85 protein-coding genes and 1 tRNA gene are annotated in these 88,020 nt (G+C 61.3%); 35 read left to right on the forward strand and 51 right to left on the reverse strand.

Annotated features, from left to right (window positions below):
* Positions 1-288 precede the first annotated feature (288 nt).
* The gene (locus tag VJX68_RS11705) at positions 289-1,470 is read right to left on the reverse strand and encodes an acyl-CoA dehydrogenase family protein (RefSeq protein WP_324095875.1); all 1,182 of its coding nucleotides are present in this window, start codon (positions 1,468-1,470) and stop codon (positions 289-291) included.
* A gap of 41 nt (positions 1,471-1,511) precedes the next feature.
* Positions 1,512-2,702 (reverse strand): acyl-CoA dehydrogenase family protein, encoded by a 1,191-nt coding sequence (locus VJX68_RS11710; RefSeq protein ID WP_324095876.1) that lies wholly within the window; start codon positions 2,700-2,702, stop codon positions 1,512-1,514.
* Positions 2,703-2,817: 115 nt separating this feature from the next.
* On the opposite strand from VJX68_RS11710, the gene VJX68_RS11715 reads away from it, so the two are divergent.
* The 4 genes from VJX68_RS11715 (at position 2,818) to VJX68_RS11730 (ending at position 5,440) form a co-directional block, all read left to right on the forward strand.
* A complete protein-coding gene (locus tag VJX68_RS11715) occupies positions 2,818-3,561 on the forward strand; it encodes a DUF4336 domain-containing protein (protein ID WP_324095877.1) in 744 nt (247 codons plus the stop codon).
* Positions 3,562-3,696: 135 nt separating this feature from the next.
* On the forward strand, positions 3,697-3,993 hold the full coding sequence (locus tag VJX68_RS11720; protein WP_324095878.1) for a hypothetical protein: 297 nt from the start codon (positions 3,697-3,699) through the stop codon (positions 3,991-3,993).
* 4 nt (positions 3,994-3,997) lie between these two features.
* A complete protein-coding gene (gene gloA / locus VJX68_RS11725) occupies positions 3,998-4,381 on the forward strand; it encodes a lactoylglutathione lyase (RefSeq protein WP_324095879.1) in 384 nt (127 codons plus the stop codon).
* Between the two features lie 39 nt (positions 4,382-4,420).
* Positions 4,421-5,440: a zinc-dependent alcohol dehydrogenase gene (locus VJX68_RS11730; protein WP_324095880.1), complete on the forward strand. Its 1,020-nt coding sequence runs from the start codon at positions 4,421-4,423 to the stop codon at positions 5,438-5,440.
* 94 nt (positions 5,441-5,534) lie between these two features.
* Here VJX68_RS11730 and VJX68_RS11735 read toward each other — a convergent pair whose 3' ends face one another.
* Positions 5,535-6,368 (reverse strand): alpha/beta fold hydrolase, encoded by an 834-nt coding sequence (locus VJX68_RS11735; RefSeq protein ID WP_324095881.1) that lies wholly within the window; start codon positions 6,366-6,368, stop codon positions 5,535-5,537.
* A 22-nt stretch (positions 6,369-6,390) separates the two neighbouring features.
* Positions 6,391-7,098: a Crp/Fnr family transcriptional regulator gene (locus VJX68_RS11740; RefSeq protein ID WP_324095882.1), complete on the reverse strand. Its 708-nt coding sequence runs from the start codon at positions 7,096-7,098 to the stop codon at positions 6,391-6,393.
* Positions 7,099-7,289: 191 nt separating this feature from the next.
* On the opposite strand from VJX68_RS11740, the gene VJX68_RS11745 reads away from it, so the two are divergent.
* From VJX68_RS11745 to VJX68_RS11765, 5 genes are all read left to right on the forward strand, one after another.
* Positions 7,290-7,952 carry a hypothetical protein gene (locus tag VJX68_RS11745; protein ID WP_324095883.1) on the forward strand — a complete coding sequence of 221 codons (663 nt, stop codon included), beginning with the start codon at positions 7,290-7,292 and terminating at the stop codon, positions 7,950-7,952.
* Positions 7,939-9,003: an alpha/beta fold hydrolase gene (locus VJX68_RS11750; protein WP_324095884.1), complete on the forward strand. Its 1,065-nt coding sequence runs from the start codon at positions 7,939-7,941 to the stop codon at positions 9,001-9,003. Before VJX68_RS11745 ends, VJX68_RS11750 begins: the two co-directional genes overlap by 14 nt.
* 124 nt (positions 9,004-9,127) lie before the next feature.
* The gene (locus VJX68_RS11755) at positions 9,128-9,376 is read left to right on the forward strand and encodes a hypothetical protein (protein WP_324095885.1); all 249 of its coding nucleotides are present in this window, start codon (positions 9,128-9,130) and stop codon (positions 9,374-9,376) included.
* 162 nt (positions 9,377-9,538) lie between these two features.
* A complete protein-coding gene (locus tag VJX68_RS11760) occupies positions 9,539-9,784 on the forward strand; it encodes a rhodanese-like domain-containing protein (protein WP_324095886.1) in 246 nt (81 codons plus the stop codon).
* A gap of 24 nt (positions 9,785-9,808) precedes the next feature.
* A complete protein-coding gene (locus tag VJX68_RS11765; RefSeq protein ID WP_324095887.1) occupies positions 9,809-10,807 on the forward strand; it encodes an ion channel in 999 nt (332 codons plus the stop codon).
* Between the two features lie 56 nt (positions 10,808-10,863).
* Here VJX68_RS11765 and VJX68_RS11770 read toward each other — a convergent pair whose 3' ends face one another.
* Positions 10,864-12,390 (reverse strand): hypothetical protein, encoded by a 1,527-nt coding sequence (locus VJX68_RS11770; RefSeq protein ID WP_324095888.1) that lies wholly within the window; start codon positions 12,388-12,390, stop codon positions 10,864-10,866.
* A gap of 256 nt (positions 12,391-12,646) precedes the next feature.
* Positions 12,647-13,225 (reverse strand): dihydrofolate reductase family protein, encoded by a 579-nt coding sequence (locus tag VJX68_RS11775; protein WP_324095889.1) that lies wholly within the window; start codon positions 13,223-13,225, stop codon positions 12,647-12,649.
* Positions 13,226-13,407: 182 nt separating this feature from the next.
* On the opposite strand from VJX68_RS11775, the gene VJX68_RS11780 reads away from it, so the two are divergent.
* Entirely contained in the window at positions 13,408-14,706 is a 1,299-nt protein-coding gene (locus VJX68_RS11780; RefSeq protein WP_324095890.1) for a carbohydrate porin, read from the forward strand.
* A gap of 47 nt (positions 14,707-14,753) precedes the next feature.
* On the opposite strand, the gene VJX68_RS11785 is transcribed toward VJX68_RS11780, so the two are convergent.
* Complete coding sequence (locus tag VJX68_RS11785) at positions 14,754-15,104, reverse strand: DUF2141 domain-containing protein (protein WP_324095891.1); 351 nt, start codon at positions 15,102-15,104, stop codon at positions 14,754-14,756.
* A 599-nt stretch (positions 15,105-15,703) separates the two neighbouring features.
* On the opposite strand from VJX68_RS11785, the gene VJX68_RS11790 reads away from it, so the two are divergent.
* Positions 15,704-16,201 (forward strand): hypothetical protein, encoded by a 498-nt coding sequence (locus tag VJX68_RS11790; RefSeq protein ID WP_324095892.1) that lies wholly within the window; start codon positions 15,704-15,706, stop codon positions 16,199-16,201.
* A 405-nt stretch (positions 16,202-16,606) separates the two neighbouring features.
* Here the strand turns inward: VJX68_RS11790 and VJX68_RS11795 are convergent, their stop codons facing one another.
* The gene (locus VJX68_RS11795; RefSeq protein ID WP_324095893.1) at positions 16,607-17,935 is read right to left on the reverse strand and encodes an aminotransferase class I/II-fold pyridoxal phosphate-dependent enzyme; all 1,329 of its coding nucleotides are present in this window, start codon (positions 17,933-17,935) and stop codon (positions 16,607-16,609) included.
* Between the two features lie 31 nt (positions 17,936-17,966).
* On the opposite strand from VJX68_RS11795, the gene VJX68_RS11800 reads away from it, so the two are divergent.
* The 4 genes from VJX68_RS11800 (at position 17,967) to VJX68_RS11815 (ending at position 21,067) form a co-directional block, all read left to right on the forward strand.
* Positions 17,967-18,689 carry a pyridoxamine 5'-phosphate oxidase family protein gene (locus VJX68_RS11800; RefSeq protein ID WP_324095894.1) on the forward strand — a complete coding sequence of 241 codons (723 nt, stop codon included), beginning with the start codon at positions 17,967-17,969 and terminating at the stop codon, positions 18,687-18,689.
* Complete coding sequence (locus VJX68_RS11805; RefSeq protein ID WP_324095895.1) at positions 18,686-19,138, forward strand: GNAT family N-acetyltransferase; 453 nt, start codon at positions 18,686-18,688, stop codon at positions 19,136-19,138. Before VJX68_RS11800 ends, VJX68_RS11805 begins: the two co-directional genes overlap by 4 nt.
* Before the next feature lie 114 nt (positions 19,139-19,252).
* Positions 19,253-20,446, forward strand: coding sequence for an acyl-CoA dehydrogenase family protein (locus VJX68_RS11810; protein WP_324095896.1), 1,194 nt, complete (start codon positions 19,253-19,255; stop codon positions 20,444-20,446).
* A gap of 81 nt (positions 20,447-20,527) precedes the next feature.
* On the forward strand, positions 20,528-21,067 hold the full coding sequence (locus VJX68_RS11815) for a GNAT family N-acetyltransferase (protein ID WP_324095897.1): 540 nt from the start codon (positions 20,528-20,530) through the stop codon (positions 21,065-21,067).
* Between the two features lie 765 nt (positions 21,068-21,832).
* Here the strand turns inward: VJX68_RS11815 and VJX68_RS11820 are convergent.
* A complete protein-coding gene (locus VJX68_RS11820; RefSeq protein ID WP_324095898.1) occupies positions 21,833-24,514 on the reverse strand; it encodes a WD40/YVTN/BNR-like repeat-containing protein in 2,682 nt (893 codons plus the stop codon).
* Positions 24,515-24,769: 255 nt separating this feature from the next.
* Positions 24,770-25,675 (reverse strand): glutathione S-transferase family protein, encoded by a 906-nt coding sequence (locus tag VJX68_RS11825; RefSeq protein ID WP_324095899.1) that lies wholly within the window; start codon positions 25,673-25,675, stop codon positions 24,770-24,772.
* Positions 25,676-25,839: 164 nt separating this feature from the next.
* On the opposite strand from VJX68_RS11825, the gene VJX68_RS11830 reads away from it, so the two are divergent.
* Positions 25,840-26,493, forward strand: a complete 654-nt coding sequence (locus VJX68_RS11830) for a nitroreductase family protein (protein WP_324095900.1) — start codon at positions 25,840-25,842, stop codon at positions 26,491-26,493.
* Between the two features lies 1 nt (position 26,494).
* Here the strand turns inward: VJX68_RS11830 and VJX68_RS11835 are convergent, their stop codons facing one another.
* Complete coding sequence (locus VJX68_RS11835; RefSeq protein WP_324095901.1) at positions 26,495-26,707, reverse strand: acyl-CoA carboxylase biotin carboxyl carrier protein subunit; 213 nt, start codon at positions 26,705-26,707, stop codon at positions 26,495-26,497.
* A 150-nt stretch (positions 26,708-26,857) separates the two neighbouring features.
* Here VJX68_RS11835 and VJX68_RS11840 point away from each other — a divergent pair, with 150 nt between their 5' ends.
* Positions 26,858-28,201, forward strand: coding sequence for an MFS transporter (locus tag VJX68_RS11840; RefSeq protein ID WP_324095902.1), 1,344 nt, complete (start codon positions 26,858-26,860; stop codon positions 28,199-28,201).
* A 9-nt stretch (positions 28,202-28,210) separates the two neighbouring features.
* Here VJX68_RS11840 and VJX68_RS11845 read toward each other — a convergent pair whose 3' ends face one another.
* Positions 28,211-29,767: an acyl-CoA carboxylase subunit beta gene (locus VJX68_RS11845; protein WP_324095903.1), complete on the reverse strand. Its 1,557-nt coding sequence runs from the start codon at positions 29,765-29,767 to the stop codon at positions 28,211-28,213.
* A gap of 329 nt (positions 29,768-30,096) precedes the next feature.
* Here VJX68_RS11845 and VJX68_RS11850 point away from each other — a divergent pair, with 329 nt between their 5' ends.
* The 6 genes from VJX68_RS11850 to VJX68_RS11875 all read left to right on the forward strand — a co-directional run bounded on the left by VJX68_RS11850 (position 30,097) and on the right by VJX68_RS11875 (position 36,137).
* Positions 30,097-30,348, forward strand: a complete 252-nt coding sequence (locus VJX68_RS11850; RefSeq protein WP_324095904.1) for a hypothetical protein — start codon at positions 30,097-30,099, stop codon at positions 30,346-30,348.
* A 9-nt stretch (positions 30,349-30,357) separates the two neighbouring features.
* Positions 30,358-31,836, forward strand: a complete 1,479-nt coding sequence (locus tag VJX68_RS11855) for an FAD-binding oxidoreductase (protein ID WP_324095905.1) — start codon at positions 30,358-30,360, stop codon at positions 31,834-31,836.
* Positions 31,837-32,067: 231 nt separating this feature from the next.
* Complete coding sequence (locus VJX68_RS11860; RefSeq protein WP_324095906.1) at positions 32,068-32,805, forward strand: SDR family oxidoreductase; 738 nt, start codon at positions 32,068-32,070, stop codon at positions 32,803-32,805.
* Positions 32,806-32,920: 115 nt separating this feature from the next.
* Positions 32,921-34,243: a DUF1329 domain-containing protein gene (locus VJX68_RS11865; RefSeq protein WP_324095907.1), complete on the forward strand. Its 1,323-nt coding sequence runs from the start codon at positions 32,921-32,923 to the stop codon at positions 34,241-34,243.
* Positions 34,244-34,466: 223 nt separating this feature from the next.
* The gene (locus VJX68_RS11870) at positions 34,467-35,639 is read left to right on the forward strand and encodes an amidohydrolase family protein (RefSeq protein ID WP_324095908.1); all 1,173 of its coding nucleotides are present in this window, start codon (positions 34,467-34,469) and stop codon (positions 35,637-35,639) included.
* 45 nt (positions 35,640-35,684) lie between these two features.
* Positions 35,685-36,137: a hypothetical protein gene (locus VJX68_RS11875; protein WP_324095909.1), complete on the forward strand. Its 453-nt coding sequence runs from the start codon at positions 35,685-35,687 to the stop codon at positions 36,135-36,137.
* A gap of 280 nt (positions 36,138-36,417) precedes the next feature.
* On the opposite strand, the gene VJX68_RS11880 is transcribed toward VJX68_RS11875, so the two are convergent.
* The 9 genes from VJX68_RS11880 to VJX68_RS11920 form a co-directional block, all read right to left on the reverse strand.
* Positions 36,418-37,416, reverse strand: a complete 999-nt coding sequence (locus VJX68_RS11880) for a 2-oxoacid:ferredoxin oxidoreductase subunit beta (RefSeq protein ID WP_324095910.1) — start codon at positions 37,414-37,416, stop codon at positions 36,418-36,420.
* Between the two features lie 6 nt (positions 37,417-37,422).
* A complete protein-coding gene (locus VJX68_RS11885) occupies positions 37,423-39,318 on the reverse strand; it encodes a 2-oxoacid:acceptor oxidoreductase subunit alpha (protein ID WP_324095911.1) in 1,896 nt (631 codons plus the stop codon).
* A gap of 140 nt (positions 39,319-39,458) precedes the next feature.
* A complete protein-coding gene (locus tag VJX68_RS11890; protein WP_324095912.1) occupies positions 39,459-39,752 on the reverse strand; it encodes an acylphosphatase in 294 nt (97 codons plus the stop codon).
* Positions 39,749-41,770, reverse strand: a complete 2,022-nt coding sequence (gene ligA / locus VJX68_RS11895) for an NAD-dependent DNA ligase LigA (RefSeq protein WP_324095913.1) — start codon at positions 41,768-41,770, stop codon at positions 39,749-39,751. Before ligA ends, VJX68_RS11890 begins: the two co-directional genes overlap by 4 nt.
* Before the next feature lie 5 nt (positions 41,771-41,775).
* Positions 41,776-42,813, reverse strand: coding sequence for an alpha/beta hydrolase (locus tag VJX68_RS11900; protein WP_324095914.1), 1,038 nt, complete (start codon positions 42,811-42,813; stop codon positions 41,776-41,778).
* 20 nt (positions 42,814-42,833) lie between these two features.
* Complete coding sequence (locus VJX68_RS11905; protein WP_324095915.1) at positions 42,834-43,529, reverse strand: MBL fold metallo-hydrolase; 696 nt, start codon at positions 43,527-43,529, stop codon at positions 42,834-42,836.
* Between the two features lie 18 nt (positions 43,530-43,547).
* Positions 43,548-44,204 carry a cob(I)yrinic acid a,c-diamide adenosyltransferase gene (locus tag VJX68_RS11910; RefSeq protein ID WP_324095916.1) on the reverse strand — a complete coding sequence of 219 codons (657 nt, stop codon included), beginning with the start codon at positions 44,202-44,204 and terminating at the stop codon, positions 43,548-43,550.
* Positions 44,204-44,644, reverse strand: coding sequence for a rhodanese-like domain-containing protein (locus tag VJX68_RS11915; protein WP_324095917.1), 441 nt, complete (start codon positions 44,642-44,644; stop codon positions 44,204-44,206). The genes VJX68_RS11910 and VJX68_RS11915 overlap by 1 nt, the downstream gene beginning before the upstream one ends.
* 43 nt (positions 44,645-44,687) lie before the next feature.
* Complete coding sequence (locus tag VJX68_RS11920) at positions 44,688-45,200, reverse strand: nitroreductase family protein (RefSeq protein WP_324095918.1); 513 nt, start codon at positions 45,198-45,200, stop codon at positions 44,688-44,690.
* Between the two features lie 108 nt (positions 45,201-45,308).
* Between VJX68_RS11920 and VJX68_RS11925 the strand changes: the two genes are divergently transcribed.
* Entirely contained in the window at positions 45,309-48,068 is a 2,760-nt protein-coding gene (locus VJX68_RS11925; RefSeq protein ID WP_324095919.1) for a lipopolysaccharide biosynthesis protein, read from the forward strand.
* Here VJX68_RS11925 and VJX68_RS11930 read toward each other — a convergent pair whose 3' ends face one another.
* From VJX68_RS11930 to rsmI, 8 genes are all read right to left on the reverse strand, one after another.
* A complete protein-coding gene (locus tag VJX68_RS11930; protein ID WP_324095920.1) occupies positions 48,069-49,892 on the reverse strand; it encodes a S53 family peptidase in 1,824 nt (607 codons plus the stop codon).
* Between the two features lie 152 nt (positions 49,893-50,044).
* Complete coding sequence (locus tag VJX68_RS11935; RefSeq protein ID WP_324095921.1) at positions 50,045-50,332, reverse strand: hypothetical protein; 288 nt, start codon at positions 50,330-50,332, stop codon at positions 50,045-50,047.
* A gap of 31 nt (positions 50,333-50,363) precedes the next feature.
* Positions 50,364-51,215, reverse strand: coding sequence for a YiiX/YebB-like N1pC/P60 family cysteine hydrolase (locus VJX68_RS11940; protein ID WP_324095922.1), 852 nt, complete (start codon positions 51,213-51,215; stop codon positions 50,364-50,366).
* A gap of 63 nt (positions 51,216-51,278) precedes the next feature.
* Entirely contained in the window at positions 51,279-52,337 is a 1,059-nt protein-coding gene (locus VJX68_RS11945) for a DUF1573 domain-containing protein (protein WP_324095923.1), read from the reverse strand.
* A 68-nt stretch (positions 52,338-52,405) separates the two neighbouring features.
* A complete protein-coding gene (gene accC / locus VJX68_RS11950) occupies positions 52,406-53,791 on the reverse strand; it encodes an acetyl-CoA carboxylase biotin carboxylase subunit (protein ID WP_324095924.1) in 1,386 nt (461 codons plus the stop codon).
* A gap of 19 nt (positions 53,792-53,810) precedes the next feature.
* Positions 53,811-54,368, reverse strand: coding sequence for an acetyl-CoA carboxylase biotin carboxyl carrier protein (gene accB, locus VJX68_RS11955; RefSeq protein ID WP_324095925.1), 558 nt, complete (start codon positions 54,366-54,368; stop codon positions 53,811-53,813).
* Positions 54,369-54,372: 4 nt separating this feature from the next.
* Complete coding sequence (gene aroQ, locus VJX68_RS11960) at positions 54,373-54,825, reverse strand: type II 3-dehydroquinate dehydratase (protein WP_349255913.1); 453 nt, start codon at positions 54,823-54,825, stop codon at positions 54,373-54,375.
* A gap of 135 nt (positions 54,826-54,960) precedes the next feature.
* Positions 54,961-55,845 carry a 16S rRNA (cytidine(1402)-2'-O)-methyltransferase gene (rsmI, locus tag VJX68_RS11965; RefSeq protein WP_324095927.1) on the reverse strand — a complete coding sequence of 295 codons (885 nt, stop codon included), beginning with the start codon at positions 55,843-55,845 and terminating at the stop codon, positions 54,961-54,963.
* Positions 55,846-55,885: 40 nt separating this feature from the next.
* Here rsmI and purU point away from each other — a divergent pair, with 40 nt between their 5' ends.
* Positions 55,886-56,749 carry a formyltetrahydrofolate deformylase gene (gene purU, locus VJX68_RS11970; RefSeq protein WP_324095928.1) on the forward strand — a complete coding sequence of 288 codons (864 nt, stop codon included), beginning with the start codon at positions 55,886-55,888 and terminating at the stop codon, positions 56,747-56,749.
* A 208-nt stretch (positions 56,750-56,957) separates the two neighbouring features.
* Here the strand turns inward: purU and VJX68_RS11975 are convergent, their stop codons facing one another.
* From VJX68_RS11975 to VJX68_RS12055, 17 genes are all read right to left on the reverse strand, one after another.
* Entirely contained in the window at positions 56,958-58,445 is a 1,488-nt protein-coding gene (locus tag VJX68_RS11975; RefSeq protein ID WP_324095929.1) for an NADH-quinone oxidoreductase subunit N, read from the reverse strand.
* Between the two features lie 17 nt (positions 58,446-58,462).
* Positions 58,463-59,962: a complex I subunit 4 family protein gene (locus VJX68_RS11980; RefSeq protein WP_324095930.1), complete on the reverse strand. Its 1,500-nt coding sequence runs from the start codon at positions 59,960-59,962 to the stop codon at positions 58,463-58,465.
* A gap of 36 nt (positions 59,963-59,998) precedes the next feature.
* On the reverse strand, positions 59,999-62,074 hold the full coding sequence (gene nuoL, locus VJX68_RS11985) for an NADH-quinone oxidoreductase subunit L (protein WP_324095931.1): 2,076 nt from the start codon (positions 62,072-62,074) through the stop codon (positions 59,999-60,001).
* Between the two features lie 7 nt (positions 62,075-62,081).
* Entirely contained in the window at positions 62,082-62,396 is a 315-nt protein-coding gene (gene nuoK, locus VJX68_RS11990) for an NADH-quinone oxidoreductase subunit NuoK (RefSeq protein WP_324095932.1), read from the reverse strand.
* Between the two features lie 18 nt (positions 62,397-62,414).
* On the reverse strand, positions 62,415-62,912 hold the full coding sequence (locus VJX68_RS11995; protein WP_324095933.1) for an NADH-quinone oxidoreductase subunit J family protein: 498 nt from the start codon (positions 62,910-62,912) through the stop codon (positions 62,415-62,417).
* Positions 62,913-62,949: 37 nt separating this feature from the next.
* A complete protein-coding gene (locus VJX68_RS12000) occupies positions 62,950-63,516 on the reverse strand; it encodes a 4Fe-4S binding protein (RefSeq protein ID WP_324095934.1) in 567 nt (188 codons plus the stop codon).
* Positions 63,517-63,525: 9 nt separating this feature from the next.
* A complete protein-coding gene (gene nuoH, locus VJX68_RS12005) occupies positions 63,526-64,716 on the reverse strand; it encodes an NADH-quinone oxidoreductase subunit NuoH (protein ID WP_324095935.1) in 1,191 nt (396 codons plus the stop codon).
* Between the two features lie 6 nt (positions 64,717-64,722).
* The gene (locus VJX68_RS12010) at positions 64,723-65,841 is read right to left on the reverse strand and encodes an NADH-quinone oxidoreductase subunit D (protein ID WP_324095936.1); all 1,119 of its coding nucleotides are present in this window, start codon (positions 65,839-65,841) and stop codon (positions 64,723-64,725) included.
* The gene (locus VJX68_RS12015) at positions 65,838-66,347 is read right to left on the reverse strand and encodes an NADH-quinone oxidoreductase subunit C (protein ID WP_324095937.1); all 510 of its coding nucleotides are present in this window, start codon (positions 66,345-66,347) and stop codon (positions 65,838-65,840) included. The genes VJX68_RS12010 and VJX68_RS12015 overlap by 4 nt, the downstream gene beginning before the upstream one ends.
* 4 nt (positions 66,348-66,351) lie before the next feature.
* On the reverse strand, positions 66,352-66,864 hold the full coding sequence (locus VJX68_RS12020; RefSeq protein ID WP_324095938.1) for an NADH-quinone oxidoreductase subunit B: 513 nt from the start codon (positions 66,862-66,864) through the stop codon (positions 66,352-66,354).
* A 10-nt stretch (positions 66,865-66,874) separates the two neighbouring features.
* Positions 66,875-67,267 (reverse strand): NADH-quinone oxidoreductase subunit A, encoded by a 393-nt coding sequence (locus tag VJX68_RS12025; RefSeq protein ID WP_324095939.1) that lies wholly within the window; start codon positions 67,265-67,267, stop codon positions 66,875-66,877.
* A 114-nt stretch (positions 67,268-67,381) separates the two neighbouring features.
* On the reverse strand, positions 67,382-67,639 hold the full coding sequence (locus VJX68_RS12030; RefSeq protein WP_324095940.1) for a zf-TFIIB domain-containing protein: 258 nt from the start codon (positions 67,637-67,639) through the stop codon (positions 67,382-67,384).
* Positions 67,640-67,648: 9 nt separating this feature from the next.
* Positions 67,649-67,987, reverse strand: coding sequence for an FmdB family zinc ribbon protein (locus VJX68_RS12035; RefSeq protein WP_324095941.1), 339 nt, complete (start codon positions 67,985-67,987; stop codon positions 67,649-67,651).
* A 44-nt stretch (positions 67,988-68,031) separates the two neighbouring features.
* Complete coding sequence (locus VJX68_RS12040; protein ID WP_324095942.1) at positions 68,032-68,316, reverse strand: hypothetical protein; 285 nt, start codon at positions 68,314-68,316, stop codon at positions 68,032-68,034.
* Positions 68,317-68,322: 6 nt separating this feature from the next.
* Complete coding sequence (locus VJX68_RS12045; RefSeq protein WP_324095943.1) at positions 68,323-70,059, reverse strand: ArnT family glycosyltransferase; 1,737 nt, start codon at positions 70,057-70,059, stop codon at positions 68,323-68,325.
* On the reverse strand, positions 70,023-71,030 hold the full coding sequence (locus VJX68_RS12050) for an isoaspartyl peptidase/L-asparaginase family protein (RefSeq protein WP_324095944.1): 1,008 nt from the start codon (positions 71,028-71,030) through the stop codon (positions 70,023-70,025). Before VJX68_RS12050 ends, VJX68_RS12045 begins: the two co-directional genes overlap by 37 nt.
* A gap of 1 nt (position 71,031) precedes the next feature.
* The gene (locus VJX68_RS12055; RefSeq protein ID WP_324095945.1) at positions 71,032-71,829 is read right to left on the reverse strand and encodes a methyltransferase domain-containing protein; all 798 of its coding nucleotides are present in this window, start codon (positions 71,827-71,829) and stop codon (positions 71,032-71,034) included.
* 94 nt (positions 71,830-71,923) lie between these two features.
* Here VJX68_RS12055 and VJX68_RS12060 point away from each other — a divergent pair, with 94 nt between their 5' ends.
* The gene (locus VJX68_RS12060) at positions 71,924-72,934 is read left to right on the forward strand and encodes an alpha/beta hydrolase (RefSeq protein WP_324095946.1); all 1,011 of its coding nucleotides are present in this window, start codon (positions 71,924-71,926) and stop codon (positions 72,932-72,934) included.
* Between the two features lie 21 nt (positions 72,935-72,955).
* Here VJX68_RS12060 and VJX68_RS12065 read toward each other — a convergent pair whose 3' ends face one another.
* The 3 genes from VJX68_RS12065 to VJX68_RS12075 all read right to left on the reverse strand — a co-directional run bounded on the left by VJX68_RS12065 (position 72,956) and on the right by VJX68_RS12075 (position 76,206).
* A complete protein-coding gene (locus VJX68_RS12065; RefSeq protein WP_324095947.1) occupies positions 72,956-73,849 on the reverse strand; it encodes an SDR family NAD(P)-dependent oxidoreductase in 894 nt (297 codons plus the stop codon).
* Positions 73,850-73,990: 141 nt separating this feature from the next.
* Positions 73,991-75,052, reverse strand: coding sequence for a Vgb family protein (locus tag VJX68_RS12070; protein WP_324095948.1), 1,062 nt, complete (start codon positions 75,050-75,052; stop codon positions 73,991-73,993).
* Positions 75,049-76,206 carry a CaiB/BaiF CoA transferase family protein gene (locus tag VJX68_RS12075; RefSeq protein ID WP_324095949.1) on the reverse strand — a complete coding sequence of 386 codons (1,158 nt, stop codon included), beginning with the start codon at positions 76,204-76,206 and terminating at the stop codon, positions 75,049-75,051. Before VJX68_RS12075 ends, VJX68_RS12070 begins: the two co-directional genes overlap by 4 nt.
* Before the next feature lie 473 nt (positions 76,207-76,679).
* Here VJX68_RS12075 and VJX68_RS12080 point away from each other — a divergent pair, with 473 nt between their 5' ends.
* On the forward strand, positions 76,680-76,805 hold the full coding sequence (locus VJX68_RS12080; protein WP_324095950.1) for a hypothetical protein: 126 nt from the start codon (positions 76,680-76,682) through the stop codon (positions 76,803-76,805).
* Here VJX68_RS12080 and VJX68_RS12085 read toward each other — a convergent pair.
* Complete coding sequence (locus VJX68_RS12085) at positions 76,802-77,728, reverse strand: aldo/keto reductase (RefSeq protein ID WP_414643482.1); 927 nt, start codon at positions 77,726-77,728, stop codon at positions 76,802-76,804. The genes VJX68_RS12080 and VJX68_RS12085 overlap by 4 nt on opposite strands.
* Before the next feature lie 244 nt (positions 77,729-77,972).
* Here VJX68_RS12085 and VJX68_RS12090 point away from each other — a divergent pair, with 244 nt between their 5' ends.
* Together VJX68_RS12090 and VJX68_RS12095 are read left to right on the forward strand one after the other, a co-directional pair.
* Entirely contained in the window at positions 77,973-78,473 is a 501-nt protein-coding gene (locus VJX68_RS12090) for an SRPBCC family protein (RefSeq protein WP_324095952.1), read from the forward strand.
* A gap of 10 nt (positions 78,474-78,483) precedes the next feature.
* Complete coding sequence (locus VJX68_RS12095; RefSeq protein ID WP_324095953.1) at positions 78,484-78,831, forward strand: ArsR/SmtB family transcription factor; 348 nt, start codon at positions 78,484-78,486, stop codon at positions 78,829-78,831.
* A 67-nt stretch (positions 78,832-78,898) separates the two neighbouring features.
* On the opposite strand, the gene VJX68_RS12100 is transcribed toward VJX68_RS12095, so the two are convergent.
* Positions 78,899-81,172: a sodium-translocating pyrophosphatase gene (locus tag VJX68_RS12100; protein ID WP_324095954.1), complete on the reverse strand. Its 2,274-nt coding sequence runs from the start codon at positions 81,170-81,172 to the stop codon at positions 78,899-78,901.
* 347 nt (positions 81,173-81,519) lie between these two features.
* Here VJX68_RS12100 and tig point away from each other — a divergent pair, with 347 nt between their 5' ends.
* The 6 genes from tig (at position 81,520) to VJX68_RS12130 (ending at position 87,924) form a co-directional block, all read left to right on the forward strand.
* Positions 81,520-82,845: a trigger factor gene (tig, locus tag VJX68_RS12105; protein ID WP_324095955.1), complete on the forward strand. Its 1,326-nt coding sequence runs from the start codon at positions 81,520-81,522 to the stop codon at positions 82,843-82,845.
* 126 nt (positions 82,846-82,971) lie between these two features.
* The gene (gene clpP, locus VJX68_RS12110; RefSeq protein ID WP_324095956.1) at positions 82,972-83,568 is read left to right on the forward strand and encodes an ATP-dependent Clp endopeptidase proteolytic subunit ClpP; all 597 of its coding nucleotides are present in this window, start codon (positions 82,972-82,974) and stop codon (positions 83,566-83,568) included.
* A 15-nt stretch (positions 83,569-83,583) separates the two neighbouring features.
* The gene (gene clpX / locus VJX68_RS12115; protein WP_324095957.1) at positions 83,584-84,834 is read left to right on the forward strand and encodes an ATP-dependent Clp protease ATP-binding subunit ClpX; all 1,251 of its coding nucleotides are present in this window, start codon (positions 83,584-83,586) and stop codon (positions 84,832-84,834) included.
* A gap of 22 nt (positions 84,835-84,856) precedes the next feature.
* Positions 84,857-87,331, forward strand: coding sequence for an endopeptidase La (gene lon, locus VJX68_RS12120; protein ID WP_324095958.1), 2,475 nt, complete (start codon positions 84,857-84,859; stop codon positions 87,329-87,331).
* Positions 87,332-87,427: 96 nt separating this feature from the next.
* Entirely contained in the window at positions 87,428-87,748 is a 321-nt protein-coding gene (locus tag VJX68_RS12125; protein ID WP_324095959.1) for an HU family DNA-binding protein, read from the forward strand.
* A 101-nt stretch (positions 87,749-87,849) separates the two neighbouring features.
* A tRNA-Val gene (locus tag VJX68_RS12130) sits at positions 87,850-87,924 on the forward strand.
* Positions 87,925-88,020 lie beyond the last annotated feature (96 nt).

Consider the following 88,020-nt stretch of genomic DNA (forward strand, 5'->3'; position numbering starts at 1 on the left):
TGGAGTCCTCCATGTCACACCTGAAACCTACAGCGCTATCCAACCTACCCTCTCAACCCCTTGATGAGGGTGGGTTGGATAGCGCGCCTATCTTGACTCCAACCACAGTCGCTCTCCCGTGAAAATAACGGGCGAGGTAAGAATCGGACGCCCTCGATCCGTTACCCAGTTCTAACAGGGACGAAGTCCCGCATCTTTTCTTTTAACTGGGTGCAGGGGTCACCCCTGCCCAAGGAGGTGCGGAACCCAAGGTGGGTTCCGCATTCAATCAAGTTATTTCCCCTTCCCCTATCCTTTGGGCAGGCCGAGCACGCGCTCGCCGATGATGTTGTGCTGGATCTGATTCGTGCCGGCGTAGATCGTCGGCCCGCGCGCCGCCAGCATTCTGAACGACCACTTGCCCTTGTCAACTGCGAACGGTGCGTTGAATTCGAGTTGGCTGTACGGCCCCAGTAGTTCCATCGCGTACAGCGCAATCTTGAGCGCGAGCTCGGTGCCGCACAGTTTCATCATCGAGCCTTCCGGCCCGGGCGGCAGTCCCTTCAACTGACGCGTCAACTGCCGATAGCCGGTGTATCGGAGCGCCAATGCCTCGGCCGCGAACTCCGCAACCCGTTGGCGCACGCTCGAATCGTCCCACGCGTTGCTACCGTTTCGCGGGATTCGCTTGGCGAGTCGCGCCAGTTCGTGGACCTCGCCCAAATATCCTTCGCCGCCGCCGCCACCGCGCTCGAACATCAGCGTGGTGATCGCGACCTGCCAGCCGTTATTGCGCTCGCCGACGATATTTTTTTTCGGCACGCGCACGTCCTCGAAGAAAACTTCGTTGAAGCCTTTGCCGCCAGTCATTTGCACCAGCGGACGCACGGTGATTCCCGGACTGTGCATGTCGACCAGCAGGTAGCTGATTCCCTTGTGCTTGGGCGCGTCGGGATCGGTGCGCACCAGCGCGAAGATCATGTCCGCATGCTGCGCCATCGAGGTCCACACTTTCTGCCCGTTGACGACGAAGTCGTCGCCGTCGTCAACTGCGCGCGTCTGCACCGACGCGAGGTCGGAACCCGACCCCGGCTCCGAGTATCCCTGGCACCAGATTTCCTCGCCTTTGAGAATTTTCGGAATGTGATTTCGCTTCTGCTCTTCTGTCCCCCAATGCATCAGCGTCGGACCGAGCAGACTAATTCCCATCCCGATAAACGGCTCGCTCAATCCGAGCCGGTTCAGTTCTTCCCGATAGATCAGCCGCTGCATGACGGTGGCGCCGCGCCCGCCGTACTCCTTGGGCCAGTTGACCGCGACCCAGCCGCCCTCATTGAGCTTCTTGTGCCATCTGACGCGCGCCTCCCAATCACCCGCGCCCTCCTCGGCCATCATATTGGCGGGCGGCGGCGCGTACTTCTTGTTGGCCTCGAGCCACGTGCGCACTTCAGTCCGAAAGGCCTGGTCTTCCGGTGTATAGTTGAAATCCATCGGTTGAATTCTTCTCCCCTGATTTACGAATCGCGCGCCGCTTAACCCTTGGGCAGTCCGAGCACACGCTCACCGATAATATTATGCTGAATCTGATTGCTGCCGGCGGCAATCGTGCCGCCGCGCGCCGCCAGCATTCGGAACGACCACTTGCCCTTGTCAATCGCGAACGGCGCTTTGTACTCCATCTGGCTGTAGGGCCCGAGCAGTTCCATCGCGAACAATTGGATTCGCATGTTCAGCTCGGTGCCGCACAACTTCATCATCGAGCCTTCGGGCCCCGGCGGCATCCCCTTCAGCCGCCGCGTGAGCTGCCGATATCCCGTGTAGCGCAGGGCGGTCGCCTCGCAGGCGAACTCCGCGATTTTCTGCCGCACGCTCGCGTCGTCCCACGCCGTCGCGCCGTTGCGCGGGATCGATTTCGCAAGCGCCGCCAGCTCGTGGACTTGCGACATCCCTCCGCGATCACCGCCGCCTCCCGAGCGCTCGAACATCAGCGTCGTGATCGCGACCTGCCAGCCCTGGTTTTTCTCACCGACCAGATTTTTCTTCGGGACGCGCACGTCTTCGAAAAAAACTTCGTTGAATCCCTTGTTGCCGGTGATCTGCACCAGCGGCCGCACCGTCACGCCGGGGCTATGCATATCGACCATCAAATAGCTGATTCCCTTATGCTTGGGTGCGTCGGGATCCGTCCGCACGAGCAAAAAAATCCAGTCGGCGTGCTGCGCGATCGACGTCCACACTTTCTGCCCGTTGACGACGAAGTAGTCGCCGTCCTCGACCGCGCGCGTTTGCAACGACGCCAGGTCGGAGCCCGAACCGGGCTCTGAATATCCCTGGCACCAGATTTCTTCAGCCTTCATGATCGGCGGGATAAAGCGCTGCTTCTGCTCCTCAGTCCCCCAATGCAACAGCGTCGGCCCGAACAGGCTGATACCCATCCCGATCATCGGCGCCGCGACGCCCGCGCGTGCAAGCTCCTCGTTGTAGACGATGTTCTGCAAGATTCCCGCGCCGCGGCCGCCGTATTGCTTGGGCCAGCTCGGCGCGAGCCATCTGCCCTCGGCCATCTTCTTCGCCCAGCGCTTCTGCTCTTCGAACGCGCCCCGACCTTCGGCCATTCCGATCGTGGTCTCGCCCATATGCGGCGCAAACTGCTTGTTGGCGTTGAGCCACTGGCGAAACTCCATCCGGAACGCTTCGTCTTCAGGATTGAAATTGAAATCCATCGCTCATTTCTCCTGGCACGGCTCGACGGCCTGTACCGGCTGTTGACGATCACCCCGCTGACCGCATCGTGCCTGAACTTAAAACATTCGCCACCCGCTCTGCAAAGGCTGGCCGATGGCTCGGCGGAGAGATAAAAGCATGGGCATGCCGCAGCCGAAGAATCTCGCTCCGAATCTATGGATCGTCGACCAACCCGACCTGGGCAGCGGCCCGGCAAGGGGAATCGGTACGCGGATGACGGTAATCAAGCTCGCCAGCGGTGGCCTGTTCCTCCATTCGCCGACCAAACTCGACGATGAAACCAGGCACGCGCTCGACTCGCTGGGAGAAGTGCGCGCGGTCGTGGCGCCTTCGCGCGCGCATCATCTTTTCGTCAGTGACTACGTCAAGACGTGGCCTGCGGCCAAGCTCTACGGAGCGCCCGGGCTGGTCGGCGACATCAAGGATTTCCGGGCGCGCGGCGGCGCGCGGCGCGACCTGAAACTCGATGCGGTTCTCAGCGACGAACCTCAATCTGAATGGGCCGGCGAGATCAATCAGCATCTGTTCAAGGGTGCAAGGTGGTTGAACGAAGTGGTATTTTTTCACCGGCCGAGCCGCACCGCGATCTTCACTGATCTCGTTTTCAACGTGCCTGCGGATTTTAAGGGCGCGCGAATCTTCTACACGATCGTAGGCGCGCGAGGGCGTTTCGGACCCCACCTCATCGTTCGGCTCGCCATTCGCGACCGCAAGGCCGCGCGCGAATCCGTCGCAAAGATTCTCGAATGGGACTTCGATCGCGTGATCGTAACGCACGGCGACGTGCTCGAATCCGGCGGCAAAGCAAAATTCGCCGCAGCGTTCTCGTATCTCTAACACCGGGTGCAGGGGTCACCCCTGCCGAAGGAAGTGTGAAACCCACCGTGGGTTTCACGTTTAATCAAGTGATTTGCCCTTCCCCCGTTTGACAACACTTTCGCTATTGCGGAAAGTCCTAGTCCGAGCATGATTGTGAATCTCAAACTCGACCTTCCCGACGATCTCTTTGACGCCCAGTTCACCGAGTCCGATTTCGCCGCGCGCGTCCGCGAGCTCGCCATCCTCGAACTCGTGCGCGTCAAGCGCATCCACGAGCATGAGGCCAAGGAGATGCTCGCACTGGAGCGCTACGAACTGGTCGAGCGGATGAAGGCCGCCGGCATCGCGCCGACCGAGGACGTCTTCGCCGAAATCAAGGGCGAGCTGACCAAGGCAATCGACGCCAGGCGCGGCCGGCCGCGACGGGAACCCGAAAAGCCAAGAGGATAACCGCATGCGCCTGCTGCACACGATGCTCCGGGTCAACAACCTCGACGAGTCGCTCAAGTTCTACTGCGACAAGCTCGGGATGAAACTCCTGCGCAAGCACGACTTCTCTGGCGGCGAGTTCACCCTCGCCTTCGTCGGTTACGGCGACGAGCGAGAGACGGCCGTCATCGAGTTGACCTGGAATTGGGGCACTTCGAAATACGAAATCGGCACCGCCTACGGACACGTCGCGCTCGGCGTCGACGACATTTACAAGACCTGCGCCGAGCTGAAGCAAAAGGGCGTCAACGTCGTGCGCGAGCCTGGCCCGATGAAGCACGGCACCACGCCGATTGCGTTCATCGAGGATCCCAACGGCTACAAGATCGAACTGGTTCAACAAAAGTAGGCGCTGGCCCATGCGCGTCGCGAAAAAGGTTGGATTGCGATGAAAGCAGCAGTGTTCAAGAAAAAAGACGAGATGGCCGTCATCGACGTGCCCAATCCCGTCGCCGGCGCCGGCGAAGTCGTGCTCAAGGTGCACAATTGCGGAATCTGCGGCTCCGATCTGCACGCCGTCCAGTACGGCATCGGGATGCCGGCCGACACCGTGATGGGCCATGAATTCTGCGGCGAGATCCATTCGCTGGGCCCCGGCGTCCGCGGCTACCAGCTCGGAGATCGCGTCACCTCGCTGCCGTACATTGCATGCGGCGAATGCGCATGGTGCAAGCGCGACGACGCGATGCATTGTTCCAAGCTCCGCAGCCTCGGCCTCGGCCAGCTCCCCGGCGCCTACGCGGAGTTCGTCGCGTGCAGCGCCGCGAGCCTGCTCAAACTCCCCGCCAACGTCAGCTCACGCGCCGGCGCGCTGGTTGAGCCGCTCTCGGTCGGATTGCACGGCGTAAATCACGCGTCGATCGAACCGGGGATGGGCGTAGTCGTGATGGGCGCGGGACCGATCGGCCTCTCAACCTTGATCTGGGCCAAGGCCAAGGGCGCAAGCGCGGTAGTAGTATCGGAACTCGCGCCCGGCCGCACCGAGCTTGCGATGAAACTAGGCGCCAGCGCCGTCGTGAATCCGACGGAAAGCGATCCCGCCGAAGCGGTGAAATCGATCACCGGCCGCCCGCCCGAGGTCGTCTTCGAATGTATCGGCGTCAAATCCACGCTCGGCGCCGCCATCGGGATGGTCGGGCGTCACGGTCAGGTGGTCGTCATCGGCGTCTGTATGGAAGCCGACAGCATCTTTCCGCTGAGCTGCGTGATGAAGGAAGTACAAATCAATTTTGCGCTCGCATACACCCGCGGCGAATTCCAGGAAACCATCGACGCGCTCTCGAACGGCACCATCGACGCCACGCCGATGATCACCGACGTCATCAACGTCGAGCAGGTCCCCGAGATGTTCACCGCGCTAAAGCGACCAGGTACGCGCGCCAAAGTGATGGTGGAATTTCCGCACTGATCTTTCTTATCATTGGGTGCAGGGATCACCTCTGCCAAAGGAAGTGTGAAACCCACCGCGGGTTTCACATTCAATAAAGTGATTTGCCCTTCCCCTAAACCCCGAAAAATTCCTTGATCGCCGCCAACGCCTCGACTTCCGTCAACGACGGGGCATGCCCCACGCCCGGCACCTCGACGGCTTTCGCCTGCTTGTGCACCTTGCACATCCTGCTCGCCGTCGCGCTCGCCAGGATATCGCTCTCCCCTCCGCGCACGATCAGGACCGGGCACGCGATCCGCGCGTACGGTACCCACAAATCAAATCGCTGCTGCGCGGTGCCGCCGCGAAGCGGGCGACGCACGCTAGGATCCATCTTCCATACCAGGCTGCCGTCGGCGCCCGGCTTGACCGACCATTTCACCTGCTCGCCGATCACATCGTCAGCGAGCTTCGCCATCGGCGGATAATTTTCCCTGTAGTACTTCACCACTTCGCCAAGGTCTTTGAAGCGTTCCGGCGCCTCACCGACGTAATTCGCGATTCGCGCCACGCCCGCGGGATCGATTTCGCAACCGATATCGTTGATCACCAGCCGCTCGACGCGCTCCGGCCACCCGCCCGCGTACGTCATCGAGATTATTCCGCCCATCGACGTGCCAATCAGACTCGCACGCGCTGCGCCCAGCTCCTCAAGCATTCGCCCGAGGTCCGTCATATAATTTTGCGGGAGATATTCCGTCGGCGGACCCCACTGGCTGTCGCCGCGCCCCCGCACGTCAACCGATATCACGTGATACTTAGCCGCCAGATGCGGCGCGAGCGCGTCAAAGTTGTGCGCGTTGCCACTCAGCCCATGCACGCATACGACCCACGGCGCGCCCTCATTGCCGTAATCCAAGTAGTGGAGCCGAAGACCGTTCGCGCTGATGAATTTATCGGATGCCATTATTTTTTTTCATCTCCGTCTCTCAATTCGGATGCGGCGTTTGCGCAAGCTGCCACAATCTCTCGGGCACGATTATCAATCGCCGTCCCTCGCGCGTGATAACGCCCTCGCGCTCGAAGTCGTTGAGCTGCTCGGTCGTGCGCTGCCGCGACGCTCCCACCAACTCCGCCAAATCCGCATGCGTCAGCTTGATCGTCAGCAGCGTCCCGCGCGAGTCGCGCACGCCGAATTTTTCCGCCAGCTCGAGCAGAGCACCCGCCAGCCGCTCGCGCAGTCCGAGCCCCACGAAGTTCGCGTACCGAACCAGCATCCCCCACCAGCGCCCGACCGTCGCGTCTAAAATAATGCTGAGCCGCTCGAGCGGAACGCCGAGCACAGTATCCACAAAAATTTCCGGCTTCACCACCGCGACGAGGCAATCGCTGTACGCTTCGCATCGAAACGGCCGCGTGGTCTGCGGCAGCAACGACGACAATCCGAACACCTCGCCCGGCCCCACGAATCCCACCAGCACGCGCTGCTCGCGGTTCACGTAACAGAGCTTCGCCACGCCCGACAGCAGAATATAGACGTGACTCGACGCCTCGCCCTCGCGGAAGATCGCGCCTTCGCGCCGCACCTTGAGCGGTGCCGACGCCGCCGCCAACTGACGTGCCTGCTCGTCACGCATCCACGAGAGCGACTTGAGCCGCGTGATCGATTTCAGATCTATTGCGAGATCCCCAGCCACGGACGCTACCTACCACAATCACCCCAATTGTCGCGAATGTGACACTGCGCGCGATTTTTCTCCCCGATTTGCTCCTTTTGTCACACCTGCGACAAACGTAAGTGTATCTAATCCTTGACCTAACTGTCATATTAACGGAACTTACTTAACCAACAATGAGGCACGTTCACAGAACCCGAGAGGAATCCGCCATGGCCACCAACGACGACAACCCAAGGAGCAAACTGAATTCCATCGACTCTACTTTTTCCGACGAAGTCCTGAAGCTCGCACAATGCCTGATGCCCGAGCCGCCTACCTCCAAGGTAAAGCGGATCGTTGCCAACATCACCGATAAGGGGATCGATCGCCAGCTGCATGAAATAGGCTGGAAGGCGTACGACACCGTTATCGGCGCTGCCAACAACGCCACCAATCGTGTCTTCACCAGTCCCGCCGTCGGCCAGGTCCTCGGCGGTGCAATCGACATCATCCTGCGCTACCAGCGCTTCAACGCCGCGGTCGCCGGCGCGTTCTTCTCGGCGCTGTGGCCCGCAGTCGGCCTGCCTTCCGCGACCGAAGTCGAAGCAATCCGCAGCGACGTGCGCGCGATGCGCGAGGAGCTGCGCGACGCCGTCGCCGAGCGCGACTCGAAAGACGACTTCGCAAGCGAACTCCATATCGCCGTCCGCGAGTCGATCGTCAGCCAGCAGGCCGACGAAAAAATCTCCGCGCGCAAAACCAACGGACATCCGGCAACTCACATCGATCCCGCGACCATGCCCGCGAAGAAGTCCAGCGTCTATCAATTCTCGGTCTGGTCGGGATGGCCCGGCGCGGATCCAATGGAGCCAGGTGAAGATGTCGGCAATTAACGAAATCGCTTCGCTCTGGATGGAAGGCACGATGCGCACGCTCGACGCGTTTCGCACCGGCTTCGGCGCCACGATGGACGATCCGCCGCCCGCGACGCGCTCGCGCGTGATCTACGAGTCGGGCCTCGTGCGACTCCGCCATTACGAGGCGCGCGGCGCCAACAAGAAGCGCGTGCCCCTGCTCCTCATCTACTCGCTCATCAAACGCCCGTTCATCCTCGACCTCCAGCCCGGCCGCAGCGTCGTCGAGTATCTCGTCAAACAAGGCTTCGACGTTTACCTGATCGATTGGATTCCGCCCCGCTCCGACGACCGGAATCACGGCTTCGACGAATACGTAAACACCGACATCGCCAACGCCGTCCGCGCCATCCAGATCTATACGGGCATCGAGCAGATCTCGATCCTTGGCTACTGTTTCGGTGCGTTGCTCGGCTTGATCTACAGCGCACTGCACAGCGGCAATGTGAAAAATCTCGTCACCTTGACGATCCCGCTCGACACCAGCCCGCGCCAGTTGCCTATCGAGCATCTTACCGCCGCGATGACTTCGCGCAGCGCGAAGGTGATCGTCGACATGTACGGGAACGCGCCGGCCTGGATGATGTACTCGTTCTTCAACACGCTCGCGCCCACGCATCACCTGCTCGACAAGTTTGTCGGTGCGTACCGCAGCTCCGCGCGCCCGGGCTACCTCGACACGTTTAAACTGTTCGAGCGATGGCTCCACAGCGACGTGCCGATGGCCGGTCGAATCTTTCTCGAGACCTCCGAGATGTGGCGCGAGAACTCGCTGATGAAGGGCACGATGAAGGTCGGCGAAACGATTGCGGACCTCACGCGCATCGCAATGCCACTGCTTAACGTCATCGGCGACCGCGACGACATCGTCAACCCGCTATCGAGCGAGCCGCTGCCCGAACTGGTGTCGAGCGGCGACAAACAGAATCTGCATTACCCAACCGGCCACATGGGCGCTGCGATCAGCGCCGACTCGCTTAAGCGGCTATGGCCACAAATCGCGACCTGGCTGAGCGCCCGCGATGACTGAGAACGTAAAACCGCCGGTTTCGTCGCGTTCGCGACAAAAGAGACGGGCAAAGCCGGAATCGACGACTAACGTTAGTAAACCAACCGGCGGGCTCGCGCCGCGCCGACAAGCAGGAGAAGAGGATATGGCAGAAAAAGAGAACGGTTCAGTGTTCGAGGGTCTGTTGAGCGTCGAGGGCGCAAAGAAGTTCGCCGCGTGGTATATCGACACCACCGAGAAAGTCGCCAAGCAGGCGATCGATTTCCAGGCCTCGGCCACCCAGTGGGCCAAGGAAACCCCACTCGCGGCGATCTTCGATGCGCAGATCGAATACGGCAAAAAGTTCGTCGAGCGTTCCGCCAGCGCCGCGCGTTCCCTCTGGCGCCTCGAATAAATCCTACCGCGACTTGATGAACCGATCGTAGGGGCGCCCCTATGTGGGCGCCTGCGGGCGGCCATAGTAGTGGCCGCCCCTACGGTCCGGACCGCGCCCGCGAACCGGCGTGATTGCTGGTTACACTTCGACTATCCTCTGAACTAGTCTTTCTCTGAGCACATGGCCTCCGAAGTCACCGCTGCCGCCGACTCATCCGACGCACCCGAGATCTCCCGCGAGGAGGTCCAGCGCCGGCTGCACGATTCTTCGCTCACAATCGTGGACGTCCTGCCCGAAGCGTCGTACGTAGAGGCGCACATTCCGGGCGCTATCAACATTCCTCTTGAGCAGCTTCGCACTCGCGCGCGTGAGCTGCTTCCCGACCATGCCGCCGACATCGCCGTCTACTGCGGGCAATTCACATGAACTCGCAGCGAGCAGGCGGTCGCCTTGCTGCATGAACTCGGCTACTCGAACGTTCGCGATTATCGCGCAGGACTCGCCGACTGGGTGGAATCTGGCGCACCAACCGAGAGCGTAGCTGAGGCTGCCTTGCAGCCGGACCAGGCAGGAGCCGTGTTCGCCGGGCCTCCGCTGTCGATTTCGCCGGACGGAGAAATCGGCCGCGGCCCCGCGCGCGTCTCCCGCATGCGCCGATTCGACAACTCCGTCCTGGATCTCGTCCAGCAACGCTCCACCCTCCAGCTGTTCCTCATCTGGATCGGAACGATCCTGCTGAGTGGCTTCGCCTACTGGCTTGGCGCGCGGATAGGCGCGCATGGCCTGGTCGAAGCAGGCCACCCGGTTGGCGCCGACCTCAACGGATTCGGAAGCGCGCTCTACTTCAGCTTCGTGACCGCGACTTCGATCGGCTACGGCGACATCGTGCCGGTCGGGGGCGCGCGTGTGATCGCGGTCGCCGAGGCGATCGCCGCACTACTTATTTTCGGCGCGGTCGTCGCCAAGTTCGTCTCTCATCGGCAGGAAGTGCTGGTAAGCGAAATCCACCGCGTCACTTTCGAAGAACGGCTCGACCGCGTTCAGACCAACCTGCACATGGTGATTTCGGAACTGCTCTCGATCGCTGCGATGTGCGAGTCGCCGCACGCGCCGCTGAATCGAATCCGCGCCCGCCTGGAGAGCGCCACGCTGCTCTTCCAGGGCGAGCTGCGTACGACCCACGATCTCCTCTATCAGCCGCGGCTGATGGTCGAGGAAGGGGTCCTCGCCTCGATTCTCGCGGCACTGTCCTCGGCCATGAGCGTATTGTCCGACCTGCTTGCAAATCTGCCGCCGGAATTTTCGCGCTCTCAGCCACTCGATATTTCGCTACAGAACATCGCGCGCCTCGCCGAGGACATTTGCGGCGAGTGCGTCCCCCATACCTACACGCCAAGGCTCGTATTCTGGATGGATCGCATACAGGCAACAGCGCGCTGCATAAAGTAAGTACGAAGGAAGGTCGAAGTCACGATTGTCCCCCTTTCCACTTGGGTCGGTCAGCCCTACCGCCCACGCATGCGTCCATCTCTAAGCACCGGCAACAGCATCGAAGGATAGTCGGGCGACCCTGCGAAAACCGTTGATCTTATCGGCGGCCGATACTCAAATGCGCGGGTGGTAACGAACGGCCTCCCGAATACGTCAGCGTGGCTAACAACGATGACGAATCGCAGCGACAGGTTGAACTGCCGGACCTCGTCCAGCGTCTGAAGTGGCAGTCGCAATCCTAAGCAAAAGCCTTCCGCCTTCTCTCCACCACCGATGACATTGGCGCGAACGTTCCCATCCGTCGTGCCGATGGCGGCAAGCTTCAGATCCGTATTTTTGAGCGCGCCCCTGCCCAGCAGCATCCGCACCCGGATTCGGCGGACTACGCTGATGCCTTTCCCGCGATTGCGCAACATGAACCTGAGCGTGACGTTGGCAATATTGCTGGAACCCGCGACTGCGTACCTCAATGGCTCAATCGCAATATTTTCCGCCATGCTTCGAGCGGCGAGCGTCGTCGGCATCGGCAACGACATCCCAATCTCCTGCTCTTCGACAAACAAGTACGGTCGTTCCGCGTTGAGCGCTAGGGTCGTTAGCTCGACGCTCTGGCGTGCGGTCGCCTGCGCCGCCGCCGCCATCTCCTGCTGATGACGACTGAAGTCTCCGAGCCAGCCCGCCGCGAGCGCCGCCATTTCGGCGTTCCGGCGCGCTGCCGTTTCCGCCGTCTCCGCCATCTCCTGTTGCCTGCGCCTGAAGTCTCCGAGCAAGTCCGCAACAAGAGCCGTCAGCTCGACGCTCTGGCGCGCGGTCACCTGGGCCGCCGCCGCCGTCTCCTGCTGATGACGACCGAGGTCTCCGAGCCAGCCCGCAGCGAGCGCCGCCAGTTCTTCGTTCCGGCGCGCGGCTGTTTCCGACGCCTCCGCCACCTCCAGTTGCCTGCGCCTGAAGTCTCCGAGCAAGTCCGCAACAAGAGCCGTCAGCTCGACGCTCTGGCGCGCAATCGTTTCAGCCGCCTCGACCATGTCGTTTCCGCGGCGGCCGAAATTTTGGAGCAACCCTGCGGTGAGAGTCGTCAGTTCGATGCTTTGGCGCGCGATCGTATCAACCGCCTCCGCCAGCTTCTGTTGTTTGCGCCCGAAATCCTCGAGTAAGCCGGTAGCGAGTGTCGGCAATTCGACGCTCTGCCGCGCGATTGTCTCAACCGCCTCAGCCGTCTTCTTTTGCTTGCGACCTAGGTACCAGAGGAGGCCCGTGAAGATGGCGAAAAAAATTGCGGAGCATACTGTCGCAATCTCTCCAACAATTTTCCATCGCCCTTCAGAGGAAGGCGGCGTCGTTGGAGCGGCGTAGTTGAAAGTCCCGTAGTAGTTGTAAGGTTTGTCAACCGTGAGCGTGTGTACCTCGCCTGCGGGGCGTTGCTGGGCGGGCGTCGCCGATGGACTGCCGCTCGGCTCACTGGCGATGCTTCCCCGCGCGGCGCAGAAAAGTGTGGCCAGAGTTATCCCGACCAACGCCCACAATGGCTTCGAGTGCTTCATTCAAGCTCGGCGGATAAACCGGAATCGGTCTGGCCTTTGGCACAAATAAAGACTCAGAGCAAGGAGAGCTCTAACTTAGCGCTTGGCCGTGCGCGCTCGTCCTGGCCAGCGGCGCTGCCCATCAGGTTGGCATTGCGTGAGGCGCAGGGCGCCATCTATGCCGCGATACAGGCTACCAGCTTCGGGTAACTCCGACGCGCGGCCGCGGCCGCCGTACTATGTGTCTGCGCGTCGCCTTGGCGGGATGCTTCCGATTTCACGCCACCGCTTCGTAGCACAGCAAGACCTTTCCATTGCCGAAGGTCCGCGTCTTTGTCAGCTTCAGGTTCAGCGCCTTTTTGATGCCGTCGAACATCGTCCTCCCCTGGCCAAGAACGACAGGGGTCAGAACGATTTGGAACTCATCGATCAGACCTTCCTGCGCCAGTTGCGCCACGATGCTGCCGCTTCCCAAAATCGCCATGTCTCTTCCGGGCTCTTGCTTCATCTTTCGTATTTCTGCGGCCAGCCCGCCATTCACCAACTTCGTATTGTTCCACGACGCTTTGTCCAGCGTTTTCGAAAACACAACCTTCGGCAGACTATTCATCCTTTCCGCCACGATAGGATCGTTTTTTGTCGCCAAGGGTGTCGGCCAGTAGCTAGCCATGAGCTCATAGGTAATCCTGCCGAACAACAGCTGGCCCCCGTTAATTGCATTATCCGCGACAAAGGCATTGAACTCCGCGTCGTTGTCATTCTTGGACCAACTGAAATCGCCGTTCACCCCGGTAAAGTAGCCATCGAGCGTCACGCTATTGGAAGCGACCAGTCTCCGCGTCTGAGCGTATTGCATATGAAATCTCCCTGATTGAGAGCTTTGCGCATCCCTCCACGCTCTGGCGCGAGGTCATCGCTTAAGAGCAATCCGTCGGATAAAAATGATCGGTGCTCTGCCTTCGTTCGTCACGATATTTTTTGACTGCCGCCACCAGTCTGCTCTGCTCGATTCTTGCCTCGTCGCCGACCCTCGCACAAATGGACTACGAAACGGGCAACGATACCGTCTTCGCGCATTCCGAGACTCTCCCGTGGTGGCTCTCGGCGCAAGGCAACTTCATCTTCCAATGGCATCCGCGCTTTCACGCCGACTACAGCGGCGCCAACAGCTTCGAGCATGCCTCCGAACAGGCCGCTTCCGAAGTCACCACGCTCTACACCGGTCTCGAGTTGTCGCCGACGCTTGAAGCCGTCGCGGATTTCGAAAGCGCCGGCGGCAGCGGGCTCAGCCAGACTCTCGGCCTGGCCGGTTTTCCCAATCTCGACGCGGTTCGCAACCCCGGCCTGAGCGCGACTCCTTACCTGGCCCGGCTCTGGTATCGCAAAGTGATCGCGCTAAGCGACGATACCTTCAGCGTCGAGCGCGACCCTCTCTCGATCCTCAGCACCCTGCCGGTCCGCCGCCTCGACATCCACGTCGGCAAGTTCGACATGGTGGACTTCTTCGACCTCAACAGCATCGCTAACGACAGTCACACGCAGTTCATGAACTGGACCGTCGTAAACAACGGCGCCTACGACTACGCCGCCGACACGCGCGGCTACACCTGGGGCGGCGTGATCGACTACGAAGATCGCGCGTGGGGCATTCGCTTCGCCGAGGCCCTCGTCTCCAAGCGCCCCAACGGCCTCAATCTTCAAAAGAACCTTCAGGATGCGCACTCGGAGAACTACGAAATTGAGTTTCGTCCGGAATTGATCGAAAAGCGCGACACCGCCGTTCGACTCCTCGCGTTCACCAACTTCGCGAACATGGGCGACTACCACCAGGGGATCGATCTGTTCGCGCAGGGAAAGACTCCGGTGCCCGAGATCACCGACCATCCACGGCAGACGGAACTGAAGTACGGAGTCGGCGTCAACGCCGAGCAGGAATTCACCGGCTATCTGAGAGGCTTCGTCCGCGCCGGATGGAACGAAGGCGAGCACGAATCCTTCAACTACACCGAAGTGAACGAGACGGTCGCGTTCGGAGGCGACCTCCGCGGGGTCCTATGGAATCGCCCCCAGGACAAGTTCGGCGTGGCGTTCGTCGGCAACGGCCTCTCCCAAAGACATCGCCAGTACCTGGCCGAGGGCGGCCTGGGCTTCCTCCTGGGTGACGGCGCGTTAAGCTACGGCCCCGAGAAAATCATGGAGTGCTACTACAACTTCCCAATCCCGGTGCACGCCGGCTTCTTCGGCGCCGTGGATCTCCAATACATCGACAACCCCGGCTACAACCGCGCCCGCGGCCCGGTGGTAGTCCCCGGAATGCGCCTCCACGTGGAACTCTGACCCTCGCGCCCGTCGCGCGACCACCCGTTCCGACTCCTCGCCGATCGTTACGACGGAGCCAGCAAATACCTCACGTGGATCGTCAGCCTCTGCTGGCCCCCTTTGTAACTGAACCGTGCATCGTCAAACTTGGGCGGTCCAAACTTGCCGACCGCGCCATTCGATGCGCCCACACCTTCCTTTGGCATTCCGATGAAATTGCGATCGAGTTTTCCGTTCCCGTTGTCGTCGTGAAACACTGCAACCGCATAGTTGCCGGGCGCGACGTCGCCGAAAACGCATACCGCCTGCCCGTTTTCGATCTTGCTCTTTGCCGTCTTGCCGGCTTTCGAGGAATCCCCCGCCACTGCGGGTCTGCTCTGCACAATTCTCGCCGTGTCGCCGGCCGTCGCCGACATCGACTACGACACCGGAAGCTACACCGTCTTCGCGGATTCGGAGACCCATAGTGGTTCTCCGCGCAAGGCAACTTCATCTTCCATTGGCATCCGCGATTTCATGCCGCATAAGCGGCGCAGGCATGATGACTCTAACTCTATGGCATGATAGCAAGGGCTCTAACACAGCCTTTGCTCGTTGCGCTCTACCTATGGTGACGAACCCCGATGGCCTGCACGCTCACTCACTTACTGATAGGTTTTCGCGCCTTAGAGTTCTGCGTTCTCTTTCCTTTCCCGACTACCAACCACTGTCATCAAAGCTTAACCGGTTCGATCACACCTACTGCTTGACCTAAGCGCGCACCGGTGCGATAAGCCGGATTGTAGCACTGGCTGATCGTTTTGTTTTCCTTTTGGTCGGGATTCAAGGGGGTGAGTTCACTTATGAGTACCTCCCTTTCTCGCTTTCCTTTTGCCGAAAGTCGCGCGCCATCCCGCATGAGTAAGACTCCGTAGGAATTGAGAGTCTTAGTCTGGGCGCTCAAATTTCTCTCGAGCAGCGCCACGCAACCCGCATCGTCCGGAGGTGAGCGGCGGCCCGGGAAGGAGAGAGTGAGATGAGAACATTAACGGCGGGCGCCTTGGCGCTCGGCTTTATGGCGATTGCGGCTTCGGCAGCTCACGCCGATACGTACGCCTGTGTAAACAACAGTTCAGGCGAAGTGAAGATTGTCGCGAGCTGCACCGTCGGGACGAATGCGAGCCCATGCCACCACAACGATACCTGCGACTTGATTTTCGCCTCTGGCACGATTCTACAGCGACTGGCCGCGGACTTCCAAAATGACACCTCTCTCGGCGGTGAAGAGGTTAGCACGACCGCAACTCCAGCTGCTGGCGGCTTATTGGTATATTCGAAAACGCTCCCGATCCCGTTTGGCGTGGCCTACATTACATTTTCCGCTCAAGGTGATGTGCACAATGGGTCGGCCATGCTGATGCAGGCCTCCGTCACCGATGCAGCAGGTAATGAAACGATCTGTCAGCCACTGGCAGGGCAAACCGGCATAGGCGGCGGCGGACCTCATGCTTCACCTGCCACAGCCGGGCACTGACACGGGCAACTGTAACGACGGTGGCGGGGGCACGGCAGACTGCCATGACAACAACATCATGTTCTCGTGCTGCTCTCAAATAACACCTGACACCGCGGCGACCACCCATACAGTCAAGATCAGGCTTGCTGACCTGCCCGGAGGTGTCCCCAACGTCGCCTTTTACGAAAGGTCGACCATCTACGTTGATGGGTCGCCGAATCCTGGCGGCAATCTTTGCACGGGAGTCGGGCTCCCCTGACGAGTTGCTCTGATTGAGGCAGGCTCGGCTGATCGGGAGCGAGCGCGCCGTGGCGGGAATTCCGCTACGGCGCGCCTTCTTCCACCGACTTGCAACCTCCGCAGGTGCGCACTCACATATGGTCATTCGCGCGCTCAAGTTCTGCGCCGAACTTTCCAAGCATCTTACGCGGACTGCGCGTGCGTGCGCGGGCGGATCGACTCGGCCAGGTCGGCGGCGAATTTGCGCGCGTCCTCGGACGGCAGGGTTGATATCGTCACGCGGATCCCCGGCGCGCTTTTGATTCGATAGCTCTCGCCGGCGCGAATCGCCCATCCCTTCGCCGCCATCGCGTTTGCCACCGCCGCTTCTTCCGCGACCGGAACCCACACGTTCAGCCCCGAGCGTCCGCGCGCCTCGATTCCGTGTTGCGCAAGCGCCTCGATCAGCGCGCGCCGCCGACTCGCGTATGTATCGGCTGCCTTATGGAGCACCGCGGGCGTCGCCCCGTCCGCCCACATCATCGCGACGAGATCCTGCAGGATATGACTGACCCATCGCGGACCGAGACTCTGCCGCCCCTGGACCCGCGCGACAGTCAACGCGTCGCCCGCCATCACGCTCACCCGCAAATCGGGTCCGAGCGACTTCGACACCGACCGCACCGTCGCCCAATACGCACGCCCGCCCGACAACGTGATCGCTGGCGCACCCGCCACCTGTCCCGCATGGTCGTCCTCGATCAACACGACCTCGGGAAACGCGGCGAGCACCTGCCTCAACTCGGCTGCGCGCTTGCGATCGAGCGCGCCGCCGCTGGGGTTCTGTGCGCGCGGCGTCAGTATGAATGCCTTAGCGCCAAGCTTGAGTGCGCGATTCAAATCCGCCGCCAGCGGCCCCGAATCATCGATCGCGACCGGCTCCGCCACCAGCGCCAGCGCCGCAACCAGATCCAGTACGCCGGTATAGCTCGGATCTTCGACCGCGACGATGTCGCCGGGCCGCAGATGCGCCTGCAGCACACGTTCGATACCGTCGAGCGCGCCGCTGACGATTGCAATCGAGTCGGCGGCGATCGCGTCGCCCTTGAATTGCCGCGCCGCGAGTTTCATGAGCGCGGCGCGATTCTCCGCGTCGCCGTACCTGCCCTGGATTCCCTCGAGCCGCGAGAGATACGGCTTCAGCTTCGGCAGCATCGCCGGGTCCGGACCGCCCTCCGCCAGATTGCGCAGCCCCGGCGCCGGCGGCGGGAAGACCGCGCGCGTCAGCAGCGGCGGCCGCCGATTGACGACCGTCCCGCGACGCCCGGAACCGTGCACCAGGCCGCGCACGCGCAGCGCGTTGTAGGCCGCCGCGACCGTGGTCGGACTAACGCACAGCTTCGTGGCCAGCGCGCGCACCGTCGGCAGCCGCTCGCCGGCACTCAACGTTCCACTGCGAATTCCATTTTCGATGCTCGCGGAGATCTGGTTGCTTGAGTCTCCACGAATTTGATATTGTACCGATACGTTCATAGTTACGTACTGTAACAAAAGGGATAGAGAGATGGAAGAGACGGCAGAGCACGTATCGCACGCGGTCAATCTCAACAACAACACGATCGCGCCGACGGCGCGCACCCGCGTCAAGCGCCTCCCCAAGCGCGCCTCGTATGACCGCGACGCCATCTACTCGATCCTCGATACCGCGCTGGTTTGCCACGTCGGCTTCGCCCTCGGCGGGCAACCCTACGTGATTCCCACGCTTCACGTCCGTATCGCGGACCGGCTCTACATTCACGGCTCGGCCGCGAGCCGGATGCTCGGGGCCGCGGCCGAGGGAACGCCGATAGCAGTTACGGTAACGCATATCGACGGCTTGGTGCTGGCCCGTTCTGCGTTCCATCATTCGGTCAACTACCGCTCAGTCGTGATTTTGGGCGCTGCAACTCTGGTCGCCGACCCGGTGGAAAAGTTCGCCGTGATGAAGGGATTGATCGATCACGTGACGCCCGGCCGCTGGGACCATATTCGGCATCCCAATGATAAGGAGCTGGCAGCCACATCAGTCCTATCGATTCCAATCGTCGAGGCGTCTTCGAAGCTCAGGAGCGGCGACCCGCTCGACGACGAGGCCGACTATGCGATGCCGGTTTGGGCGGGACAGATTCCTTTTACGACCAAATCGTTGACACCGGTCTTCGATGCGCGCCTCGATCCGTCGACCCCAGTGCCGGCCCACGTTGCAGAGTACCGTTTGCCTGCGAATCGAGGAGCGAGAGTAACATGACAGCGATGGTGGTGATGGAGACGGGCAGATTTCTGATCAGCACGGATCGATCGAAGCTCGACGTGGATGTTATTCACGGGTTTCTCGCGCGCTCATACTGGGCGGCGGGAATCCCGCGCGCAACGGTCGAGCGTGCGATTGAAAATTCGCTGTGCTTCGGCGTTTACGACGGTGCCGATCAAGTTGGTTTCGCACGCGTCATCTCCGACTTCGCGACGTACGCGTATATCGCCGACATCTTCATCCTCGAGCCGTATCGCGAACGCGGGCTCGGCAAGGAGTTGATGGCGTCGATCATGGCGCATCCCGATCTGCAGGGGCTGCCGCGATGGAGTCTCGGCACGCGCGACGCGCACGGGCTGTACGTGCAGTTCGGTTTCAAGCCGGTCGACAATCCGTCACCGATCATGATGGAAATAGTGAACCCCGAGATCTATTCGCGTTCTTGAATGGCCTGCGCGCGCGTTCTATATAACAAGTGTTAGGGACCGCGGCCGCCGGCTGACGCTCGTCTTGGGCGCGGCCAGGAGTGCGCATCGCGCGAGTCTCCATCGGAGGAATCAATGGATTTCAAGTTCAGCGCCGAAGACGAGGCGTTTCGCGCGGAGTTCAGCGGCTGGCTCAAGGCCAACCTGCCCAAGGCGGGCAAGAGCGAAGATGAAGGCGACTTCATGCGCGAAAGCAGCGCGGACGACTGGAAGCGGCGGGTCGAGTGGCACAAGAAGATGCACGCGGGCGGCTGGGTCGGAATCAGCTGGCCCAAGGAATACGGCGGACGCGGCGCGACGCTCACGCAGCAGATCATCTACAACGAGGAGCTCGCGAAAGTTAACTCGCCGATGCTGGTCAACGGACTCGGCATCATGCTCGTCGGCCCGACGATCATTCATTGGGGCACCGAGGAGCAGAAGAAGAAGCACATTCCGAAAATCCTTTCCGCGGACGAGCTCTGGTGCCAGGGATATTCCGAACCCGGCGCCGGCTCCGACGTGGCGGGTCTGCAGACGCGCGCGGTCGAGGAAGGCGACTACTTTATCGTCAACGGGCAGAAGGTTTGGACCTCGGACGCGCATCACGCGGACATGTGCATTCTGCTGGTGCGCACCGATCCCGACGCGCCCAAGCACAAGGGAATCAGCTACATCCTGGTCGATATGCACAGCCCCGGCGTGACCGTGCGCCCGCTCGTGCAGATCACGGGCGACGCGAATTTCAACGAAGTCTTCTTCGAGGACGTCAAGGTGCCGAAGAAAAATCTGATCGGCGAGAAGAACCAGGGATGGCAGGTCGCGATCACGACGCTGATGTTCGAGCGGTCGGGAATCGGCGGCGGCCGCGACATGATGGGCCAGGTCAGGGAGCTGGTCGAGCTGGCGAAGACCGTCCGCAGCAACGGGCACACGGCGTGGGAAGATACCAGCGTGCGCCAGCGGCTGGGAGGTTTTGCGTGCGAGGCGGCTGCTCTGCGCTACACGGGCTTTCGCCAACTGACGCGGCGGCTCAAGGGTCTGCCGCCGGGGCCGGAAGGTTCGGTGCTCAAGCTATGCACCAGCGAACTCAATTTGCGGATGAACAAGTTCGCGATGGAGATGCTGGGGCCATACAGCCAGATGGAATTCAAGGCGCCGCATGCGCTGGACAAGGGCAAGTGGTCGTACCGGATGCTGGCGTCGCGGGCGCTGACGATCGCGGGCGGCACCAGCGAAATCCAGCACAACATCATCGGCGAGCGCGTGCTCGGATTGCCCAAGGGCTAGTTACTTTTCAATTGAGTAATCGACGAAGGGCGGCCTGGCAGCGGGTCGCCTTTCTTGTTTTGGGCGAGTTATGAAACGGATATGGAAGGCAAACTGGTCAGGCTGAGAGCTTATGAGAAATCCGATCTGGACGCCGTGATGAAATGGGTCAACGACGAGGAAGTGACCGATTTGCTCGGCGGCGAGATGCTGGTCTATCCCGTCTCGTCGATTGCCGAGGCGAAGTTTATCGAGGCGGCCGCTGGTTCATCTGACAGGCAGAAGAACTTCGTGATCGAGACGCTCGCGGAGCGCAGATATATCGGTGCGATTTCGTTCAACGTAATCGAGTGGCACAATCGATGCGCTGGCTTGGGAATCGTGATCGGCGACAAGTCGTTGTGGGGCAAGGGCTACGGCACCGATGCGATGCGCGTGATGATGCGGCTCGGGTTCGACAAGATGAACCTGCATCGGCTGTGGCGGCATGTGCACAATTACAATCCGCGCGCGATCGCATCGTACGAAAGATGCGGATTCAAGCGCGAGGGAGTGCTCCGCCAGGAGCATTTCGCGCGCGGGCGGTATCACGACACGATCGTGATGGGGATTCTCGAGAGCGAGTATCGCGCTGTCACCTAGCGCGCGCGGTTATTGGCCGGTTCCTGACAGGTTCACTGTTCGCGGGCCGCTCGAGCCGTTGTTGTTGATGGTTAGGAGGCCAGCGCGCGGTCCGATCGCGGTCGGAGCGAAGACGACAGCGTACTTGCAATTCTTTTTTGGCTTCAGCGTCGTGCCGCAGACCTTCGACAGCGCGAAGTCGCCGGTCACCCGCGCACCTATCACCGAGATCGAGACTTTGCCGCCGTTGTGCGCGGTTATTTTCTTGGGCTTGCTCCGCGTGCCCAACTTCGCGGTGAAACTCGCAGAGCTTGGCGAGACGAGCAGTGGCGCCGCAACGGTCGGCATCGGCGTCGGCGTGAACGTTGCGGTCGCGGTCGGTGTAGCGGTTGCAGTGGGCGTCGCGGTCACGGTCGCGGTGGGAGTGGAGGTCGGCGTCGCTGACACTGTCGCCGTCGTAGATGGTGTGGCGGTAAGCGTGGAAGTCGCGGTAGCCGTGGCAGTTGGCGTGGCAGTGGCAGTAGCCGTGGTCGTAGCTGTCGCAGTAGCGGTCGCGGTGGCCGTCGAAGTCAAAGTTGGCGTGATCGTGGGCGTCTTAGTAGCTGTCGCGGACGCTGTCGCCGTTGCAGTCGCGGTGGAGGTCAAGGTTGCGGTCGCGGACGCCGTGGCGGTCGCAGTTGCCGTGGTAGTCGCCGTGGAAGTCGCGGTCGCGGTCCGCGTGGAAGTCGCGGTCGCGGTGCGCGTGGAAGTCGCGGTCGCCGTCGGCGTCGCGGTCGGCGTTGCGGATCAAGTAGTCGTCGCGGTCGGCGACGGTGTGCCGGTGCTCGTGGCGGTCGCCGTGATCGAAGGCGTTGGCGTCGGGGTCGGGGTTGCGGAACCGGCGGAGGTAGGCGTTGACGTCGGCGTCGTGCCGGGCGAGCCCTCGCCGGACAGCTCGAATATCCCGCGGCCGTGAGTTGCGGCGAAGACCACGCCGCTCAGGTTCTGCTCGATATCGAAAACCGCTACGGCCGGAATCACCCCGAGGTTAAACGGCGCCCAGGTCGTTCCGCCGTCGGTCGTTCTGAAAACGCCGATGTCGGTCGCGGCCAGCACCGTCTGGGCCGTAGGGTCGTTGCGATCGACCAGCAAGCGCAACACTGGAACGTCTGGCAGCGCATTTGCGGGCGGCGGACTCTGCATGGTCGGATTGCCGTCGGCCTGCGTCCAGGTGCCGCCGAAATCGCTCGTCACGAAAACGTGGCCTATGCCTGTCGCCGACGTGAAGCCCGAAAGGCTCAGCCAGGCGACGCTGGAATCGAACGGGTCGATCGCGATTCCGGTCGCCTGCGTGGAATCGGGAAACACGATTGGCGGCAGTTGCGCGGTCTTGTCGATCCACTCGGCGCCGTTCGGCTGACCGGCGGTGACCTGGAGGTTGGCTTGGTCGGTGGTGAAGATCTTAAACCGCGTTGGACGAAAGGTCGTGTTGGTTTGCATCGCGAGTGCGTAAGCTTTGGTGTCGTCCGACGGCGCGATCTCGAGGTCCTCGAGCGCACACGCGCCGCTGTTGCATCCGCCTGTCAAATCCTGGGTCGTTTGCTGCGACCACGTCGAAATCCCGTCATTGGACACGTAAACCGAATGCGCGCCGAACAGCACGCGCTGGGCGACGGCCGGATCGCTCGCGAGCGGCGGAAAGTAGGCGGCGCCGTAGTCGCCCGCCGTCGCCATCGCGGTCTGCAGCGCTGCGCTCGAAGCGGCGGAAGTGAATGTGGTTCCGCCGTTGGTCGAGCGCGAGACCCATGCTCCGGCCGTAGTGGTCGCGAAGGAATGATAGGCGAACAGCGGGTTCACCGTGTCGAAGAGCGCGAATCCGCCGTCGAGGTTATCAACCTGTGTCCAGCTCGACGCCGGCGGCTGCGCGGCGTTGTAGAGCGCGGTGCCGTTGTCGATAAATCCCGCCAGCACAACAGTGCTGTCAGTCGGATGAGGACCGACTGATTGCGCTTGCGCGACGCTGAGGCTCGTGTTGAGCGCCGTCCAGTTAAGGGTGCCGACGTCGAAGCGATAAATGCCGCCGTCGTTGCCCAGATAAAAGCTGTGCGCGCTCGCGGGATCGAATGCGATCGCGTGCTGATCCGAATGCGTTCCGCCACTCGGTGCGAGCGAAGTCCAATTGGTGCCGCCGTTAGTTGAGCGGTAGATTCCCACGCTGCCGAAGACGACGGTGGCGCCGGTTGCGTCGGCGGGATCGACCGCAATCGTCTGGTCGAAGAACGACTGCGAAAAGTCGCTTGAGTTGGACCCGTCGATCATCGTGCCGCCGACCGTTGCGCTCGGCACCGACGCCTGGGTCCATGTAACGCCATCATTGGCTGATTTGTAGAATCCCGCGAACTCGATACCGTCGGCCGCGCCTACTATCGCATACGCAACACCGTTCGTGGCGGCGACGCTTGCGCGGCCGACGCCGCCGGTCAAGTTGGGCAAGCTGGCTTGCGTCCAGCTGAATCCGGAATTCGACGAGCGGAACACGCCGACGCCAAGAATCGAAACGAGCACGGCCGCCGGCGACGCGGGATCGATCACGACTGACTCCGCGGGACATGGATCGTTGGTGAAGTACGGGCACGCGCCGAACGTTCCCGCGGGATATGGAATCCAGGACTCGCCGCCGTCGCTCGAGCGCCACAGCCCATTCTGGCTGAAATCACCCTCGACCCACGACGCGTCCGCCCGGTTCGCGCTCGAGCTGTAGGTCACCGCCGCGTAGATCGTTCGCGGCGTCTGCGTGGTATCAACCGCGAGCGAGGCGATCGACGCGTGCGCGAAGTTGCTTGCGCCGAGTTGCGTCCAGCTGACGCCGAGATCGCTCGAGACGAACACTCCCTCGCCATAGTATGAGTCGGCCGATCCGTTGCCTTCGCCACTGCCGACGTAGAGCGTCGGATTCGGGCTGGTGGTCGTGTCGAGTGCGAGCGCGCCCACCGACAACGTGGGTTCGAGGTCGAATATCGGCACGAATGCGGCGGCCGCGTTGGCGCGCATCCACACTCCCCCGTCGCCGGTGCCGGCGAACATGCGCCCGCTCACGGTCGGATCTGTGACAACGGCGGTAACCCGTCCCGTCACGCCGGCTAGAGCGGTCCCCAGCGCGACGCCGCCGAAGGTCGGAATCTCATTCAGCAACGGCAGAGGACCGAGCGCACTCCATCCCAGGGAAACCCCCGCTTGCGCCGAGCCTGCGGTTTCCAGCGTCGAGCTTGCAGCCGCATCGCGCTCTTGTCGGCGCATCTGAGCGACCGCCTTGCGATATGCGTCGCGCGGCACTCCAAAGTTCAGTCCGCGCTTGCTGATGAAGAATCCCTCGCGCGCCACGCGATCGCGCGCGCGCAACGACCCGGTCGAGTTGCGATCGTCGCGCGTCGATCGCGGCGTCGCGCGCATCGGAAGAAACAGAATTACCCCGAGACCGGCTCCGAGCATCAAACTGGCCGCAGCGAACAGCCTTGGCGAAAAACCTCTGGACAAAGCGAAGACCCCCCTTCGACCCGCGTCCAGTAGTCACTCTACTATCATTATATATACGAACTAACTACTCAGTGAGTACTAAGTCGATTACCTATTTGCTATTTCTGCGGTCTATCTGAATAGTCCTTTGGCTACGATAGGCAGCACTGTGCCCTGCCGCTGTACGCGGAAGAACAAGAGTGCTCGACGAAAGATCGCGGGCTACGGCGGTCAGGCTGCGGCGATTCGGAAGCCAATCTTCGGGAAGTGATTCACGATCCTGCCCAATTCCGGCACAGCGCGCTCGATTGCGATCTCGTGAATCGTACTGACGACTACTCTGCCGGTCACCGGATCGAAGGCGTAGTCGTCCGGCGTCACCGACACGCGGGTGCCGGCCTTGAGTCCGTTCGGATCGCTCGCGTCTACGTTCTCCGCCGTGGCGGGAGTGCTGTCCTTCGCCGCCTTCAGAGCCTCATCGGGATCCATCGGGCGCACGTCGCCGTAACCCATCGCGTCGACGCGCTCGAACCAGCGCATGAGGTGCGTGAACTTTTGCGCGAGGCCGAATGAGGTCGGCTCGATGCGCAGGAACCACACCGGCTGGAAGCAGGCGGCATCGGCAAGGCTGAACGACTCACCAAGCAGAAACGACGAGATCGTCAGTTGCCGATCGAGGATCTCTAGAAACGCGCGCAACTGGTTGCGCGAATCGGGCGCGCTGCGTGCGATATCGGCCACGTTCGCGCCCGGCATCATCTTCGAACGGTCCTCGATGAATTCCCTGGGCATCACAAGCTTCTCGAAAATCACGGGCGTCGTGGACCAGAACAGACGCCGGTCAGCCCATTGATTCATCGTGTCGGCGGCTGCGGTGAGCCCGCCGGGATAAAGCGTAGGCTCGGGTTTCAGCTCGTCGATTTTCCTGATGATTATTCCCGTGTCGCACCATACGTCGGCTCCGATTTGGAGCGCGGGAATGCGCCGGTAGCCCCCTGTCAGCGGCACCAGCTTGGGCTTGGGCATGATCACCGGCTGCTCGACCGAGCGCCAGGTAATTTTCTTGTGCGCGAAGATTTTGCGGATTTTCTCGGAGAACGGCGAGGTCGCATATTGATGCAGAATTATCTCGGGCACGATTTCCTCCGGCAGACCAATTTACGGGACACTTCTTTCTTAGCGCATAGCTGACTTTTGCGTAACTGCCGAGAAGCGAGGACCTTCATTTCTTTTTAACATTGGGTGCAGGGGTCACCCCTGCAATTTCCGCTCGCCACCTGAAAACTGATACCTTCGCGAACATGCATGGCCATCACGAATTCGATTTGTACGAAGCGATCTACACAACGCGCTCGATGCGCCGGCTGAAGCCTGATCCAGTGGCGCCAAATCTTATCGTCAAGGTGGTCGAAGCGGCCACGATGGGACCGAGCGGGCATAATCGGCAGCCGTGGTTTTTCATCGTCGTCACGGAACGCGAGGCGAAAAATTTTGTCGCGGAACGTTATCGCAAAGCGTGGGAAGTCGTGTTCACACCGGCAGAGCGCGAGGTTGTTGCCAACGATCCTCAAAGCCAGCGCGGCCGAAACTTGCGCTCGGCAAAATATCTCGCTGAGCATATCGCCGACGTGCCCGTGATGATCTTCGCGTGTGTGAAAAAATACACCGATTGCGCGCGCGCCGGACAGCCGATGTGGGGCGCGATTTACCCGGCGATTCAGAATCTGTGCCTGGCCGCGCGCGGCTACGGACTCGGCACCTCGATCACCGGGATGCATACGATGTTCGCGAAGGAAATCGACGCGATGCTCGGCGTGCCGCCTGAGTACGCCAACGTCATCCTGATTCCGATGGGCTATCCGAAGGGCCGCTGGGCGCGCCCCGATCGCAAGCCGGCCCTGCAGGTGACGTTCTGGGAAAAATGGGGAATCCGGCGCGAGAGCGTGCCAGATTGAATCACACGTCGATGACAGCAAGCACGAAGTTGCGCTGAATCTGATCGCCCGCCTTGACGCGAAACTCCGCGAGGCGCCCGCTGGCCGGCGCCTTGACCGGTATCTCGACCTTCATCGACTCGATCACCATCACTTCGTCGCCGCGCACGACCTGCGCACCGGCCTCGACCGACAGTCGCAGCACCTTGCCCACGGCGGGGCTCTTTATATCCATTCGCTCAGCGGTCCTTTGATCGAGTCTTGTCGAGCGTGATAGCAGGCACGGCTCACATGTACCAGCGCTGAAAAAACGCCTTGTGTTTTCGGGGCGCTTGGTTGTAGAGAAACTAAATCAGCGCACTGGTCCGGCTAATGGGGAAACGGCATGAATAGTTTTGTCGCGGCTCGAACGCTCACTGAATATCCGCGCGGCAGCCATCGATGGTCGCTGCTCATCCTGACGGTGCTCGCGTCGATTCTTGGCGCGTACGACTTCCAGCTCGCCCCGCTGCTGCCAATCCTGCTGCCGTACCTGCACATGAGCCACACCGCGTATGGCGCGTTCATCACGTTCACCGTGCTGATTTCCGGCGTCTCAGCATTCTTCGGCGGCCCGCTGGCGGATCGCTACGGCCGCGTCCTCATCATCGACGTATGTCTTGGCTTCGTCACCGTCCTGTTGTTCTTGAATGTACTCATCACCAACATCGCGACGTTTGTGACCCTGCGCCTGTTGATGGGAATCGTGGCTGGCCTGACTGCCGGCGCCGGCGCCGCCTTGATTCGCGACATGTCGCCGCGGCTCAGCCGCGCGCTCGCATTCGGATTGCTGACGATCGGTCCGGTCGGCGCAAACTTCCTCGCCAACTTCGTCGCGGGCGCGACGCTGCCGATCTATCACACCTGGCAATCGCAGATTTGGATCATGGGATTCTTCGCGATCGCGATGTACATCCCGATTGTGTTGTGGCTGTGCGATTTAAGCCCCCAACTGCGCATGCAGATTATGAAGACCGAAATCCAGGCGCTCGCCGCCGAGGGACGCCTGCCCTCCGCCTCTGAACTTCCGTCCAGCACCAGCGACGCCTTCCGGCGTCTGCTCGGCCACATGGAAGTCTGGCTGCTGGTAATCGGGATCACAGCGAATCTGACGTTGTACTTCGCGATCCAGGGTTTCGGCCCGTTGATGTTCACCGAGGCGTTTCACTACACACCTGCCGAAGCGGCAAAGATGAACGAATACTTCTGGCTGGCGAACCTCGGCGCCCTGGTGTTAACAGGGCTGGTCTCCGATCGCTTGCAAACACGCAAACCGATCGCAATCTTCGGTGGGGTACTCGCCTGCATCCTCATGGCCTGGTGGATTCCAACCTTTGGCCGCGAGCTTCCACGCGCCACCATGACAATGGTCGCGTCGCTGATGGGATGCTTCCTCGCTATCGCTTACGTGCCGTGGGCCGCCCAGTTCTCGGAGACTCTCGAGGACGTGTCCCCCGCTCTGCAAGCGACCGGATGGGCCTTCTTCGGGTTGATTGCGCGCGGATGGGTCGCAATCTCGGCGCCGCTGTCGCTCTACGTTGCGGTCCATTACGGATGGGGCCAGTGGGTAAAGGTCGCGCTCGGCGGAATGATTATCTACATCGTAGCGATGGCGTTCTCGCGCGGCCACGCCGCCGTCGAAGAACACGCGCACGCCGCACCAGCGCCCGATCGCGTAACCGCGGGCTAGTCGCCCGCACTACGGGCGCATCGTCCGCGTGCGAATCCCCAGCTGCGTCGGAACTATCTCGTACGCCTGATGCACCCAGTCGACGAGTAGCGGCCGCGTGTCGCGCGGATCGATTATCTCCTCGATGCCGAACGCTTCCGCGGTGCGCAGCGGCGACCGTATTGCGTTGAATTTATCCTCGAGCTCCTTGCGCAACTTCTCTGGATCGCTCGACGCCGCCAGGTCGCGCTTGTACGCCGCCTCGATTCCGCCCTCGATCGGCAACGATCCCCAATCCGCCGACGGCCACGCGTAGCGCAGATTCAACCCGGTCGTGATTCCGTGCCCCGCGCCCGCGACGCCGAACGCCTTGCGCACCATGATCGCGACCAGCGGCGTCGTCGTCTGGAACATCGCATACAGCGCGCGCACGCCGCGCCGAATCGTCCCCGCCATCTCGGCCTCGCGCCCAATCAGGAATCCCGGCTGATCGACGAAGTTCACCACCGGCAGATGGAACGTGTCGCAAAGGTCGACGAACTTGACCATCTTGTCCGAGGCCGGCCCGTCAAGCGACCCGCCAATCGAAAACGGATCGTTCGCCATCACGCCAACCGGAAATCCGTCGAGCCGCGCGAATCCAGTCACCAGCGACGGCCCGAAGTACGGCGTCATCTCGAAAAATGAATCGCGATCCATCACAAGCTCGACGATTCGCCGCACGTCATAGCCGTGGCGTCGATTGCGCGGCACGATACTGATCAACTCCTCTTCGCGACGAGCAGGGTCGTCGTCAGGCGTGATTCGCGGCGGCGCATTCCACACGCTCTGCGGCAAATACGACAGGAAGCGGCGAATCTGCGCGAACGCGTCGTCCTCGCTCTCGGCCTCATTGTCCACCGCGCCGCTCATGTGCGCGTGGATTTCGGAGCCGCCGAGTTCTTCCTTGGTCAGGTCCTCGCCCACGCCCCATTTGACGACGGGAGGTCCCGCGACGAACAACTGACTCGTCCCGCGGATCATCACCGAGAAATGAGACGCCGCCACGCGCGCCGCACCGATCCCCGCGACCGATCCCATGCATCCCGCGACGACCGGCACCTCGCCCATCAACTTTACCAGCACGTCGAAATCCGGATTGGCCGGGACGTAGGTCCGCTTGATCGTTTCGAACGAGCGCACGCTGCCACCGCCGCCGGTTCCGTCCACCAGCCGGATTATCGGGATATGCAGTTCATGCGCGATCAGTTCCGCGTAGCTCCGCTTGTTACCGATATTTGCGTCCGCCGCACCGCCGCGCACCGTGAAGTCGTCGCCGCCGACCACCACGCGCCGCCCGTTGATCCGCCCGGTGCCGCCGACGAAGTTCGCCGGCATGATCGTCGCAAGCGTCTCGCCCTCGTACTTAGGCGCTCCCGCCAGCGCGCCGTACTCGTGGAACGTCCCAGCGTCGAGCAGCCGCTCGATCCGCTCGCGCACGGTGAGCTTGCCGCCGTCATGCTGCCGCTTGATGTTCTCAGCCCCGCCCATCTGCTTGGCAAGCTCGACGCGGCGGCGAATTTCCTCGACCTCTTTCTCCCACGACATACGATTCTCCTGACGAGTGCGATTCCCGATCCTATAGACCACGACAAGATTGAATGTGAAACCCACCGTGGGTTTCACGCTTCCTTGGGCAGGGGTGACCTCCTTCGGCTGCGCTCAGGAGAGGCTCTGCACGCGGTCCTCTCGTGTCATTCAGAGCGAAGCGAAGAATCCCGGCTTCTTGTGTTATTTCGTTCGGCCGTCGCGGCCTCCGATACCTCGCCCGTTGCTCTACGGGAGAGGTGGCCGGCGGGCGCAGCCGCCGGTAGGTGAGGGTTGCGCGATTCAAGCTGCACACGTGCACGTCACTGTCCGCTCCGCGTGTTATCTCTTTGAGCGAAGCGAAAAATCCTGGATCCGCCGCGCGCAATGGCCGCCAATTTTTTAAGAAGTCGTCAGAAATGGCGCTGCCCGGTTGGAGTTTTCACGAAAACGTTTCACGTGAAACGTTTTTTAGTTCAGGAGAACAAACCGCGAATAAAGCTTTATGTGAACGCTCCGCGATTTTCAAAACCGGTACCAGCTTCGCTGGCACGAATCTGTCCGAGATCCTGTCCCTGCGCTCGCGTTGCTCGCTTCGCTAAGGATGACAGATGAGCGCAGGATGCAAGCAATGCCGCGGAGTTACGCGTTGCGGGCGTTTCTCGTTCGCGCTCTTCCTGTTAGCTTCGATGGAGCTGCGTTTTTTCGCTATGACGACGACTACTAGCTCTGTGCCGAATCCGCGGCGCGCCGTACTCACCGGATGGGGGCGGTATCCGCTTTCTGAGAGCGATGTCTATCGGCCTGATCGAATCTCCGAGCTGCGGGCGGTAGTTACCGGCAACTCATCCTCGCTGATTGCGCGGGGGGCGGGGCGGGCTTATGGGGATGCTGCGCTTAATGATCAGAATCGGGTGGTCGATTTGACGCGGTTGAATCGGATGCTCTCGTTCGACCCCACCTCGGGCCTTTTGCGATGCGAGGCTGGAGTTACGATTGCGGAATTGATCGACGTGTTTTTGCCGCGCGGGTTTTTTCCGCCGGTCACGCCGGGGACTCGCTTCGTGACGCTGGGCGGATCGGTCGCCGCGGACGTGCATGGGAAGAATCACCATCGCGATTCATCGTTGGCCGCGCACGTGACCAGTTTCGACCTGATGGTCGCGTCGGGCGAGGTGCTTCGATGCTCGCGCGAGGAAAACTCGTCGCTGTTCTGGGCGACCGTCGGCGGGATGGGGCTCACGGGCGTGATCCTCGAGCTTGAACTGCGGATGCGGCGGGTTGAGAGCGCTTATCTCGAAGGAGAGTTGATCCGCGTCGGAAATGTTGACGCGGCGATCGAGGCGTTCGAGCGGACCGAGGCGCAGTACGGATATTCGGTCGCGTGGATCGACTGCAACAGCGGCAAGTCCAAGCTCGGCCGCTCCGTACTCAACCTCGGCAACTTTGCGACGCTCGACGCGCTACCGCAAAATCTCGCGCAGAATCCGCTGAGCACGATGCCGAAGCTCAGCCCGATCGTGCCGTTCGATTTTCCCGGCTTCGCACAGAACTCTCTGAGCGTCCGTGCATTCAACGCGGCGATCTATGCGACCCATCGCGAGAAGCCGCACACGATCTTCGACTGGGAGAGTTTTTTCTATCCGCTCGACTCGATTCGCCACTGGAACCGGATCTACGGCAAGCGCGGCTTCGTGCAGTACCAATGCGTGTGGCCGCTCGACGAGAGCCGCACGGGGCTGGTCGAAGTGCTGGAAGCGATCGCGCGCAGCCGGCGCGGATCGTTTCTCACCGTGCTGAAGAAGTTCGGCGCGCAGGACGGCATGCTCTCCTTTCCGATGCCGGGTTACACGCTCGCGCTCGACTTTCCAGTCGCGGACGGTTTGCTTGAATTTCTCGACACGCTGGACGCGATGGTGCTGAAGCGCGGCGGCCGCGTGTACCTGGCCAAGGACGCACGCATGGCGCCCGAGACCTTCCGCGCGATGTACCCGAACCTCAAGAATTGGCAGGCGGCGAAGGCCGTCGCCGATCCGGACAACCGATTTTCGTCGAGCCTGTCGCGCAGGCTCGGGATGTGCCCGGCGTGAAGAGCGGCGCCCACGTTTCCACATCGATGAACCCGTTGCAAAACTTCCACGCACGCGTTCCGGGCAGAGGCGGAATCTTGAATCGCGCGCAAAAAAAACGCGCGCTGTATAAGGACCCTCACCTTCGATCCTCTCCTTGGCAGGGAGAGGGGAAGAGCTGCGAGCCGGGTTTACGCGACGGTCTCCTTGCAGGGAGACATAAGCCGATCAGGTTAATTAAAGCCATCCACGATGACTAAAGTTCTGATTCTTGGCGCCACCAGCCCGATCGCGCGCGCACTCGCGCTTCGGTTCGCATCGGATGGAGCGCGGTTGTATCTCGCGGCCCGCAACGCCGACGAGGCTCGGCGCGTGGCCGAGGATGTCAGCGTGCGCGCGGGAGTGGCCGCTCTTTCCGGTACCTTCGACGCATCGGACTTTGCCTCGCATGACGAGTTCGTCCGTCATGCCGCGGGCCAGCTGGGCGGACTCGACGGCGTCGTCGTGTGCTTCGGCACCCTCGGCGACGAAGAAGTAGCGCAAACAGATCCAGATGCCGCGCTCGCCACGATTCATCAGAACTTCACCGGCGCCGCGTCTTTGATCACGCTCGCCGCGCGCCATCTCGAGCAGCAGCGCTCCGGGTTTATCATCGTGATCGGATCGGTGGCCGGCGAGCGCGGCCGCAAGAAAAATTACGTGTACGGCTCGGCCAAGGGCGCGCTCGCCACTTTTGCGCAAGGCCTGCGCGGACGCATGACCGCCAGCGGCGTGCATGTGATGACGGTGAAGCTCGGCACGGTGGATACACGAATGACCTGGGGACGCGAGGGCGCCCTGCTCACGATTACACCCTCCAGGGCCGCCGACCTGATCTACGCGGCGTATCGCAAGCGCGCCGAAGTCGTATATTTGCCGTGGTACTGGCGCTTGATCATGGGCGCGATCCGGCTGATTCCCGAGAGCCGCTTCAAACGCATCAGCTTCTAGGCAGGGGTGACCCCTGCACCCGGTGTTAAGAGAGCTGGCTCTGGTGTTTTTGCGCAAGCAATCGACAAAAATACTCGACGGTGGAAAATTTCTCGGGCGAAGTCGAAAACATAAAATGAAAGTAAAGCTTGAAGTTGCTGTGCTGGTTGCGCTGGCGGTTCTGTCGATCACCGAATCACCGCGCGCGGCCGTGAGTCCCGGCGATACGATCACGAAGGATCAGGCCGACAGGGTCGCCGAGCTCGTGAGTCCGGGGAATCTGATCCTGGTTAAGCAGGGCATGTCGATGAAGATCGTGCCGACTGAGCGGCTCGAGTGGCCGCCGCCGTACAAGTCCGCGACTGAGAAGTATTCGGCGCAAGTGAGTCTCGCCCCTAACGGTACACTGAAGAATTACCTGGCCGGGCTCCCATTCCCGCTGGTCGATGCGAACGATCCGCAGGCCGCGCTGAAGGTGATGTGGAATTTCAGCTACCGGCCGCTCTACACCGACGACGCGATATCCAAGAACGTCGAGATTGCGAGCTTCAGGCCGGGCTCGACGCCGGCCGACCCGGTCGAGCATTTCACGATCGGCAACGTGGGATTTTACAACAACACCGGGCGCACCGAGGTGAATCCGATCCCAACCGATCCGGAGGCGACGAGGGCGGGAATCCGGTATCGCTTCGGCGCGTACCCGTTTCTGGAGCCGTCGGAGATGCGGGGCTTCGGATTTATCCGTTACCGCAGCCTCGATCCGAAGATCGAGGATAACAGCTGGATGATGAATCCGCGTACGCGGCATACGATCCGCGCTTCGGCCAGTGAACTCTCGGATGTCCTCGGCATTTACCAACCGGGCGCGGGAGCCGGTGCGGGAGCCGCCACCTACGCGAGCAATCTCGATCCGGATTCGTTCTTTGGCTTCGCCGCGAAGATCGAAGATTTCAATTACAGGTTCCTCGGCGAGAAGCCGATGCTCGCGGTCGTGCATGCGGAGAATTCTCCGGCCAAGGCGTGCCCGACCGACGGCGGACGGACGATTTGCCCGGAGAATTGGGAAATGCGCCAGCTCTACGTAATCGAAGCGGATGCGAAGCAGGCCTCAGCGATCAGCAGTGGCGTTTCGATTCCGAAGCGGATTTTCTGTATCGACTCCGAGGGATGGTTCATCACAGCGTCGGATCAATACGACCGCGAGGGCAAGCTGTGGAAGACCATCGCGACGTTCAATGCGTATCGCGACAGGCCAATTCCGGACGCGCGGGTGGCGATCTGGCCGTTCAAGCGGATGTTCCAGACGGCTTTGGTCGATGAAGACGTCGGGACCGGCTTCTCGACCGTCGTGCGCTCGCCCGGAGTTGAGACCGACGAGCATGAGAGCTGGTACATCAACATGGGAATCGCGACGGAGAATGTTTTCAATCCCACGACGATGTCCAACGCGGCGCATTAGGAATCGTAAGTGAAACCCACCGTGGGTTTCACGCTTCCTTGGGCAGGGGTGACCCCTGCACCCAGTGTTAAGAAAGATGCGGGGCCTCGCCCCTGCTAGAACTTGAGTTTAACAGGACGCTTGAGTCTCTCCATGCGGCTCGCGGGCACGCACCTTTGGCTTTGCGCGCATCGCCGCGTGAACTATAAATGACGAATCTCGTGAGGATGCGGAGTCATCATCAATGTCGAAGGCTGTCGAAGGAATCCAGAAGCTGACCTTTACCGGCGCCGTCGATGCCGACGGGCATATCCTCGAGGACGCCGGTCTCTGGGACCGTTATATCGAGGCGAAGTACAAGGACCGCGCGGTCAGAGTGCGCAAGGACGCCAAGGGTCTCGAATACCTCGAGGTCGCGGGGCGGCCGTCAAAGATTTTCAATGGCGGGCGGCTCGCCGGACTGTCCGCGATGGGCACGACGCGTGACGACAAGTGGGAAGGTCCGCCGACCTACGGCGGCCTCGCCCCGTTCGGTGCGATGGACGCGAAGGAGCGGCTGAAGCGAATCGAGGCTGAAGGCCTCGCCGCCGCGTTCCTCTATCCCACGATGAGCCTGCTGTGGGAGACCGAGACCGAGGATCCCGAACTCGCGCAGGCATGCACGCGCGCCTACAACCGGTACATCGTGGACTTCTGCTCTGATAGCGGCGGCAAGCTGATTCCGATCGCGCACCTGTCGCTCGGCGATCCGGCCGCGGCCGCGGTCGAGCTCGAACGCGCGGTCAAAGGCGGATGCAAAGGCGGATGGGTCGCGCAATTCGTCATGACGCGCAAGCCGCACGCGCATCCCGATCACGACGTGCTGTTCGCCAAGGCGCAGGAACTCGACGTGCCGATCGGGATTCATCCGTCGCTCGAGCCGCTGTGGGCGGCGCCGGGGCGTTACGATCGCAAATTCATGCGCGGGAATTATTACTTCCTGAACATCGTCGCGGCCGATGCGATTCGTCACGCGTTCACCAGCTTCTTCCAGTACGGCACCTTCGACAAATTTCCGAAGATGCGGCTGGTGCTGCTCGAGGCAGGCGCGGGATGGATCGATTACTGGCTCGGGCGGCTCGACGCCGTCTATGCCAGCGCGATGGGCCGCACGGCATCGCTCAAGGAGAAGCCGAGCTTCTACTTCAATCGCAACTGCTGGATCTCGGCGGACCCGGACGAGCGCTCGCTGCCGGCGATGGTCGAGCTGTGCGGCGCCGACAAATTTTTCTGGGCGTCGGATTTTCCACATCCCGATCACGTCGGTAACTATATCGAGGAAGTCGAGGAGCTAGCGCACAAGCTGCCGCCCGCCGCGCGCGCGAAGGTGATGGGCGAGAACGTGATGAAGGTGTACAAGTGCGCGCTGCCGAAATGAACTCATAGCGGGTGCCTTGTGGCGGCGCAGATCCGGAGGCGCGCTGTGAAACGAGTGGTCATCGTCGCCGCAATCGTGGTCGGCGTCTGCGTCTCCTATGTCCTCGCGCACCTGGCCTTGATCGAAGTTGGACGAGAAGTCGTAGTCATTTATGAGCCGACTCCAACAGGCGGGGTGCGCAAGGCGCGGCTCTGGATCGTCGACGAAGGACCCTACTCCTGGATTCACCCCGGCAACGCCAACGCTCGGTGGTGGGTTCAGCACATGGACGCGAACCCGATTGTCGAGATCTACCGACACGGCGAGACCCAGCGGTACCGCGCAACACCTGACCCGCAGGCGCACGCGAAGGTCCATCGGCTACTGCGGGAGAAATACGGCGTGGCCGACAGGTGGGTGCGTTTCCTCGAAGGCAGCGACACTCGAGCCGGTATTATCAACGGCGAAAAGTGCAAAACGGTCCCAATCCGACTCGAACTCGTAGCGAATGCGCCGTAGGGATGTCTCGGTCGATATCGAAACGCTGCGGCAAATCGCGTTCAGTTTTCAGGCGTCGAGGAAGGAACTTCGTACGGCACGTGGCGCCGCTTCGCATCGAAACGGACCATCGAATCGTTGGAACGCTAGCAGGAGCAGAATCTTGAATCGCGCGCGAGAAGAATCGCGCGCTGTAAAATGACCCTCACCTTCATCCTCTCCCCAGCAGGGAGAGGAAACAGAAAAGGCCCGCGAGATTGCGCTCGCGGGCCTTTGTGCATTCGCTACAAATATTCGCCGCTCAGCTCACCGTCCAAGTGTCGCCCTTGCCTAGCAGCGTCTTCAGGTCGCCGGGGCCCTGCTTTGCCTTCGCGTCTTCGAGCTGCTTGTTGACTGCGCCGTCGTAGGTCGGGCGCGACACCGCGAAGAACACGCCGACGGGAGTCGGCAGCGGCGGCTCGAAGTTGCCCAGCATGAAGGCCAGCGAGAGATTGGTCTCGTCGTGCACGACGAGGTCTTTTTCAGTGACACCGCCCCCGAGCTGTACTGCCTCTGGACGCATCCCGCTCATCCTGATTCCCATGTCGCGATTCTTGCCGAAGATGAGCGGCTTGCCATGCTCGAGAACGAGCTGGTGGTCCGCTTTCAGGGCCTTGTCGCTGACGTCGTTGAACGCACCGTCGTTGAAGATGTTGCAGTTCTGCAGAATCTCCACGAACGACGCACCGCGATGCGCATGCGCGCGCTTGAGCATCTCGCCGAGATGCTTCTGCTCGACATCGATGGTGCGCGCGACAAAAGTCGCGTGTGTGCCGAGCGCGACCGTGATCGGATTGAACGGAAAATCAACCGACCCCATCGGCGTGGACTTCGTGATCTTGCCCACTTCCGAGGTCGGCGAGTACTGGCCCTTGGTGAGTCCGTAGATTCGGTTGTTGAAGAGCAGAATCTTCATGTCGACGTTGCGCCGCAGCACGTGGATCAGGTGATTGCCGCCGATCGACAGACCGTCGCCGTCACCGGTGACCACCCATACGTCGAGGTCAGGGCGCGAAATCTTGAGCCCCGTCGCGAAGGCCGGCGCGCGGCCGTGGATCGTGTGGAAGCCGTACGTGTTCATGTAGTACGGGAACCGGCTCGAGCATCCGATGCCCGAGATGAAGACCGTGTTCTCCGGCGCGATGCCGAACTCGGGCATCGTCTTTTGCACCGCGGCCAGGATCGCGTAGTCGCCGCATCCGGGGCACCAGCGCACTTCCTGGTCGGAGACGAAATCCTTGCGGCTAAGAGCGGTTGCCATTTTCGATCAGCCCTCCAGGGCCCGGTTGATGCGGTTTTCGATCTCGCTGACTTTGAACGGACGGCCCTGGATCTTGTTGAACCCGAAGGCGTCGATCAGGTAGTCGGCGCGGATCATCTTGAGCAGTTGTCCCATGTTCATTTCGGGGATCATCACTTGCTTGAAACGCTTGAGTGTCTCTTCGAGGTCGCGCGGAAGCGGATTCAGATAGCGCAGATGCACCTGCGAAACTTTCTTGCCCTTCGCGCGCACGTGCTTGACGGCCTCGCGAATCGGACCGTAGGTCGAGCCCCATCCGAGCACGACGAGGTCGCCGCCGGCGGCATCGCCGAAGACTTCGGTCGGCGGAATCTCGCGCGCGATGCCCGCAATCTTGCGCGCCCGCGTGCGCACCATCAGCTCGTTGTTGGCCGGCGAGTAGCTGACGTTGCCGGTCAGGTTCTCGCTCGACAGACCGCCGACACGATGCTCGAGTCCCTTGGTCCCCGGCACGGCCCACGGCCGCGACAGCGTTTCCGCATCGCGACTGTAGGGCATGAAGCCCTCGGGATTTGTCGCGAACTCGACTTTGATTTCGGGGAGCTTGTCGGCGTCGGGCAGCAGCCACGGCTCGGCGCCGTTAGCGAGCTGGCCGTCGGTGAGCAGGATCACCGGCGTCATGTACTTGACCGCGATTCGCACCGCCTCGTACGCGCAATCGAAACAGTCGGCCGGCGTCGACGCCGCGATAATCGGGATCGGCGACTCGCCATGTCGTCCGTACATCGACTGAAGCAAATCGGCCTGCTCGGGCTTGGTCGGCATGCCCGTCGAAGGACCCGCGCGCTGGATGTCGGTGATAACCAGCGGCAACTCGACCTTCACTGCCAGCCCGACAGCCTCGGCCTTCAAGTTCATGCCGGGTCCCGAGGTCGTGGTGATCGCGATGGACCCGCCGAATGACGCGCCGATCGCCGCGCACACGCCCGCAATCTCGTCCTCGGCCTGGAATGTATAGACCGGGAAATTCTTGTAGCCCGAGAGTTCGTGCAGGACATCGCTGGCGGGCGTGATCGGATACGAGCCGAGGAACAACGGACGTCCGGATTTTACCGCAGCCGCCACGAATCCCAGCGCGGTCGCACTGTTGCCCGTGATATTGCGATAGAGTCCCGGCGCGATTCGGGCCGCCGGCACTTCGTACGAGCTCGCGAACATCTCGGTCGTCTCGCCGTAGTTGTACCCGGCCTTCAGCACGCGAATATTCGCCTCGAGAATCTCGGGCGTCTTCTTGAAGCGGCTCTCGAGGTAGCTGAGCGTGCTCTCAATCGGCCGCTGATACAGCCACGAGAGCATCCCGAGCACGAACATGTTGCGGCATCGGAACACCGCGCGATTGTTCAACCCCATCCCATGAACAGCCAGCGACGTGAGCTTGGTCACATCGACTTCGATGACCTGGAATTTGTCGAGCGAATGGTCGGTGAGCGGATTACTCGTGTAGCCGGCGCGCTTGATGTTGGCGTCGGTGAACGCTTCACGGTCCACGATTATCACGGCGTTGGGCGGGACATCTTCGATGTTCGCCTTCAGCGCCGCGGGATTCATCGCGACCAGCACGTTGGGCTCGTCGCCGGCGGTGAAAATTTCGCTGCTGGAAAAATTAAGCTGAAAGCCGCTGACTCCGGCCAGCGTGCCCTGCGGCGCGCGGATTTCAGCGGGAAAGTCGGGCAGTGTCGCGATATCATTGCCGGCCAGCGCCGATTCGGCCGTGAACTGCATCCCCGTCAACTGCATCCCATCGCCCGAGTCGCCCGCAAACCGGATAACGACGTGGTCGCGCTTCAGATGCGGCTTGAGCGCGGGCGCGGCGGAACCATGCGACTCGGCAGCTTGTCCAGCCGCCTCAGGTGGTACAGCCATCTCAGTCCAATCTCCTTGTGGTTAGAGCCTGATTGAAAAATTACTCCGATCTTCCGAAGCCCTGCAAATACTCCAACACGCGGATTTGAAGCATAGCTAATCCAAGAGAGCCATTAAAGGCCCGCCTTTGGGGGGTCGGATCATCGAATCCGAAACTCGGTAAATTCGCCAGTAAAATCGAGCCAGTCCTCGCGTACCGCAGTTACGTGCGCTGACGGTGGGCCCAGATGTGCCCACGCCGCCAGCATCTGCAAGTTCTCACGCTTGCCTTCTGCCACAATTTCGACCCCGCCGCTGGCGACATTGCGCACCCATCCGGCAAGCGCCAGATCTTTCGCCTCGTCGTACGCCGAGAATCGAAAGCCAACCCCCTGCACCCGCCCGCTGACGATCAGATGCAACCTCGCGCGCCCCGCTTTGTTTTGAGCAGTCAACCCTCTCCCGCAAGAACCGACTCGAGACACTTCTCATCAAGCACCCTGACTCCCAAATCCTGGGCCTTCTTCAGCTTCGAGCCCGGTTCCGCGCCCGCGACCACGAAGTCCGTCTTGCGACTCACGGACGAGGTGACGCGGCCGCCCGCCGCCATTATCTTGCGCTCGGCCTCCTCGCGCGTCATCGATTCGAGCGTCCCGGTCAGCACGAACGTCTTGTCGCGCAATGCGCCACGGCCTTCGACTTCGGCCGGAGTTTCGACGTCGAGGATTTTGATCAGCCGCTTGACGGTCTTCAGATTTCGCGGCTCGTCGAAGTACTCGCAGATACTGTGCGCAACTTCCATCCCGATATCGCGCACGCCCAGCAAATCGTCCTCCGACGCTGCCGCGAGCGCGTCCATCGTCTTGAACTTCAACGCCAGTTGCCGCGCCGTATGCTCGCCGACGTGCCGTATCCCCAGTCCGTTGATGAACCTGTCGAGGGAAGTCTTGCGCGCTTTCTGGATCGCGTCGAGCACGTTCTGCGCGCTCTTGTCGGCCATCCGCTCCAGCCCCGTGAGCTGTTCTTTCGTCAGATGGAACAGATCGTCCAGCTCCTTCACCAGCCCCTTCTCGACCAGCTGTCCGACCAGCTTGTCGCCCAACCCTTCGATATCGAGGCATCCCTTCGACGCGAAATGCCGGATAGATTCGCGCATCCGCGCCGGGCAATTCGCGTTGACGCAGAAGTAACCGACTTCGCCTTCTTCGTGGACGATCGCTGCGCCGCATTCCGGGCAATGCTGGGGCATCTCGAACGGCTTCGCGCGCGGATGGCCCTGCCTGGTGACGCGAATGACGTATGGAATCACGTCGCCGGCGCGCTCGATGAGCACGGTGTCGCGCTCGCGGATGTCCTTGCGCCGGATCTCGTCGAGGTTGTGCAGCGAAGTATTCGAAATCGTCACGCCCGCGAGCTGTACTGGGCGAAGCTTGCCGACCGGCGTCAACGATCCGATTCTGCCGACCTGCACGTCGATCTTCTCGACCACCGTCTCCGCCTGCTGTGCCTTGAACTTGTATGCTATCGCCCAGCGCGGCGAGCGCGAGACCTCGCCGAGCTGCTCCTGGAGCGCGTACGAGTTCACTTTGGCGACCACGCCATCGGCCTCGTAGTCCAGCTCGTGCCGCTTTTCGGTGATCTCGTTCCAGTATTCGAGGATCGCATCGATACCGCTGCATAAGCGCGACAGCGGATTCACGCGCAGCCCCAGCGCCTTGATCCCTTGCAGAAACTCCCACTGCGACTTGAACGTGGCGCCCTCGATCACGCCCGGCGCATACAAGAAAACGTCGAGCGGCCGCGACGCGGTGATCTTCGGATCGAGCTGGCGCAGAGCCCCCGCCGCTGCGTTGCGCGGATTCGCGAACACCGGCTCGCCGGCCTCGTCGCGCTCCTGGTTCATCTTGGCAAATGCCTTTCGCGGAATGATCACCTCGCCGCGCACCTCGAGGACGCGCGGGATTTTGCCGTGCTCCGGATTCAGCAATCTGAGAGGCACGCTCTTAACCGTGCGGATATTCTGCGTGACGTTTTCGCCGTTGATTCCGTCGCCGCGCGTCGAGCCGACGATCAGCCGGCCGTTGTCGTAAACCAGCTCGATCCCGAGTCCGTCGAGCTTTACTTCGGCGACGTATTCAATTTCGGCGTCGGATTTCAGCAATCGCTTGATGCGCTTGTCGAACTCGCGCATCTCCTCGGCGTCCATCGCGTTGCCGAGCGACATCATCGGCCGCCGATGCACCACCACGCCGAATTTTTCGCTCGGCGCCGCGCCCACCCGCTGCGTGGGCGAATCGGGAGTGGCGAGCCCCGGATGTTCCCGCTCGAGCGCCTCGAGCCGGCGCATCAGCTTGTCGTATTCGGCGTCGGAAATTTCCGGTTCGTCGAGAACGTAGTAGCAGTAGTTGGCGCGGTTGATCTCCTCGCGCAGCTTTTCGGCTTGCGCGGCGAGCTTGTGCGAATCCTCACGCATCGCGGTCAATTCGTTTTCGGCAAAATGCCATAGCGCCTGAGCGTGGTTGGATCGGCCTTGGCGGCCTGATCGCGCACGGGCTTCAACTGCGCGCGAAGCATTGTGGTGAACGCCTTGCTGCTCGGATCGACCGGTGGCGGATCGCCGGCGAGTCCACGACTTACCCAATCGCTCACCGCGCGTTCATCGGCCGCCGGCTCCGCAGACGCCGCGCGCTGTTCAGCCACAATCGAACCGAGCCACGCGAATGCGTCCCGGATTCTCGGCACGAACGTCGGCCCGCCGTGATCGGCGCCGCGAATCAGGCGGTACTCGTGAGAAATATCCAGGTCCCACAGCACGCGATGCAGAAATTCGGCGCCGTCGTGCGCGTTGAGGAAATCCTCGTCGCCAACTTCGAGGTAAATCGCGAGCCCGGAGCCTCGGATCGCAAGCGCATTGGCGCGAGCCCGGTTGGCCGGATTGTTGGACTCGAACAGCGCCACGTCGCGACGCTCCCCGAGCAACTCGCGTGGGCCACCGACACCATGATGGAGCCGATTGCGTGCACCAATCTCGGTGTCGCGGAAGCCGGGCTCGAGCAGCGGCTGGATCGCAGCCACCGCGGCGAACTGATCGGGACGCGCGAACGCAATCTTCAGAGCGCCGTAACCGCCCATCGAGATCCCCGCGATGAACGTCGCGGCGCGATTGCGCCCGGCGTTGTACTTTTCGCGAAGATATTCGGGAAAGTTTTCCGCGATGAAAGTCTCCCAGCGCGCGCTTCCGTCAGGATGGTCGAGGTAGTAACTCATCGCGTCGGTGCTGGCCGACGCGATCACCATCGGCGGCATGAGACCGGCGGCCCACCACTCGTCATACAGCGGCTTGAGAGACGCGAGATTCTCGCGGCTGCCACCGCCGCCGTGCAGCAACAGGCACAGCGGGTACGACGCTCCATCGTCGTAGCCGGACGGGACAAGAACGGCATACGGCACGCCGTCGGGCGCGAAGTCCGCAGGAAGAACCGCCAACTCGACGCGTGAGTTGCTCTTTTCGCTCATAGATCGGAGGTCAAAAATTGCTAGCGGCGCGGATAGCCCATCGCGTCGAGGAAATCGTCGAGCGTCGGAAATCGCATGTACATATTGTGACGCTTCTGGTCGCCGATCGTCGTGCTCGATTCCGACGAATACGCATGCCCCGGATACACCACCGTCGCGTCGTCGAGACTTCGCAGCGTGTCGTTCAGGCTGTGATACATCGCCTCGGGATCCGAGCCCGGCAGGTCAACGCGTCCGCACGAGTTCACAAACAGCGTGTCGCCGGAAATCAGGTTGCCCTCGACCAGGAAGCATTGCGAGCCCGGCGTATGCCCGGGGGTGTGCAGGAACTTCACCTCGAGTTCGCCGACGCGCAACGTGTCGCCCGCATCGACTTTGACCATGTCGGAGTCCGACAATCCCGCGACCTGTTTGACGCCCTCGGCCTCGTGCTTGTTCACGTTGACCTTGGCCTTCACGTGTTCGAGCATCTTGGCGGCGCCCTCGATATTCTGGCCCATCATGTGGCCGCCCAGGTGATCCGGGTGATAGTGCGTAATCAGGATTTTGTCGATCTCGTAACCTTCCGACTCCGCGAATTTGCGAATCGCCTCGACGTCCCACGCCGGATCGACGACCGCCAGCTTGCGCGTAACGGGATCGCCGACCAGGTACACGAAATTCGCCATCGGGCCGATCTGCGCCTGTCGAAGATAGATTTTCCCAGTTTCAGCCATCGCTAATTTCTCCGACGCTCAGGATTTCGCGCCGCGACTCGTCTTATTCTTTGCAGCGCGAGCCGTCTTCTCTTCCTCTTCGATCCGAAGCGCGCGGTCCCAAAGAAATTCGGGTTCGCCGAGCCGCTTCGCAACCCATCGCGACTGCACGAACAGATGGTCGCTGAGGCGGTTTACATAGATGATGAGGCTGTCGTTGATGTCCTCCTCGCGCTTCAGGCGCCAGCACACGCGCTCCGCGCGCCGGCATACCGTGCGCGCCTGATGCAGGAACGCGTTTAGCACGCCACCGCCCGGCAGCGTGAAGGATTTCAGCGGCTCGAGCTCCTTCTCCATCGCGTCCATCTCTTCTTCGAGCTTCTTAACTTTGCCTGCGCCCATCTTATGCATCTGCGGATACTCGCCGTCGGGCGGCGTCGCGAGTTCGCTGCCCACGTCGAAGAGTTCGTTCTGAATCCGCCGCAGCGTTTCGGAATACGGCTCGAAGTCGGCGCCGAACCCGTCGCGATAATCCGGCAGGTAGGTGCGCACGATTCCTACGATCGAATTCAGCTCGTCGATCGTGCCGTACGCCTCCAGCCGCGCGCTCTCCTTGGGCACGCGCTTGCCCCCGACGAGGGCAGTCTGCCCCTTGTCTCCGGTGCGCGTGTAGATCCGAGTGAGGCGTATCGCCATCAGACTCCCGCCTTCGCTTTCTGCGCCGCGTAGGCCGCGTCGCCGAGGTCGGTAGTCACCGGAAGACCGGCGTCCCTCCATCCGGCGACGACGACCTTGCCCGACGCGTCGCGCTGGCCTCCAAAGCCGCCGACCATGTTCGTCAGGTCGGTGAAGCCCGCCTCTTCGAGCATCTCGCACGCGCGCTGCGAACGTCTGCCAGACAAGCATCCGACGACGAGTTTTCTGCCCTTCGGAATTACTTTCTCGGCGACTTCGACAAAATCCAGATTCAGCTGCATCTGCCCCGGACCCTTCGCCACCATCACCGGAATATTGATCGCGCGGCCTGCGTGTCCGGCCGCAAATTCTCCTTCGGTGCGAACATCAAGGTAGAGCGCGTCGCGATTATTCTTGAGCGTCTCGTGCGCTTCTGGTGGAACCTGCTGTTTTATCGCCATTGCAAAAACTTCCTTTTTTCAGTGTCGAGACTCTATCAGATCTTTACGGCTTGGGATTTCCTACGCGCTCATAATGCACTATCTCGCCGCGCGGTTTGAGCGGCTTCGACTGCGGTGGATTCTTGGGATCGGCGTAGCCGAACGGCAGAATCGTGAAAATTGCCCATCCGTCCTTGACGCCGAGCATCGCGCCAATCTTCGGCGCGTCGAAATTGCCGACCCAGCAGGTGCCGAGGCCGAGTGCCCATCCCGCATTCGCCATGTTCTGCACGGCCTGCCCACAATCCACGTCGGCCCATCGCGCATTGGCGACGTCCTTAAGCACGACGATCGCCGACGGCGAGTCAGTGACGAACCGGCCGGTCGAGCATAGCGCGCCAATCTCCTTCAACGTGCCGCGATTTTGAATCACGACGAACTGCCACGGCTGCAGGTTGCGCGCGCTCATCGCATGGCGCCCGGCCTCGACGATCTTCGCGAGTTTTTCGCGCTCCACCGGTTTGTCCGCGAACACGCGCTGCACCCGGCGTGAGAGAATCGCTTCAAGAGCGTCCATCGAATCCGCCTCCATCTGAAATTTCGTTCGTCAAGCCACAAAAACTTGTAGTATCAACCGGCCGTTGAATCCAGTTCGATTCGGGGGAGCGCTTTGCGGTATCGGTTCGTGGCGGAATCCATATCCGTTAAACATCTTGCGCGGACCCTGGCCGCGCTTCTTATCGCGATTCTCATTCCCGCTCTCACGCACGCGGGCGAGTCCCAATTCAACATCTACTATTCCGGCTCCGAAGACCTCGTACTCATGCGCCTGCTGCTCGATCCGAGTACGCATCGCGTCGTGAATCTCGACGACGCCGCTACTGCCGTCTATCAGGACAATCTACCTCCTGCCGGCCCCGGGCTTGAAGCGCTCAAAGCGCGGGTCGCATCGGGGATGGGCGTCGTGCTGATTCTCGGAAGGCATACCGACCCCGCCGCGCTCGCGTCGTTAACCAACGGCGCGATCAAACAGACCGGCACCGTGGATGTCGCGCGCGGAGCGGCTCACGGCCAGGGTCTCGAACATATTGCGGCGGTCGTCAACTGGGCCGGGCCGAAAGCCGACCCGCTCGCGCGCAACATCAGTTGGTTGTCCGCGGTGCGGGTGCACGAGCGCTCGCTCCTGGACGTGAAAGGGGCAGAAGTTCTCGTCAAGACAAATCCGCGCGACCCGGTCGCGCCCGCGACTCCCATCCTGGTTCGCATGCACTCCGGCAAGGGCACCATCTACGTGCTCAACGAATGGCTCCGCAACGGCGACCAGAGCGCGCGAATCGCGAGCATGCTGACGATGCTCGAGGGAATCGAGGGCGCGGAGAATTACGACTTCCAGCGCTGGCCGTACTTCAACTGGCTGCTGTACGGGATGTCACGCGCGGCGGCGGGCGTCCCGTTAGTCGCGTACGGCGACTGGATCGCGTCGCCGGTGCCCAATCGCGCGCAGGTCAGGATCCTCGCCGCGATCGTTCTCGCGATGTTCACGCTGTTCGTCATCGCGTACGTGTTCGTGCGGCGTTACAGCCTGCGCCATCCCGAGTTGCTCGAGCACTTTTACCGCTCAACGCTGTCCGCAAAGCCTCAGCCGGCGTCGCTCGGCGCCGCCGCTGCCGCACCCGCAACGCAGACCAAGGCAGGAATGGACACCGCGCGCGGTGATCCGCGATGGGAGATCGTCGGATTCCATCGGCCGCTCAGCGGCTTCTTCTACAACTACCTGCTCTCGCTGATCATCATGATCCCGCTGAACTTCGCGGTCACGTTTTATATCGAGCGCAACTTCGTCAATCCGTTTCTCGAAGCGCGCGGCGCGTGGGCGGCCGTCGTTCAGTTCATGCTGATTTTTTTCACGCTGCTCGACCTCGGCACGAGCCAGGCGATGGTGAAATACTTCGCCGAGTATCGCCTGACCGACCCCGCCCGCGCGATCACCTTCGCCCAGTTCTTCATCTGGTTCCACGCAATCGCCGGAATGTTCCAAATCGCCGCGCTGGGATTGGCCGCCGCCGCGTGGCTACCGCATACGCCGGTCGCCTACCTGGCATGGTTCGTCGTGTTGCACACGCTGATCCAGTTCCCCGGCTTCATCTCGATTTTCTTCTCGCTGTTCCGCGCGCTGCAGCGGTTCGACTACGCGCAACTGCTGATCGTCCTGACCTACGTGCTGAATCCCGTCGTGCAGATGATTTGCGGCGTTTACATGCGCCAGTGGGGCCTGATGCATCCGGTGTTCGGCGAAGGGATGGGCGTAGTTTTCGGTTTCGCGATCGGCGGTGTGATCGCCAACCTGCTGATGGGCCTGTTCTGTTCAATCTTCTACGAAAAGATGGGCTTCAACCTGGTGACGATTTTCCTCGCGCACTTCGACCGCGCGACGATCAAGAAATCGATCGTGTACGGCGCGAAGCTCACCGGCGGACAGCTTGCAGTCGCCATCAGTTGGGGATTGGTGCCGGTGTTGATGGCGATGCTGCTGCCCGACTTTCTCGAGCTCAACGAAATTTTCCTGCTCACCTTCGCTTTCTCGTTCGGCTATCTGGAAACCGGCGCGTACATTTTCACGACCTTGATGCCGTCGATATCCGAGAGCTACTCGCAGGCTAAAATGGCGTTGACGCGACGCTACCTCGACCAGGGCCTGCGCTGGGGAATCATGGTGAGCTCGATGCTCGGCGGGACGTTCATCGCGTTCTCCGACGTTTTCATCAAGGGCCTGCTGCCGCCGCAGTTTGTGCGCGCGGCAACCGTCATGTGGCTGATGCATCTGTGGCGGCTGGCTGACTTCAGCACGCGCCTACCCGACCAGGTATTCCAGGGTGTGGGCCGCACGGGCACCTTCACATGGACCGCGCTGCTGGAGCACGTCAGCCGCGTCGTGCTGACCTGGTACATGCTGCAATGGTACGGGTTCGAGGGAGTCTTCTTCGCCTTTCTCATCTCGTCGATACTGCGATCGATCGTCGCGTGGCCGCTGATGGGTATGCTGGTCGCGTGGCCTTCCCTCAGCATCTGGCAGACGCTGGTCAACCCGGCGCTCGCGGCGCTCGGCAATTACGTGATCCTGCGCAGCTTCGCGCTCGCGGTGTGGCAGGGACCGGGCCATGCGGGCAGCGGATGGCTGGTTGTGCTGCTCAGCCTGATCGGATCGCTGCCTATCTACATGTTCCTGAGCGGCCTGCTTGGATGGGACGACGCGAGCCTGGCCGAGTTCCGCGACGCCGCCGAGCTGGTGCCCGCGCCGTTCGGCGCCGTCGCGCGCATGGCGCATCGCGTCGTGCAGTTGGGATCGAGCGTGAGCCCGCTACATGATCGCTTCCCGGGCAACCTGGTCAAAGAGGCGGCCACTGACGCCGCAGCACTAACCGCACTGAAAGCCGAACTGCACTAATCAGAAGTCGGCGAGCAAGGTATTGATGTCGGGGCTGCCGAGTCCGGTGCCCAAATCGTAGCCGGGACCAACCTGATAGCCGGGAAATCTATCGCACTGCGAGTACGGGCAATTCTCGCCCACCTCCGACACGTCAACCAGCGCAGCACTGCCCTTGGCGACCATTTCATATAGCCGCGGATTGATATTGCCCAGCCGGGTTGTGTTCAGAGTCTCCGCCAGCAGCCGTGAGACTCCGGCCCAGATTGGCGAGCCCGCGCTGGTGCCACCCTCGCCTGTGAAGCAGTAGGGCGCACCGCAGCCTTTCCCGTTTTGTTTCTGAATCGCATTGGTGGTGACGATCCATAGTCCCGGCTCGTCCGTGTTCGCCACCGCGGAGACGTCTGGCGCACCACGCATGGTGAGAACGCCTCCCTTGGGAAACCCATATGGCACAATGCCGTCCTGCCAGGTCGGCACGGGGAAGACCATGCTGACCCCTCCGGTGCTGGCGCCCTTCTGAGGCGGACGCGGGATTGGATCGGTCGGATTCTTCCACTTGTTCCAGACGTGCTCCACGCCGGCGCCGATAGTGGAAGTGACACGGCCCTTTGCGTCGTAGCTCGGATCGAACTGCGTGCCGCCGACCTCGGTCACGTCTTCGCTCGCCGCGCTCTCATCGATACTCGGCTGGACGTCCGTGTTGCCCGGCATCGCAGTGGGCTGGCCGCAGTCGAAATATGAGCCAAAATCACCCGACGCGTGAAAGTAGGTCTGCCCCTGCATTACGGCTTGCGCCTCGACGTCGGCGTAGGCCGAGATCTGCGCAAAGTCGGGACACATCGGGAAATCGTGAATGCTAGAGCTGATCGCGCCACACGCGTTTTGGTAAACCGCAAGTGCGAGCGCTTCGAATTGGCTTGGAGCAGTGTCGTTAGTGACGTAGAGCACGATCGGCGTGTTGGGAGCGACCGCATGCGCCCAGTCCACATCCAGGTAAGGCTCATTGGCAGTAGCCAACGGCACCTCGTTAGCCGGGTTGGTGGGCGTCACCGTCAGATTCACCGGCGGCAAGTGAAATCGCTTGGTGAACTGCTTGAGTGCTCGTGGATCGACAGATTGCGATTCCAGCAGTCCAATACAATCGCCCGGCCCGGTACCGCCGATATTTTTCGCATTCGTCGGCGTATGCTCATCGTAAAAGGTCCAGAAATCCTGCGGCGAGAGATGCTTCGTTCCGTCGATGCGAAATTCGGGCGCGGCCACGTCCGCGTCGCCGATCGCGCGCGTGCCTGGCCGGAGCGGGCCGCTCAAACCGAGAATGGCGACGATCGTGCCGCTCAGAGAAGCGGGAACTTGCGGGTCGGAGACGTTAGCGTAGGCGGTGTCATTGCTTACAATTCGCGTGGAAAACACGTGCGCGACATCCGCCACGCTCCCGCTGAAGCGGACGCTGCGCGTGCCGATGCTGGTCTCCCTTACGGTGAAGCCGCTTGCCCCTAGCCAGGTCACAACGTTGTCCATCTGACTCTGCGTTGGACCGAAGCGGCGCATGAACTCCGCCGTGCTGAGCCATTTGTGGTAGTTCGCGGAACCGGGCTTTTGCAGTTCGTGCTTGAGTTCCCGCAACTCACTTTGATTGCGCAGCGCGAGCACCGCGTTCATTTGCAACTGCCTGCCGGCATCTGCACCACGCCACCGCGAGGTTATCGCGATATTCGGATGATTGCCCGGGACGGTCGTCGCTTTCTCGGTCATCGCGCGCGACGTTCGGAACGAAAACAGCAAACTCACGGACACATAGACTGCTGCGATAACCAGCACTAGTTTTTTCTTATGATTCATCGACGCCAAGGACACCAATCTCGCGAGCCGTTTGCAGGCGCTGGATGTGATTTGTTCGGATGATCTTGTGAGTCAGACGCTTGAGCATCCACCAAAGCGGCTGCACATCTTGATTGATGGCGGGCGGTCGCGCAAGCCGCGTCGCGGAAGGGTCAGCTGCGCTTGTAGACCGAAAATACCTGCTCGAGCTTCGCCACTCGCTCCTGGATTGACGACAGGCGCTGCACGCCTAGAAAAAACTGCACCAGTTCGTCATGACCGGCCTGCCCGCCGGGGCTCATCACCTCGACCAGCTCCTCGATGAGGCTCGGGAACTTTTCGCTCGGGATGTAGTAGTTCGCCCATCCGAAGTTGCAATGGCGATGCAGAATCTTCGCGATCGTCTTTTCGAGAAGTTCGCGGCGGCCGCCTGCATGCTGTCGTGCGTTTTCGTTGTTCACTGGATGCTCCCCTGGTGCCGATGTTTCGCCACTACGCGCCTTTCTTTACGGGCGCGGGCGGTGCGTCGTCGGCCCACAAAATCTTGTGATAGTCGAAGCGCATGTTCTCGATAATATTGAATTTGATGATCTCGAAATAGGGCGACAAGTCGAAATCGCGCGGCGTGATCAGCGTCGGCGAGACCATCCTGAGAGCACCATATTGCAGCGCACCCGTCGTCCTCGTGCCGATCGGCCACAGCTTGCGCCTAGGGACTTCCGGCACCACATCGGGCGGCAACTGCTCGTAGCTCGGCACGATCGGAAACTTCACGCGATGAAACGACGACGCGATCACGCTCGAACAGATCACCCGCGTCGGCTCGCCGCTGCCGAACTGCAGCGCCTGGCGGCGAAAGCGCGGGGGCACGAGGCTCACCGGCAGGAAGTAGCGCGCGAGATCGATCACGTTGCGCAAATCGTAGGTGTCGCCGACGCTGCGAATCGCCTCGTCCATCACCTCGGCCAGGTCCGCCGCCGACAGGTTGAACGGCCGGCACACGCGCATGTTGAAATCGCGATATTTGCTGAGTGGCGAGAGCACCACGCCCGCCTCGACGATCGCCTCGACTATCAGGAAGTTCGCGTCTTCGCCGAACTTCGCGACCAGCGGCGCCTTCAACTCGGGGTTGCGCCGAATCGGTTCGTCACCGACATATAGCGCCGAATGCGACCACGAGCTTTGCGTCAGGTACTTGATGCATTCGCTGATTCGCTCGTTGCCTTCGACTAAAATCACGTCGCCCTTGCGGATGTGACGCTTGAGCGCGGCGATGTCGTTCGGGATCTGAAGCGCGTACCTCTTGAGAGGCTTGGTGAGCAGACCGACGGCCCACTCGCTCATCCGGTCCAGCAACCAGGAAATGATCCCCGATTTCTTGCGCCGAGCCACTATTCGCGTCGAACCTCAGGTCTTGTACTGCCCCACAATTGCGTAGAAGGGTACGTTCAGCGTTGCTTGATCCGGGTCGTCGGTCTTTATCGTCAGATTCCCGCGCAGTTGCCCGTCGGGAGTGCCATGCCTCAGCGTGACGGTCACTTTGTATTCCTTGCCCGGCGTGACCGGCTCCGCGACCGCGCCGACGGCCGGACTGCTGCTCGCTACGTCGAGCACCTTCACGGGATGCGACCCCTGGTTGCTCAGCTTGAAAATTCTCACGATGTCCTGACCGCGCGGCACGATGCCGAACGAAACCTGCGCGGGATCGATATTCAAATCACCCGTCACGGTTCCGAACACGTCGACCTGCAGCGGCACGCGATTGGTCGTGATCTTGATCGTGTCGTCGAACGGCCCGACCGGCATCGTCTTGAGCAGCGACACTTTGAGCAGCGCGCCGGGCTTGCCGTCGGGACGCTTTTCCTGCACCACTTTGATCGCAGAATTCGAGTTGCTCACCGGACCGACCGAGAACGCCCCGCGCCCCGGATTGAGATCGTTGACGAGCAACTCTTTGGTGTCTTCGGTTCCCCTCTTCACGGTGCCAAATGAAACCTCGCCCGGCACCGCCTCGACCTGCTTCTTGACGATCCCCTGCATCGTCATCGCGACCTGCGGATTGTCGGGATCGTTGGTGAACGCCGTGATAGTGCGCACCTGGTGGCCTTTTTGGAAATGCGTATCGAACGACACCGCTATATCGCTCGTGTCGCCGGGCGCGACGTGCATCTTCGAGGGCTGACCCGTCGTGCATCCGCACGAGGTCTTCACGCCGCTAATATCCAGATAGCCCTGGCCGTTGTTCTTGATCGTGAACGTATGCGTGACCATCGTGCCCTCGAGCGCGCTGCCGAAATCGTACAGCGGATCGGAGACCACTGCCTTCGGCGCATGCCCGGGAGGCGCGCTGTTACCGCCGGGAATCAGCGGATTCATGCTGCTGTCTTGCGCGAATGCCGGCGCGCTGGCGAGCAACCCGACTATCAGTGCAAGAAGTGTCAGTTTATTTTTTTTCAAGTTAGTCATGTGACTCGAAGGCCCGGCCATGCCACCTCTCCACTAGACTCTATCAATCATGGCGCGGAGCGCGGCGGTCAAGAGGCTTTGCTTACCGGTGCTTGATTCGCGGTTTCTGGATGGGCCGGCTCATAACGGCTTAGAAAGTCGGTCGAGAATTCGCCGCGGTTGAAATCCGGATCTTGCAGAATCTTCAGATGCAATGGGATGTTAGTCTTGATGCCGTCGATTACGTACTCGCGCAGCGCCGCCTTGGCCCGCGCGATCACTTCGGCGCGCGTCGCGGCGTGCACGATCAGCTTTGCGATGAGCGGATCGTATTGCACCGGCACGCGGTAGCCGTCGTACAGCGCCGTCTCTACGCGCACGCCAAGTCCGCCGGGAGTGTGATGATTGGTAACGACGCCCGGCGACGGAATGTGCCGCTCGGGATCTTCGGCGTAGATGCGAAATTCCATCGACGCGCCGCTGAAGGTCACCTGCCGCTGCTTCAGCGCCAGCTTCTCGCCCATCGCCATCCGGATACTTTCTTTCACGAGGTCGACGCCGGTGACCATCTCGGTCACGCCGTGCTCGACCTGGATCCGGGTGTTCATCTCGATAAAGTAAAACTCGCCGTTGCCCGCGAGCAGAAACTCGACTGTGCCGACGTTCGAGTAGCCGACGACTTCGGCCGCGCGTACCGCCGCCTTGCCCATCTTCTCGCGCAGCCGCGGAGTCAGGATCGGACACGGCGATTCCTCGATCACCTTCTGATGCCGCCGCTGAATCGAGCAGTCGCGCTCGCCGAGGTGAATCGCGTTGCGCTGCAAGTCGGCAAGAATCTGAAACTCGACGTGACGCGCGCGCTCGAGAAATTTCTCGAGGTACATCTTCTTCGAGCTGAACGACGCCTCCGATTCGCCCTGCGCCAGTGGAAACAGCCGCGTCAGCTCGGTAAGGTCGCGAGCGATTCGCATCCCCTTGCCGCCGCCTCCCGCCGCCGCCTTGATCAGCACGGGGTAGCCGAGCCGCTTTGCGTCTGCCTGCGCCTCGCGCAACTCGCTGACCCCCGTGCCCTCGCTGCCTGGCAGCACGGGGACGCCCGCTCGCTTCATGATTCGACGCGCGCGCGGCTTGTCGCCCATCAACCGAATGTGACGCGCGCGAGGACCGACGAAGTTCAACCCCGAGCGCTGGCATGCCTCGGCGAAGTCGCCATTCTCGGACAAAAATCCGTACCCCGGATGTACCGCGTCGGCGCCGAAGGTCGTCGCGGCGCTGAGAATCGCCGGGATATTCAAGTAGCTGTCTTCAGCCGCCGGCGGCCCGATACATACCGACTCGTCGGCCATCCGCACGTGCAGCGCGTTCTTGTCGGCGGTCGAGTAAACCGCGACGGTCGAAATCCCCAGCTCGCGGCACGCGCGGATTATCCGGATTGCGATTGTCCCGCGATTTGCTACCAGCAGTTTTTTGAACATCGGCGAACGCTCCGCCCCGTCAGATCACTTCGATGATCATCAAGGGTTGACCGTACTCTATGGGATTCCCGTTCTCCGCGAGGATTCTTATCACGCGCCCAGCGGCTGGCGATTCGATCTCGTTCATCATCTTCATCGCCTCAATGATGCACAGCGGCTGGCCCTTGCGCACCGACGATCCCTCTTCGACGAACGGCGCCGCGTCCGGCGACGCTGCCCGGTAGAACGTGCCGACCATTGGGCTTTCGATCAGCTTCTGATTCGGTGCGAGATCTATTTTACCCGCCGCCTTCGAGCCTTCTTCCGCCGTCGCCTCGACGTGTCTCATCGCCATCTTGATCGGCGAAGCCGCACGCGCCGCGATATGCGCGTCCGCGCCCGACTCGGTCACGTCCACCGACGCGCGACCGCCGCCGCGCACCAAGCGCACCTTGCCCTTCTTATCTTCGATTTCGAGTTCGACCAGCCCGTAGTCCCGCATCAGGACCAGCAGGGTTTTCAGCTCGCGTACTTCCATCCCGTCTCCGTGTCTTCCCGCAATCGCGGCTCGCCTGCGTGCTGGTTCGTTGCCCGCCATGGCGTCACCCGCTCCGTCGGCGCGACTCCTCGGCAATAGTGCGCGCCGCTCTAAGCGCCAGGCTATAGCTCTCGGCGCCAAATCCCATGATTCGGCCACGCGCGATATCAGCAATCGTCGAATGATGCCGAAACGGCTCGCGCCGATACACATTCGACAGATGCACTTCGATCACGGGAATATTCACGGCGGCGATCGCGTCGCGAATCGCAACGCTGGTGTGCGTGTATGCGCCGGGATTTATCAACAGTACGTCGCACTTGCCGCGCGCCTTCTGGATTCGATCCACGATCCCGCCTTCGCTGTTCGACTGAAACGTCTCGACCTTCATTTCAAGTTCGCGTCCCAGCCGCTTCAGTTCCTTGTCGATATCGGCAAGCCGGGTCCTGCCGTAAACCTCGGGCTCGCGTTCGCCGAGCAGATTAAGGTTGGGTCCATGGACGACCAGCACCGCGATTTGGCCATCCGGCGAAGCTGCGCCGGCCGTATCTCGCGCTTTAGCCCTCGTCGCCATCCCCGCACCACTCCTGAGGTTCATTGAACCGCACCCTCAAAGCGACTGCAAGCGCGGTTTTCATCCACTGTCCACCGGTCAGTCATCACTGGAGTCATCATCGCGCGACTTGAGCGCATCCTGGTACACTTCGCGACGCCCCTTGCCAGTCAGTCGCGCGACTACCGCACTCGCCTGCTTGAGTCCAAGTCCCGCTTCACGCAGAACTTCGAGCGCTTCATGCACATCGATCGCTATGCTCTCCACATCCGACCGCGGCGGAGCACCGGCAACAATGATAGCGATCTCGCCCAATGCCGGCGTCGCGCGAAAATGCCGTTCCAGCTCGCCGAGCGTCCCGCGGATCGTCCGCTCGTACGTCTTGGTTATTTCGCAGACCACCGCCGCGTCCCGCGAATCTCCGAATGCCCCCGCCATCGCGCCGAGCGTATCCGCGAGCCTGCGCGCAGCCTCGTAAAAGACCATAGTGCGCTGCTCGCGACGCAGTTCATCCAGCGCCTTACTCCGCGCCGTGTCGCGCGACGCGATAAATCCCTCGAAGGTGAACCTGTCAGTCGGGATTCCGGCAATCGACAACGCCGCGATTACCGCCGACGCTCCCGGCACCGCCATCACGCGCACACCTGCTTCTAACGCAGCGCGCACCAGCCGAAAGCCGGGATCGGAAATAGCAGGCGTGCCCGCGTCGGTCACAAGCGCGATTTTTTCTCCTGCCTTCAGCCGCGCGATCAATTCGGGCACTCGACGGTCCTCGTTATGCTCGAAATGGCTGATCGTCGGCGTGCGAATCTGATGAAGCGCGAGCATCTGCCCCGCGCGCCGCGTGTCCTCGCAAGCAATCAGGCTGACCTCCGCTAACGTGCGGATCGCTCGCGCCGAAAGGTCGTCCGGATTGCCGATTGGCGTCGCGACTACGTACAAAATCCCGCCGGTATCGGTTTGTTTGTTTGCGCGAGTGGACACTACAATCCTAAGTTACTATTCGTCCTGGGAGTCATCCGCGGTGGCCGAAGGCAAAGCTACTCTACTCATTTCATGCATCGACCGACCCGGCATCATAGCCCGCGTCGCCACGCACCTGTTCACTCTCGGCTGCAATATTATCACCTCCGACCAGTACTCCGACGACGAGGACGGCCACTTCTTCTGGCGCATCCACTTCGAAAGCCTGCGGCAGCCGGTCAGCGAGCTGTCCAAAGAACTCGACGCCTCGATGCCTTCCCTGCTGCCGTGGGAGCGCCTCAAGTGGGCTCTCTTCGACGCCGCCAAACGCGACCGCATCATCGTCATGGTCTCGCGCCTGCCGCATTGCATGATGGATCTGCTGAGCCGCCATCATGTCGGCGAGCTCGACGGCGACGTGGTCGGGGTCGTCAGCAATCATCCCGACCTCGAATCGCTCGTGCGCCCATTCGAAGTTCCATTCACGGTGATTCCGGTTCTGAAGGATCGCAAGGCGGAGTCTGAAGCCGCCCTGCTGAAGTATCTTGGCGAGATGCGCGCGGACAACGTCGTCCTCGCGCGCTACATGCAGGTGCTATCCGGCGAATTTCTGCGCGCATGGAACCAGCCGATCGTCAACATTCACCACAGCTTCCTGCCTGCGTTCGCCGGCCAGCGACCGCACAAGCAGGCGCACGATCGTGGCGTCAAACTAATCGGCGCAACCGCGCACTACGTGACTGAAGAGCTGGACGCGGGACCAATAATCGCGCAAGCCACCGCCCCGATGACCCATCGCGACACCGTCGCCGACTTAGCCCGCAAGGGCAAGGATCTGGAAGTGATGGTCCTCGCCAAAGCGGTCCGCGCGCACCTGAAGAAACAGGTGCTACTCCATCACAACCGAACAATAGTTTTCGAGTAACTTCTCTTCTGGCGATTGTTCCGCTTCTGAGATTACCTCGCCCGTTATTTTACGGGGAGGGGCGGCCGGCCGCATCGCGGCCGGTAAGTGAGGGTTCTGCGGCTGATGCGCCAGCCTCTCGCGGAAAGATCGTGCATGAATCGCAGAACCCTCACCTAACCTCTCCCGTGAAATAACGGGCGAGCGATCAGACAACCGGCAAAGTAATTTAGGTCGGCCCGGTGAAAAAACTCAACGACCTATTCGCGAACGAAATGATCGGCGACCAGTACAGCCCGAACACTATCGTCGCGCTGGCCAGCACTCCCATCAGCCCGTAATTCCATGCCTCGAACCGCACCGTACCCTCGTCGCCCCGCGGTTGCTCGAGGAACATCATCCGAATCGGCTTCAAGTAGTAATACAAAGACACTACTGAATTGAGTATTCCAACAATAGCCAGTATGTAGAACTGACCCTTGATCACAGCCGCAAACAAATAGAACTTTCCGATGAACCCAACGGTCAGTGGAATCCCTGTCAGTGAGAAAAGGAATATAGTCAGTGCGACCGCTGGAACGATCCCGCCGCGCCACGCCAGCCCGCGGTATGCTTCCACGTCCTCGCGCCCAGTCGAGTTCGCCACGATCATCACCACCAGGAACGCGCCCGCGTCCATTACATAGTAGGCAAACAGGTAGAACAGCATCGCGCGAATGCCGTCGTTCGACAGCACCACGAATCCCATCAGCGCGTATCCCGCCTGCGCGATACTCGAGTACGCCAGCAGCCGCTTCATGTTGGTCTGCTGCAGCGCCGCAAGGTTGCCGAGCGTCATGGTGATTATGCAAACGAACAGCAACAACTGCGGCCAATCGACGCCCGCCAGCGCCGTCCAGCTCCCGCCCGCCGCCAGATGCGAAATGGCAGGAAAGAAAAACCGCGTTAGCAGCGCAAAGCCCGCCGCCTTCGATCCGATCGCCAGGAAAGTCGTGATCGGAATCGGCGCACCGGTGTAAACGTCGGGCGCCCACATGTGAAACGGCACCGACGCCACCTTGTAGCCCATCCCGGTCAGGATCAGCACCAGCGCGATAAACACCGCCAGCACCGGCAGATGCGCCGGCGTCGAGAGCGCCCTGTTGATCACGCTGAAGTCGAGCGATCCCGTGATTCCGAAAATCCAGCTCATCCCGTAAATCATCGTGCCCGACGCGACGCCTCCGTAAATCAAATATTTCAGCGCGGCTTCGAGCGAGCGCCGGTTATGCCGCAAGAAACCTGTCAGGATGTACGAGGTCAGGCTGACGAACTCGAGCGCCAGGTATGCCATCAGCAGGTTCGCCGACTCCGCCATCAGGAACATCGCGAACGTGCTCGCGAGCAAAATCGCGTAGTACTCGCCCTGGTCGCAGCCTCTCACTTCCTCCGAACCAATCGACATCCAGATAGCCACGACCGCGGCCAGCGCGATCAGCGCGCGGAAATAAATCGCAAACGAATCGAATACCAGCATCCGATGAAACAGCCATGCGCCCGACGACGCCGGCTCCAGGCCGATCGCTACCAATGACCCCGCAGCCGCTATCAGAGCCAACGCGCCGAGTCGCGACTTGTCGCTCACCGCCAGGTCGATGATCACAATGGCCAGAATTCCGGCCACCAGGATCATCTCCGGGATGAAATGTCTAAGGCTCGCGAGATTTCCGAGATCCATCTAACTCCCGCCGGCCCTCAGTGAAGCATCGCGACGGCCGCGCCCGAAGTCGAGAGCACAACCTGGTTGAGATGAACCAGCGAGGTATTGAGCAGGCCGAGAATCGCGTGTGGATAAACGCCGAGTATCAGCACGATGATCCCGAGCGGTACCAGCGTGAACGCCTCGCGAAACGATAGATCGGGGAAGTCCTTGTACTTCTCATTCAGGGGCCCAAGATAGATTCGCTGGAACGTCCACAGCAGATAGCCCGCGGTCAGTATCGCGGTCGCCGCACCGAACGCGACCATCAGCGGATGCGTCTGCCACGCGCCGAGCAGCACCAGCACTTCTGAAATAAATGCGGACATCCCCGGCAATCCCATTCCCGCGAAAAACGCGAAGCCCGTTACCGCCGTGTATATCGGCATCTGCTGCGCGAGGCCGCCGAAGCCGTTAATCTCGCGATGGTGCGCGCGATCGTAAATTACGCCGACCAGGATAAAGAGCATCGCCGTGATCGTCCCGTGATTGAACATCTGCAGCACGGCGCCGTTGATTCCCGCCGCTGTAAACGCCGCCAGCCCGAGCATCACGTAACCCATGTGGCTAATCGACGAATATGCAATCAGCTTCTTATAGTCAGTCTGCGCCATCGCGCACATCGCGCCATACACTATATTGATAGTGCCGATCACGCCGAGGAACAGCCACGCAAGCTGGTAGCTGGCGGCAGGCAGTACCGCGAAATTGACGCGCAGAATTCCGTAAGTGCCCATTTTCAGCAGCACGCCCGCCAGAATCACCGAGATCGCCGTTGGCGCTTCAACGTGCGCGTCCGGCAGCCAGGTATGGAATGGGAACGCCGGTATCTTGATTGCGAACCCGATAAACAGCGCGATCCATACTATTCGCTGAAATCCAATTGAGTAATGACTCGAATTCGCCGCCAGCTCAGTCAAATCAAACGTCGGAGTCGCGCTGTAGTAGTACAGGCCGAGCATCGCCAGCAGGATGAGTACCGAACCGAGTAGTGTGTACAGGAAGAATTTGATGGCTGCGTACTCGCGCCGCGGACCGCCCCAGATACCGATGAGAAAGTACATCGGCAGCAGCATCACTTCCCAGAAAATATAGAACAGGAAGAAATCCAGCGACACGAACACGCCCATCATGCCCGTATCGAGCATCAGCAGCATGGCGTAGTAGCCCTTCTCCGCGCGATTGATGCCGAAGCTCGCAAACACCGAGATGAACATGATGAGCGCCGTCAGCAGGATCATCGAAATGCTAATCCCGTCCGCGCCGATGAAGTAGCTAATGTGGTACGATGGCATCCACGACGTCTTCTCGGCGAACTGCACCGCGCTGGTCGTCGTGTCGAAGTTCTCATAAAGGTAAATCGCGATCAGGAGCTGCGGTATCGTCGCCGCCACCGCGATCCACTTCGATGCGTTCTTCATCGAGTCGGGCAGCGCGAGAATCAGCAGCATCCCGGCGATCGGAATAAAGGTTATCAGCGTAAGCGCGTGATTCATTTCAGTTTCGCTCTTCCAGTTTGCCTTGATATCGCGTCATGCGCGTGCGACCGCGCGCGCCAGCAGTATCAGCATCACCGCGGCCAGAATTCCATACAGGTATCCGTTGATTGATCCGGTCTGCAGCCGCCGCAGCCTGCCGCCGACGTTGTAGGTCATGTTCGAGGCGAAGTTCACCAGCCAATCGACTACGTAATGGTCGAATAGTCCCGACAGCCACGACAGGAATACTATTACGCGTGCCGCGAGATTAACTACTCCGTCGATAATGTTCGAGTCGAACCATGCCAGCGCCCGCGTCGCGAATAGGTAGGGCTGTATCACCACTCGATCGTAAAATTCATCGACGTAGTATTTGTTGTATACCCATTCGTAAGGTATTCCGTCGAACATCTGGCTAAAGCGCGCGGGATCTATTTTCTGCTGCCGATACATCAGATCCGCCACTAGCCATCCGATTACCACCATCGTGAAAGTGATAAATCCGAATGCAGCTTCGGTCGCGTGACTATGTATTCCCGCTTCGGTTATCCGGCGCGTAACCTCAGAGCTGAATACAGGATCGAGAAAGGTCTCGAACGGTTTGAACGTCGCAATGAACTCCGGAATCTTCACGAGGCCGCCGACTACCGACAGCCCGCCCAGCACGACCAGCACGTACGCCATCGACGGCGGCGATTCGTGCAAGTGATGCTCCTGTTCGTGTGTCCCTCGGAATTCGCCGAAGAACGTCATGTACACCTGGCGGAACATGTAGAAGACCGTGATCCCCGCGCCGATCAGCAGCAGCGCCCACACCACAGTGTGCCCGTGCGAAAACGCCTGCCAGATGATCTCGTCCTTCGACATGAATCCCGCGAACGGCGGCACGCCCGAAATCGCCAGCGTCGCCGCCATGAACGTGACGAACGTGATCGGCATCTTGTGCCGCAGCCCGCCCATCTTGCGCATGTCCTGCTCGCCGCCCATCGCGTGAATCACCGAGCCCGATCCCAGGAACAGGCACGCTTTGAAGAACGCATGCGTCATCAGATGGAACACGCCGGCCGCGTATGCGCCGACACCAACCGCCGCGAACATGTATCCGAGCTGGCTCACGGTCGAGTACGCGAGCACCTTCTTGATGTCGGTTTGCGCGACGCCGATCGTCGCCGCGAACAGCGCGGTCAGCCCGCCCACCAGCGCGATCACGCCCATCGTGAACGGCGACATCGAAAATAAGAAGTTGAGCCGCGCCACCATGTACACGCCCGCCGTCACCATCGTCGCCGCATGAATCAGCGCGCTCACGGGAGTCGGACCCGCCATCGCGTCCGGTAGCCACACGTACAGCGGAATCTGCGCTGACTTTCCCGTCGCGCCAATGAACATCAGCAGCGTGACGAAGCCCACCAGTTGATGCCCCGATAGAAACCCCGCGAAACCGATCGGGACGCCCGCCAGCAGCGGCGCGTACTGCGCGACCTCGCGCGTCACCAGGGTAGGATGCCCAAGCGCCTGCAGCCCCGCGAACAAACTGTAGAGCGCGATCACGAACGCCAGGTCGCCGATGCGGTTCACGATGAACGCTTTGTTGCCGGCGGTCGTGTTCGCCTGCACCTTGTACCAGAACCCGATCAGCGCGAACGAGCACAGCCCGACGCCTTCCCAGCCAACGAACATCAGCCACAGGTTGTCGCCCAACACCAGCACCAGCATCGCGAACGTGAACAGGTTAAGCCATCCGAAAAATCGCCAGTACCCGTCGTCGTCATGCATGTAGCCGATCGAATAAATGTGGATGAGCCCGCCGACGCCGGTAACTATCAGCGTCATGATCATAGACAACGGATCGAGCCAGAACGCGATGTCGAGATTCAGTCCGCCGACGTCGAACCACTTCCACAAGTCGTCGAGCATGAAGCGGTTTTCCGGCGGCAGCGCGAGCATCGCGAGAAACGCGCGGGCCCCGAGGATGAACGCCGCGATCACGACGCCGCATCCAACCAGGCTGATCGCATGCTTGCCGAATGTCTTCTGCAGCCACGCGCCGGCAAGAAAATTGATCGCGGCCCCGATCAGCGGCAACACCACGATCAATCGGATGAACGTAACCGGAATCGGATGATCCATCGCTCAGCTATCCACGAAGCGTCTCAGTCGCATCGACGTCGATCGTCTTGAAGTTCTGATAAATCGCCAGTACCACGGCCAATCCGATGACCGCCTCGGCGGCCGCCAGCATGATTACGAAGATCGCAAAAATCTGCCCGTCGTACTTGCCGCCGCCGTAAAACGCGAACGCCAGGTAATTGATATTGGCGGAGTTGAGGATCAGCTCGACGCCCATCAGGATTCCGATCGCGTTGCGCCGCGTCAGAACCGTGAACAGCCCGAGCGAAAATACGATCAGGCTCAGAACCAGGAAGTGGTTCAGCGTTATTCCCCCGCCCATCCCGATAATCCCGCTCCCCTAATCCCGCGCTTCGTGGCGCGAAATGACTATCGCGCCGATAAGAGCCGCCAGCAGCACCAGGGATGCGACTTCGAACGGCAACACGTATTCACCCAAGAACGCGTTTCCGATCGCGTAGGTCGTCGGCGCAGGCGTGACTGCTGCCACCTGATGCCATTGCGTCCGCGCAATTGCGTACAACATCACCAGCCCGGCGATACCCACTGTGAAGATTGCCGGTCCCGTCCCGACCGCGCGATTCGATACCGTGACGTCCCCGATTCCCGCGGTCAGCATCACCGCGAAGATAGTCAGTACCAATATTCCGCCGACGTAAACGAGTAGCTGCACCATCGCGACGAAGTCAGCCGCGAGCAAAATGTAAATACCCACTACGCCCATGAACGCGCCGAGCAGCGCGAAAGTCGAATAAACTATGTTGCGCGAGAACGCTACTAACATCGCCGACCCCACCGTCAACGCGGCCAGCGCATAGAATATTACCTGTGCGAGCATCGATTTGCCCTTCCCCGGTTCGCGTGAGCCGCGCGCGCTACGCCGGCTCTTCTTCGGCGGGCTTCTCGCCGCCAGGTTGCGCCCATTGATCGAGGTAGGTCATGCCGCGATTCAGGATCGGCGCGATTCTCGAGTCCGTCTCCGGCCCCTTCTTCGGCTTGTACGCCATCACCGGATCCTTGACGAAGCGCCGAATCAGGCTCTCCAGCGAATAGTCAGCGCCCTCGAATTCCGTCGTATGATGGATCGATCCGGTCGGGCACAGCTCGCTGCAAAGCCCGCAATACATGCACTTTGCGATGTCGATATCGAATTGCGACAGCAGCAACTGCCGCGTCTGCGGATCCTTCTCGGCGACGATCACGATGCAATCGATCGGACACGCACGCTCGCACGCGAGGCACCCTGTGCAGATTTCGAGATCGACTTCCAGTATCCCGCGGTAACGGAACGGCAAGGTATCCTGTACGCGCACCGGCATCCGGTCCGGATATTGCACTGTGTACGGCTTGCGCATGAAGTGCGACGCCGTCACCGCCATGCCCTCGAATATACTCGTGACAGCGTCCTTAATGTTTCCTACGTATTCCGAAACCGCGCTCATCAATAGCCTCTATATAGTCGGATTGAAGTAAACTTCCATCCGCGAACGCCGGAGATAGTATATAACCCGCTGAGTAAACACCGCCGCCAGCGCGAGCGCGCCTGCGAACATGATATACCCCATCGCCGCGTTGCCGTCGGGCCAAATGGCTACCCACACTGCGGTTCCGATCATATTCACAAATGAAATCGGCACGAAGTATTTCCAGCAAAGTGTCATTAGCTGATCGATACGCACTCGCGGCAGCGTCGCGCGTATCCACATCGACACGAAAACAAGAAATAGTACTTTGACGTTGAACGTGATCACCTGAAGTATATTCATGACGACCACACTTTTCGTCACATGCGGGAACTGCCAGCCGCCGAGGAACAGCGTCGCGATGATCGCGCCGATGATGAACAGGTTTCCCCATTCCGCCATGAAGAAGAACAGGTAGCGCATCCCGCTATACTCAGTCGCGAAACCCGCCACCAGTTCCGACTCGGCTTCGGGCAAATCGAACGGTGTCCGGTTACCCTCGGCCAGCGCGGATATATAGAGGATGTTGGCCGCGACGAACGTGAACGGATTCGCGAACAAAAACCAATGCTGCGGTGCCCAGCCCTGCGCGCGGATGATACCCTGCATCGATAGTGTGCCCGTCATCAGCACGACCGGGAAAATCGACAGCCCCGCCGGTATTTCGTAACTGACTATTTGCGCCGCCGATCGAATTCCTCCGATCAGCGACCACTTGTCATTCGACGCCCATCCCGCCATCAGCACGCCGACCACCGTGAGAGCAGTCACCGACGTCATATAGAGGATGCCCACGTTGAGGTCCGCCAGTATCAGCGACGACGAGAACGGCATCACCGCCCACGGCAACGTGAACGCCAGCATCACCAGATATGGCGCCATCTTGAACAATGGAGCGTCGGATTCGTCGGGAATGATGTCTTCCTTGCAGACGTGTTTCACGCCGTCCGCCAGCCATTGCAGGAAACCCTGCGGCCCGACGCGGTTTGGACCCACCCGCGACTGGATTCGCGCCCACACCCGCCGCTCGGCCCAGCTCACGATTCCCGCAAACGGAAACGCGACGCCCAGGAACACCACCGCGCTCATCACGAACACGACGATCGTTGCGACCATGTCCGGCGACGCGTTCTTGCCGAACGCGCCCGACGCGATCAGATGCTGTACCAGCGTCTCCATCGAGGATTAGCGATCGATCTCCGGCGCGATCACGTCCAGACTCGCTATCAGCGTGACCAGGTCCGCGATCATCAAACCCGCACTCAGCTTCTGTATGATCCCCATCGCCGCGAACGACCCCGTGCGGACGTGCACCCGCCAGGGATACCCGGTGCCGTCGCTCACGACGTACCATCCCATGTCGCCGCGTCCGCTCTCGAGCCGAATCTGGCATTCGCCCTTCGGCGGCTTGAAATTGCGCGCGACCTTCGCGAGCACTGGCCCGCCGGGAATCTTCTGCAGTGCCTGGCGCAAGATCTTCGACGACTCAGCCATCTCGCGAATCCGCACGACGTAGCGATCCATCGAGTCGCCGAGCTTGCCCCAATGCCCGTCGCCAACCGGCACGTCGAACTCGAACTCGGGATACACCGAATATGGGATGTCCTTGCGGATGTCCCACTTGATTCCGCACGCCCGCAGATTCGGCCCGACTAGGTTGTAGTTGATCGCTTCCACGGGCGTGATCACCCCGACGTTCGCGAGCCGCTCGACGTAGATTTTGTTCCACGAGATGAGCGCGTTGTATTCCTCGAGGATCGGGTCGAAATGATCGAGGTACGCAAGCGCCTTCTCGCGCCATCCGGGCGGCAGGTCCCATGCCACGCCGCCGATTCGCATGTAGTTGAACGTGAGCCGCGCGCCGCACAGCTCTTCGATCAAGTCGTTGATCATCTCGCGCTCGCGAATCGCATGCGTGAACGGCGTCACCGCGCCGATATCCATCGCCATCGCGCCGACCGACAGCAGATGCGACGCGATTCGATTAAACTCCGCCGCGATCACGCGACAGTATTCGCCGCGATGCGGCACTTCGATTCCGGCGAGCTTCTCGCACGCCATGCCCCAACCCTGGTTGGTGAACATCGCGCATACGTAATCGACGCGATCGGTGTACGGCATGAAGCCGTGGTAGCCGACCTTCTCCGCAATCTTTTCGATCGAACGATGCAAGTAGCCGACGTCCGGGATTGCCTCGCGCATCACCTCGCCGTCGGCGCGCACCACGAAGCGCAGCACGCCGTGGGTTGACGGATGCTGCGGGCCCATGTTGAGCGTCATTTCTTCGGTGTGCAGCGTGCTCATTTCTTTTTCGTGTCGAGCCGGATTATCGGGCTCTCCCTGACTGTTGAGATTCCGTGGTACTCGGCCGGCTCGACGAAATCCTTGCGCAGCGGATGACCGATCCAGTCCTCCGGCATCAGGATTCGCCGCATGTCGCTATGCCCTTCGAAGTTCACGCCCATCAGGTCGAATATTTCGCGTTCCATCCAGTTCGCCGACTTCCACACGCCCTCGAGCGTCGCCACGCTCGGGTTCTCGCGCGGCAGCTTCACCTTCAACACCGCGCCGTGCCGATGCTTGTACGAAAACAGGTGGTACACCACCTCGACCCGGTCCTTGTAATCGACGCCGCTCTCGTTGGACAGGCAGTCCATCGCGAGCTCGGGATCCTCGTTCATGAAGCGCCCGACCTCGACGATCGCCTTCGGGTCAATCACCGCAAACGGATCCGGCTTCTTATCGGAGATTTCCAGCACGCGGTCGCCGAACTTGTTCTTGACCCGTTCGAGTATTTGAAGCGACTCCATCTACTCAGGCAGCCGCGACCTGCTTGCCATTGCCGTTGGGCGAGCGCACCAGCCAGCGCTCGGTCATTATCTTTTCTTGCAATTTGAGCAGGCCTTCGGTCAGCGCCTCGGGCCGCGGCGGACAGCCGGGAACGTACACGTCGACCGGCAGGATTTTATCGACCCCGTCGCAAACCGAGTAGGCGAGCTGGAACAGTCCGCCGCAGCTCGCGCACGAACCCATCGAGATGACGTACTTCGGGTCGGGCATCTGATCGTAAAGCAACCGCGTCCTGAGCGCCATTTTCAGCGTCAGCGTGCCCGCTACGATCATCAGATCCGACTGGCGTGCCGACGCGCGCGGCGTCGCGCCGAAACGATCGATGTCCGCGCGCGGGCCGCCCGTATGCATCAACTCGATAGCGCAGCAAGCCAGGCCGAACAGCATGTACCAAATGCTCGATTTGCGCATCCAGTTCAGCAGCTCGTCCGTCTTGGTGGTCAAAATGTAATCGGGGAGCGTGTTCAACAAGGGCATAAGACAAACCTCAATCTTCGACCGGCACCTTCTTAATCCATTCCAGGTCGTGCTTGACCCAAACGTAAACCAGGCCGACGAACAGGATCAGCAGAAAAATTAGAATCTCGCTGAGCGCGTACAGGCGGCGTCCCGAGCGCACCCAGTCCAGGTAAACCGCCGCAATCGGATAAACGAACGCGACTTCGACCTCGAACACCACGAAAATCAGCGCGATCAGGTAAAAGCGGACGTTGAAATTGATCCATGCGCGGCCGGTTGGTGGCTCGCCGCATTCGTACGGAATCAGCTTTCGATCATACGGATTTTGCGGCGCCAGCAGCTTCTGCAGGCCGAACATCAGCGCCACGAAACCGATCCCGATGATCGTAAGGGCCAGCGGCACGCCAAAATTGAGATACATGTGATGTTACCGAGTCCTCATTAGTTGGACTGGACTAACCTGTCAAGAAGGATCGCTTCACCGGTGGCCGCTTTCGCTTAAGCAGGACTTAATTCAAATTGACGCGATATCAACCTAGTTGCGCTCCTTGAGCGCCGCCTTCAATGCAGCCGCATCGAGCCACGCGCCATGCCCGCTCGGGCACGCATGCATCGAGACTCCGTGCTCGGTTTTCGCCACGAGGAACTGCTTGCAATGCGGACAGGCGGTCTGGTGCAAGCGCTTGCGCATCTTCTCGATCAGCTCGTCGTCATGCTGCCGCGCCCACTGATCTTCGCGCGCCTTCTCGGCGTCATGCAGCTTGCTGCCCAACCGGTCTTTCTCGTCCGCCATAGTCCCGCCTCAGGTCATCTCCTTGATCAGCTTGCCGCTGCGTGCTTTTTCGACCGTCGCCTCGAACTTCGAGCCGAGGTCGACGCCCATTTCCTTGGCCCGCTTCTTCGCCCACAATCCGACGTTGCGCGAGTCGCGATAGAACGAATCGTCGCGCGGTTTCGACGCGTCGAAGCTCGCCAGGCGCGACGCCTCGCTCTCGACCACCGCGAACGACGACATCACGCGCCGGAGCCGCGCCGATTTGCATTGCGGACAGCCTAAGCGCTCTCTGCGCCGCGATGAACCCATCGCCACGTGCGAGCTGACCAGCCCGCACCGCGCGCATTCGTACTCGAAAATCGGCATCGGAACTAAAGAATATCCTGCCGTGACACCGCCCGCAAATCAGGCTAATGATGCGTGGCTTCGGAAGGATTTTTGTCAGCGTCAGGCTTGGGCGTCGAGACGGGACGCCAGCTTTCGCGGATGTCGAGCACTGGGCCCGCCAACGGGTTGCCAACCAGCAGCAGCAGCCCAACCGCGCCGACAGCAAGCCCGCATCCCAACCACCAAATCGAGCGGTATTCGACCCCAAGCCCGAGCATCGCGAGCGCCCAGATCGGAATGATGAGCGAGACGACGAAGCGCATCAGCGCGCTCATCGCATGCTCAGCCTGTTCAGCGCGGTCAGCCATCGCCTTCTATCTAGCGGCTTCGGGCAAAATTTCAAATAGCGCCGGCGGTCCGCCGCCACCGATCAAATTGGACTGCGCGATGAGCTTGAGCCGCGACCTATACTCAGGCGTCATAGCGTCTATCTCGCGCGGCGTCGCAATCAGATAGGCGCATCGAGGATTGCTGAGATCGGGAACCGCGGCGCCGTAGTAGTATGACAGCTCGTAATTTATGCCGCTCGGAACGCACAACTGATCGCCTTTAACGCGATCGGCAACGATCGGCGTGAAACTCTTGAGGCTACGCATATTGGCAACGCCGGTGCGCAGCGTCCCCGTCCAAAGCAGACTCCCGGCAACCGCGAAAACACAAAACGCGACGCCGCTTACAATCGCGCTTCGCCGTACGAGGGCGAACAACGCGATGGCGACTGCGAGCAACCATTCCAGGACGGAAAAGACAACTCCTCTCGCCATCGTTTTGGCGTGGAGACGGATCACTGAGTAGTAAGCAGCGTCGCTCGATTGGAGATTTAGATGCCGCCCGAGGCCCGGATAGAGAGGGAAAAAAAGAAACCCCAATACCGGGCTCAGAACGAATGCCGCGACGACTACGTCGCGCAACTTTGCCGCTGCGCCGCGCACGTTCAGTCGGAACACTGACCCGCACAGGATCGCGATTCCCGGGATCGCGGGCAGGATGTAGTCGTCGCGTTTCACGCTTGCGATCGAGAAAAACAGCAGCACTGCGAGCGACATGCTGACCTGGTAGAGCACTGCGCGCCGCTTCTCCGTCGAAATCTCACCGGTGTAGAAGGCTAGTGCGGCCGGCACGATCAGAAGCGTCATCGGGAAAGCGCCGCCGAGCAATCGCGCGGCGATAAAGTAGAAGGGCCGATAACTTTCGCCCGTGCCGCCGAGCTTGGCCGGCATGAAATGCCCGAAGTTCTCGGCGAAGATGATCCTCACTATCTTGTGTCCGCCGACGAGCGCCGCCGGCACGTACCAGATCGCGCCGATCGCGACCGCGATCGCGACCACCTGCCACGGCCATCGCTCGCCCAGCAGCGCGATTGGATTGCGCCGCTCGATCAACAGGTAGATTGACGCGGCCAGCGCGCAGAGCACAATCGCGACCGGGCCCTTGGTCAAAACCCCAAGACCGAGCACTACGCCCAGAAATATTTTTCTCCGTGCAGAACCGGGTGATGCGTCCGTCGGCGCCTCGAGGAGCGGATAAATCGCCGAGTACGTGGCGAACAGCATGAACGTCAGCAGCATGTCGGTCAGCGCTTCGGTCGCGCGCGATGCGAATCCGTAAGTGCCGAGCATCAGCAGAAACGCGAGCCATCCTTCGGATGCGCCGACGTTGGCTGCCGTCCACGCGAGCACTGCGGTCGCAAGCGCGGTCCCTGCCACGACAGACGCTGCGCGCGCGCGAACCTCGTCGACGATGCCGCCGGTGGATTTCGCGACCAGCGCTGAGAGCCAGTAGAACAGCGGCGGCTTGCGATCGGTGTAACCGTAAGCGTCGGCAGGTATCAGCCAGTGACCGTCGCGCACGATGCTCTGAATCCACTCGGCCGACTGGGGCTCCGCGTCTTTCTGAAACGGCGCGCTGATTCCCTGTACCAGAATGACGAACGCAAACATCGCGGCGAACGCGAGTGTCGCGGGTTGTATTACGGCGCGACCTGGGGGCGCGGGAGTTTCGGGATGCTCGATAGTCACGGATGGCGGGCCGTCGCGATCGGCGCGAGCCACAGATGCTGCAGGCCGCCGGCGGGATCGTATCTCGCCACCTGCATCGAAGTGGCGTTGTGCGCGTAGCCGATTCGGCCGCGCCGGTCGACGATTATCACCCCGGCCTCCGCTCCCGTCGCGTCGATCATTTCGAGGATCGCCTCGCGCGCAACGGCTTGCGGCGAGCCGTCGCCTAACGCCAGTACAGCCTCGCGGCACAGCGCCGTCAGGATGATCGCCTCGCCCTGTCCCGTCGCCGACGCGGCGCCGAATGCGTGCGCGAAAGTGCCCGCTCCTATCAGCGCGGAATCTCCCACGCGTCCGAAAAGTTTGCCGGGCACGCCGCCAGTAGAGGTCGCAGCCGCGATCCCGCCGTGCACATCGACGGCGACCGCCCCGACCGTGCCGTGCCCCATCGCGGCGCGCGCGGCGGCTTCGGCCCCGAGTATCCCAGCCTGCTGCTTTCGCGCGCGCCATCGTTCGCGCGCGCGTTCGGTGACCATTTCCTCGGGCCGCTCGAGCCGGATGCCGACCTTGCGCGCGAAATTTTCTGCGCCTGCTCCCGCCATCAGGATGTGCGGCGAATGTTCCATGACGGCGCGCGCGAGCATGATTGGATTTCGCACACGGCTGACCGCGGCTACCGCACCGGCAGAAACGGTGTAGTCGGATTCGTCTGAACGAACGCGTTTGCCTCGTGCAGATGGTCCTGGTGCGACAGGCTCGGCGAACATCACCGATGCGTCCATCTCGACGTTGCCCTCGGAGTTGAGCAACGAGCCGTAGCCGGCATTGAAGAGCGGATGATCTTCGAGGGCGGCGACCGTCGCGACCACCGCTTCGAGTGCGCTGCCATTGGCGCGCAGAATACCCGCGCCTTGGCGCATCGCCGCCATCATCCCGCGCCGGCGCTCCGGGCGCTCGACGCCGGGGCCGGCATTACCGGCGCCGCCGTGCGCGACGAGCGCGGGACGATTGCGCGCGCGAGCCATCCTAAGGTCCGGGGCGGCGGCCCCAGATAAACAGCCGCTTGAAGTCGAACGTCATTGGGCCGGAAGTGCCGTAAGCCGCGTTGAGCCGCGCCGTCAACTGAGACAGAAATTCGTCGTGACGCTCTTTCGGTAGCGCGTCGAGGAAAGGCCGCAGCCCGGTCGAGCGGTACCATTGAACGACATCGACGGGCCGATCCATCGGATGATGAAAGGTCAGGTGATAGCAGTCGATGCGATCGTAGCCGAGCTGCGCGAGCATCGCAGCGTAGAACTCCGGCGGCTCTTCGTGGAAAGCGTGGTCGCGCCCGCCCAGCATCCTGTTCCACGGCACCTCGCGCGCGAGCCGGCCGATTTCCATCTTCGCGGTCTCGGTCTCGTTGGCCGGCATCTGCACGACGATCGTTCCGCCCGGGCGCAGCGCGTCGAAGCACGCGGCGAACCGCGCGCGATGGTCGGGGATCCACTGAAACGTGGCGTTCGAGAAGATCAACGTGTACGCACGATCGGCGCGAAACTCGGCAACGTTCAGTAGTTCGAATGAGACACGGCGCTTCAGCTCCGCCGGTTCGCCGTCGAGCACCTTGCGCGCCGCCTCGACCATCGCCGGCGACCCGTCAACTCCCAGCGCCGTTCCGCGCGGGCTGCGCCGCGCCAGCTCGAGCGTGTTCTCGCCGGACCCGCATCCAAGGTCGATGATTTTCTCGCCGTCGCTGAGTTTCAGCCGCGACAGAATATGCTTGACAGGTTCCGCGCGATAGCGCCGAAACCGGTTGTAGAGTTCAGGATCCCAATCAGCCATGAGCGCCGCCTCCCTGCAACGCAGCATAAGTGTCGAACGAAACGCTCACAAGCACGCTTGCGGCGGCGTCTGCAATCGTGCACAAGCATAGCCGATGAGCGATCCTTCCGAATCCCAGCCGGCCGCGGGCAAGCGCAAGCCGCGGCGCATCTTTGGCATCGGCGCAATCCTGCTCGGCGTCCCAATCCTTCTCTGGATGGGGGCAGCCTTCTTCGTCGCTCGATCATTGATGTACCCGGAGTTCCTGCGGCGCGGCGGGCAGGACGTTTTCGGACAGCATGTTCCGGCGTTCAAGCGGGGCTCGGTGAGCGACGTCGGCGCGGCGCTCGGAATCGAGCCGGAGCGCCTGGATTGCGGCGTGGTCGAAGAAGACGGTATCCGCCATCACCAGGTCAGCGTGGTCGGCTGGTATTTCCCGGGCAAGCGGCGCGAGGTGGTAGTGATCGTACCGGCCGCAGGGGCGCCCGAAGCAGCGATGATTCCGTACGCCAAGTTTCTGCTTGGCGCCGGCTACACAGTGGTTGCGGCATACAGCGCCAACAATCCGAGCTACGGCATCAACTGGGGAATGCTCAAGCGCAAATTCGCGCTGGCGACCGCGCGCACGCTTAAAGACGACGGCTTCAATAAAATCGCAGCACTCGGAATCGGGGAAGGCGCCGCCGGTGCGATCATGGCGCAAGCCGAGCAGCCGGTCTTCACCGCGATCGTCGCCGACAGTTCCTACGCGAATCTCGAACAGCTCTTCCTGCGCAGCCCGTCGATGTCGCGGCTGAATCCGGCGTTCATCAAAACGGTAATGTGGGAAGCCCAGCTATGGTTCGGCCGTCCGCTGGACAAAATCTCGCCGGCAACGGCCGCGGGCAACCTGGGCGGCTGCTCGTTGCTCATCATTCAGAATCGCGACGACCAAATGACGCCGCTCGCGGACGGCAAGGCGATTCTCGCCTCGGCTGGCTTCAACGCACAGATGTGGACGGTGCCGTCGGGCGGTCACGGCGACGCGATCTATGAGGATCCCGCCGGTTATGCCGCGCGAGTGATTAAATTCCTCGACGCGAGTTTCGAGATCGAAACGCCCGCCGCCAAGCCGCAAGGGCATTAGCGGCGGGCGCTACGTTCTGACCTACATGCGCGGCTGGCTCAGATCTGTCAGCAGCGTGTTCTTCAGCCGCTCGAACAGTTCGTCAATATTCCACGGGCCGTTGTTGTACAGGACCTTGTCGGCAATGATGTGCCGATAGCGCATGATGCGGAAGCCCGATGCGCCGAAGCATTGCCCGGTGACGTTCGCAGCGTCGTCGCTGGCGAGAAAAACCACGATCGGCGCGACGTTGGCGGGATCGCGCGGCGTGCCCTCGACCTTGTCCGACTGCGGGATTCCCGTCGCGCCCGGCATCCGGCCTGCGGGAATCGTGTCGGTCATACGCGTCGACGCGCCCGGCATGATCGCGTTCACCGTGATTCCATATTTCTGCAGCGAGTTCGCGCTCGAGTACGTCAGCCCCAGGATTCCCGCCTTGGCCGCGGCGTAGTTGGGCTGGCCGGGACTGCCGAGCGCCGAGTTCGACGAGAAGTTGATGATCCTGCCGTACTTGCGCTCGCGCATGTGCGCCGACGCCGGCTTGATCGTGCAGTAGTGCCCCTTCAGGTGCACCCGGATCACGTCGTCCCATTCCTGTTCCGACATGTTGAAGATCATGCGGTCGCGCAGGATGCCGGCCACGTTCACCAAAATGTCGAGCTTGCCGAATTCCTTGATCGCCTGGTTGACGAGACCCTCGCCGCCTTCGACGGTGCCGATGTCCATGTGATTGGAAACCGCGTTGCCGCCCGCGGCCTTGAGTTCTTTAACGACGTCGTCGGCGGGCGATTGAGTTTCCTTCTGGCCCGCGACCGTGACGCCAAGATCGTTGACTACCACTGCGCATCCCTGCGCGGCGAATGCCCTCGCGATGCCGCGGCCGATACCGCGACCGCCGCCGGTGATGGCGGCTACCTTTCCGTCGAGCTTGCCCATCGCTCAATTCTCCCTTGCGGCATAATGCCGGAATCCAAACGCGCCCAGCGTTTTGGTTCGTGTGATACAGCGCTTATACCGCAAAACTTGGCAAGCGGAACAGCCGCGCGAGAGCCTGCGACGCGGGCGTCACCCCTGTGCTCATTTCCCTGCGTGCTCACTGTATGGATTCGAGAAGACGAATTCCGTGACATCGCCCGACGTCGTCAGGCGGCCCACCTTGCCGTTGGGCTCGGTGAACCACAGCGAGCCGCCGGGACCCGCGGTGATGAAAGTCGCCATCGACTTTGCGGGCATCGGGAACGGCGTGAAATCGCCCCTCGGGGTCATGCGATAAATCAGTTGCGCGCGAATCACCGTGACCCAGAGATTTTTGTCAGTGCCCGCCGCGATTCCGAGCGGCACACCGGGGTTGGGCAACGCGTACTCCGTGATATAACCGTCAGGCGTGACCCGGCCAATTTTGTTGACCTGCGGCTGAGTGAACCACACGTTGCCGTCTGCCCCGAGCGCCATCATCGCCGGGCGGCTGTCTGGCGTCAGGATTGCGAATTCCTTGACGTTGCCGGCGGCGGTGACGCGCGCGATGCGATTCGCCTTATCTTCCGCGAACCACAGGTTGCCGTCGCTCCCGCCGACGATTTCGGCGGGACCCGCGCCCTTGGGCAGTTCGATCTCGGTCAGGGTGCCTGTCGTGCTGAGCCGCCCGATGCGATTGCCCGAATGCTCGGTGAACCACAGATTGCCGTCGGACCCCGCCGTGATTCCCGCTGGACCGCTGTCCGAGTGAGGCAATTTGACGTACGCGATTTTGCCGTCGGGTGCGACGCGCCCGATCCGATTGCCGACCGTGTCGGTAAACCAGACCGCGCCGTCGGGGCCGGCGGCGATTCGTTCGGCGAAACCGTCGGGATCGATGTGAAAGCGCTTGGTGGCGCCGTAGGGAGTCATCCTGCCTATACCGTCGCCCTGGTATTCGGTGAACCACAGATTGCCGTCGAGGCCCTCAGTGATCGCGTACGGCGCATGCGTACCGAGCGGCGCTCCCGTCGGCGTTGGCTTCGCGCTTGGAGTGGCGGCGGCAACTGCGGACCCGGGCTTCGACGGTTGTTGCGTCGAGCATCCCTGCACGATCGCGATTGCGGCGAAAATTGCGCCGAGAGTTGCGAATGCCAGCGCGCGGGTGATCGAGCGGCGGCTCAATTGACGATCCGATTCGCTCTCAGCTCGGAAATCTCACCGGCGCCGAATCCGAACTCGCCGAGAATTTCGTCGGTGTGCTGCCCGAGGTCGGGTGCATGACGCCATAGCTCGGGCTCGGTGCGCGAGAAGCGCGCAGGCGATCGCACAGCGCGCACGCGTCCCGCCTTGGGATGCTCATATTCGAAAAATGTTTCGTTCGCGACGAACTGCGGATCCTCCCATATCGAGTCGTAGTCGTTGACCGGCCCGCATGGAACGTCGGCCGCTTCGATCCGCTCGAGCCAATACGCCGACGGCTGCTTCTGGAACAGTGCTATCAGGCTCTTGATCGATCGCCTCACTCGATCGGGCCGCGGCTCATCGCCCTCGAACCATTCCGGATGCCCGACCGCTTTGAGAATCGCCGTCCAATGCTTGTCGGTCAGCGGCGCAATCGTGATAAAGCCGTCGGCCGTCTGAAACGGCTCGAGCGTGTTCATCGACGGCGCGACTCCCGCATCGTGCGGCAGATAGGTATGGCGCGACGCCGTGTCGGGCATCAGGTAGTAGGCGACGGCGTCGATCATCGCGATCTGCAGATGCTGCCCTTTGCCGCTGCGCTGCGCCTCGGTCAGTGCCGCGAGGATCGAAATCGCCGCTGTCATCGCAGTGACCTTGTCGCCAAGAATATTCTTGACCGCGCGCGGCCGCCCCTGCGTCCGCTGCGACGTCATCACTCCCGCCATCCCTTGGATAATCGGATCATACGCAGGCTTGTTCACTGAAGGGCCAGAGAACCCGTAGCCGGCGATCGAGCAATAGACAATTTTCGGATTGCGCGCCGCGACCGCGTCGTAACCGATGCCCAGCCGATCGACCACTCCCGGACGCACGTTCTGCACGACGACGTCCGCCCGCTCCGCCATCTTGAGAAACACTTCCGCGGCGCCTGGCTGCTTGAGGTCGAGCATCATCGCCCGCTTGTTGCGATTCCAGTTTAGGATGCCGACGGTAACGCCGCCACGCTCCTTGCCGGTCAACATGCGCGACACATCGCCGTCAGGCGGCTCGATTTTGATTACGTCCGCGCCAAGGTCGCCAAGCATCATGGTGCAGAACGGCCCCGACACCACCATGCTCAAATCGAGTACGCGAATTCCTTCCAATGGTCCCATACGAAGCCTCCGGGAAACGTTCCCCGAGTATTGCCAAACAGATCGCGCGGCCAAGTGATGCTTATAGTTCAACCCCCATCCGCCCCACAACTTGAGCTTCTGATCCCTCGCCCGTTATTTCACTGGAGAGGTGAGGTGAGGATTCTGCGATTCATGCACAGAAGTTGGTGCATACGCTGCAGAATCCTCACCTACCGGCCGCGATGCGGCCTGTATCAAATTGGGTGCAGGGGTCACCCCTGCCGAAGGAAGCGTGAAACCCACCGCGGGCTTCACATTCAATCGACCGATTCGGAAAAAGTACCGGAATCGAGCTTTTATTTGTTCTTATCGTAACAAGAATATCAACAACTTGTTGCTATAGAATAGTCAAGAAGTCAGCTTAGCGCTAAGAGATTGTTGGGAGAGATGGAAAACTGTTACGCCTCAGACATAGCGCGGCTGCACTCTGCTACGGCTTTGCGTGGCTGTCGATGGTCGCGTTGATTGCGATGGTCGCGATCGCCGAGCTGCTTCAGGGCGACACCGGTATCAGCGGCGACTCGCGCGATGCCGAGACTTTCGCGCGTCTGAACGTCGTCCGGCGAACGCCCCGCTAGCGCTGTCCAATCCAATCGGCGGGCGCGACCGAGCGCCATCGCGCGCGAATCGCTTCGTACTCCGCGGGCGGCAACGGTCCCGCGCCGGCGTGCGCGATGTTCCGCGCAACGCGCTCGGCCCGCGTCGTGCCGACGATCGCGGTCGTTACGCCCGCCGTGCCGAGCGTGAAGCGAAGGGCGACCTCGACCACGTCTTCGACGCCGCGATGAAGAAATTCGTAGTCGAGCTTCTGTAGCCGATCCCAATACGGCCGCGTGTACCAATCGCTCGGGGGCTGCTGGCCGTGGCGCCATGCCGCATTCGCGATCGGCCGCTTGACGATCACGCCCATCCCGCGCGCGGCCGCCTTCGGCAGCACGCGCTCGATCGCTTCCTGGTCCGCAATACTCACCGAAATCTGCAACGTGTCGAACGCGCCGCTCTCGACCGCGTACACCACCTCATCCGAGTCGCAGCTGCACCCCACGAACCGCGCCTGCCCGCGCTCGCGCGTCTTGTGCAGCACCTCGATCACGCGGCCGTCCTTTAGCGTCGCCAGCGGCGGGCTATGGAACTGCATCACATCGACGTGGTCGGTGCGCAGATTCTTCAGGCTGCGCTCGATACTCTTCGCGAGCATCGTGGGCTCCCAATCTGCCTGCGCATAACCCGCAGCGCGCTCGTCCGCTGACCCCAGCCGCGCATGCCCGCACTTCGTCATCAGCACAACTTCCGCCCGCCGCTTCTCGATCGCCTTGCCAATCAGCGCCTCGCCATCGGCATAGCACTCGGCGGTATCGATCAGGTTGATCCCGGCATCGAGCGCCGTGTTCAAAATCTTATCGACAGTTTTCTGCGCAACCGCCTGGTAGCCGATTTCAGACCCGCCAAACGCAAGCGCGCTAACCCGAAGCCCGGTCTTCCCCAACACGCGATATTCGATAGCCACAAGTTCCGAAGACTATGGGTACTCGCAAAACGACGCAAAGAATTTTCGCGGATTTTCTTTCTTGCTTTGCCTCTCCCAAAGAATTGCCTCTCCCGTTAGTGGGGAGAGGCCGATGCGCGTCCGCGCGGCGGGTGAGGGATAAAATTTTTCCGGATTCCGAATCCCCGATTATTCGCAACCGAAAGGTTGCATTTGATTGCAAGTAAGCGTTAATCTAATCGCAACCCGGAGGTTGCGTATGCCCACCAACACCGACCGCATCGAAAAACGCGTCCTGCTCCGCGCTCCGCGCGATCGCGTGTGGCGCGCGATCAGCGAATCATCCCAGTTCGGCGCCTGGTTCGGCGTCAAGTTCGACGGCCCCTTCGTACCCGGCGCCAGCATAATCGGCAGCATCGTGCCGACCACCGTCGACCCGGAAGTCGCCAAAAGCCAGAAACCCTACGAGGGCTACCGCTTCGAGTTCTCGGTCGATCGCATCGAACCGATGCGCTTCTTCTCCTTCCGCTGGCACCCGTTCGCCGTCGATCCAGCCGTCGACTACTCGAAAGAGCCCAGCACTCTCGTCGCGTTCGAGCTCGAAGAAGTCTCAGGCGGCACGATGCTGACGGTAACCGAGTCCGGCTTCGACCAGATCCCGCTTGAGCGCCGCGCCAAAGCGTTCGCCGCCAACGAACAGGGATGGGCCGCGCAGATGACGCTCATCGAAAAGTACCTCGCGCAGCAGGCGCAAGGCTGAGCCGCCCGCCATGCCACGAATGTCCATCGCCGCCGCCGCGAAACGGGCTGATGCCGCGGTCGTCTTCGCGGCACTGGGCGACGAAACCCGTTTGCGCATCGTCGCTCGGCTATGCGAGGAGGGACCGTTGTCGATCATCCACCTCGCAGCCGGCGCGACCGTCTCGCGCCAGGCGATCACGAAGCACCTGCACGCGCTCGAGGCGGCCGGCCTCGCCCGCGGCTCCCGGGCTGGCCGCGAATCCGTCTGGGAACTCCGCCCAGACCGGCTCGCCGATGTACAGCGATACCTCGATCAGATTTCGCAAGATTGGGACGCAGCGTTGGGCCGGCTCCGTGCGTTCGTGGAGTCGGACTAGCGATCACGAAAAAGGGCCGGACGTTTTTACGTCCGGCCCTTCGACCATTGCTAGCTGTGAAACGCGCTCAGGCGGCCTGCTTGGTCTCGATTGCCAGGCTCTCTTCTGCGATCGATCCGCGCTTCGAGAAGGTCACCGCGATCGCCAGCGCGATAATCGCCAACACTACAACCGCGACGCGCAGCGCCGTCACTCCCCCGAGGGCCACCGTCGTGAACGGCGCCGCCAAAATCGCTACCAGGTTCATCACCTTGATCATCGGGTTCAGCGCCGGGCCCGCCGTATCCTTGAATGGGTCGCCGACCGTGTCGCCAACGACCGACGCTTTGTGCACGTCGGTGCCCTTGCCGCCCAGGAATCCGTCCTCGACTTTTTTCTTGGCGTTGTCCCAGTTGGCGCCCGCGTTCGACATGAAGACCGCCATCAACTGACCCGTCAGAATAGTGCCGCCGAGGAACCCGCCGAGCGCGCCCGCGCCGAGACCGAAGCCGACCAGCAGTGGCGAGAAGATCGCCAGGATTCCGGGTCCGAGCAGTTCTTTCTGCGACGCTGCCGTGACGATATCGACGCACGCGCCGTAGTCGGGCAGCTCCTTGCCCTCCATAATCCCCGGATGCTCGCGGAGCTGGCGCCGGACCTCGAACACGATCTGGTACGCCGCGCGGCTCACCGCCTTAATCGCGAACGAGCTGAACAGGAACGGCACCGCGCCGCCGATCATCAACCCGACGAACACAGTGGGCATGTTGATCTGCACGCCAATCGCGCCGAGATGCGCCTCGTCGATAAACGACCGGAACAGCGATACCGCCGCGAGCACCGCGGTCGCAATCGCGAGGCCCTTGGTCAGCGCCTTGGTCGTGTTGCCGATCGCGTCCATCCACGACAGCGTCTTCGACGCCTCCTCCTGATGGATTCCACCCATCTCGAAGATGCCGTGGGCGTTGTCAGTGATCGGCCCGTAGGTGTCCATCGCGAGGATGAAGCCGGTGGTGGTGAGCAGGCCGAGTCCGGTCAGCGCGATTCCGTAAAACTGCAGCGCGAGCGACTCGTGGAAAATCGCCATCGCGCCGATAATCGCGGCCGCGATCACCAGCAGCGCCCATACCGACGACTCGAGTCCCTCGGCCATGCCCGACAGGATCAGCGTAGCCGGGCCGGTGCGCGCCGCCATCGCGGTTTCGGTGACCGGGCCTTTATCGGGATGCGTGAAATAGTTGGTGAGCCACAGGGTCACGACCGCGAGAATGATTCCGAGCGACGCGCAGCAGGCGAAGCGCCAATCGGTCGCGCCCGTGCGCGGGTCGTCGAGGTAGAGATAGTTCACGACGAAGAATCCGATCACTGACGCGACCGCCGAGGTCATGTACCCGATGTTGATCGGGCGCATCGGATCGAGCATTTTGCCCGCCGGCACGCGCACCGCGATGATCCCGATGATCGACGAAAACACGCCGACGCCGCGCAGTATCAGCGCGAACATGATCAGCTTGACGGCGAACATGCCCGCGTATTGCCCATACGCCGCGATAAAGTCCGACTCCTGCAGCGCGTAGGCGGCCAGGATGATCGCGGCGACCAGCGTCACCTCGTAGGACTCGAAGACGTCGGCCGCCATGCCGGCGCAGTCGCCGACGTTGTCGCCAACGTTGTCGGCAATCGTGGCGGGATTGCGCGGATCATCTTCAGGTAGATCCTGCTCGATCTTGCCGACCAGGTCGCCGCCGACGTCCGCCGCCTTGGTGTAGATTCCGCCGCCGACGCGCATGAACAATGCCGCCAGCGATCCGCCGAAACCGAAGCCGACCAGCACCTTCATCGCGTTTTCGCGGAACACCAAAAAGATGATCGTCGCGCCGAGCAATCCAAGCCCGACCGTGAACATCCCCGACACTCCGCCCGCCTTGAACGCGAGTTCCATCGCGTCCTTGAAGCTGGTCAGCGCCGCGTTGGCGCTGCGGACGTTGCCCTTGACCGCCAGCCACATCCCGACGTAACCGGCGCCGTACGATGCGGCGACGCCCATCAGGAACGCGATCGAGATGCCCAGCGGGAGCGTCAGGCCCTCATACACGTTGCGGTACATAAGGAACAACGCGACGAAGATGACGGCGACGAACCAGACCATGGTTCTGACTTGCCGTCCGAGGTACGCCATCGCGCCGAGTTCGATAGCGTCGGACACGTCGGTCATTGATTTGGGTCCGGGGTCGGCGGCCAGCACTACGCGTATCAGCACGACTCCGTAGGCCAGCGCGACCAGCGCTGAGACCAGCACCAGCCACAGGATCATTACCTGTCCGCTGGTTAAAGTGGGCAGAACGATATTCGATTCGCTCATCGGTTAATCCGGGTCTCCTGAAAAATTCGAGGTTTGACTAAGGGCGGCGCCCGCTGCGCAAATCAATCGCCGTTAATAGCCGGGCGATCACCCTCTGGGTATCTGGCGCAGTCTAGGTTTTCCTGAAACCGAAGTCCATATCGGCAGGTATCCCCCTTTGTCATCCTGACCGCAGCGAGCAACGCTCTTCTGTCATCCTGCCCGAAGCAAGCAACGCTCACTGTCATCCTGACCTAAGCGAGCAATGCGAGCGGATGGAAGGATGACGCGGAGCGCTCGCGCGCAATTTCGCGCTCTTCGGTTGATTCCTCTAATCGCGGTATGTTTATCTATAGAGTTCAACTGCCATGAATGTAAATATCGAAGAACCCAACAGTCTCCGGCGCAAACTTACGATTGAAGTCGAGCCCGACGAAATCAAGCATGAGCTGGATCGCGCCTACAACGAACTCAAACGCGGCGCGGTGCTCAAGGGCTTTCGCCCCGGCCATGCGCCGCGCAACCTGCTCGAGCGATTTTTCGGCGAACAAGTCCGCGGCGAGGTAGTTCAGAAGCTCGTCGAGGAATACACGAAGAAAGCGCTCGAGGAACACGACCTCAAGCCCGTGGTCGCGCCCGAAATCGTCACCGAACAGACCGACCTGCAAAAGGACCTCGCGCTCAAGTTCAGCGCGACCTTCGACCTGCGTCCCAAGATCGAGGTCAAGGACTACGAGGGGCTCAAGGTGCCCGAATCCAGGGTCGAAGTCACCGACGAGCAGGTCGAAGAGGCGATCGAGCGATTTCGCTTGCGACAGGCGACGCTCAAGAAGGTCGAGGATCGCACGATCGTCGAGGAAGGCGACTATGCGCTCGCGTCGGTCGAGGCATTCGAAAACGGCAAGCCGATGTCGCACACGAAGCCCGACGATCGGCTGGTCGAGGTCTCAGAGCGCGCGCTTGCACACGGCGTTCACGAAGCACTCATCGGCGCTGAGCTGAACAAAGAGATGAAGGCCTCGAAGACGTACCCGCCGGAGTACAGCCAGAAAGAGCTGGCCGGCAAGACGATCGAATGGCGCGCGACGCCCAAGGAAATCTACCGGCGCGAGCTGCCGACCGTCGATGACGACTTCGCCAAGGACCTCGGCGACGAGAATCTCGAGGCTTTCCGCACCCGCGTTCGCAGCGAGCTGCTCGCACATGCGAAGCAGGAGGCCGACGCGCGCGTCCGCCAGGGGCTGCTCGATCTCGTGATCGAGCGCAACCCAGTCGAGCTGCCCGAGTCGCTGGTCGCGCGCGAGGTGAGCGCGATGGAAGCCGAGCTGCATCAGACGCTCGAATCCGGCGGCCTGTCGCATGAGGACGCCACCGAGCGGGTCAAGCAGAGTGCTGACGATCTGAAGACGCGGGCCGAGAAGCGCGCGCGCACAGCGCTGATTGTGGACGCGCTCGCGGAGCAGGAGAAAATCGAAGTCAACGACGAAGAGCTTGGCGACCGTGTGGCTCAGATCGTCACGCAGAGCGGACGCAATCGCGACCGCGCCGCCGAATTTTATCGCAAGGAAGAAAATCGCGAGGCGCTGCGTCAATCGATGCGCCGCGAGAAGGCGCTCGACTTTATTTTGAGCCGCGCCAAGCGTGAAGATGCTTCGTCCGAACCGCGTGAAGAAGGTTCATCTGAGCCGAGGTAGCATCATTGCTACGCTCTTCGGAGGCAGGCACGGTTGCTCCCCCATTTCCGAGTGGTTACAATTTGAAGGCGTCAGCGGCCTTCTCTTAATCGTTGTCGGAACCGGGCTGTGGCGCGGGTTGGAGGTATGAGCAACCTGGTACCGATGGTCGTCGAACAGACTGGGCGCGGAGAGCGGGCCTACGACATCTACTCTCGCCTGCTCAAGGACCGCATCGTCTTTCTCGGCACCGAGATCAACGACGATGTGGCCAACCTGATAACGGCGCAGTTCCTGTTCCTCGAGTCCGAAGATCCCGAAAAAGAAATCAACTTTTACATCAACTCACCCGGTGGGTCGGTGACGGCCGGGATGGCAATTTACGACACGATGGAGTTCATTCGGCCGCCGGTCTCGACGCTATGCCTGGGCCAGGCTGCCAGCATGGCGGCGATCATGCTGCTGGCGGGTGCGAAGGGACGACGCTACGCTCTGCCGCATTCGCGCATCATCCTGCATCAGCCGCTGGGCGGGATGCAGGGTCAGGCGAGCGATCTGGAAATACACGCGAAGGAAATTTTGCACGCGCGGGAGGAAATCAACAACATCATAATGAAGCATACGGGACAGAACCTGCGTAAGATCGAAAAAGACACCGATCGCGATTACTTCATGGCGCCGAATCAGGCGGTTGAATACGGACTGATTGATGAGGTAATCGTTAGCCGAAGGGCGTCCAAGTGAGCCGCGGGAGGCAGTATGGCCAAGCATGACGACCGCTCGGGCAACCTGGTTTGCTCGTTTTGCGGCAAGAGCCAGGACGAAGTTCGAAAGCTGATTGCCGGCCCAACGGTTTATATTTGCGACGAATGCATCGACCTCTGTAACGATATAATCGCCGAGGAGACTGACAGCGAGGAAGCGTTCAGCCAAAGTTCCGCGGTGCCCAAGCCCGCCGAAATCAAGCGGGTGCTCGACCAGTACGTGATCGGACAGGAGCGCGCCAAGAAAATTCTCTCGGTCGCGGTCCACAATCACTACAAGCGAATCGACTCGCAGATGGTGACCGGCGACGTCGAGCTGCAGAAATCCAACATCCTGCTGATCGGACCGACCGGCGTCGGCAAGACTCTCCTGGCGCAAACCCTCGCGCGCTTTTTACAGGTTCCGTTTACCATCGCCGATGCCACCTCGCTGACCGAGGCCGGCTATGTCGGCGAGGACGTCGAGAACATCATACTATCGCTGCTGCAGAACGCCGATTACGACATCGAGCGATGCCAGCGCGGCATCGTGTACATCGATGAGATCGACAAGATCGCGCGCAAGGGCGACAACCCGTCGATCACGCGCGACGTGTCGGGCGAAGGCGTCCAGCAGGCTCTCCTGAAAATCATCGAGGGCACGATGGCCTCGGTGCCGCCCAAGGGCGGCCGCAAGCATCCGCAGCAGGAGTTCCTGCAGGTTGATACGACCAACATCCTGTTCATTTGCGGCGGCGCGTTCGTCGGACTCGACGACATTATCCGGCGGCGCATCTCGGGCAAGACGATGGGCTTCCGCGCCGATTTGACCCATCGCGATCCCAAGACGGTCTCCGAGCTTCTATACGAAGTGCAGCCGGAGGACTTGCTCAAGTTCGGATTGATTCCGGAGTTCGTCGGCCGCCTGCCCGTCATCGCGACGCTGGGCGAGCTGGACGAGGAAGCTCTGGTCCGAATCCTCACGGAGCCGAAGAACGCGCTGGTGCGCCAGTATCAGAAGTTGTTCGACATGGAGAACGTTCACCTGAAATTCACCCAGGGTGCGCTGCGCGCAATCTCGCGCGAGGCGCTCAAGCGCAAGTCGGGCGCCCGCGGACTGCGCGCCATCATGGAAGCGATCATGGTGGACCTGATGTACGAAATCCCCTCACAACCCAACATCAAGGAGGTGCTGATATCGGAGGAAGTGGTTACTCAGAAGGAGCAGCCGCTGTTAGTCTATCAAAAGACCGCCGAAACCGCATAGCTCGGGAGACTCGAAGTACAAGATGCTTTTTCGCAACGACAAAAAAGATAATCGCGATGCAACGTCGAACATCGTTCCCTTGTTCCCGTTGCGCGAACTGATCGTATTCCCGCATGAAGTCTATCCAATCTTCGTCGGCCGCCAGAAGTCGATTAAGGCTCTGGAAGCCGCCGAGGCGAAGAAGACTCCCATCCTGCTGGTGACGCAGAAGGACCCCAAGGTTGCAGAGCCTGCGCCCGGCGACCTCTACACCGTCGGCACGCTCGGCGTGGTCGTGCAGTTGCTGCGATTGCCCGACGGCACCGTCAAGGCGCTGGTCGAAGGCAAGAAGCGCGCGCGCGTGCTCCGCTACGTCGCCGACGAGGAATATTTCCAGGTCGAGGCCGAAGAGATCGAGGAGGTCAGCGACCGCAGCACCGAAGTTGAGGCGTTGATGCGCTCGGTGGTCTCGACCTTCGACAACTATGCCCGGCTCAACAAGAAGATCCCTCCCGAGATGGTGACCTCGATCGCGGCTGTGGACGACCCCGCGTTCCTGGCCGACAAGCTGGTCGGACATCTTGGGATCAAGCTCGAAGACAAGCAGGCGTTGCTCGAATCGACCAACCCGGCCGAGCGGCTCGAGAAGATCCTCGGCTACATGCGCTCGGAGCTGGAAATTCTCGAGGTCGAAAAACGCATCCGCTCGCGCGTCAAAAAGCAGATGGAGAAGACGTCCAAAGAGTATTACCTCAACGAGCAGATGCGCGCGATCCAGAAGGAGCTCGGCGAGAAGGACGAATTCAAAAACGAGATTCAGGAGTTGGAAGAAAAACTGCGGCAGAAGAAGATGCCGGCCGAGGCGCGCGAGAAGTGCGAGCGCGAGATCAAGAAGCTCAAGATGATGTCGCCGATGTCGGCCGAGGCCACCGTCGTGCGCAACTACCTCGACTGGTTTCTCGCGCTGCCGTGGTTCGAGTACACCGAGGACAAGCTCGACATCAAGGAAGCCGAGCGCGTGCTCGAGGAAGATCATTACGGGCTCGAGAAGGTCAAACAGCGCATCCTCGAGTACCTGGCTGTTGAAACGTTAGTGGGTCAGATGAAGGGACCGATCCTGTGCCTGGTCGGACCTCCGGGCGTCGGCAAGACCTCGCTCGGCAAGTCGGTAGCGCGCGCGACCGGACGTAAATTCGTGCGCGTGTCGCTCGGCGGCGTGCGCGACGAAGCTGAAATCCGCGGGCATCGGCGCACCTACATCGGCGCTCTGCCGGGCAAGGTGATCCAGTCGGTGCGCAAGGCGGGCTCGTCAAATCCCGTGCTGCTGTTCGACGAAGTGGACAAGATGTCGACCGACTTCCGCGGCGACCCGTCGTCGGCGTTGCTCGAAGTTCTCGATCCGGAGCAGAACTGTACGTTCAACGATCACTATCTCGACTGCGATTACGATTTGTCGAAAGTGATGTTCATCACGACGGCGAATACGCTCGACCGGATTCCGCGGCCGCTGCAGGACAGAATGGAAGTCATCCGGATCCCCGGCTACACGGAAACGGAGAAGCTCAACATCGCGAAAAAGTACCTGCTGAAGAAGCAGCAGGAGGCCAACGGGCTGCGGCCGGAGAACATCGAGGTGTCCGACGGCGCAATCCAGGGCATCATCCGCCATTACACGCGCGAAGCGGGCGTCAGAAATCTCGAGCGCGAGCTCGCGTCGATCTGCCGCAAGGTTGCGGTCGAGGTCGTCAAGACGGATCGCAACGCGCACGTCAAGGTTTCGAGCTCGAGCCTGGGCAAGTACCTGGGCGTTCCAAAGTTCCGCTACGGCACGGCGGAGACGGTACCGCAGGTGGGTGTTGCAACTGGGCTGGCGTGGACGGAACTTGGCGGCGAGTTGCTCAGCGTCGAAGTAACGATCGTGCCAGGACGCGGCAAACTGACTATTACCGGACAGCTCGGCGACGTGATGCAGGAGTCGGCGCAGGCGGCGCTCTCCTATGTGCGTTCGCGGGCCGAGGTGCTCGGCCTCGATCGCGGCTTCTACCATCGCATCGACATTCACATTCACATTCCCGAAGGCGCGATCCCCAAGGACGGGCCGTCGGCGGGGATCACGCTGGCGACCGCACTGGTGTCGGCGCTCACTCGCTCGCCGATTCGCAACGACCTTGCGATGACGGGCGAGATCACGCTGCGCGGACGGGTGCTGCCGATCGGCGGACTGAAGGAGAAGGTGCTCGCGGCGCATCGCGGCGGTATCAAGACGATCCTGATACCCAGGGACAACGCCAAGGACATCGAGGAGATTCCGCCGCAGATCATGAAGGGCATCACGTTGATCCAGGTCGAGCACATGGACGAAGTGCTAAAGCACGCGCTGGTGCTGACCAACCCGGATACGTTCTTCAAGCCGGGCAAGGGTGACAGCGACCTGGCGTTCCTGCGCGAGCCGGAACCGAAGGTCCCGATGACACCGGGGGACGAAGACGATACAAGTGCATCGACGAACCTGTCGTAGGTTCTGAGCGGGGGATACCGCGAATTCCGGTGGGACCGGAAGCGCGCGGCTCAAATTTGCGGTCGCGGATTTTCGGAAGGCCGCCGAAGGTTACATATGACCAAGGCTGAACTCATAGAGGCGTTGTCAAACAAACTTCCCCTCAACAAGGCCGACGCCGAACGCGCAATTAACATCGTGCTCGACGACGTGATCGCCGCGCTGCGGCAGGGGGAGCGCGTCAACATATCGGGCTTTGGGACGTTTTCGGTATCGGAACGGCAGGCGCGTACCGGACGCAATCCAAAGACCGGAGAGTCGATCGAGATAGCCGCGAGCAGGTCGGCGAAGTTCAAGCCCGGCAAGCAGTTGAAGGACTCGCTCAACGAAGGCGTCGGCGCGGCGCCGGCGTCGTCGTCGCCGTCGACTGGTTCGTGACGGGCGCTATCGCAGCGATCGATCCAATTCACTGAAAAAGAAAAAACGGCCCGCGTGTCGATGACACACGTGGCCGTCTTTTTTGCTAACATTTCGGGCGCGGGCGGTTAGCTCAGTGGTAGAGCATCGGCCTTACAAGCCGGGGGTCGCAGGTTCGAAACCTGCACCGCCCACCAATAAGATCAAGCAAGAATCTCAACCAGTACGCTTCGACGCGCTTGTAGAAGCTCGTCGTTTTTTCTCTCGCGGCATACGCGTTCTCTTTTGTTTGC

Source organism: Binatus sp. (SeqCode) (assembly GCF_035272065.1).
GTDB lineage: Bacteria > Desulfobacterota > Binatia > Binatales > Binataceae > Binatus.

Bases quoted from the DNA above. Each gene is read 5' to 3' on its own strand.
- VJX68_RS11705 (WP_324095875.1), bottom strand. From the start codon at position 1,470: ATGGATTTCAACTATACACCGGAAGACCAGGCCTTTCGGACTGAAGTG.
- VJX68_RS11710 (WP_324095876.1), bottom strand. From the start codon at position 2,702: ATGGATTTCAATTTCAATCCTGAAGACGAAGCGTTCCGGATGGAGTTT.
- VJX68_RS11715 (WP_324095877.1), top strand. From the start codon at position 2,818: ATGGCTCGGCGGAGAGATAAAAGCATGGGCATGCCGCAGCCGAAGAAT.
- gloA (WP_324095879.1), top strand. From the start codon at position 3,998: ATGCGCCTGCTGCACACGATGCTCCGGGTCAACAACCTCGACGAGTCG.
- VJX68_RS11730 (WP_324095880.1), top strand. From the start codon at position 4,421: ATGAAAGCAGCAGTGTTCAAGAAAAAAGACGAGATGGCCGTCATCGAC.
- VJX68_RS11735 (WP_324095881.1), bottom strand. From the start codon at position 6,368: ATGGCATCCGATAAATTCATCAGCGCGAACGGTCTTCGGCTCCACTAC.
- VJX68_RS11745 (WP_324095883.1), top strand. From the start codon at position 7,290: ATGGCCACCAACGACGACAACCCAAGGAGCAAACTGAATTCCATCGAC.
- VJX68_RS11750 (WP_324095884.1), top strand. From the start codon at position 7,939: ATGTCGGCAATTAACGAAATCGCTTCGCTCTGGATGGAAGGCACGATG.
- VJX68_RS11755 (WP_324095885.1), top strand. From the start codon at position 9,128: ATGGCAGAAAAAGAGAACGGTTCAGTGTTCGAGGGTCTGTTGAGCGTC.
- VJX68_RS11760 (WP_324095886.1), top strand. From the start codon at position 9,539: ATGGCCTCCGAAGTCACCGCTGCCGCCGACTCATCCGACGCACCCGAG.
- VJX68_RS11770 (WP_324095888.1), bottom strand. From the start codon at position 12,390: ATGAAGCACTCGAAGCCATTGTGGGCGTTGGTCGGGATAACTCTGGCC.
- VJX68_RS11775 (WP_324095889.1), bottom strand. From the start codon at position 13,225: ATGCAATACGCTCAGACGCGGAGACTGGTCGCTTCCAATAGCGTGACG.
- VJX68_RS11780 (WP_324095890.1), top strand. From the start codon at position 13,408: ATGGACTACGAAACGGGCAACGATACCGTCTTCGCGCATTCCGAGACT.
- VJX68_RS11785 (WP_324095891.1), bottom strand. From the start codon at position 15,104: ATGTCGGCGACGGCCGGCGACACGGCGAGAATTGTGCAGAGCAGACCC.
- VJX68_RS11790 (WP_324095892.1), top strand. From the start codon at position 15,704: ATGAGAACATTAACGGCGGGCGCCTTGGCGCTCGGCTTTATGGCGATT.
- VJX68_RS11795 (WP_324095893.1), bottom strand. From the start codon at position 17,935: ATGAACGTATCGGTACAATATCAAATTCGTGGAGACTCAAGCAACCAG.
- VJX68_RS11800 (WP_324095894.1), top strand. From the start codon at position 17,967: ATGGAAGAGACGGCAGAGCACGTATCGCACGCGGTCAATCTCAACAAC.
- VJX68_RS11805 (WP_324095895.1), top strand. From the start codon at position 18,686: ATGACAGCGATGGTGGTGATGGAGACGGGCAGATTTCTGATCAGCACG.
- VJX68_RS11810 (WP_324095896.1), top strand. From the start codon at position 19,253: ATGGATTTCAAGTTCAGCGCCGAAGACGAGGCGTTTCGCGCGGAGTTC.
- VJX68_RS11815 (WP_324095897.1), top strand. From the start codon at position 20,528: ATGGAAGGCAAACTGGTCAGGCTGAGAGCTTATGAGAAATCCGATCTG.
- VJX68_RS11820 (WP_324095898.1), bottom strand. From the start codon at position 24,514: ATGCTCGGAGCCGGTCTCGGGGTAATTCTGTTTCTTCCGATGCGCGCG.
- VJX68_RS11830 (WP_324095900.1), top strand. From the start codon at position 25,840: ATGCATGGCCATCACGAATTCGATTTGTACGAAGCGATCTACACAACG.
- VJX68_RS11835 (WP_324095901.1), bottom strand. From the start codon at position 26,707: ATGGATATAAAGAGCCCCGCCGTGGGCAAGGTGCTGCGACTGTCGGTC.
- VJX68_RS11840 (WP_324095902.1), top strand. From the start codon at position 26,858: ATGAATAGTTTTGTCGCGGCTCGAACGCTCACTGAATATCCGCGCGGC.
- VJX68_RS11845 (WP_324095903.1), bottom strand. From the start codon at position 29,767: ATGTCGTGGGAGAAAGAGGTCGAGGAAATTCGCCGCCGCGTCGAGCTT.
- VJX68_RS11855 (WP_324095905.1), top strand. From the start codon at position 30,358: ATGAGCGCAGGATGCAAGCAATGCCGCGGAGTTACGCGTTGCGGGCGT.
- VJX68_RS11860 (WP_324095906.1), top strand. From the start codon at position 32,068: ATGACTAAAGTTCTGATTCTTGGCGCCACCAGCCCGATCGCGCGCGCA.
- VJX68_RS11865 (WP_324095907.1), top strand. From the start codon at position 32,921: ATGAAAGTAAAGCTTGAAGTTGCTGTGCTGGTTGCGCTGGCGGTTCTG.
- VJX68_RS11870 (WP_324095908.1), top strand. From the start codon at position 34,467: ATGTCGAAGGCTGTCGAAGGAATCCAGAAGCTGACCTTTACCGGCGCC.
- VJX68_RS11880 (WP_324095910.1), bottom strand. From the start codon at position 37,416: ATGGCAACCGCTCTTAGCCGCAAGGATTTCGTCTCCGACCAGGAAGTG.
- VJX68_RS11885 (WP_324095911.1), bottom strand. From the start codon at position 39,318: ATGGCTGTACCACCTGAGGCGGCTGGACAAGCTGCCGAGTCGCATGGT.
- ligA (WP_324095913.1), bottom strand. From the start codon at position 41,770: ATGCGTGAGGATTCGCACAAGCTCGCCGCGCAAGCCGAAAAGCTGCGC.
- VJX68_RS11900 (WP_324095914.1), bottom strand. From the start codon at position 42,813: ATGAGCGAAAAGAGCAACTCACGCGTCGAGTTGGCGGTTCTTCCTGCG.
- VJX68_RS11905 (WP_324095915.1), bottom strand. From the start codon at position 43,529: ATGGCTGAAACTGGGAAAATCTATCTTCGACAGGCGCAGATCGGCCCG.
- VJX68_RS11910 (WP_324095916.1), bottom strand. From the start codon at position 44,204: ATGGCGATACGCCTCACTCGGATCTACACGCGCACCGGAGACAAGGGG.
- VJX68_RS11915 (WP_324095917.1), bottom strand. From the start codon at position 44,644: ATGGCGATAAAACAGCAGGTTCCACCAGAAGCGCACGAGACGCTCAAG.
- VJX68_RS11920 (WP_324095918.1), bottom strand. From the start codon at position 45,200: ATGGACGCTCTTGAAGCGATTCTCTCACGCCGGGTGCAGCGCGTGTTC.
- VJX68_RS11930 (WP_324095920.1), bottom strand. From the start codon at position 49,892: ATGAATCATAAGAAAAAACTAGTGCTGGTTATCGCAGCAGTCTATGTG.
- VJX68_RS11940 (WP_324095922.1), bottom strand. From the start codon at position 51,215: ATGAGCGAGTGGGCCGTCGGTCTGCTCACCAAGCCTCTCAAGAGGTAC.
- VJX68_RS11945 (WP_324095923.1), bottom strand. From the start codon at position 52,337: ATGACTAACTTGAAAAAAAATAAACTGACACTTCTTGCACTGATAGTC.
- accC (WP_324095924.1), bottom strand. From the start codon at position 53,791: ATGTTCAAAAAACTGCTGGTAGCAAATCGCGGGACAATCGCAATCCGG.
- accB (WP_324095925.1), bottom strand. From the start codon at position 54,368: ATGGCGGGCAACGAACCAGCACGCAGGCGAGCCGCGATTGCGGGAAGA.
- VJX68_RS11975 (WP_324095929.1), bottom strand. From the start codon at position 58,445: ATGGATCTCGGAAATCTCGCGAGCCTTAGACATTTCATCCCGGAGATG.
- VJX68_RS11980 (WP_324095930.1), bottom strand. From the start codon at position 59,962: ATGAATCACGCGCTTACGCTGATAACCTTTATTCCGATCGCCGGGATG.
- nuoL (WP_324095931.1), bottom strand. From the start codon at position 62,074: ATGGATCATCCGATTCCGGTTACGTTCATCCGATTGATCGTGGTGTTG.
- nuoK (WP_324095932.1), bottom strand. From the start codon at position 62,396: ATGGGCGGGGGAATAACGCTGAACCACTTCCTGGTTCTGAGCCTGATC.
- VJX68_RS11995 (WP_324095933.1), bottom strand. From the start codon at position 62,912: ATGCTCGCACAGGTAATATTCTATGCGCTGGCCGCGTTGACGGTGGGG.
- VJX68_RS12000 (WP_324095934.1), bottom strand. From the start codon at position 63,516: ATGAGCGCGGTTTCGGAATACGTAGGAAACATTAAGGACGCTGTCACG.
- nuoH (WP_324095935.1), bottom strand. From the start codon at position 64,716: ATGGAGACGCTGGTACAGCATCTGATCGCGTCGGGCGCGTTCGGCAAG.
- VJX68_RS12010 (WP_324095936.1), bottom strand. From the start codon at position 65,841: ATGAGCACGCTGCACACCGAAGAAATGACGCTCAACATGGGCCCGCAG.
- VJX68_RS12015 (WP_324095937.1), bottom strand. From the start codon at position 66,347: ATGGAGTCGCTTCAAATACTCGAACGGGTCAAGAACAAGTTCGGCGAC.
- VJX68_RS12020 (WP_324095938.1), bottom strand. From the start codon at position 66,864: ATGCCCTTGTTGAACACGCTCCCCGATTACATTTTGACCACCAAGACG.
- VJX68_RS12025 (WP_324095939.1), bottom strand. From the start codon at position 67,267: ATGTATCTCAATTTTGGCGTGCCGCTGGCCCTTACGATCATCGGGATC.
- VJX68_RS12030 (WP_324095940.1), bottom strand. From the start codon at position 67,639: ATGGCGGACGAGAAAGACCGGTTGGGCAGCAAGCTGCATGACGCCGAG.
- VJX68_RS12035 (WP_324095941.1), bottom strand. From the start codon at position 67,987: ATGCCGATTTTCGAGTACGAATGCGCGCGGTGCGGGCTGGTCAGCTCG.
- VJX68_RS12040 (WP_324095942.1), bottom strand. From the start codon at position 68,316: ATGGCTGACCGCGCTGAACAGGCTGAGCATGCGATGAGCGCGCTGATG.
- VJX68_RS12050 (WP_324095944.1), bottom strand. From the start codon at position 71,030: ATGGCTCGCGCGCGCAATCGTCCCGCGCTCGTCGCGCACGGCGGCGCC.
- VJX68_RS12055 (WP_324095945.1), bottom strand. From the start codon at position 71,829: ATGGCTGATTGGGATCCTGAACTCTACAACCGGTTTCGGCGCTATCGC.
- VJX68_RS12060 (WP_324095946.1), top strand. From the start codon at position 71,924: ATGAGCGATCCTTCCGAATCCCAGCCGGCCGCGGGCAAGCGCAAGCCG.
- VJX68_RS12065 (WP_324095947.1), bottom strand. From the start codon at position 73,849: ATGGGCAAGCTCGACGGAAAGGTAGCCGCCATCACCGGCGGCGGTCGC.
- VJX68_RS12075 (WP_324095949.1), bottom strand. From the start codon at position 76,206: ATGGGACCATTGGAAGGAATTCGCGTACTCGATTTGAGCATGGTGGTG.
- VJX68_RS12080 (WP_324095950.1), top strand. From the start codon at position 76,680: ATGGTCGCGTTGATTGCGATGGTCGCGATCGCCGAGCTGCTTCAGGGC.
- VJX68_RS12090 (WP_324095952.1), top strand. From the start codon at position 77,973: ATGCCCACCAACACCGACCGCATCGAAAAACGCGTCCTGCTCCGCGCT.
- VJX68_RS12095 (WP_324095953.1), top strand. From the start codon at position 78,484: ATGCCACGAATGTCCATCGCCGCCGCCGCGAAACGGGCTGATGCCGCG.
- VJX68_RS12100 (WP_324095954.1), bottom strand. From the start codon at position 81,172: ATGAGCGAATCGAATATCGTTCTGCCCACTTTAACCAGCGGACAGGTA.
- tig (WP_324095955.1), top strand. From the start codon at position 81,520: ATGAATGTAAATATCGAAGAACCCAACAGTCTCCGGCGCAAACTTACG.
- clpP (WP_324095956.1), top strand. From the start codon at position 82,972: ATGAGCAACCTGGTACCGATGGTCGTCGAACAGACTGGGCGCGGAGAG.
- clpX (WP_324095957.1), top strand. From the start codon at position 83,584: ATGGCCAAGCATGACGACCGCTCGGGCAACCTGGTTTGCTCGTTTTGC.
- lon (WP_324095958.1), top strand. From the start codon at position 84,857: ATGCTTTTTCGCAACGACAAAAAAGATAATCGCGATGCAACGTCGAAC.
- VJX68_RS12125 (WP_324095959.1), top strand. From the start codon at position 87,428: ATGACCAAGGCTGAACTCATAGAGGCGTTGTCAAACAAACTTCCCCTC.